A 112,948-nucleotide genomic window follows, 5' to 3' on the forward strand; every position below is an offset into this window, starting at 1 on the left:
CCCATATCGCCATGGAGCGCGCTGTGGCGGCCCTGGATCCGCAGCCGGATTACCTGCTGATCGATGGCAACCTGATCCCGAAGGGGCTGGCCCTGCCCGCCGAAGCGGTGGTCAAGGGCGACGGCAAATCCCTGTCGATCGCGGCGGCTTCGATCGTGGCGAAACAGGCGCGCGATCGGATCATGGTGGATTTGGCGCAACAGTTTCCAGGATATGGATGGGAGAAAAACGCAGGCTACCCGTCGAAACAGCACCGTGAAGCGCTGGTGGAATTGGGCGTCACCCCACATCATCGGCGTTCCTTCAAGCCGGTCCACAAGATATTGTATCAAGAGTGAACCGTAGCCCGCTGTTCTAAAAAACAAATTGACCTCGAATCCGGGATGACTCATCCTGTGGATAACCAAAATGAGCGCAAAAATGCGCCGTGGTTATTGAGGCAGAGCAAATGAACAAAACCATGACGAAGGGCGCCGCGGCGCTCCCTCTAAACGCGATTCTTGGTGGCAATTGCATCGAGGTCATGGCCGGGCTTCCGGCAAATTCCGTCGATCTGGTCTTCGCGGATCCCCCCTATAACCTGCAGCTGAAAGGCCAGCTTCACCGGCCCGATAACAGCAAGGTCGATGCGGTCGACGATCACTGGGATCAATTCGACAGCTTCCGCGCCTATGACGATTTCACCCGCGCCTGGCTGCGCGAGGCACGCCGGATCCTGAAACCCAATGGTGCGATCTGGGTGATCGGCTCCTACCATAATATCTTCCGGGTCGGTGCGGCGATGCAGGACGCAGGCTACTGGCTGCTGAACGACGTGATCTGGCGCAAGTCGAACCCGATGCCGAACTTCCGTGGCAAACGCTACACCAACGCCCATGAGACGATGATCTGGGCGTCGAAGTCCGAAGGCGGCAAATACACCTTCAACTACGAGGCGCTGAAGGCGCTGAACGAAGGCATCCAGATGCGCAGCGACTGGGTGCTGCCGATCTGCACCGGGCATGAGCGCATCAAGGACGACAATGGCGACAAGGCGCATCCGACCCAGAAACCGGAATCGCTGCTGCACCGGATCCTGATCGGTTCGACCAATCCCGGCGATGTGGTGCTGGATCCCTTCTTCGGCACCGGCACCACCGGCGCCGTGGCCAAGATGCTGGGCCGAGAATTCATCGGGATCGAGCAGGAAGAGGCCTACCGCGAGGTGGCCGCCAAGCGCATCAAGGCAGTGCGCAAGTTCGACCGCGAGGCGCTGCAGGTTTCCGCCAGCAAGCGTGCCGAACCGCGTGTGCCCTTTGGTCAGCTGGTGGAACGCGGCATGCTGCGCCCCGGCGAGGAACTGTTTTCCATGAACCAGCGCCACAAGGCCAAGGTGCGGGCCGATGGCACGCTGATCGGCGACAACATCAAGGGATCGATCCATCAGGTTGGCGCGCATCTGGAAAACGCGCCCTCCTGTAACGGCTGGACCTACTGGTGCTTCCGCCGCGATGGAAAAACGGTGCCGATCGACGTTCTGCGCCAGCAGATCCGTGCGGAAATGCAGAACTGATCCGCCAACAGATCCTCTGACAATATCCAAAAGAACACCGCTGGTGCCTGCGCCCCGACCTTTCGGTCCGGGGCCGGGCACCTCACCTTGCCCCGCCGTTCAGGCGGGGTCTTTTTGTTTCAAACCGGCGGATAGGGGGTGCGTCGGGCCGGGGCGATGCCTATTGTTGGAGCGGGAACGAAGGAACGAGAAATGGCGGATACGGCTCTGAGCAGCGTGCAGGAGGCGCCCGAACGCGAAACCGATCGGGCGGCGGACCCCATCGGAGACAGTCAATATGCGGCAGCAGCCCTGGAAGCGCACAAGCGCGAAGGGCTGGAGCTTGCGGTGCGGGCGCGCTGGATCGCGATGGCGGTGATCTCGATCTTCCTGGTCGCCGTCAACCCGGCCTGGGACGTGCTCTATTATCACGCCATCCTTCTGATTCTCTGTCTCAACGGCTGGCTGATCCAGCGGTTCGGGCAGGTGGGCCGCTCCCGCGCCGAATTGATGCTGATCTTCCTCGATCTTCTGGTGATGACCGTGGGGATCGTCGCGCCGCATCCGTTCAGCCCGGAGGATCTGCCGGTCGCAATGCAGTACCGGTTCGACAACTTCCTCTATTTCTTTGTGATCCTGGCGGGGGGCACATTGGCGTTTTCCTGGCGCACGGTGATCGCCATCGGGGTCTGGACCAGCGCGATGTGGGCGGCGGCGCTGGGGCTGGCCTGGTGGTATGCGACCCCTTACCCCGAGCTGACCGAAGCCACCCAGGCGGCTTTTGGACCCGGAACCGAGCTTCCGGCGGCCATGGACCCCAACAATTTCGCCTTTCCGCTGCGTATTCAGGAGATCTTCGTCTTCCTCCTAGTGGCGGTGACGCTGGGCGTGTCCTCGCGCCGATTCAGCAGGCTATTGATGGACAACGCCGGGCTGGAACGGGAGCGCGCGAACCTGTCACGCTATTTCTCTCCCAATGTGGTGGATCAGCTGTCGCAGAACGACGATCCCCTGAAACAAGTGCGCAGCCAGGACGTGGGTGTCTTGTTCATCGATATCGTCGGTTTCACCCGGATGAGCGCGGGTCAGGATCCGCATCAGGTGATCGAGCTATTGCGCGATTTCCATGGCCGCATGGAGCGCGAGGTGTTTCGCTACCGGGGCACGCTGGACAAGTACCTGGGCGACGGGCTGATGGCGACCTTTGGAACCCCGATGGCGGGACCCCATGATGCCACGGATACCCTGGCCTGTGCGCGGGCGATGCAGGACTCCCTGTCCAAGTGGAACCGGGATCGCCGCCGCCGGGGTGAGCCGGAAATCTGCGCCGGGATCGGCATCCACTTCGGAGAGACGGTGCTGGGCGACATCGGCGCCAATCGGCTGGAGTATGCGGTGATCGGAACCGCCGTGAACGTGGCCGCGCGGTTGGAAGAGATGACGCGCAGCCTGCAGGCTCAGATCGTGATGAGCGGCGAACTGCGTGGCCAGGTGATGGCCGAAAATGCCGCTTTGGATCTGTTGGACGGGTTCTCCTGTCACGAAGCGCAGGATATTCGCGGTCTGGATCAGACCATGCAGGTCTGGAGCCTGCCAGCGAATCCCGGATAGCGGGCCCATCAGGGATCTGCGGTTTTCGGGCGCCATGCGCGCGTATCAATCCGAGTGGTGGATCCGAATTTTCAGATGCAACCCTGGGGTGCGGCCTTGTCGGTGATCGGCAGGGGCATTCATTTAATGGTGAATTATTTTGCTGAAAAAATAGGTGTTTACCCAGGAAAATCCATGCATCCAAATTATCATTTTAAGACCTTGTAAAAGGCTGGCTGGCACAAGGGCAGGAAGTCTTACCAATAAACAGGGACATGCCATGTCATCTGCCGATCATCAAAGCTTTTATCAGTGGTTTGGTTTGGATTCCGACTGCAAGGCGCTCGTTGCCGAGACAGGGAAACTGCTCATGCCGCATATGGACAGGGTGCTGGATCGGTTCTATGCGCGCGTGCTTGAGCGCGAGGAAACGCGCCGGTTCTTCCCCGATGACAAGGCCGTCTCTCATGCCAAGGCGGCGCAAAAGGCCCATTGGGTGCGGCTGTTCTCAGGGCAATTCGATCAGGGATATTTCGATTCTGCGGCGCGGGTTGGCCGGGTGCATTACGAACTGCGCCTGCCCTTCATCCAGTATCTAGGCGGCTATTCCTCGGCCGGTGCGGATATGTTCGATGTCCTGGTCAGCCGACGTCTGACGAGCCGGACCAAGCTGTCGCGGCAGGTGCAGCTGCTCAACCGTCTGATGATGGCGGACTGCGAGCGGGTGATTGCCTCCTACTTCGAGGCACAGCATGCTGAACACACGAAGGCGCTGGATGTTCTGACGGGCGGCATTGAGGAGCTGGAAAAGGGCAACCTCTCCAAACCCATCCAGAAAGAAGACGGCATTCCGCCCCGTTTCGACGGCATCCGCAAATCCTACAACAACCTGATCTCCCATTGGTCGGGGATCATTTCCGATGCCACCACGCGGGCGCATTCGGTCGATGAAAAGGTGTCCTCCACGGCTGAAATGACCAAGGAAATGGCCGAACGCGCCGAACAGCAGGCTGCGGCCCTGGAAGAGGCGGTCGCCGTGGTCAGCTACGTGACGGCGGGCACCAAGGATGTCACGCTCATGGTGGAACGGGCCTCAAACCGCTCCGAGGTCAATCGCAACGATGCCGAACAGGGTGGCCTGGTGGTGCAGCAGGCCATCGAGGCGGTGGCCCGGATCGAGGAATCCTCGGAAAAGATCGCCAAGATCGTCGATGTGATCGACGATATCAGCTTCCAGACCAATCTTCTGGCCCTGAACGCAGGGGTCGAGGCCGCCCGTGCCGGCGAAGCGGGACGCGGCTTTGCCGTGGTGGCCTCCGAGGTGCGCTCGCTGGCGGCCCGTGCCTCGGATTCGGCGACCGAGATCAAGGCGCTGATCGCCGAAAGCTCCTTGCAAGTCCAGCAGGGCAGCGACCTGGTGCGCGCCACCGGATCAAGCCTGGAAGGCATTCGCGACGGGGTTGTCGATGTCTCCAAGGTGATGACGGAAATCGCCTCGCATATCTCCAGCCAGGCGCGCAGCCTGGAGGAGATCGACGGCAATATGACCGAACTGGGCGAAACCACGCTGGACAATGCGACTCGCGCGTCGCTGGTGCATCAGACGTCGATCAAGCTGACCGAGGATTCCGCCAAGCTGAAAACCAGCATGGATGGCTTCAACACCTCGGTCGCGGGCCACGAACGGGAGCTTGACCGCGACTACGAGGCACATATGGCCGCAGGCAACGTCGACTCCCGCGTCGCATAGGGCCACAATAGAGTGAGCTGAAAAAAACACAGACAGTCCGGGCGCTTGCCTGGTCTGACATGCGTTGAACTGTCGGCATCCAAGCGTGGCGGAGCGGGATATCTGGTGACCCCGGCAGGATTCGAACCTGCAACCTGCCCCTTAGGAGGGGGCTGCTCTATCCAGTTGAGCCACGGGGCCACGCGTGTTTACGCGATAGCAAATCGGATCTGTCATCACAATGGGGCGCGGTCCGGTCGGATTGGTTTTGATCTTTGGGCTAGGCTGCGCCTCTTGCATGCTCTTCCCATTGTGCAGCCCGCGCTGTCTGCGCTAACATCAGGCAACCAACTCAAAGAGGCCCACGCCCGTGACCACCGACAACAAGCGCCCGCTCACCCTTCGTGATGTCTCGGAAGCCACCGGCGTGTCGGAGATGACCGTCAGCCGGGTGCTGCGCAACCGCGGCGATGTCTCGGAAAAGACCCGCAGCAAGGTGCTGACCGCAGCCAAGGAGTTGGGCTATGTGCCCAACAAGATCGCCGGGGCGCTGGCCTCCAAACGGGTGAACCTGGTCGCCGTCATCATCCCGTCGCTGTCGAACATGGTGTTTCCCGAGGTGCTGACCGGCATCAACAAGGTGCTGGAAAATACCGAACTGCAACCCGTGGTGGGCGTCACCGATTACCAGCCGGAAAAAGAAGAGAAAGTCCTCTACGAGATGCTGTCCTGGCGTCCCTCGGGCGTGATCATCGCCGGGCTCGAACACACCGAGGCGGCGCGCGCCATGCTCAATGCCGCAGGCATTCCGGTGGTGGAGATCATGGATACCGACGGCAAGCCGGTGGATGCCATGGTCGGGATTTCCCACCGCCGCGCTGGGCGCGAGATGGCCAAGGCGATCCTAAAAGCGGGTTATCGCCACATCGGTTTCATGGGCACCAAGATGCCGCTGGATCACCGCGCCCGCAAACGCTTTGAAGGCTTTACCGAGGCGCTGGCCAAGGAAGGGGTGGAGATCGAGGATCGCGCCTTCTATTCCGGTGGCTCGGCGCTGGCCAAGGGGCGCGAGATGACGGCGGAGATGCTTGAACGCTCCCCGGAGCTCGATTTCCTATACTATTCCAACGATATGATCGGGGCCGGTGGTCTTTTGTACCTGTTGGAGCAGGGTATCGATGTGCCGGGGCAGATCGGTCTTGCGGGCTTCAACGGGGTTGAGCTGTTGCAGGGTCTGCCGCGCAAACTGGCCACCATGGACGCTTGCCGTCAGGAGATCGGGCGCAAGGCGGCGGAGATCATTGCCGCCCAGCTCGAAGATCCCGAGGTCGAACTCGAACGCCATGTGACCCTGACGCCCACGATCACCTATGGTGATACGCTGAAACGGCGCTGAGCGATGTACGTGCGGCTGGGCAACCGGGCCGCGCGGCGGCTGTTTCTGGACCGGCACGGGCTTCTGGAGGCGCCCACGGGCCCCTCGAAAGGCGCTGACCTGTATGACTTGATCCGGCGGCTGGGGTTCGTGCAGCTCGACAGTATCAACACGGTCGCGCGCGCCCATGACGTGATCCTCTATTCCCGCAGGCCCAGCTATCGCCCCGCCCATCTGAAACGGCTCTATGAGCGCGACCGCGCCCTGTTCGAACATTGGACCCATGATGCCGCCGTGATCCCGATGGAGTTCTACCCCCATTGGCATCTGCGATTTCAGCGCGATGCGGAGCTGTTGCGCAAACGCTGGCGCAACTGGCGGCGCGACGGGTTTGAGGAGCGGTTCAGATCGGTGCTGGATCACATCCGCGACCATGGGGCGGTGAGCTCGTCCGACGTGGGTAAGGACGAGAAGAAGGGATCGGGCGGCTGGTGGGACTGGCACCCTTCGAAGACCGCGCTGGAATACCTCTGGCGATCTGGCGCGCTCACGGTCGTCGGGCGCGAGGGGTTCCAGAAACGCTATGACCTGACCGAGCGGGTGATCGAGGAGCATCTGCATCCCGGTGCCTCTGATTGCGACGCCGAAGCCACCGTGGATTGGCTGTGCAACGGGGCGCTGGATCGGCTCGGCTTTGCCACCTCGGGCGAGATCGCGGCCTTCTGGGATACCGCCTCAGCCGCCGAGGCAAAAGACTGGGCAGCCGCACAGCTGAAATCCGGCGCCCTGCAGGAGATCGAGATCGAACAGGCGGATGGTGGCTTTCGCCGGGTGCTGGCACGACCGGGCATGGTAGATGAGGCCATGGATCTGGGGCCAGCGCCGGGGCGGATGCGGCTGCTCAGCCCCTTTGATCCTGCCCTGCGCGACCGCAAGCGGGCCGAGCGGTTGTTCGGCTTTCACTACCGGATCGAGGTCTTCACCCCGGCGCCGAAACGCAAATACGGCTATTATGTCTTCCCCCTGATGGAGGGGGAGCGGCTGGTGGGGCGGATCGACATGAAGGCGGATCGCAGTGCGGATCGGTTGAACGTCACCGCGATCTGGCCAGAACGGGGCGTTACATGGTCGCCGCGACGGGTTCAAAGGCTTGAGGCGGAGCTGGACCGGGTCGCACGGTTTGCGGGGGTCGGGGATGTGCGTTTCGCCGATGACTGGCTGCGGGATCCGCAGTGACTGGATCAGCCGGTGAAGCCCTTTTCCTTGATCATGGCGATCAGGCTGTCGCAGGACTGTTCCACCGTCTGACCTGAGGTATCGAGCTGCGCCAGGGCGCGGCCATATAGCGCTTCGCGGCTGGTCAGGATCGAACGCAGCTGCTCCATCGCCTCCGGGTTTCCGGCCATGGGGCGTTCGTCGCCTTGGGCGCGGACGCGGGCCATATGTTCGTCGGGCTGGGCCTTGACCCAGATGGTGTGGAAATGAGCCAGGACGTTGGTGTAGGTCTCCGGCTCGGCCACGATGCCGCCCGCCACCGCCAGGATCAGGCTGTCGTGGGTGGCGATGATGCGGTTGATCGCCTGGGCTTCGAGCTGGCGATAGCCTTCCTGACCATATAGGGCCATCAGTTCGGACACGGGCATGCCGGACTGGCTTTCGATCTCGCTGTTGAGTTCGAGAAAGGGAATGCCAAGGATCTGTCCCGCCATGGCGCCAAGGGTCGATTTTCCGGCGCCACGCAGGCCCACAAGGCAAACACGGCCTGCCCTTCGCGTTTCGGGTGTTTCCGGGGTCAGCAGGTCCAGCACCGCCTGCTGCGTGCGGCTGGTCGCGCCGCGGAACAGATCCGCCACCCGCAGCACGTCCGAGGTCCAGGGGTCTTCCTCGCCGATCAGCCATTCGATGCGGTGATCCAGGGCCACGGCCACCCGTTGCAGCAACCCGATAGAGATATTGCCCTCGCCCGCCTCAAGCTGCGCGAGGTAGCGGGGTGACACGCCCGAGCGATCCGACAACACCCGGCGGGGAATGCCTTTTCGTTCGCGTGCCTTGCGCACGCGTTCGCCGACCCGCGTGATCAGCGCGGGAACCGCCTGATCGATCTCGCTGACGGTCTGAACCGGGCGGGTTTCACCCCGAAAGTTGGTGATCTCACTCATGCGCTGCCGAATTATGAAACATAATGCACAAACTTACGGCGCTGCCGGGGCATGTTCAAATGAAAACCCACAGAGACCGGGTTAGACGGTGCATTATCCTGCGGAACCCTGCGTCGGGCGCAGCTGCGGGGCCGCGTTACTCCGGGCGCAAGCGGGGTTCGACGACCGCGCGGTAATCGGCTGGCGCCGCCTTGGAGGTGAAATCGACCGGATCGATGAAGACGCAGGTGAATTTGCCCTCAAAGCACAGCACTCCGTCCTGACGCGCATCGACCCGGAAGGTGATGGATTTGGTGCCCAGCTTGCAGGGCCAGACCTCGCACATCAGCCGGTGGCGCGGTGTGACAGGTGAGCGGAAATCGATGCTCATATTGACAAATGGCGTGCCGGTGCCCCGGTCCAGCTCCATCTGAAACCAGCCGTCGCCATCCAGGCAGTGTTCCCACCAGGCGTCGATCGCCTCCAGCGCAAAGGCGGGCAGGCGACCGGTATAGGCGATCTTGGCGGGATCGCAGTCGCCCCAGCCGACGCGGATTTCATGCACGAAGGTATCCGGTCCGGAGCCTTCTCCGGCGGGGGCGATCTGATCTGTCATCTGGGCTTTGTCCTGCGGCTCAATAGGTTTCGACGTGGTAACGTCCATCGGCGCGCATCGTATCGCGCAGATCGGCCCAGTTCAAACCATTGGCGCGGGCGATATCGCGCAGGGCTTCCTCGACCCCCTGTTCCATCGCCTTGAGACCACAGATGTAGATATGGCCCGTCGGGCTTTGCATCAGCGCGGCAACCCGGTCGGCCTCTTCACGCAGGCGGTCCTGCACATATTGCTTGGGCGCATCCTCCTGCCGGGAAAAGGCGAAGAGCTTGCTCATGAAGGCATCCGGCACCTTTTTCAGCGGGCCGAAATACGGAAGCTCGCCGGGGCGGCGGGCGCCGAAGACCAGGGTCATCTTGCCGGTCTCATGCGGTGCCTCGCGCAGGCGGCGCATGGTGAAGGCGCGGAAGGGGGCCGAGCCGGTGCCGGTGCAGACCATCATGATATCCGCCGCCGGATCCGAGGGCAGCAGGAAGGTGGCGCCGAAGGGGCCGGTCACCTGCACCTCGTCGCCCGCGTTCAGATCGCAGACGTAGTTGGAACACAGGCCCTGTTCCTCGCGCTTCACGGTCAGCGAGATGTTGTGATAGCCGGGCCGCTCCCCGTCGCGGGGGCTGGAGACGGAGTAGAGCCGGGGCAGATGCGGTTTGCCCTCTGCATCCGTGCCGGGCGGGATGATACCGATGCTTTGCCCCTCCAGAACCGGAAAGGGCAGGCCCGCCGGATCCAGGATGATATGGCGCACATCGCTGTCGCTGTCCTTGTCGGTCAGCCGGTAGTTGCCCTGCACCTTGAGCGTCGCGGGCTTGCCGGGGGTGTACATGTTGATGACGGGTTTGCTGGCACTGGCGGGGGCAACCGCCTTGCCGCCGGCACCGGCGTGGGCGTCGGCCAGAAGCGCCGCCACGGCATCGTCCATCGCCTCCACGTCGCCTTCGGCAGCATCGCCGCCGGAGATTTCCTCCTGTTCGGGCAGCTCCATCCATTCGAACTGCTCGTCCACCGAATAGGGCGTGGTCACCACCCGCCATTCGTCGATCGAGCCGGTCGGGCAGACCGGGATACAGTCCATGCAGAAGTTGCATTTCTCGGCATCGACGACGACGTTCATGTCGTCATGGACGATTGCCTCTTCCGGGCAGGTCATTTCGCAGGTGTAGCAGCGGATGCAGATCTCGGGGTCGATCAGGTGCTGTTTCAAGGGCGCGGTGTGGGCGTTGGTCATTCAGCTTCTCGGTGCTTTCTTGAGGATCGCATCGGGAACGGTCAGCGCATCGATCAGCGCGCGGCACATGCCGACGCAATCGGAACAGCCCACGCAGGGCCCTTTGAGGCCATTGATCTGCACCGACACACGGTCGGCATTGGGGGTTTCGGCTTGGTTGCGGGTAATGTCCATCTGGTGATCCTCCGGTCTGGCTGGGATAAATCCGGCTGGTGTGCTCCGGTCTGGATGCCCGGCGCCTGTCGTTGACTGTGACAGGCGCCGGGAAAAAGAGGATGAATGCCTCTTATGCCATGTGCAGTTTCACGTATTCGAAATCGCCAGGCTTGTTGTCGATGCCGACCTTGGGCGGCGAGATCCAGCTGGCGTATTGACCGGGCTCGTAGACCGGCTTCATCAGCGACTGGATGAAATCGCCATCCGTGTGGGTCGGCAGCCACTCCTGCAGGCCCTTGTCGTATTCGGCGCCAGAGACGTGGTTGCCATCGGGGTCGAAGTTCTTGCCGGCAAAGACACCGATCTTGCGGTTGAAGGCCTGGTGCGGCAGCTTCATTTCGAACTCGATGCCATACTTCTCGATGATCTTGTTCCAGCGACCGACGCCACCGGCTGCGTCTTTGACGTAATCGTCGCGCAGGCGCATGTTGATGGCGGTCAGGGCAGGCACTTCGCGTTCGACGATCGTGTCGCCTTCCAGATCGAGCACATTGTAGGTGTCGTTGGTCAGCTTGTGGTCGTCCTTCAGGCGCAGCTCCATGTAGCGGCCCTTGATGCCCGCGTTGAAGGCATTGGCCGCATTGGTGGAGACTTCCTGACCGAAGAGATCCAGCGACAGCGTGTAGTGCAGGTTCAGCTTTTTCTGGATGGTCGGCAGGTCGATGACACCCAGGTCACGGATCTTGTTGATGTCGAAAGGATCGGTGATCCCGGCCTTCTTCATCGCTTCGCAGGTCGCCTGGATGGTGCGGCCGACGCCGGTTTCGCCCACGAACATGTGGTGCGCCTCTTCAGTCAGCATGAAGCGGCAGGTGCGCGACAAGGGGTCGAAACCCGATTGCGCCAGGCTTTCCAGCTGCATCTTGCCGTCACGGTCGGTGAAATAGGTGAACATGAAGAACGACAGCCAGTCCGGCGTTTCCTCGTTGAAGGCGCCCAGCATGCGCGGCGCTTCTTCGGAACCGGAGGAGCGGATCAGGAGATCGTTCGCTTCTTCGCGGCCATCGCGGCCAAAGTATTTCTGCAGCAGGTAGACCATCGCCCAGAGGTGGCGGCCTTCCTCGACGTTCACCTGGAACAGGTTGCGCATGTCATAAAGAGACGGCGCGGTCAGACCCAGGAAGCGCTGCTGCTCGACCGAGCCCGGCTCGGTGTCGCCCTGGATCACGATCAGGCGCTTCAGCATGTTGCGGTATTCGCCGGGAACCTCCTGCCAGGCGGGTTCGCCATAGTGTTCGCCCATGGGAATGGTGCGGCCTTCGACCTGCGGCGCCAGCAGCACGCCCCAGCGGTACTCGGGCATCTTCACGTAGTCGAACTTGGCCCAGCCTTTCGGGTCCACGGACACGGCGGTGCGCAGGTAGACCATCGATTCCTGAAAGTTCTGCGGGATCAGGTCATTCCACCAGTTGATGTAACCGGGGTGCCATTTTTCCAGCGCTTTCAGAACCTTCTTGTCGCTGGACAGGCCAACGTTGTTGGGGATCTGGGTGTCGTAGCTGACATTAATGAGATCAAGCATTTTGTTCCTCCGTCGTGCGGTGCCCTATCGGCTGCCGCTGAAATCCTCGGGTTACACGCGTTCCATGTTGTATTCGCCGCGCTGGCCGGTGCCGTAGCGCTGCAGGGCACCATCGCTGCCCACCGCATTGGGGCGCTGGAAGATCCAGTTCTGCCAGGCGGTCAGGCGGCCAAAGATGCGGGTTTCCATCGTCTCGGGGCCGGCAAAGCGCAGGTTGGCTTCCATGCCGGTCATTGCATCGGGGCTGAAGCTGGCGCGTTCCTCAAGGAAGATACGCACCTCGTCCTCCCAGTCGATATCGTCAAAGGCATAGGTGATGAGACCCAGTTCCTCGGCCTGATCGGCCTCCAGCGGCTCACCAATGTGTTCGCGCAGATCCTCGACCGCCTCGGGGGTACCAAGGAAACGGGTCTGCAGGCGGGTGAGATCGTTGCCCATCGGGTAGGTGCCAAAGTTCCCCTCGCTGAGGGTCACGGCGGCCAGCGGGCGATTGTCGCCTTCGAATTCCTCCAGCATCATGTAGGAGCGGTCGACGGCCCACAGCAGTTCTGCCAGCGGTCCGGCAAAGCAGGAGCCATGCTCGACCACCGCCACCAGCGAGCGGGAGGTCATGTCGATGCGTTTCAACAGGCGCTTCCAGTAGGCCAGGATCTCGTTCGCCAGCCAGTGATCGCGGTTGTTCAGCAGCAGGGCCTCATGCGCCAGCAGTTTCTCGGCGTCACCTTGGGTCTGGAACACCACGGTGCCGACCTCGCGCTCATTCAGGCGCAGGTGCAGGATGGCATCATCCAGTTCGCGCGCCAGGCGAAGCATGTAGGTCTGGTCACCCTCGGCCTGCAGCGCTGAGGTATCCGCCGGGGCATCCGCCTCGGGGCCTTTCAGGGTGATGGTCGCGCGGCCACCGTCGCGGTCGATCTCGACCTCGACCAGAGAATAGGTGATGGCATTGTCGCCAAAGCTGCGGGTGATGGGGCCCAGGGTGATGCCGGTCAGCCCGTCTGCCTTGCTGCTGGCCTCGGCGAATTCTATCGCACGCTCGGCCACGGTGTCGGCGAACTTGGAGTTCGGCACAACTTCGTCCACCAGACGCCAGTCTACGGCGCGCTGGCCTTTGACGCCTTCCTCGATCGAGCAGAAGACATCGGCCAGATCGCGGCGCACCTTGCGCTTATCAGTCACGCGGGTCAGGCCGCCGGTGCCGGGCAGAACCGCCAAGAGCGGTACCTCGGGCAGTGCCACCGACGACGTGCTGTCATTGGTCAGCATGATGTAGTTGCAGGCCAGCGCCAGCTCATACCCGCCACCGGCGCAGGCGCCCTGAACGGCAGCGATGTATTTCTGACCCGAATCCGCCTCGGCGGCCTCGAAGGTGTTGCGGGTCTCGTTGGTGAATTTACAGAAGTTCACCTTGTGAGCGTGGCTGGCACCGCCCAGCATGCGGATGTTGGCGCCCGCGCAGAAGACCTTCTCCTTGCCGGACTGCATGACCACCACCTTCACCTCGGGATGTTCAAAGCGCATCCGCTGCACGATGTCGGCCAGTTCGATATCGACGCCCAGGTCATAGGAGTTCAGCTTCAGCTGATAGCCATCAAACAGCCCGCCGTCCTCATCCACGTCCATATAGAGGTTGGCGATGGGGCCATCATACTCCACCCGCCAGTGCCGGTATTTCGAAGGGTCGGTCTGAAAATCGATTGCCTGGGGCATGTCGCGCTCCTGAGTTCTGTTGTTTGCAACTTACCGCAGCTTTTGGGCGCGGCAAAGAGGGATGTGCACAATAATGCCGGTTATTGGCAAAATAATGCAGGACATTTTGGTGTTTTAGCGAGCCTGAGTGTCTATGTGTGCATTATCGTGCATAATTTGCCGTTGATTGACGAAGATCGACCAGCCGGTTGCGAATCTCTGTCTCCTGAATTCCGGCCCTGTCCCAAAGGTCTGGGTCCAGACCTTGCAGATGGGTGAGGGCGATCTCGCAAAGGCGCAAGCTGGCCTTGGGGCGCTGCATCACCTGTTTCAGCTCGGCATTGGCCAGCTGGATCATGCCCTGCACCAGCCGCCGTGCCTCTGTACCTTCGGGAAGCGCCATCCAGACCGCTTCCCAGACTTCATGGGCTTCCCAGAAATATCCTGTTTCCAGGAATTGCAGGCCGGCGCGCCAGGCGTCGGATGCAAAAACAGCCCCTGGGGGCTGTTGCGCTTGCACGGTATCGCAAAGTGCCGCGAAGGTGCCTTCCGGATGCCGGGGCGTCTGGCCCGGGATATGGGCGTGCGGCGGATCCGGAAAGCGGGCCATGTCAGGCGATTTCGACCTCGGCGGCCTCGATCCGGGCCAGGCGGCTGGTGAAATCGGCCACCGCGTCGATGACCTTTTGCGGCTGATCTTGATGCGGGCTGTGCTTGCAATCCTCCAGCACCAGCATGTCGCAGGGGCAATAGGTGCGCTCCTCGATCACCTCGACCTGGGCCAGGGTGCCGTATTGATCTTCGCGGCCCTGGATCGCCAGCACGGGGATGCGCAGGTAGTCGATCACATCGGCCACGTCCCAGTCGCGGAAGCCCTCGGCCAGCCAGACATCGTTCCAGCCCCGGAAGGCGCCGTCGGGATCCTTGTGATATTTCGCCAGCTTTTCCTTCAGTTCGCCGCTGTCATAGGCCTCTTTCGCCTTGGCGATCTCGGCCAGACCACCCGGTTCGGTGAAGAAATGCGGCGCCATCAGGATCAGCCCGCGCACCCGGTGATCGATCACGCTGCCGCCATAGATCGCCGCGATGGTCGCTCCGTCGCTGTGGCCCAGTAGCACACCGTGCTCCAGCCCGATGGTATCCAGCAGTTCCGGCAGCACATCCTTGGCTTCGCGTGTCATGAAGTCGAGCGGGCGGGGCAGGGTCACCGGATCGGACTGCCCATAGCCCTGACGCGAATAGACAAAGACGCCCCAGCCGGTGGCCGCCGCCAGTTTTTCCGGGAAGTCCCGCCACAGGGCAACACAGCCGAGGCCCTCGTGCAGCAGCACCAGCGTCGGCGCCTTGTCCGGCGCCGGGCCATGGCTTGCGTATTCCAGATTGGCGCCGCCGACCGCGACGGTGCCGCTTCCACCCCATTCAAAAGCCATCATGCATCCTTTCGCAGTTTGAAGCGCTGGATCTTGCCGGTTGCCGTCTTGGGCAGATCCTCGGCAAAGACGATCCAGCGCGGGTATTTCCACTTGCCGACTTTCTCTTTCACAAAGGCCTTCAGCTCATCGGCCAGGGCGTCATCCCCGGTTCCGTCTTTCAGCACGATATGCGCCTTTGGTTTTTCCAGGCCGTCCTCGTCGCGGGCGGGCACCACGGCGGCTTCCAGCACTGCCGGGTGGGCGACCAGCGCCTGCTCCACCTCGAAGGGCGACAGCCAGATGCCGGAGACCTTGAACATGTCGTCGGTGCGGCCACAGTAGACGAACCGTCCGCCTTCGCCACGCTCATACTTGTCTCCGGTGCGGGTCCATTCGCCCTCGAATGTGCCACGGCTTTTGCCGCGCTGGTTCCAGTAGCCTTCGGCGGCCGAGGCGCCGCGCACCAGAAGTTCGCCAATGCCGCCCGGCTCTGTCACCTCATCGCCCGCCTCGTCCACCAGGCGCAGCTCGTATCCGGGCACCGCAATGCCGGAACTGCCGTAGACCACATCGCCCGGCGCATTCGAGAGGAAGATATGCAGCATCTCGGTGGAGCCGACACCATCCAGGATCTCCACACCCCAGATCTGTTCCCACTTGCGGCCGACCTCTTCGGGCAGGGCTTCACCTGCCGAGATGCAGCGGCGCAGGGGCGCGTCGGGTTTGGTCGCACTCTCCAGCGCTGCCACGGTCGCGGCATAAAGCGTGGGCACACCGCAATAAATGGTGGGTTTCTGTTCTTCGAGAATGGACAGGACCACATCCGGAGTGGGGCGACCATTGAACAGGATGGTGGTGGCTCCGACGGACAGCGGGAAGGTCATCCCGTTGCCAAGCCCATAGGCGAAGAACAGTTTGGCGGCAGAGAAGACGATGTCGTCCTCGGCGATCTGCAGCACCTTGTCGCCATAGGTTTCCGCCGTCGCCGCCAGTGCCCCGTGGACGTGGCGCACGCCCTTGGGCTGACCGGTCGAGCCGGAGGAATAGAGCCAGAAGGCGGTTTCATCCGGGCAGCAGTCGATCGCAGGCAGCGGCTCGGCTCCGGCGATGAAATCCTCATAGCTGTCGCAGCCGTCCGGCGTGTCGCCACCGATGACCACGATCTTTTGCAGGTCGGGGCAGGCGGCGATGACAGGTTCCACCACCGGCCAGAGTTCCGCGCTGACAAAGAGGATGGTGGCGCGGCTGTCCTTCAGGATGACCTCATAGACAGGGGTGGCTAGGAGCGTGTTCAAGGGCACCGGCACCACGCCGGCCTTCAGCGCGCCCCAGAAGATCTGCGGGAATTCGATCTGGTCCAGAACCAGCATCGCGGCGCGGGTCTCGCGGGCGATCCCGGCACGGCGCAGGGCGCCTGCCATCCGGTCCGTTGCCTCGGCCAGCTCCCCGTATGAAATCTCGCGCTGAGCGCCTGCGGCCTCTCGGAACGCCGGTTTGTCCGGGCGCTCTGTCCGGTGGCGGTCCACAAATAGTCCTGCCGCATTGCCGCTGGGTGTCATCCTTGCTCCTCCCTGATGTGCCGTCAGGGGCTGTATCAGCCCCATGGCCTGCGCGGCCCTCCCCGGCGGCGCAGTCGTTTCCTGGGCAGATTAAGGCACCAGTCGCAAAATAATGCAACATTCCGCATGCAAAAAATGCACTATTGTGCACAAATTGCTGTGTATCACCCCGCCCGAAAGAGCCCAGCGGTGTTGCGGTACCGCTTCTGAAACAGGAAAGCCCCCGCCATTTTCCATGGCGGGGGCTTCAAGGCCGGTTGATTCGCTTTGCCAGCGGCTAGTGCAGCAGCATCAGCGGCAGCAGCGTGATGATCGGGAAGGCGACCAGGATGATAACCCGGATGATGTCCGAGGCGACAAAGAACATCACCGCCTTGTAGGTATCGATCATCTTGGTGGTGCGGTCCATCGCGTTGATGATGAAGAGGTTCATGCCCACCGGCGGGGTGATAAGACCCACTTCGACCACGATCAGCACCAGGATGCCGAACCAGATGGCGACATATTCCGCCTCGATCCGGTTGACGCGGCTCTCGGTGACGCGAATGCCCAGTTCCTTCATCTGCTCGCGGGTCAGCTCCATACCGTTGGCCATGGCCTCTTGTATCGAGGCGAGCATTTCAGCCCCCATGCCGTCGGGCACCCCGTTGCGCAGCACCTCCATGGCTGCATCCGCCTGCATTGCGGGCAGGGACAACAGGCCGAAGTCCATCGCCGAGATCACCGGGAAGAAGATCGGAATGGTCAGCAGGATCATCGACAGGCTGTCCATCAGGCAGCCGAACAGAAGGTAGAAGGCGAGGATCAGCGCCAGCACCACCCAGGGGCTCAGACCCTGGCTGACGACGAAATCGGCCAGTTCCTGCGGTACTTTGGTCAGGGCCAGGAAGCCATTGTAGAAACCGGCACCCAGCACGATGAAGAAGATCATCGCGGTGGAACGCGCCGTGACGATGAAACTGTCCACCAGGGATTCGCGGTTCAGACCGCCATTGAGCCAGGCGATGAAACCGGTGCCGAACGCCCCGACGGCTGCCCCTTCGGTCGGGGTGAACCAGCCCGCATAGATGCCGCCGACCACCAGGCCGAAGACCAGCAGAACCGGCCAGACCTTGACCAGGTTTTCCATGCGCTCGGCCCAGGGGATGGCCGGACGGGTGCCCGCGCTATCGGGGAACATGCGCACATAGATCGAGATGGCGACGACATAGCCGATCGCGGCCAGGATGCCGGGGATGAAGGCTGCCAGGAACAGCTTTGCGATATTCTGCTCGGTCAGGATCGCATAGATCACCAGCACCACCGAGGGCGGGATCAGAATGCCCAGGGTGCCGCCCGCCGCCAGTGTCGCGGTGGAAAAGCCGCCCGCATAGCCATAGGCGCGCAGTTCCGGCAGGGCGACGCGGCCCATGGTGGCCGCCGTGGCCAGCGAGGATCCGCAGATCGCGCCGAACCCCGCACAGGCCCCGATCGAGGCCATTGCGACCCCGCCCTTTCGGTGCCCGAGGAAGCCGGCCGCGGCCTTGAACAGCGCCGAGGACATGCCGCCAAGCGTTGCGAAATGCCCCATCAGCAGGAACATCGGCACGATGGTCAGCGAATAGGAGGAGAAGGTCGAATAGGTCTCGCTTTTCATCCGGCCAAAGGCGACCTGGGTGCCATCGGTCACCAGGATCAGCCCGACGAGACCGACGAGGAACATCGACAATCCGATCGGTACCCGCAGGAAGATCAGGATCATCAGGATGGGAAAAGAGGTAATTCCGATTTCAAGAGCTGTCACTGCTCACCCTCCACACCGTCCCACAACTCAATGCGGCCGGTAATAAATTCGTTTGTGCGTACGATCGCGACATAGAACGCGACCACCGCAGCCATGCAGGATGCAAACAGGCTGGCCGCGTAGGCCCACCAGGTTGGGAACTCCAGCAGGAAAGACGTCTCGCCGTTGTGGTACTTCCCGATCATCCCTGCCGCGAGCCGCTCGGTGATCAGGCCCAGAACGATGGCAAACAGGAGGGCCACCACCATGCGCAGGAAGCGGTTCACCTTGCGGGGAAAGGAATTGGCGACCACATCGACCGATGCATGACCGGAGGTGATCTGGCACAGCGGGATAAAGGCGAAAATGGCAAAGGCAACGCCAGCTTCGACCAGTTCAAAATCGCCGTTGATTGGCCCGATATAGTTGATCAGCCAGTTGGAAAGATCCGGCGTAATCCCCTGCATGAAGCCTCCGTGCAGGATGCCGTTCAGCAGGCGGCCGATGATCGACAGGCAGGTCAGGAGAATCAGGAGAACCAGGACCATACCGCCCAGAATAGCCATCTTCCTGGCCAACCCCATCATGAGCTTTTGCATGGTGTTTACCTCTATATGAGTGCGCAAAGGGCCGCGGCACGGGTGCGCAGCGGCCCTTCGACTATGGTATCGCTTACTTCACGTACTGCGGAGTGTATTTTTCGATCAGGTAGGTTGCTTCTTCCAGCAGAGCCTGGCCGTCGATACCCTTTTCCGACATGTCGGCCAGCCACTTGTTGTAGATCGGCTGGGCCAGAGCACGCCATTCATCGGTCTGCTCTTGGTTGAGGGTGATGACGTTGTTGCCGTTGTCCAGCGCGAATTCACGTGCAGGACCGTCCGAATCTGCCTGGGTGCCACCGGCGAAGACCGAGAACTCCAGGCCGGAGTTGTCGTCGATGGCCTTCTTCAGGTCGTCGGGCAGGCTTTCGTACTTGGCCTTGTTCATCGCCAGAACGAAGGTCAGGGTGTAAAGCGCCTTGCCGGTGAACTCGGTGTGGTTCTCGACCAGCTCCGGAACCTTCAGCGCGGTGGTGACTTCCCACGGAATGGTGGTGCCGTCGATCACGCCCTTGGACAGGCCTTCCGGGATGGCGGGAACCGGCATGCCGACCGGGGTTGCACCCAGTTCGGTCAGCAGTGCGTTGACCGAGCGGGAACCGCCGCGGATCTTCATGCCCTGCAGGTCGGCTGGGGTTTCAACCGGATCCGAGGTGTGGATCATGCCGGGGCCGTGCACCCAGGTCCCCAGGATGTGGACGTCCTTGAACTCGGTGTCCTTCATGTGACGCTCGAACATTTCCCAATAGGCGTGCGAGGTGGCGCGCGCATTGGTCATCATGAAGGGCAGTTCGAAGACTTCGGTCGACGGGAAGCGGCCCGGCGTGTAGCCGACCACGGTCCAGACGATGTCGGCAACGCCGTCGATGGCCTGGTCCATCAGTTCCGGCGGCTTGCCGCCCAGCTGCATGGAGGGATAACGGTCGATCTTGATACGGCCACCCGAGGAGGCTTCAACATTGTCGGCCCAGACGTCCAGAACCAGCTTCGGCACATTGGCCTGTGCGGGCAGGAACTGGTGAAGCTTCAGCGTCACCTCCTGAGCGAAGGCGGACGTGGCGCACATTGCGGCGATGGCCGCTGCGCCTGCTGCGCCAAGAATCTTTCTGCGAGTGGTCATGTGATTCCTCCCTTTGACCCTATTTCCAAGCAACATAATGCCGGCAACTAAGATTATTGCAATATATTGCCTATTTCTTTCTTCATTGGTCCCGTTCACCCCGTACAGGTTCGCAAAACGAACCAGCTCGCCCTCCTGCTATTTGGTGCATTTGTAACCATCAACAGCAGATCATGCATTTTTCACTCATGAATTGGCCGGTCCCAAGTCACCTCTCAGACCCGCACCGAAGAATGTTACATAATTCGGGTCATTTTGGGCCGATTGATACATATCAACATTTTGGCGTGTGAAGATCAATCTCTCATTGGCTCAGAAGCCATGAAAAAAGACATTCCGGGCCACCGCCGCGGAAGCGGGGTTGCGTATTTCTACCGACTCCTCCTCAAGGCGGCCCTTCCGATTGTCAGGCAGCCTTCATTTGATAGGCGCAAGTCGGCCTGCGCAGGAATGGACCAAGCGCACAAAATCTTGACGGATTCGAACCTCGGTTGCGTGGGCGCGCAGGGATTCGCGGCTATTCGGCCTCGCTCAGGGTCAAGCTGACATCGCTCAACCCTTCGATTCCGCCCCGGATCGCCTGTCCGGCTTGGACCGCGCCGACCCCCGCCGGAGTGCCCGTCAGGATCAGATCGCCCGGGCGCAGGTGGTAATATCCGGACAGGTGACACAGGATATCCTCCACCGACCAGATCATTTCATCCAGACTGGCATCCTGGCGCAGCGCGTCATCGACCCTGAGCCAGATCTTCTTTCCCACCGGGCCATCCCAGTCGGCGGCGCGGGTGAGCGGCGCCAATACCGTTCCCTGTTCCAGATCCTTGCCCAGATCCCAGGGGCGCCGCTTGTCCTTGGCCTGGCCCTGCAGATCGCGCCGGGTCATGTCGAGCGCGCAGCCATAGGCATAGATGGCGGCGCGGGCCTCTTCGCGGCTGGCGCGGAACAGCGGCGCGCCCACGGCCACGGCCAGTTCCATCTCGTGATGAAAATCCGAAGTGCCGGGCGGATAGGGAGCGGTGGCGCCGCTGAGCACCGCATTGGCGGCGGATTTGGTGAAATAGAAGGGCGCCTCACGGTCGACCTCATTGCCCATTTCGGCGGCGTGGGCAGCGTAGTTGCGCCCGACGCAGAAGATCCGCCCGATGGGGTAGCTGCGTGCCTCGCCCAGAACCTGGATCGCGGGTGTTTTTGGCAGGTCGAACAGGGTCTCGGTCATCTTGGGCGCTCCGTCTGGCGAGGGGATCATGCCAGATGCCTAGCACAGCCGCGCGCGCGCAACAGCCCCGCATGCGCGACGCACACTCAGATCCGACAGATTACTGTCGAGATGTCATCGGTCTGGGAATGTCGGGATGATGGTGCCCAGGAGAGGACTCGAACCTCCACGTCCATACGGACACTAGCACCTGAAGCTAGCGCGTCTACCAATTCCGCCACCTGGGCAGGTGTCGTGGAGAGGGCGTATAAGCGGAGTCGCGAGGGGCGTCAAACCCAAAATGACGCAGATATGACAATTTCTTTTTTCACCGGGGGCTCGCATGTATTTCGCGCGAATTCAGGCGCTTGCTCCGGGTCTTTTTGCGCTGGCAGCGATGCTCGGGCCAAGGGACTGATGCAGATTTTGCGAGCGGTTTGATCCTGCGCAAAGTCCGACGCGGTCAAAGCGGCCAAGCATGGGTGCATGAAACAGATTGATCGCCTTGCCGCCCTTGGGCTGTTCGACAGCCGGGTGCCCCGCTATACCTCCTATCCGACCGCGCCGGTCTTCTCGCCAAACGTCGGTGCTGCGGAACAGGTGGAACATCTGGAAGCGCTGGATCCGGCGGTTCCGGTCTCGGTCTATCTGCATATCCCCTTCTGTGAACGGCTGTGCTGGTTCTGCGCCTGCCGCACGCAAGGCACCCGGCGTCTGGATCCGGTGGAGGCCTATGTCGGCACGCTGGAAAAGGAACTGCGCCTGATTGCGGCCCATCTGCCCAAGGGGGTTCAGATGGGGCGTCTGCACTGGGGGGGTGGCACGCCGACGATCCTGCCGCCGCATCTGATTCACCGGCTGGCGGCGGCGGTGAAATCTGTCTTTGAACCAACGCCCGACTGGGAGTTTTCGGTGGAGATCGATCCGACCCTTGTGGATCGGGACAAGATTGCCGCCCTCGCCGAGGTGGGCATGAACCGGGCCAGCATCGGCATCCAGGATTTCAATCCCGAAGTCCAGGCGGCGATCGGCCGAGATCAATCCTACGAGGTGACCCTCTCTTGTGTCGAGGATCTGCGGGCGGCGGGAATCACCTCGCTCAATGCCGATCTGATCTACGGGTTGCCGCATCAGGATGCCGCACGGCTGTCCGATACCGTGGACAAGGTGCTGACCCTGGCGCCGGAGCGGATCGCGCTGTTTGGCTATGCGCATGTGCCCTGGGTGGCCAAGCGCCAGCAGCTGATCGACGAATCGGCACTGCCGGGGGACGCGGAACGCTACGATCTGGCCTGCCTGGCGGGGGATCAGTTCCGCGCTGCCGGATTCGAGACGATCGGGATCGATCATTTCGCCCTGCCGGGGGACGGCTTGGCCGTGGCGGCCAAAAGCGGCCACCTGCGTCGCAACTTCCAGGGCTATACGGACGATCGCTGCCCGACGCTGATCGGAGTGGGGGCCTCGTCGATCTCGCGCTATGCCGGGGGCTATGTGCAGAATACAGCGGCGACGCCCACCTATGTGGAGCGGGTCGAAAAGGGTCAGCTTGCCGGGGCGCGCGGTCACGAGATGAGCGAAGAGGATCACCTGCGCGCCCGTGCCATCGAAATGGTGATGTGCGACTTCCATCTGGACCGGCGCGCATTGATCCGGGAATACGGCGATCTGGCGCGCAGCCTGGACGCCGAGATGGCAGCCATTCAGGCGCGGTTTGGCGATCTGGTGTCCTTGGATGAACAGGGGCTGTCGGTGCTGCCCGAGGGCCGCGCCCTGACGCGGATCATCGCCAGCCAGTTCGATGCCCACAAGCCCGAAGGGGTGCGCTACAGCCGCGCCTCATGATCTTTTGCGAAACGGTGATGCTCCCGCCCGTCGGCGGGCAGTGTCCTGCCCTTCTCCCGTTGGGCCTGGCACCGCGCAAGGCGCGGTGCGGGCGCGGGGATATCAACGCGGCATCGGGTTTTTGGCGCGATTATAGGGCGTCCAATCGGTGATTTCGGGATAATACATCTGCCGCCAGCGGCGCACCCGGGGATTCATCATCCGGCGCCAGAGCGGCGGCATCATCGCCGCCACCGTCATCACCGGATAGCCATAGGGCAGCTGCGGCGCGTCTGCTTCGGTATAGTTCTGCAACAGGGGAAAGCGCCGGTCGGGCTTGTAATGGTGGTCCGAATGGCGCTGCAGGTTGATCAGCAGCCAGTTCGTGACCTTATGCGCGGCGTTCCAGGAGTGGCAGGGGCGGACATGTTCGTACTTGCCTTCGCCCAGGTGTTTGCGGGTCAGCCCGTAGTGTTCCACATAGTTGACCAGTTCCAGCTGCCAGATCGCGACACCCGCCTGCACCAGGAACAGCAGCAGCCCAGCAAAGCCGCCCACAAGCATCGCCAGCAGCAGCATCGCGCCCTGCAGGGCCCAATAGCGGAAGAAGGGATTGGAAAGATCGGTCCAGGGGCGATCCTTTTTCGCCAGCTTTTCCTTTTCGGCGCGAAAGGCAGATTGCCAGCATTCGCGCAGCACGCGGGGGTAAAACCGGTGAAAGCCCTCGTTGTAGCGCGCGGTCACCGGGTCGCGGGGCGTGCCCACATAGCGGTGGTGCACCAGAAGATGCTCGGAGCGGAAATGCGAATAAAGCACCATCGCCAGCAGAATATCGGCCAGCCAACGCTCGTGCCTGCTGCGCTGGTGCATCAACTCGTGGCTGTAGTTGATCCCAACGGTACCGCTGACCACGCCCATCCCGAAGAAGATAGCGAATTTCTCCAGCGCATTCAGCGTGTCGCTGGGCGCCACATAGGCGATCAGCCCGAACAGCGTCAGGAACTGGATCGGAACCCAGGCGATGGTCAGGAGACTGTACCAGCGCAGGTCTTCCTCGGGCGTCATGGGATCGGCATTGTCGAGGTTGAGACCAAAGACGCCATCAAGGGCCGCGAAGAGATACCAGGTCACAAAGGGCGTCAGCAGCACCCACCAGCTGCCCATGACAGCCGAGAACCACAACAGCGGGACCAGCAGGAAGGACAGCCAGAAGGGCAGGGCGGATTGCCAGCGGCGCAGGATGTCAGGTGCGATTTTGTGAGCGATGCCAGGGGTCTTCATTTATGGCTCTCCCATGATGTCATGGCGCGTCTGGGGGAACCCTATGCCGGTGCCAGCGCAAACCCAAGAGGCGAATGGCCTCACCCCGCGCTACCCTGGCTGCCGCGCCACAGATCGAAGGCCTTGCGCATCACCGTGGGCAGGTCCGAGGGGCGGAAATCGTGCCGGGCGATCATCTCTTGCCCGGTTTTGGGCGCAAAATCTTCCGGCAGCTCGGCCCGCATCACCTGCAGGATCAGGTGAAAATGGGTGAAGGTATGACGCACCTCGGCGCCCAGATCCTGCCAGTCGGCCTCGAAAGGCGCAGCGGGGTCCGGTACTTCGTTCCACTCCGAACCGGGCCAGCCCAGCATGCCGCCCAACAGCCCCTTGTCCGGGCGCCGCTCCAGGAGCCAATCACCGGCGGGGCTGCGGGCCAGGTAGATGATGCCATGGCGGGTGGGTTTTGGTTTTTTCGGGGTCTTCCGTGGCAGCTCAGCCGCCGTGCCTGCAACACGCGCCGCACAAGGGTCGCGCCAGGGGCAGATGCCACAGGCGGGGGACTTGGGCGTGCAGATGGTGGCGCCCAGATCCATCACCGCCTGGGCATGGCAGCCGGGGCGTTCCTGCGGTGTCAGCTCGGCGGCGCGCTCTTTCAAGAGCGGTTTTGAGCCAGGCAGTGGATCGTGAATGTCATGCAGCCGGGCCATAACCCGTTCCACGTTGCCGTCCAGCACGGTCTCGGGCCGGTCAAAGGCGATGGAGGCAATGGCGGCTGCCGTGTAGGGGCCGATGCCGGGAAGCTTCAGCAAGTCCTCATAGGTGTCGGGAAAGATGCCATCCAGATCATCCGCCACCACCCGTGCGCATTTCAGCAGATTGCGGGCGCGGGCGTAATACCCCAGGCCCGCCCATTCGCCCATCACATCGGCATCGGCTGCGGCGGCCAGATCCATGACGGTGGGCCAGCGGCTGGTGAAGCGGTGAAAATAATCCTTCACGGCGGCAACGGTGGTCTGTTGCAGCATGACCTCGCTCAGCCAGACGCGGTAGGGATCGGGGCGCACCCCGGCAGCGCGCTCTGCCGGGGAGATACGCCAGGGCATCACGCGGGCATGGGCGTCGTACCAGTTCAACAGGTCGCGGCCCAACTGACCGGTATCCTCTTTCAGGTCACGCATAGTTTATCCCCTGCTTTCGTGTTTTGCTGGCCCCGGCAAACGGACCCTTTACAATAGGGCGCACAGTCACGCAAAACCACAGTCATGTCAGTCAGACGCAGCAGCACACGCGGATTCGCACGGACCTCCAAGCTTTTGAACGACCAGATCCGCAAGGCTGGCGAAAGCCGGGGCTTTGCGGTGTCGCGTCTACTGACCCATTGGGAAGAGATCGTCGGCACCGATCTGGCCGCCATGGCGCGGCCCGTCAAGGTTGGCTACGGGCGCAGCTCCTTTGGCGCCTCGCTGACGGTGCTGACCACCGGCTCCAATGCGCCGATGCTGGAGATGCAAAAGGAGCGGCTGCGGGAAAAGGTGAACGCGGTCTATGGCTACAACGCGATTTCCAAGGTGCTGATCACCCAGACCGCGCCGATCGGGTTTTCCGAAGGACAGGTCTCGTTCAAATATGCGCCGAAACAGGCCGCCCCGGTTCAGCCCGACCCAGAGGCGGTTGCCGAAGCCGCCCATGTGGCCGAAGGTGTCGGTGATGAAGGGCTGCGCGCCGCGCTGGAACGGCTGGGGCGCAATGTGCTTACAAAACAGAAAACAATGCGAAAGGGGTATGAATGACCCGTCTTATGTCTGGTGTCTTTGCCGTGGTGGCCGTGGCCGCTGGCGCCTATGCCATCTCTGGCCTGAATGGCCAAAACCGGCTGCCCGAAAATCCGCTGATCGGGGCGGCTTATGCGCAGGAGGGTGAGGTCGATACCTCGACCATCGTCGAGATGGTGCAGGGCGCCGAGGATGCGCCGGTGACGCTGATCGAATATGCCTCCTACACCTGCCCGCATTGCGCCAACTTCCACTCTGGCCCCTATAAGCAGCTGAAGGCGGATTACATCGACACCGGCAAGGTGAAGTTCATCTACCGCGAGGTCTATTTCGACCGTTATGGTCTCTGGGCTTCGATGATCGCGCGCTGCGCGGGGCCTGAGAAATTCTTTGGCATGACCGACCTGATCTTTGAGCAGCAGTCCGACTGGGCGCGCGCTGGCGGCGCGACCGAGATCATCGATGCCCTGCGCAAGATTGGCCTTTTGGCTGGCCTCGAAAAGGACCAGCTGGAGGCCTGCCTGCAGGACGGCACCAAGGCCCAGACCCTGGTGACCTGGTATCAGGAGAACGCCGAAGAGCATGACGTGACCGCGACGCCCTCTTTCGTGCTGAACGGCAAGAAGGTGGACAACCAGTCCTATGCCGACTTCAAGGCGCTGATCGACGCCGAACTGGACGGCTGATCGGTTCCAGAGACACGACATGAAAACCCGGCCCCGGTGGCCGGGTTTTTATTTGGTCATGTCCGCAGATCCTGTTGCTCCGTTTTGAGGCCAGCTTGACGTTTTTCTGCAGTTGTCCAAAGCTGATAGGGAATTTCAGTCAGGACATAAAATGCCTTTAGAAGTGAACCTCCCGCTCATACTCCTCGCTGCATTTGTTGCATCGGTCAGCCCCGGTCCTGCAACCCTTGCCCTTGCTGGCACCTCGATGGCATCAGGCCGCACGTCAGGCCTGGCGCTTGCATCCGGGATCACAACCGGCTCGCTGATGTGGTCGATCGCCGCTGCTCTGGGGCTTGGGGCGGTTATGCTCGCAAACGCATGGGTTTTTGAGATGATCCGTTACTTCGGCGCGGCCTATCTGATGTTTCTTGCCTATAGGGCGGCGCGATCGGCCTTGTCTCAGAAGGACATAGCAACGCGGTCATTCACGGGCGGCAAACCTACGCTGTATGCAAAAGGGCTTGCTCTGCATCTGACGAACCCCAAGGCAATTCTGTTCTTTGGCTCGCTCTTCTCGCTTGGCATTCCACCGGGAACGGAAGTAGCCCAGCTGGCCATCGTGATTGCCGCCGTTGGCTTGCAGAGCTTTCTGGTCTTCCACGGCTATGCACTGATCTTTTCGTCACAGGCCATGACAGCTGTCTACTTGCGGCTGCGGCGCTGGTTTGAAGGTGCATTCGCGATTGGCTTCGGCGCGGCGAGCTTGAAGATCCTGACAGCAAAGGTGCAAGCACCATAGGTGAGCGCCGTCCGCAAAGGAGGCCAAGACGTTTTTCTGTTCATGGCTAGGGCGGCGGTGGAGCGGCCCGTTTCAGAAGATCCGTCAAAGGGTCCGCTTCTTCGATCTCAAGCCGCACCGGCAGGGTGATCACCTTGTAGCGGAAACTCGCGGGCAGGCGCACGGCGTCCTTTTCGGTGGTGACCAGCTGCGCGTTCAGCGCCTTGGCTTCGGCCTCGAGCCGTGTCAGCAGCGCCGTGGGCAGGGTCTGGTGATCGTCCAGCGCCTCGGCCCGGACCAGATCGGCGCCGAGGGCTTTGAGCGTGTCAAAGAACTTCTGCGGATAGCCGATGCCGGCAAAGGCCAGAACGCGGGTGCCCTGCCAGGGCATGCCGGTGGGCAAGGGTGCGAGGTGCCCCGTGACATGGGGCAGGCTTTGCAGCTGATCCCCCCAAAAACGGGAGAACCGCTCTTGCGCCGCAGGGGCGCCGATGGAGAGCACCGCATCGGCGCGGCTTAACCCTTCGGCCACCGGCTCGCGCAGCGGGCCTGCGGGCAGGCAGCGCCCGTTGCCAAAGCCCCGCGCCGCATCCACCACCACCAGTGACAGGTCCTTGGCCAGGGCGGGGTTCTGGAACCCGTCATCCAGCAGGATCACCGTCGCGCCCGCATCCGCTGCGGCGCGCGCCCCGGCGGCGCGGTCGCGGGCCACCCAGACATCGGCAAAGGCCGCCAGCAAGAGCGGCTCATCCCCGCAGTCCGAGGCGGTGTGGCGGTTGGGATCGACCTCTTCCGGGCCGGTGATGCTGCCGCCATATCCCCGGCTGACCACATGGGGGCTATGGCCCATGGCGCGCAAGGCCTCGATCAGCCAGATCACCGTGGGCGTCTTGCCGGTGCCGCCCGCGTTCAGATTGCCGACGCAGATCACCGGCACGCCGACCGCTTCGGGCGTGCCCTTGGCGATGCGTGACCGGGTCGCGGCGGCGTAGATCCAGCCGAGCGGCGCCAGAAGCGTGGCGCGCAGATCGAAGGCGCCCGGAGGCTTGTTCCAGAATTCAGGTGGCCGCATGGCGATCCTCCTGCGCATCCAGCAGATCCTGCACATGCTCGATCAGTTGATCCGTCATCTCTGCTCCTTCGGTCACCGCCTGCCAGCCCGCCAGGGCCATTTCCGCGGCCATGTCAGGGGCGGACAGATGCAGCACCATCTCGGCCAGTTCCTGCGTCGTATATACGCATTCGGCGGCGCCGACCTCGGCCAGCTGCGCGTAGATCGCCTGGTGGCGCACCGTGCCCGGTCCGTGCAGGATGGCCGATCCCAGTGCGGCGGCATCCAGCGGCGAATGCCCTTCGCGCCCGCGCAACAGGCTGCCACCCATCAGGCAGACCGGAGCCAGGCGATACCACAGGCCCAGATCCTCGCCATCGGTCAGCAGCACCTGGGTGAAATCATCCGTTTCCTCGCCCGTCTCCCAATCGGCAAATTGCAAGCCGCTGTCCCTGAGCGCGGTGCGGAACTGCCCCAGGGTGGCAGCCCCTTCGGGCGACAGCACCAGGATCAGCCGATGCAACAGGCGCAGCGCGATACGATGGGCCTCCAGCACCATGGGCAGCTCGTCCGGGCGCACATGGGCGGCCAGCCAGACCGGGCGGCTGCCAAAGGCAGAGTGCAGGTCTTCCAGGTCGTCATCGTTGCAGCCCGGCGGCGTGGTGGAGATCCGCAGCCGTCCGGCCAGTTGCACCTTCTGTGACGGCAGCCCGGTGCGCAGCAGCTGAACGCGGACCGCAGGATCGGGGGTCAGGATCGCGGAAAAGCCCTCCAGCATGCGCTTGCGCTGATCGGGCAGCCAGCGGCTGGTGCGGCTGGGCAGCTCCTCTTCGGTGATGTCGACCAACAGGGCATCGATCTCTTGTTCCCGCATCCGTCGCAACAGGGTGCGGCGCAGCCTGCCGCCGGACCAGATGCAGAAATCCGGCTGCCAATGGTCGAGGAAGGCACGCACATCCGCTGTCTGGTCAATCGGCAGCAGCCCTGCCGCGATATCGCAGCCCTCGGTGTTGGGCGGGACGATCATATCGGCTTCCCAGGTGGCCAGGACCACCAGATCAGGGCGCGCCAGTTTCAACCGGGTGCCGAGATCGCAAAGCGCCAGATAGCGCTCTGGCGTGGTTGCATGGACCCACAGAAGCTCTCCATCCGGGCGGGACGGCTGGTCCGGGTGCGAGTGAGCATGCAAGGCCATCGGGTCAGGTCATCCATTCCATGTTTTGCGGACCACAGGTTTGCCGGATCAAAAGGGCGCCTCAGCTGTCGATGCCGGGGCCTTGCGGATCCAGGGCCGCGATCAGCTCTTTATGCAGTGCCGGAGGGCCGGCCACCACCCCGTCCAGTTGCGGCCGTGGGTTGTTGAAGCGCAGATCCTTGCCAAACCGATCGCTGGTCTGCCCGCCCGCCTCGCGCAGAATCAGATCGCCCGCGGCGATATCCCATTCCCAGCTGCGGCGCAGGGTCAGCATGGCGCCGGCGCGGCCATCGGCGACCTTGGCCATGCGATAGGCCAGCGAGGGGCGATAGCTGCGGCTGAACTCCGGGGGCTGGCGGTCCCGCCAGTGCTGTGCTGCCAGATTGGGGCGTGCGGTCAGCACATCGGCCTGGGCCAGATCGGTCAGCTCGGTGGCCCGGATCGCCTGCCCGTTCAGCGCGGCACCTTCGCCAAGGGCGGCCGTGTATATCCGCTCGCGCTGGGGCAGGTAGATGACGGCGGCGGTCACCCGCCCGGCCTTGGCAATGGCCAGCGAATGCGCCCAGGTGCGGGATCCTTCGGCAAAGGCGCGGGTGCCATCGATCGGGTCGATGATGAAGACACTCTCCCGCTGCAACCGGTCGGAATTGTCCTCGGTTTCCTCGGACAGCCAGCCATAATCGGGCCGCGCCGCTGGCAGCATCTCTTCCAGAAGGGCATTGACCGCAAGGTCTGCCTCGGTCACCGGACCCTGGCCGCCGGGCTTGTCCCAGCGCCGCGCGTCTGGCCCGCTGTAGCGGCTGGCGATCTCTCCGGCGGCCTCGGCGGCGCGGATCAGCAGCTCCAGATCCGTCACCGCGTTCCGTTGCGCATCCTCAGTTGCCGGCAAGCGTCATCCCCTCGACCAGCAGCGATGGCACCACCCGCGACAGGTGGCTGCGGGCATCATTGGCGGGCTGGATCCGCAGCAGCATCTCAAGGAGGTTGCCCGCGATGGTGCATTCATTGACCGGATAGGCGATCTCGCCGTTTTCCACCCAGAAGCCCGAGGCGCCGCGCGAATAATCCCCGGTATTGGGGTTGATGGTCGATCCGATCAGCGAGGTCACCAACAGACCGGTGCCCATGCCCGCAATCAGATCTGCGCGGCTTTGCGCGCCCTGGCTGAGCGCGATGTTCCAGTTCGAAGGCGAAGGCACCGAACCGATGCCGCGCGCGGCATTTGCGGTGCTCTCCATGCCCAGCTTGCGGGCCGAGGCCAGATCCAGCGTCCAGCCGGTCAGCACGCCATCCTCGATGATGGCGCGGCGGCGGGTGGGCAGACCTTCGCCATCAAAGGGGCGCGAGCCGGAAATGCGGGGGCGGTGCGGATCCTCGATCACCGACAGGTTGGCGGGCAGCACCTGCTGGCCCAGCGAATCCTTCAGCCAGGAGGAGCCGCGCGCAATCGCGGCGCCATTGGCCGCCGACAACAGGTGCCCGATCAGCGAAGAGGAGATCCGCTCGTCAAACAGCACCGGGTAGCTGCCGGTCTTGGGCTTGCGGGCGCCCAGCCGGGCCACGGCGCGCTCACCTGCGGTGCGGCCGATCTCCTCGGGGCTGCGCAGGTCGCTTTGGTAGGTGCGGGAATCACCGTCGTAATCGCGCTCCATCCCGGTGCCGGTGCCCGCGATCCCGGTGCAGGAGGTCGAGCGCCCGGTGCGGGTATAACCCCCGGCAAACCCGGTGGAGGTGGCGAGATAGACCGTGTGACGCCCATAGCCGGCCGCAGCTGATTGCACCTGGGTGATCCATTCGATCGCCTGGCAGGCGGCTTCGGCGGCCAGCGCGTCGTCCTGCAGGGCGGCGGGGGCGGGTTCATCCGCCGGATCGACAAGATCCAGCGCTGCCAGATCCCAGGACTGCGCCAGCTGATCCTTATCGGCGAGGCCCGCATAGGGGTCCTCGGGCGCTTCGCGGGCCATGGCGACGGCGCGTTCGGCCATCGCCGCGATGGTTTCGGGGCGGCTGTCGGAAGAGGAGACCTGCGCCTGACGCTGCCCGATGAAGACCCGCAGGCCCAGATCCGTGCCTTCGGAGCGTTCCGCATGCTCCAGCTTGCCCTCGCGGACCTCAATGCTGAGCGAGGAGCCATCGGCGGCCATCGCATCGGCCGCATCGGCGCCTGCCTTGCGGGCGGCTTCGATCAGGGCATGGCAAAGGGTTTCGGGAGATTGGGTCATGCGCAAAGGGCCATCTTGTTTTTCTGGTTTGCCTTAGAGCTAGCCAGAGTGGTGCCCTGCCGCAAGGGCAGAGGATGAAATGAAGTGCCCTTGCGCATGGAAAAGGGACCGCGCGATGGCGGTCCCTTCAGACGATTTGCCCCAGAGAGGCGTTATTTCAGGCGCTGACCGTTGGCCAGGATCTTGCCGTCCTCGGTGATCTCGATCTTCGAGTTCAGCGTATCCTCGCCTTCGCCCGGAACCGCCAGCATGCCCATCATCATGCGCGCGCCCATGGCGTCCTCATCGCTCAACAGACCCATGCCGACCAGCTTGTCCACCAGGCTGTTGGCGCCGCTCAAGGAGAGGTTCGCCTCGCCAGACGGTGCGGGCAGGCCGTCAAAGCTGGCCAGGTCTTCGTTGTTGAAGGTGAAGTCGCCGGTCCCGGTCAGCTTCGCCCCTGCGGCCGAAACCAGGAGTTCGTTGATGGAGACAGCGTTCAATTCACCCGGTGCGATATCGCCGTCCTCGACTTTTTCCATCGCCTCGGGATCGAAGATGTCAAACAGCACCTTGCCCTTGCCGGTGAGGCTCAGCACCACGCTTGCAGGATCATGCGGCAGGGCGCCGGAGGGATCGATCATGCCCCAGAGCATCTCCGGCACTGCAAAGTCGCGCAGGGCGACGCCAAGGGCGAAATCCTGTTCCGCTTCGGATTTGGCCACCGGGATGGTGATGTTGAAACCCGCCTCGGCCATGCTCAGCGCCAGCGGGAAGGGGATCTCCGAACCCGCCACGTTGAAGGCCATGTCCTTGTGCGTGATGCCGTAGGACAGTTTGCTGGCATCCATCGTGACATCGAACGCGCCACCGCCAGAGGTGCTGTCAAAGGCGAAACTGTCGCGCCCGTCCTTGAAGGAAATGGCGGAGTTGCCGCTGGTGTAGGAAAAGTCCGCAACGGCGCTGAAACCGGCGGCCAGAAGTGCCGAGAAATCGCCGGAGGTGCCCAGGTCGGAGGGCAGGGTGCTGACGCTATGCGTGGTGATCTGCTGCATGGCACCGGCGGCAGAGAGGTGATCCTCGCTGCCCGGATCCTTGAAGCCCAGGTCGTAGCTCAGCGCCGAAGCGGTCCAGCTTTGATCATAGGTGCGGTTGCCTGCCAGGGACATGGTGGTCTTGGTCACCACGTCGGACAGGGTTGCGGTCAGCCGGATCGCATCCTGCGGGATGTCCTCTCCGGTGGCTTCCAGCTTGTCCAACGTCATGGTCATCTGGCTGGTGGCATAATCGTAGGCCATGTTGCTCGGATCGCCCGATACCATAATCGGGCTGCCGTCATGGGTGAAGAGAAGGCCGACCGTGACCTTGTCGTTCCCCTCGCTGGCGAGGACGGTCATCGGGAAGTCCTTCGGCAGCAGGATGCTGACGGTGCCGTCGCCGTTCTCGGTGAATGTGATCTCATCCATGGTAATCGCGGCGGTGACGTCGTCTTCGTCGGGGATCGGAACGATCATGGAGAGGTCGGAAACCGTCAGCATATTGCCGGACTGGTTCTCGGTGGCGGTCATCTCGTAGCCGACGCCGGACATGTAGGATTTCCAGTCGCTCCAGACATCCTGGGCGCTGAGATCGGCCAGCGCACCTTGGGCGGAGGCAATCAGAACAATAGCGGTGCAGCAACTGCGTGAAAGAAAAACGGACATGGGTGAAACCTTTCATAGCCAGCAATCTGGCCCATCGTCCGCTGGCCTGCCTGCGGCGTCAAGGGGCCTGGGGCTGGACCGTTCCCCCTAGGCGGTTTACCACGTAGGCATCACAGGAGCGCGACAGGACTGCGCGCGGCAGGCATTGGAGAGATAGGGCATGGATATGCAGGGCAAGACAGTCGTCATCACCGGGGCGAGCCGGGGGATCGGCGCCGATGCAGCACGAGTATTTGCGGCGGCGGGGGCAAATGTTGCCCTATTGGCGCGCAGCGCGGCAGCACTGCAGGATCTGGTGGCGGAGATCGGCGACAAGGCACTGGCATGTGCCTGCGATGTGGCGGATGCAGAGGTTGTCTCAGCGGCCCTGAAAAAGGCGCATGACCACTTTGGCAGCCTTGATGTGCTGATCAACAATGCAGGTGTGATCGAACCGATCGCACGCCTTGAGGATGTGGATCCGGCGGCCTGGGGCAAGCTGATCGACATCAATATCAAGGGCGTTTTCTATGGCATCCGCGCGGCCTTGCCGATCATGAAATCGGCGGGCGGTGGCACCATCATCACGGTGAGCTCGGGTGCCGCGCATAATCCGCTGGAGGCCTGGAGCGCCTATTGCACCTCGAAGGCGGGCGCCGCGATGCTGACCCGCGCTCTGCACCTGGAGGAAGGCGGCAATGGCATCCGCGCCATGGGCCTGTCGCCGGGCACCGTTGCCACCCAGATGCAGCGCGAGATCAAGGCAAGCGGCATCAACCCGGTGAGCGAATTGAACTGGGAAGATCACATTCCCGCCGAACGGCCGGCCCGCACCCTCCTGTGGATGTGTGGCAGCGACGCAGAGGAATTCCTGGGCCAGGAAATCGCCCTGCGCGACGAGGCGATCCGTCGCCGGGTCGGGCTGATATGATCGAACTGGAGATCACGGACGAGGGCCTGTGGGTGGTGACGATCAACCGCCCCGACAAGGCCAATTCCCTGACCGGTGAGATGCTGACCGAGCTGGCCGAGATTGCCGAACGCGCGAGCGAGGCGCGCGGCTTTATCCTGACCGGCACCGGCAAGGTCTTCAGCGCCGGGGCTGATCTGGAAGAGGCGCGGGCCGGTCTGGCGACCTCTCCCCTGTGGGAACGTCTTTCGGGAGCCATCGCGGCGCTGCCCTGCCTCAAGATCGCGGCGCTAAACGGCACGCTGGCAGGCGGCGCCAACGGGATGGTGCTGGCCTGTGACATCCGTCTTGCGGTGCCGGGGGCGAAGTTCTTTTACCCGGTGATGAAGCTTGGCTACCTGCCGCAGCCCTCGGACCCGGCGCGGATGGTGGCGTTGATCGGCCCGGCCCGCACCAAGATGATCCTGGCCGGTGGTCAGAAGATCGAGGCGGAGGAGGCCTGCGCCTGGGGGCTGGTGGACCGGATCGTGGATCCGGAGGCCTTGATGGGCCAGGCACGTGCGTTGCTGGGGGATGCATTGGCCGCCAAGCCCGATACCGCGCGAGGGATCCTGGAGATGTGTCGTTAAGAGGGAGGGGCGGCTCCCGCCCGTCCTTGGGGCATTGACATGCCCCGCGTCCCGTTGGGCGTAGCGTCGCGCTGACGCGCGGCGTTTTCTTTTTGCCGAGAGGCCCTCTGAGGGCAGGATCTGCCTCAGAAGGCCATATCGAGGGTATCGACTTTGTCATCGCGTCAAGGCGCTGCGCCCCTGCTGCGCAGGGTGGCCTGCGGCCAGCCTTGACCCGCTGTCAAAGCCGGAGCGTACGCCCTACCGATTGCGGCGCTTTCCGGGGACGCGGGAGGAAAACCCCGGCGGCCGTTTCCGGATCCAGGCGAGGAAGCGGGCAAGGCGGGGGTGACTGCGCAGCGCCTCGACGGTGGCATAGTCGCGGGCAAGTTCGGCCTCGGTCAGGGTGGCGTGGATCTCCCGGTGGCAGATATGGTGCAACAGGACGGTCGGCCCGCCCTTTCCGCCTTTGAGTTTCGGGATCAGGTGGTGCAGGCTTTGCGGGACCTCCGCCGGTATCGGGCGGTCGCACAGGGGGCAGATCGGGGGAGCGTCTGGCTCTGACATCCTGGCCTCTCGTCTTTGGCGTTCAGGTGCATTAGATGCAGCGGGATCAAGCGCGGACAAGGGGCGGAAAGCGGAGTTTCATGGCGGGGAAACCGGAACATTGGGATGCTGTGGTGATCGGCGCCGGGCCTGCGGGCTTGATGGCGGCCGAGGAACTGGCGCAGGCTGGGTACGCCGTGCTGGTGGCCGAAGGCAAACCTTCGGTGGCGCGCAAGTTGCTGATGGCGGGAAAATCCGGCCTGAACCTGACCAAGGACGAACCTTTCGAGGCTTTGATCGAACACTATGGCGCCGCGCGGGCCTGGCTGGGGCCAATGGTGCGGGCCTTTGATGCGGCGGCCGTTCAGGCTTGGGCGCGCGGGCTGGGGCGCGACTTGTTCACCGGCTCCACGGGGCGGGTGTTTCCAAAGGAGATGAAGGCCTCGCCGCTGTTGCGGGCCTGGTTGGAGCGGCTCGAGGGGCTGGGTGTCGAGCGGCGCACGCGCTGGCGCTGGACCGGCTGGCAGGGCGAGGGTCTGGCCTTTGACACGGCCGAGGGGCCGGTGGCGGTCAGTGCCAAGGTGACGGTTCTGGCGCTGGGCGGTGCGAGTTGGGCGCGGCTGGGTTCGGACGGGGCCTGGGCCCCCTTGCTGGCGGAGCGGGGCGTGCAACTGGAGGCCTTCAAACCGGCCAATGCCGGGCTGGTGGTGGCGTGGTCGGATCACATGAAAACGCATTTCGGTGCACCCCTGAAGGGTATTGCGTTGCGGGCCGGGGCGTTGTCGTCACGCGGGGAGGCGGTGATTTCCGAGCGCGGGTTGGAGGGCGGTGGGATCTATGCGGTCTGCGCGGCGGTGCGGGAGGGCGCTGATCTGACGCTGGACCTGATGCCCGATCTGACAGTGGATGAGGTTTCCCGTCGGCTGCAGCGTCCGCGCGGCAAGGCGAGCCTGTCGAACCATCTGCGCAAGGTGTTGAAACTGCAGCCCGTTCAGATCGCTCTCATGCAGGAATTTGCCCGCCCCCTGCCGCAGGATCCGCAAGCCCTGGCGGCGCTGATCAAAGCCCTGCCCGTGCGCCACCAGGGGCTGCGGCCAATGGATGAGGCGATTTCGACAGCCGGGGGCGTCTGCCAGGAGGCGCTGGATGAGGCGCTGATGCTGAAGGCGATCCCCGGCACGTTCTGCGCCGGGGAGATGCTGGATTGGGAGGCGCCCACCGGGGGCTACCTGCTGACCGCCTGCCTAGCCACCGGGCGTTGGGCCGGGCGGGGCGCGGTCGATTACTTGGCCCGTTGAATACTTGGCCCGTTGATTATTTGGCCAGTGCTGCCGTGCGCTGAAAGGCGTCGCGGCTGCGCACCAGTTTCGAGTAGTCCAAGAGGGCGCGGCTTTCGATCGGGAACTTGGCGCCAAAAGCCCAGTTCAGGCAGTGCACACAGAGGATATCGACGATGGTGAAATCATCTCCCATCAGGTAGGGGCCGGTCAGGCGCTTCTCCAGCCGGGCGATGTTGCGCTCGAACTCCCAGCGCAGGCTGTCCTTTACTGCGGGCACGCGCTGTTCTTCCGGCAGGGCAAAGCTGTGGCGGGCGGCGGTCCACAGAACCGCGTCGATCTCGTCCAGGATCTGATGCATCACGGCGTCCTGCTTGGCCCGCGCCAGCGTACCGGCCGGGGCGGTGAGCGCACCGTGCTTGTCCGCCAGATAGGTGATGATGGCGCTGGAATCGGTGATCACCTCGCCATCCTCGACCAGGGCCGGGACCTTGCCCGAGGGGTTCACGGCAAGGATGTCCGGGCTGTGCGGCGCGGCGGTGTTCAGCTCGTAAGGCTGGCCCAGCTCCTCGAGCGTCCAGATCACGCGGAAGGCGCGGGTCATCGGTTTGCCGATCACGGTGTACATGTGTCTCTCTCCCTAATGTGTTGGCCGCATCAGATGCGCGCGGATGTCGTGGCGTCAAGGCAGAAGCGGCGGAACGTTGCGACCTAGCGCGCCCGTCCCAGCATGGCGAGCCGGATGAGCGCCCGTTCCATCAGCGCCAGCGCAGGTGCCGTCTGCCCGGCAGAGCGCAGCTGCAGGTCGGTGTCGGTCAGGATTGTGAGCGCGGTCTGCAGTTTCGCCGCCCCCCAGGCTTGCGCCTGCCGCAGCACCCTGTCGCGGCGTTTTCCATATAGCGGCGGGCGCATCCGGCCGATGCCCTGCGCCGGGCCACCCGGATCGGCGGCCACGGTGTAAAGCGTGCGGAAATGGCGCGTCGCCCCGATGCACAGCGTCACCGCATTGGTGCCCTGCGCCTGAAGGCGGCGCAACAGCGGACCGATCTCGGCGCTGCGCCCCTCGGCCACCACGTTCAACACATCATCAAGCGCGGCCTCGGTGGATTGCGGGGCAACCGCCTCGATATCCTCAAGGCTGAGGGGGCTGGTGTCTTCGTATTTGTAGAGCGCGAGTTTCTCGATCATGCGGGAGAAATCGCCGGGGCCTATGTCATTGGCGATATCGGTCAGCGCCGACATGCTGTCGCCGGGGACATCGCGGATATCGGCATCGCGCAGGATTCGCTCGATCTCGGCCCGCGACGGCGGGTCGTCGTAGATGCCGGTGGCATAGGCGTTGCGGTGGCCTTCGAATCCCTTGCGCAGCTTGGATGTGGCCTTGAGCTGCCCGGCGGTGACCACGATTTGCGCATCGCCCGGCTGCCAGTCTTCCAAAGCGGCCAGAATCGCCGGTGCGGCCGCATCATTGGCGTCCTCGACAAAGACGGCGCGGGTGCCGGGAAAAAAGCCCACTGCCTTTACCGCGTCGAGCAGCTGCGCGGGATCCTTGCGCAGATCGGAGCCGGGCATGCGCGACAGGCGCATTTCCTCTTCGGCGCCGGGGCCAAGCAAGGCTGCCAGCATCTGTTGCCGTTTCAGCGCCACCCGCATGGCATCGGCACCATAGATCAGCAGGCCGGTCTTGTCCGGGTCGGGCCTGGCGAAATAGCCCTCTGCGTCGCGGGGGGAGAGTTTCATCCCTCGACCGTATCGGTGGAGGCCAGATCCGCAGTCGTCAACAGACGCGCGATGATCCGGTCGGCAAGGATCTGCATCAGGCGCTCGTGGGCGTCGCGTTCCCCGGCCAGGGTTTCTACGGTGGAACCGGTGGCGGAATAGCCGGTGAAGCCGTCCTCGCTGCCGCTGGCGACAATCGCTCCATCGGATTGCCGGGTCAGAACAAAGCCAGCCGTGCCGACGATGGAATAGCGTGTGGTGGCGTTATTGGCGGTGATCGCCTGGCCTTCGCTGCGGGTGCTGAGCGTCAGATCGAGCCGGTAGCCGCCGCCTATCGCAGCATTTTCACCGCGTCCCAGACGTTCTTCGAGATTGCGCACCAGGTGATAGGCATCCACCTCGCTCTCGGCGCGAATCTCCTCGGGCGCCTGCACGATGACCTTGCCATGAAGGGCGGCGCCGGTGCCCCCCGGCGCATAGACCGGGGTGAAGCCGCAGGCCGACAGTCCAAGGACCACGGCCAGCGGTAAAAGCAGGATATGCCTCAGATCAGGCAACGACATTGACGATACGGCCCGGCACCACGATCACCTTCTTCGGAGCGGCGCCATCCAGCGCCTTTTGCACAGCTTCGTGCGCCAGCGCGATTTTTTCAACCTCCGCCTTGTCCAGATCCTTGGCGACGGTGATTTCGCCGCGGCGCTTGCCGTTGATCTGGATCGGCAGGGTCACGCTGTCCTCGACCAGCATCGATTCGTCTGCGACGGGCCAGGGGGCGGTGGCCACCAGACCTTCGCCGCCCTGTGCCTCCCAGACGGCTTCGGCCAGGTGCGGGGTCATCGGCGACATCAGCTGTGCCAGGGTGCGGATCGCCTGTTTCTGGGCGGTGGCACCTGCCTTGGATTTCGCCAGCGTGTTGGTGAAGGCGTAAAGCTTGGCGATGGCTGCGTTGAAGCCGAAGGATTCGACGCCCAGGGTCACGTCGCGGATGCATTTATGCATCTCGCGCAGCAGATCCTCGTCACCCGCGCCTGTTTCGCCTGCGTCCATCTCGGCGATCTTCACCGAGAGGTTCCAGACCCGGTTGAGGTGCTTATAGGCGGCCTCGGCCCCGGCGGCGGTCCATTCCACGTCACGCTCGGGCGGGCTGTCGGACAGCACGAACCAGCGCGCGGTATCGGCCCCGAAGGCGGAGATGATGCTGAGCGGATCGACCACGTTGTTCTTGGATTTCGACATCTTGGCAGAGGGAATCACCTCTACCTCGGCGCCGGTTTCCTTGAGGAAGGCCTTGCCGTCGCGCAGCTCTACCTCTTCGGGGTAATGATAGATGGTCTTGGTGAAAGCAGGCAGCCTATCATTTGGATCATCTGACTCATGGTCGGTGCCCTCGTGGAAGACCTCTTTTTTGGTCTGGTAGATCGCGTGGGTCACCATGCCTTGGGTAAAGAGCGCATCAAACGGCTCTTTCGCGGTTTCCGGCAGATGGCCGCAGATATGCATCGCGCGGGCAAAGAAGCGCGAATAGAGCAGGTGCAGAATCGCGTGTTCGATACCGCCGATATACTGGTCCACGTTCATCCAGTATTCGGCCTCTTCCATCACCGTCGGCGTTTCGGCGCGCGGCGCGGTGAAACGGGCGAAATACCAGGAGGAATCGACGAAGGTGTCCATGGTGTCGGTTTCGCGCTGGGCAGGCTTGCCACAGTTCGGGCAGGCACAATCGCGCCAGGTCGGGTGGCGGTCCAGCGGGTTGCCGGGCTTGTCGAAGCTGACATCATCCGGCAGGCGGACGGGCAGGTTTTCCTTCTTCTCGGGCACCACACCGCAGGCATCGCAATGCACCACCGGAATCGGGCAGCCCCAGTAGCGTTGGCGGCTGAGGCCCCAGTCGCGCAGGCGGAACTTGGTGACGCCTTGGCCCCAGCCCTCAGATTCGGCCTTGTCGATGGTTGTGTTGATGGCCTCTTCGCCGGTGGCCACGTCCAGACCGGCGAAATGGTTGATCCATTTCACCTTTTCACTCTTCGGCGGCACGAAGGCCTCGTTCTCCACCGGTTTCGGATCGTCCAGGGCGACAAAGGTATCTGTCACCGGCAGATCGTATTTGCGGCAGAAATCGAGGTCGCGCTGGTCATGCGCCGGGCAGGCAAAGATCGCGCCGGTGCCGTAATCCATCAGGATGAAGTTGGCGATCCAGACCGGCAGCTCCCAGTCGGGGTTCAGCGGGTGTTTCACACGGATGCCGGTGTCGCGGCCCAGTTTCGGCGCGGTCTCGATCACCTCGGCGGTGGTGCCGCCCTTGCGGCATTCGGCGAGGAACTCGGCCATCTCGGGGCTGTCTGCCTCAAGCTGCTTTGCAATCGGGTGATCCGGCGAGATGCCCACGAAGGAGGCGCCCATCAGCGTGTCGGGGCGGGTGGTGTAGACCTCGATCGCTTCGCCGCCGTCCGTGCGCTCAAACGAGAATTGCAGGCCGCGCGATTTGCCGATCCAGTTTTCCTGCATTAGGCGCACCTTGGCGGGCCAGTTCTCCAATCCGTCCAGCGCCTCCAAGAGTTCCTCGGAGTAGTCGGAGATCTTGAAGAACCACTGGGTCAGCTCGCGCCGCTCCACCAGCGCGCCGGAACGCCAGCCGCGCCCGTTTTCGACCTGTTCATTGGCCAGGACGGTCATGTCGACCGGGTCCCAGTTGACCACGGCGTTCTTGCGGTAGACGAGACCTTTTTCAAGGAAATCAAGGAACAGGGACTGCTGCTGGCCGTAGTATTCGGGGTCGCAGGTGGCGAATTCGCGGGACCAGTCGATCGACAGGCCCAGGGGCTTCATTTGGCCGCGCATGTCGGCGATGTTGTTATAGGTCCAGTCCTTGGGGTGGCCGCCGATGGCCATGGCGGCGTTTTCCGCGGGCATCCCGAAAGCGTCCCATCCCATCGGGTGCAGCACGTTGTGGCCGGTGGAAATCTTGTAGCGCGCCACCACGTCGCCCATGGTGTAGTTGCGCACATGCCCCATGTGGATGCGTCCCGACGGGTAGGGGAACATCTCCAGCACATAGTACTTCGGCTTGTCAGCCGTCCGTTTGGCCTGGAAGATCCCGGCCTTGTCCCAGGCCTCCTGCCATTTTGCTTCGATCTCGGAGGCAGAGTAACGCGACATGGATGCGGTCCTTTGAGAGTGAAAACGCCGGGCGATGGGGCCCGGCGCTGGTGATACTGATGTTTGATGCGGCTTTCCAGAGGGGAGCGGTGTTAGAACTTCTTATCCGCAATGCGCAGCTGACGCGCGCGGGACAGAATCGCATCCTCCACCGCGCGGGTGGTAGAGGCGCTGACCGGGCCGCCCTTGGAGTGGAGCGAGACATTGAGAGAGCGCGCATCCAGTGCCGGATCCTTGATATGCACCGTGGCGCGATAGGCGCGCCCGCCGCCCGGAGGCGTGCCATATCCGGTGACGATCACGCCGGTGAAGGGATCGACGCTTTGCACCGGCAGGAAGCTCAGCACATCCATGCTGGCGTTCCACAGGTAGCGGTTCACCTGCACCTTTTGATCCGGTTTGCCGCCAAAGACATCCCAGATCGAGGATTTGTCGCTGGCAGCGGCATCGACATCATTGTTGAATTCAGACGGCGCAGTGGTATTCACCGGGCGGTTCTTGCCGCGCCCGCCACAGGCCGCAACGCTCAGGCATAGTGCACCGATCAGGGTTACCTTGAAGATGTTCTGCAGTTTCATAGCCGCTCCCTGAGCCTTTGACTTGGGGAAGTCCTATCCCAAGGGCGGCAAGCGGGGCAAGGGCTTTGGCTATCGTTGTGGGTGGCGACGAATCGTCGGGAGCGCTCTGCCCGCCGCATTCCATTCCAAAGAGCACATGTTGGGCACCGCCGCCTGTATCGCGCTCTCTTTTGCCCGGCATGACAGCGATTGAGCTGTGTCCTTTATGGCCGGTGTAATAAGGGGCTTTGGTAAGGATGGTAAACAGAACTGTGGCAAAGCTGCACCATCGTGGGGGGCAATGATCTGAGGGCCGGGAGCGCCTCTTGCCAAACCGGGGGGGAAAAAGCGAAACCCCTTGTCATACCCACGCCGGATTCCCCGGTTTGGGCATGTGAATTGAAAACCGAGGGAAAAACTATGAAAAAAGTTCTCTTCGCAACCACCGCGCTGATCGCAACCGCGGGTATGGCTGCAGCAGACGTCCGTATGTCCGGTTACGGCCGCTTTGGTCTGGACTACAACTCCGCAAACGAGCGCGTTGCTGGCGTTTCCAAAACCAACATCACCAGCCGTCTGCGTCTGCAGTTCGACATGTCGACCGAAACCGACTCCGGTGTTGGCTTCAACGCTCGCTACCGCGCACAGGCCGAAAGCCGTGACGGCGTTGCAGGCACCGGCGCATTCAACGGCGCTCGTTTTGGTGTGACCTACAACGGCATCGCCGTGAACGTTGGCAACATCATCGGTGCTGTTGAAAACGCAAAAGGCCTGTACACCACCGGTACCCGTTCCGCTGGCACCGGCATCGACGGCATGGGCTTCCACTCCCTGGTCATCAAGTCCCGCACCGGCACCGCATTCAACTGGGATGCGTACTCCTCCGCTGGCGTTGGCGTGAACGGCATCGAAGTCATGTACTCCGCTGGCGGCTTCACCGGTCACCTGTCCTACTCGCAGCGTAACGGCGGCGCGGTTCTGGGTTCCGCTGGCGGTGAAGACCGCACCGGCGCGATGGTCACCTACTCCTTCGGCGACTACTATGTCACCGCAGCGATGCAGTCCTCCTCCGTTGCAGCCAACGACATCACCTTTGCTGCTATCGGCGGTGACTTCGGTGCCTTCGGTGCGAAACTGGCCTACGGTTCCACCGACGCAGCTGACTCGATGACTCTGGAAGGCAACATGGATATCGGCGCAGCGTCGAACATCCTGGTCTGGGTCAACTCCACCGAAGTTTCCGGTGTTGTGACCGCGGCTGACACTGCTGATGGCACCTCCTTCGGCATCAACTACCAGTACGACCTGGGTGGCGGCGCCACCATCGTTGCCGGTTACGTTGACGAAGCCGACGACGACAACCAGTTCCAGGCTGGTGTGTACTTCAGCTTCTAAGCTGAACCACGCTTAGCGTGAAATTGGGGGCGGGCCTGCTTGCAGGCTCGCCCTTTTCTTTTGCCCTTAACATTTCGGCGCAAACAGTGTTTCTCTGCGGCCAGATCGCATACCGTTTCACGTCACTCGGAGGCCGCCCATGTCCCTGGAAGAGATCAAGACCCGTATCACAAAGGCGGAGCAGGCCGCAGGCCGCGCGCCGGGATCGGTGCAGCTGATCGCCGTCTCCAAGGTGCAGCCCAACGAACGGGTCGAGGCGGTGCTGGAACAGGGGCATCGCTGTTTCGGTGAAAACCGCGTGCAGGAGGCCGCAGGCAAGTGGCCCGATTTCGCCAGCCGATTCGACGGGATCGATCTGCATCTGATCGGCCCTTTGCAGACCAACAAGGCTCGGCAGGCGATGGAGCTGTTTGACAGCATCCACTCGGTTGATCGTCCCAAGCTGGCAAGCACCCTTGCGCGGTTGGCGCAGGAGATTGGTCACTGCCCGGATCTGTTCATCCAGGTCAACACCGGCGAGGAAGAGCAGAAGGCGGGCGTGCTTCCGGCCGATGCCGATGCCTTCATCGCGGAGTGTCGCGGGCTGGATTTGCCCATCAAGGGGTTGATGTGCATTCCCCCGGTGGACGAGGAACCGGCGCTGCATTTCGCGCTTCTGGCCAAGATCGCCGCGCGCAACGGGCTGGACGGGCTGTCGATGGGGATGAGCAGCGATTTCGAGACGGCCATCGCCCTGGGTGCCACCCATGTGCGGGTCGGTTCGGCCATCTTCGGTGAACGGGGCTACGCCTGATTTTTCTACCCGGGGTCTGAAACTCTGCTAGGCTCCTTGCCATTGAAGGGTGAGGAGATTGAAATGAAAGCAGTAGTGTTGGCCGCTTTGATCGCGGTCTGCGGCTCGGTCGCCAGCGCCGGAGATTTTTCCGTCAGTTTTTCATCCTGGGGGAAGATTCCCCTGTGCACCACCGGCAATCCCAACAAGGTCGGCAATCCCGAGTTCAAACTGAAGAACCTGCCGGCGGGGACCACCACGGTGCAGTTCCGCCTCACGGATCTGGATGTACCGGGATATAACCACGGCGGCAGCAAGCGTCTGAAGATAACCGCGGATGGGCGGGTTCCGGCCGGGACCTTTACCTACAAAAGCCCCTGCCCGCCGGGCGGCAGCCACACCTATGAATGGACCGCAACCGCGCGCAACGGCGGCAAGGTTCTGGCCCAGGCCAAGGCACGACGCCGGTACCCCGAGTGACGATTATCCCGAGTGACAATCAGGTCGCGAAGGGTTCGATAATCACCCGGCTGCCCAAGGAGATGCGGCCCGCGATCCACTGCAGGTCGCCGCGACTGAAGGCCAGACAGCCTTCGGTTGGATATCCGGGTCGGCGCCATTGGTGGATGAAAATCGCCGATCCGCGCCCCTTGACCGCATTGGGCCAGTTCCAATCGGTGATCAGCACCAGATCATACAAGGGATCGGCCCGGCGCAGGCGCTCGTGGCTAAACCGGTGGGGTGCGCGGACCATCCCGTTGTAGTCTGGGTCCATGATGTCGTCCGACCACAGATCGCCGGGGCCGATCGGCACCGCCCAATCTGTCGGCCGTGCAAGCCTGTCGGGGCGATAGAGCATCCCGACGATGTGATGGATGCCTGTGGGGGTTGCGCCATCGCCTTCGCGTTTGTGCGGCGTCAGCCCGCCCTTGCCGATGGTACAGGGCAGCCTGCGGCCCATGAAGCGCACGCCGCTAGGTGTCAGTACCAGATCGGCGGGCGAGGCTGCGCGGCGGATCACAGCATATGCCCCGATTTGGCGGCCTTGGTGGCAAGGTAGGCGCGGTTATGGGCGTTTTCCCCCACCTTCAGCGGCACCCGTTCGGCGACGGTGATGCCGGTCTTTTCCATCATCGCGATCTTGCCGGGATTGTTGGTCATCAGGCGCACCGCACCGAATCCCATCTCCTTGAGGATGGCGGCACCCAGCCGGAAATCGCGCTCGTCATCCTCGAACCCCAGCCGATGGTTGGCTTCCACCGTGTCGAACCCCTGATCCTGCAGGCTGTAGGCGCGCATCTTGTTGGCCAGGCCGATGCCGCGCCCCTCCTGGTTGAGGTACAATAGCACGCCCGCGCCCTCTGCGCCCATCTGCGCCAGTGCTCCACGCAATTGCGGGCCGCAATCGCATTTCAGCGAGCCCAGCACATCGCCGGTGAAACAGGCCGAATGCAACCGCGCCAGCACCGGCTTGCTGCGGTCCGGGCGGCCGATCTCGACGGCATAGTGTTCCTCGCCGCCGTCCTCGGGGCGGAAGATGTGAAGACGGCCTGCCTCGGCGGCATCCATCGGCAGGCGGGCGGCGGCCACCGGGTGCAGCGGAGAGCTTTGGCTCAAGAGCGGTTCGGCAGCGGTTTGCGAAATCCGGGTCAGCCCGTGTTCGGCGGCAAAGCGGTCGGCCTGATCAATGGGCACCAGCAGTGCCGCGGGCAGAAGTCGCGCCGATTTGACCAGCGCAATCGCCAGCCGGTGCAGATCGGCAGGCCCGGCGCGCAGGCTGGCAAGCGGGCCCTTCATCGGGGTGTTCAGGTCATCCGCGGGATCGGCCAGGGCCTGGATCCAGTCCAGCGTGGCTTTGTCTGGCACCTCGATCCGGGCCAGATCCCCGTCATAGGCGCGCGCCTTCAGGGTTTCAGCGCGCCGGGCCGTCAGCGCCAGAGACACAGGCCCAAGGGCGCGCAGATCTGCCAGCCGGTCGGCCGACAGGCTTTCTACCGCCATCGCCAGCGCCGCCGTGCCGCCGCCCTTCAGCACCACGGGCAGCCCCATGCGCAGATCGACCCGCGCGCGGGCCAAGAGTTCAAGTGTGGTGGGCAGCAGGCTCATGCGACCATCCAGGCGTTCGTGACATTGTAACGGTCCTTTCCTAGGCCCAAATGCAACGGAAGTGAAACAATTCCTGTATCCGGGACACGAGGGCGTGAAACTTCTGAAGCATATCTTGTGGTTGTGCGATGGTGACCGCATCTGTTTGCCAACGCAAAGGAGGACAGTGCCGTGGCGCAATTGAAAAAGATACTGCTGGTAGACGACGACGATGATCTGCGCGAGGCGCTGAGCGAGCAGCTGATCATGACCGAGGACTTTGACGTCTTCGAGGCCGAGAACGGCCAGGCCGCGATGGAGCGCGCCAAGGAAGCCTTGTACGATCTGGTGATCCTGGATGTGGGCCTGCCGGACACCGACGGGCGCGAGCTGTGCCGCCTGATGCGCAAGCAGGGCGTCAAGGCGCCGATCCTGATGCTGACCGGCCATGACAGCGATGCCGACACCATCCTCGGCCTTGATGCGGGTGCCAATGACTATGTGACCAAGCCCTTCAAGTTCCCGGTCCTGCTGGCCCGCATCCGCGCCCAGCTGCGCACCCATGAACAGTCCGAAGACGCGGTGTTCGGCCTTGGCCCCTATACGTTCAAGCCGGCGATGAAGCTCCTGGAGACCGAGGACAACCGCAAGATCCGCCTGACCGAGAAGGAAACCAATATCCTGAAGTATCTCTATCGCTCCAACGACAGCGTCGTTGCCCGCGATGTGCTGCTGCACGAGGTCTGGGGGTACAACGCCGGCGTCACCACCCATACGCTGGAAACCCATATCTACCGCCTGCGCCAGAAGATCGAACCCGATCCCTCGAACGCGCGGATTCTGGTGACGGAATCCGGTGGCTACCGCCTGGCGACCTGACCTTTGAGGGGGACACCCTGACGCAGGGGAAGCGCATTGACGCAGATCAAAGTGAGATCTAACAGTCACCTTTACCTTTTGTGAGGTATCGACCCTATCCCGCGCATATCCGGGTCACGATATGCACCTCCCTGTTGGACTGGACCGGGCCTGTGTGCCCGGTCTTTTTTTGCCTGGTGGCCGGGCTGCTGCGCACTGGCCAATTCACCTCTGGTATCTCGTGTGGCCAGCGGGCAAGAATGGCGCCGACACGCCGCAACCCCGCTGCCAAGAAAGAGACGCCGATGCCCTTCACCCTTTGCACCTGGAACATCAACTCCGTCCGCCTGCGCGAGCCGATCGTGCTCAAGCTGCTGCAGGAAGAGGCGCCGGATGTGCTGTGCCTGCAAGAGTGCAAAAGCCCGGTTGAGAAGATCCCGATGGAGGGCTTTGCCGCGCTTGGTTACACCCACATGGTGGCGCGGGGTCAGAAGGGATACAACGGTGTGGCGATCCTATCGCGGATGCCCATCACCGAGGTCGGCAGCGAAGATTTTGCCGATCTTGGTCATGCCCGCCACATCGCGGGGCGGCTGGAGAATGGCGTCACCATCCACAATTTCTATGTGCCTGCGGGCGGCGATAAGCCCGACCGCGAGATCAACGAGAAGTTCGGCCAGAAGCTCGACTACCTCACCGGTATGCGGGACTGGTTCCATGGCGACAAGCCGCAGAAATCGATCCTGGTGGGCGATCTCAACATCGCCCCGCGCGAGGATGATGTCTGGGATCACAAGAAGCTTCTGAAGATCGTCAGCCACACGCCGGTCGAGGTGGAGCATCTGGCGGAAACCCAGGACGCGGGCGGCTGGGTCGATATCACCCGACAGGACATCCCGGATGGGCGGCTTTACAGCTGGTGGTCCTATCGGGCGAAGGACTGGGATGCGGCGGACAAGGGGCGGCGGCTCGATCATATCTGGGCCACCGGCGATATCTCGAACGCCGGTCATTCCAGCCGGGTGCTGCGCGATGCCCGCGGCTGGGACAAACCCAGCGACCATGCGCCGGTCTTTGCCACCTTCGATCTCTAGCACCTGGCGGCAGGGCGGGGGGCTCCGGCCTGTTCTGGAGCAATCACAGATTGCCCCGCCACAGTTGGGCCGGGCGCCGTGCTGGCGCACGGCGGGGCTCTGTTGGCTTCTGTCATGGATAGACGCGCAACCGTAGTGCGCTTGCGCGCTGCGCGGCCCAAGGCCGCATAAAGGCGCCCGGTCAGGGCGCCTACGGGCGCGGGAGTGTCCCGCTCGCCGGTCTTGAGCGGGACGGTCTGAGAACTCCTCTCTTGGTTTCTGGACCGCAGCGATCCATATAGGGGGCAAGTTCCAAACGGAGAACAAGAGCATGATGGATATTCTCGGTGGTGGCGGCGCAGCGGCGCCCGCGGGTGACCTGATCAAGGACGTGACAGAAGCGACCTTTATGCAGGATGTGGTCGAAGCCTCGATGCAGGCGCCGGTGATCGTCGATTTCTGGGCACCCTGGTGCGGCCCCTGCAAGACGCTCGGCCCGGCGCTGGAGGCGGCGGTGACGCGCGCGAAAGGTGCTGTCACAATGGCCAAGATCGATGTGGATCAGAACCAGCGCCTGGCGCAGGCACTGGCACAGCAGGGCCTGCCGCTGCAGTCGATCCCCACGGTTGTGGCCTTTGTGCAGGGTCGCCCGATCGACATGTTCCAGGGTGCGCTGCCGCCCAGCGAGATCGACGCCTTCCTGAAAAAGGTGATCGAGGCTGCCGGCGGTGAAGCCGATGGCGGTCTGGGCGCTGCCCTTGAGGCCGCCGAAGAGATGCTCGCCGAAGGCGCCGTGGCCGATGCGGCGCAGACCTTTGCCGCCGTCCTGGGCGAGGATGACAAGAACGCCGCCGCCTATGGCGGACTTGCGCGGGCGCATATTGCCCTGGAAGACTTAGATCAGGCTGAGGCCATCCTGAACGGCGCCCCGGCCGAGATTTCCGCAGCCCCGGAGATCGAAGCGGCCCGCGCCCAGATCGAACTGGCGCGCCAGGCGCAAAGCGCGGGTCCGGTGGCCGAATTGCGCGCCAAGGTCGAGGTGGATCCCGCCGATCACGCGGCCCGGTTCGACCTGGCCCAGGCGCTGCATGCGGCGGGCGATGCCGAGGGTGCCGTGGCCGAGCTCTTGGACCTGTTCCGCCGGGATCGCGACTGGAACGATGGCGCGGCCAAGACGCAGCTCTTCACAATTTTTGATGCGCTGCAGCCCAACGATCCGGTGGTGCTGAACGGACGACGGAAATTGAGCTCGATGATATTTGCCTGACGCGGCTGACGCGCTAGACTTCTTATCATGTTCAACTCTGCAGACCTGCCGGATGTACTGCCTGTCTTTCCCTTGCCCGGGGCGCTGCTGCTGCCCCGGTCGAAACTGCCGCTGCATATCTTCGAGCCGCGCTACCTGCAGATGCTGGAAGACACGCTGAAAACCCCGGCACGCCTGATCGGCATGGTACAGCCCTGTCCGGCGCGGGATGGCGGCGCCGAGGGTCTGCACAGCATCGGCTGCGCTGGTCGGATCACGCAATTCTCGGAAACCGAGGATGGCCGATACCTGATCACCCTGTCCGGCGTGTCGCGCTATCGGATCAGCGAGGAATGCACGGGCTTCACCCCCTATCGCAAATGCCGGGTGGACTGGTCCGGCTTTGATGCGGACCTGGGCCGAGCCGAACCGGATTCCGGTCTGGAACGCGCGGCACTGCTGGAGCTGTTGTCGCGTTACTTTGCCGCCCGCAACCTGTCGACGGATTGGGACGCGCTACAAGGGGCTGATGACGAGCTGTTGATCAACTCCCTGTCGATGCTGCTGGACTTTGAGCCGGAGGACAAACAGGCCTTGCTTGAGGCTCCCTGTCTTGCCACAAGGCGGGAAACCCTAGTCACCCTGATCGAATTCGCTTTGCGAAGCGGTTCACACGAGGATCCCCTGCAATGAGCGACGCGCAAACCACCCCGCCCGCCTTTGACCGCCGCATGCTGGAGGCGCTGGTCTGTCCGGTCACCCATGCGGTGCTGGAATATGACGCCGAGGCGCAGGAGCTGATCTCCAAACCCGCCAACCTGGCCTTCCCGATCCGGGGTGGCATCCCGGTGATGCTGGTGGACGAGGCCCGCCCGCTGGAGTGAGGGTGGTTTGACCGGACGAGGTTGGGCGCAAAGGAACTCTGTCACCATACGCGCCGCATGTGCTGCTCTCATTGCTGTCGGCTTTCTTCAGCTGATTGATGCGAGGATATTGGGTTCATCGATAGGGGTGTTTTCGATTCTCGCCCTGATGGTGTGGGCTGTTCCTTTGGTTCCGTTGATTGCGATACTGGCAGAGCGTTTGCGAAAAACTCCTGTATCGCCGGTACTGGCAAAGTCAGCTTCAATCGCTTTTCTTCTGTCTGGAGTGCTGTTGACGCTGATCGTATCGGCATTCGCTTCGCCAAAATCGGGCCTTATGGTGATGTTCCATGGTGGTGCGCTGTCGCTTGGAGCGGCGGCAAGCCTGCTGTTCCTCGGGGGCAAGGGGCTGGGGCCCTTTGCAGCACGCGCTGCCTTGTCGGGAATGGCCGTCGCCACAGTGGTTGCACTCTGGTCGATCCTTGCGGCTGTCATGGTGGTTGGTCACGCAAACAGACTTGCCGCGGGAGCGCCATTCTGCATTGCGCATCACGGTCCTTCGGCACAAGTCCGGTCGATCTGGGATCTGCGGGGGTTTTCGTTTTACACAACTGATTCAGGGTACAAATTAAACTCCGGCTGGTATTTTCACGGGGTCATGATCGTCGACAAGGAGGGCGGGCGTCAGTATTTCAACTGGTCGCCACGACGCATGCGGTTTGAGAGGATCGAACACCCAGGGCGGTTCATTGCGCCATTGCGAGATCTCTGTGAGCCGTCCTTGGAGTTCTGGTCCGAAGTGTAACGAGAGCGAAGGGCTCCCGCGTCCGGCCTGTCCTTTGGCTGCGCCAAAGCAAAGGCGCGGACTTGGGCCCGGCGCCGCGCTGGGGCGCGGCGCGGTTGCACCCTGATCAGATGGGCTTGCCCTGCAACAGACGTGGCAGATCGCCGGTCAGGCCCGCAGCCTCGCGCATGAAACCACGGCGCAGGCCGGGCAGGGCGCCTGCCAGCCCCATGCCGATATCGCGGCCCAGCCGCAAAAGCGGGTTGTCGTTGGAAAAGAGCTTGTTGAACACATCGGTGGCCATCGCTAGCGTCGCGGTGTCAAAGCGGCGCCACTGCTGGTAGCGCTCCAGCACCAGCGACGATCCGATATCCTCGCCACGCCTTGTGGCTTCGGTCAGCACTTCGGCGAGCGCACCCACATCGCGCAGGCCCGCGTTCAGGCCCTGTCCTGCGATCGGGTGCATCCCGTGGGCGGCGTCGCCGATCAACGCCAGACGGTCCGCGATGAAGCTGTTGGCGACGGTGAGGTTCAGCGGATAGGTGAAGCGTTTGCCCGCCAGTGAAATCTCGCCCAGGAAATCCCCGAAGCGGGGCTTGAGTGCTGCGATATAACCGGCGTCATCCAGCGCCTGGATGGCTGCGGCGGTTTCGGTCTTCTCGCTCCAGACGATGGAGGAGCGGTTGCCGGGCAGGGGCAGGATGGCCAGCGGCCCGGCGGGCATGAAGAACTGATGGGCGATGCCGCCATGGGGTTTCTCATGATCGATGGCGCAGACCAGTGCTGTCTGCCCGTAGTCCCAGCCGCTGCGCTTGATCCCGGCCCGCAGGGCGGTGCCGCTTTTGCGCCCGTCGGAGCCGACCAGCAGCCTGCCGCGCAGTTCGGAGCCGTCATCCAGGGTCACGGTGACGCCGGTCTGATCGGGGGATTGTGCCACCACGCGGCGCCCGTTCACCGTGGTGATCAGCGGCTCATCTTTCATGGTGGCCAGGAAGGCGCGGCGCAGGAAGCGATCCTCGACCATGAAGCCCATCGGGCCTTCCTCGATCTCGGTATGATCGAAATGGATGAAGAAGGGTGCGGGGCCCTCACCGGCGTGACCGTCCGAGGCCTTGATCTCCAGCATCGGCTGCGCCTGGTCGGCCACGTGTTGCCAGACGCCGATCCGGTCCAGCAGGCGCTTGGAGGCCAGCGCAAGCGCATAGCCGCGCCCGTCGAACCCGTCGTCCTGCAGGGCCAGTTCGGGGAGGGCGTCGATCACGGTCACGCTGTGGCCGGTCTGGGCCAGCGCAAGGGCAAGGGCCGGGCCATTCAGCCCGCCGCCAACGATCAGGATATCGGAGCTGTTCTTCATGGGGTGCAATATGCGCCTTGCGCGGGGATTGTCCAACCGATTGTCCATTCGGGCGCCTCAACATCCTGCGTGGGATTGCCGCGCCGTGCCGCTGCCGCTACCGTCGCGTCAAACGGATCAGGGGAGATCAACGGGATGCATGAATGGCTGAAGATGACGGCGGCGGAATTGGGGCGCGGGATCGAGGCCGGGGAGATCGATCCGATCGACCTGACCGGCTGTTATCTGGATGCCATCGATGCCCACCCGCTGCGCGACAGGATCTACACGCAAGTCACCCATGAGCGCGCCCTGGCCGAGGCCGAGGCGGCGTCGCAACGGGCCAAGCTGGGTCTGCGGCGCTCTGCCCTGGACGGGGTGCCGATCAGCTGGAAGGACCTGTTTGACAGTGCCGGAACCCAGACCGAGGCTGGATCGGACCTGTTGAAGGGCCGGGTGCCAGAGCACGATGCGCGGGTTCTGGCAAATGCCACATCGATGGGGACAGTGTGCCTTGGCAAGACCCATATGAGCGAGCTGGCCTTTTCCGGTCTGGGCCTGAACCCGGTGAAGGCAACGCCGCCCTGTGTGACTGACGAGGATGCGGCACCGGGGGGGTCCTCATCCGGGGCGGCAGCTTCGGTGGCCTATGGGCTGGCGGCCTGCGGGATCGGATCTGACACCGGTGGATCGGTGCGGATCCCCTCGGCCTGGAACAACCTGGTGGGGCTGAAGACCACCTCGGGGCGGATCAGCCTGGAAGGCGTCGTGCCGCTGTGCCTGAAGTTCGATACGGTCGGACCGCTTGCGCGTTCGGTCGAGGATGCCGGGCTGATGCTGGGTCTCATGGAGGGCACATCGGGGCCGGACCTGCGCAACCCGCCGTCGCTGAAGGGCTGCCGCTTTGCCGATCTGCGCAGCATTGCCTGGGACGATCTGGAGCCCGAGATCGCCGCCGCCCATGTGGAAACCCTGGGCAGGCTGAAGGCCGCAGGCGCCGAGATTGTGCCGCTGGAGGTGCCGCAGCTGGAAGAGGCGATGGGCCTCAGCGCGATCCTTTTCACGACCGAGGCCTATGGGTTGTGGAAGGATGTGATCGAGGCCAGTCCCGATGTGATGTTTGCCGAGATCCTGGAACGCTTCCGGTCGGGCGCACAGCATAGCGGGGCTGATTACGTGGCAGCCTGGGCCAAGCTGGAGCAGTGCCGGATGGCCTGGGATCAGGCGGTTTCGGGCTTTGACGGGGTGCTGACGCCGACCTGCCCGATCCTGCCGCCCAATATGGAACGGCTGCACAGCGATCATGACTACTACGTCAAGGCCAACCTTCTGACCCTGCGCAACACCCGTATCGGCAACCTGATGGGGCTTTGCGCGCTGAGCCTGCCGACCGGCAAAGCCAGCTGCGGCTTGCAGATCCTTGGCCACCCCGATTGCGAAGAGGCGCTGTTGCGCATCGGGGCCAGTGTCGAGCTGGCCCTCTCCTGATGGCCGCAGGGCAGCGCCTGGGGCGTTGTCCTGAAAGCCACAACTTGATCGCGCGGCGTCCATGCGACTGGACGGATGGGGCCGCGCTCTGTACCTTATCTGCAAACGGGGCGCCAATGATCCCGAACCTGAGGCATAAGCGATGAACTTCCCTGAGCGGTTTTCGAACCTGCCAGCCTATGCGTTTCCGCGTTTGCGGGCGCTTTTGGACCACCACGCCCCGGGCGGGGATGTGGTGCATATGACCATTGGGGAGCCGAAACACGCCTTTCCGGCCTGGGTCACGGATGTGATCGCGGAGAATGCCGCCGGGTTCAACAGCTACCCGCCCAACGACGGTTCCGACGATCTGCGACAGGCCATGTGCGACTGGATCGCCCGCCGCTATGGCGTGACGATGGAGCCGGACCGCAACGTCATGGCGCTGAACGGCACCCGTGAGGGGCTGTACAATGCGGCGATGGCGCTGTGCCCCGAGACCAAGAATGGCCAGCGGCCCGTGGTGCTGATCCCGAACCCGTTCTACCAGGTCTATATGGTGGCGGCGATCTCGGTCGGGGCCGAGCCGGTCTTTGTGCCCGCGACCTCTGCGACCGGCCATCTGCCCGATTACGCCAGCCTGCCTGAGGAGGTGCTGAACCGCACCGCCGTGGCCTATATCTGCTCGCCCGCGAACCCGCAGGGGGCCGTTGCCAGCCGCGACTATTGGGCCGATCTGATCCGGCTGGCCGAAAAGTATGATTTCCGCATCTTTGCCGATGAATGCTATTCCGAGATCTACCGCGATAGCGCGCCCGTTGGCGCATTGACCGTCGCGCAGGAGCTGGGCGCCGATCCCGAGCGGGTGGTGTTGTTCAACTCGCTGTCGAAACGTTCGAACCTGCCTGGCCTGCGCGCCGGGCTGATCGCGGGTGGACCTGAAAGCATCACGCGTATCAAGCAGTTGCGCGCCTACACCGGTGCCCCGATGCCCGGACCTCTGCAGGCAGCGGCGGCGCGGGTCTGGGCCGATGAGGCGCATGTGGAGGAAAACCGCGCACTGTATCAGGAAAAGTACCGCATCGCGGATGAGGTCCTGGGCGGCCTCAACGGCTATATGGCGCCCGAGGCCGGGTTCTTCCTGTGGCTGCCGGTCGAGGACGGCGAGGCCGCGGCGCTGAAGCTGTGGACCGAGACGGGCGTGCGGGTTCTGCCCGGTGCCTATCTGGCGCAGGGCGAGGCGGCAGAAAATCCGGGCGCAGGATACATCCGGGTGGCGCTGGTCGCCCCGGCTGACACCACACGGGCGGCGCTGACCACTCTGCGCGACTGCCTGTACTGAAACGACTGCGGCTCGCCCCCGGCAGCGGGGCGGGTGGCCAAGATCAAGAGAGCAAAGCAGGTACAGACCTGGCGGGACAGCCGGGCGGACTGCGACAACTGGAACTGAGGTAGGCATGGCATTTCAAACTCGTAGCCGCGATCCCTTGCTGGACAGCACGATGCAGGCAGCCATTGAAAAGCGTGGCAAGGAACTGATCGGCATCGTTCTTTTGGGGCTGGGCCTGATGGCCGCGGCGATGATCGGCTCCTACACGCCCGACGATCCGAACTGGATGGTCTCTACTGATGCGCCGGTGCAGAACTGGCTGGGGCGCATGGGCGCCTCGATTGCGGCGCCTTTGTTCATGGTGGTTGGCTGGGGCGGTGTCGCCCTGGCGATGACGCTCTTGGTCTGGGGCGGGCGCTTCCTGCTGCACCTTGGCTCCGATCAGGCGATCGGACGCCTGGTCTTTGCCCCGGTCCTGATCGCGGTGGCCTCGGTCTATGCGGCCACGCTGGTGCCGGGTGCGGAATGGCTGGCGACCCATAGTTTCGGCCTGGGCGGTCTGTTTGGTGACACGGTGATGGGGGCGCTGCTGACGCTGGCGCCGATCAGCTCGCATTTCGCGGTGAAGCTGATGTCGCTTCTGATGGCGCTGGGCATGGTTGTCCTGGGTATCTTCGTCTGCGGGTTTTCCCGGGGAGAATTGCTGCGGGCAGGCCGGTTCCTGCTGCTGGGCGTGGTGATGATCTATGGCGCAGTGGCCAGCCTTTTAGGCCGCGGCGCATCGGGCAGCCTGCAGGCCGCGATGTCCTATCGCGAGAAACGTGCCGCCCGCGCTGAAGAGGCCGCGGTCGCCCGCGACGATGCCCGCGCTGCCATGGCCGAGGCCCAGGCAGAGCCGCAGATGTTCGAGACCTACCCCGAAGAGCCTGCCGTTGCTCCGGTGCCGGAAAAGACCGGCCTGCTGGCGCGCATGCCGGGGTTGATCCGCCGCGCCGATCCCGAATTGGCGAATGCCCCGATGCCGCAGCCGGAACTGGTGGAGCAGGAGCCGCCTGAATTTGACGAGGATCTGCCGGGCGATGACCGCATTTCCCAGAAGATTGCCAATGCCATCCGGGTGCGCCGGGCTGCCGGACAGGTGACCGAACCCGATCCGAACCTGCCTCTGACCAAGGGGCGCGGCCGTCGTCCGGAACCGCTTGTGTTCAATGCCGACCCGGCGCCGCAGGCGGGACTGCCGCCGGAACCGCCCTTGACGGCGGCTCAGGCTCCGTCCGCTCCGCAAGAGGTCAAGCCCGAAGCCGATTACCCCGAGGTCGTCGCCGAAGCGCCTGCATCGCTGCCGCCCGCACCCGTCGTGGCACGTACGGCAGAGCCCGCCGCAGAGGCGATCAGCATTCCGGTGGCCGAACCGCGCAAGGTGGTGGTGGAACAGCCCCAGCGGCGCGCGCCGGAGCCCTCGACCCGCGCCAAGGAAGAGGCGCAGCCCCGTCTTGCGCTGGAGGACACCGACAGCGATGCCTTTGAACTGCCGCCGCTGTCGCTCCTGTCCAACCCCTCGACAGTCGAACGCCATCACCTGAGCGACGAAGCGCTGGAAGAAAACGCGCGGATGCTGGAATCGGTGCTGGATGACTATGGCGTCAAGGGCGAGATCGTCTCGGTCCGCCCCGGCCCGGTCGTCACCATGTATGAACTGGAGCCCGCGCCGGGTCTGAAGGCGAGCCGGGTGATCGGTCTGGCGGATGATATCGCGCGCTCCATGTCGGCCCTGTCGGCGCGGGTGTCCACCGTGCCGGGGCGCTCGGTGATCGGTATTGAACTTCCGAATGACAAGCGCGAGATGGTCAGCTTCCGCGAGATCCTGTCGAGCCGCGATTATGGCGACGGCACGCAGAACCTGCCGCTGGCGCTGGGCAAGGACATCGGCGGGGACGCGGTCGTCGCGGATCTGTCGAAGATGCCGCACCTTTTGATCGCGGGCACCACCGGGTCGGGCAAGTCGGTTGCGATCAACACCATGATCCTGTCGCTGCTCTACAAGCTCAGCCCGGATGAATGCCGCCTGATCATGATCGACCCCAAGATGCTGGAGCTCTCCGTCTATGACGGCATTCCGCATCTGCTGTCCCCCGTTGTCACCGACCCCAAGAAGGCGGTTGTCGCCCTTAAATGGGTGGTGGGCGAGATGGAGGACCGCTATCGCAAGATGTCCAAGATGGGCGTGCGCAATATCGCGGGCTACAATGGCCGCGTGAAAGAGGCGCTCTCGAGGGGCGAGCTGTTCTCCCGCACGGTGCAGACCGGCTTTGACGATGACACCGGTGAGCCGGTGTTCGAGACCGAAGAATTCGCGCCCGAGGCGCTGCCCTATATCGTCGTCATCGTGGACGAGATGGCCGACTTGATGATGGTCGCGGGCAAGGAGATCGAGGCCTGCATCCAGCGCCTGGCGCAGATGGCGCGGGCAAGCGGCATTCACCTGATCATGGCGACCCAGCGGCCCTCGGTCGATGTGATCACCGGTACCATCAAGGCGAACTTCCCAACCCGGATTTCCTTCCAGGTGACCGGCAAGATCGACAGCCGCACCATCCTCGGTGAAATGGGCGCCGAGCAGCTGCTGGGCATGGGCGACATGCTCTATATGGCCGGCGGCGCCAAGATCACCCGCTGCCACGGGCCCTTTGTGTCCGATGAAGAGGTCGAGGAGGTCGTCACGCACCTCAAGCAATTCGGCCCGCCCGCCTATGTGGGCACGGTGCTGGATGGTCCGGATGACGAAAAGGCCGATGATATCGACGCGGTTCTGGGGCTCTCCACCGGCGGCAACACCACCGGTGAGGATGCGCTGTATGATTCCGCGGTGCAGATCGTGATCAAGGATCGCAAGTGCTCGACCTCCTACATCCAGCGCAAGCTGGCGATCGGCTACAACAAGGCCGCCCGCCTGGTGGAGCAGATGGAGGAAGAGGGGCTTGTTTCTCCGGCCAACCACGTGGGCAAACGCGAAATCCTGGTGCCCGAGCAATAATTGGCGGAACCGCGCGCAGGGCTGCCCGTTTCACGGGCGGCCTCTTCCCTTTGCCATTGCAGGGCTTATCTAGGGCACATGAAACAGATCCTACTTGCCATCGCGCTTGTCACCCTGGCTCCGGCGTCCTGGGCGGCAGAGAAGCTGAGCCTTGAGCAGCTCTCGGCCTATCTCAACGGGCTGACCACCGCCGAGGCGACGTTCACCCAGATCAATGACGATGGCAGCCTGTCTACGGGCAAGCTCTATATCCATCGCCCGGGCCGGATGCGGTTTGAATATGACGGGGATAATGGCGCAACCGTGGTGGCTGGAGCGGGATCCGTGGTGATCCATGATCCAAAGTCGAACCAACCGCCCGAGACCTATCCGCTGAAACGCACGCCGCTGTCGATCATTCTTGCCAAACAGGTGGATCTGGAGCGGGCAGGCATGGTTGTGGGGCATCAGTTCGATGGCACCTCCACCATCCTGCAGGCACAGGATCCGGAGAACCCGGAATATGGCGGGTTGGAGTTGATGTTCACCGGCGATCCGGTGGAGCTGCGCAAATGGGTGGTGCATGACAGTGCCGGGGGACGCACGACGGTGATCCTGGGCGCGCTTGAGACGGGCGGCAAGCTGTCCGCCTTCCTGTTCAACACCGGCCCCGGAAGCAATTCACGCTAGCTGACCGAATGGCGCGAGGGGCTGCAGCTAGACCTCCCGCCCCCGCAGGTGCCCGGGCTGCGCCCGGCCGCCTTTGTGCGGCGTTGGGCCAGGCGCCACGCCAAAGGCGTGGCGCGGTCGGTTCCGGTCAGTTGTGGTTTTGATCCTTTGCCTGGGAAAGCTGCAGCACCGCCCGATGGGCGGTGCCGGGCCCAACGAGCGAGGGTCCTTCGCAGAAGGTCCCGAGATCGGCGGGAGCGCCCGCTTAGCGGAACTTGCGGCAGGTGGCGAGCTGTGCCTGATACATCATCGAGCGGGCCTCGACCTTGTCGGCAACGCGGATCAGCCAGGATTTCCTGCGATAGGTGCCGCGGGCATAGCCACTGTGGCCTTCGTGATAGGCAAGGTACTGGTTGCGTGCGTCATAGAGCGGAATACCGTTCTTTTCGCGGGTGCGGTTCATGTACCAGCCCATGAAATCGGCGGCATCCCGGATCCGGTCCCGCTTGGCGCGGCGCCTGCCGGTGTCGCGGCGGTAATCGTCCCAGGTGCCATCCAGGGCCTGGCTGTAGCCGTAGGCGCTGGACTGGCGCCCCATCGGGATCACCCCCAGAAGGTACTTGTGCGGCGTGCGCGCATCGCCGTCAAACCGGCTTTCGTGGTAGATCGTGGCCATCTGCACATGCACGGGCACGCCCCAGCGGCGCTCGGTCGCGCGGAAGGCTTTCAGGTACTCGGGCCGCTGCTTGATAATGCTGCAGGCGTTATCAAGATTACGCGGCGGGGACTTGTGCCCACCTCCACAGGAGGCAACCGCCAACAGGAGGATCAGGGCGAGGACGATTCTGCTCATTGCCTCTGCCTTATGTTTTTCAGGCAGTTTAGCGAATTCACCCTGTCGAGGAAATCACATTTCCAGAAGCAGGGACAGAAGCAGAGGCAGAGCTGCAACGGACATCAGGGTGGAGACCACGACCATGCCAGCCACAGCCTGGGCATCGGCTTCGAATTTTTCCGCCAAAAGATAGGAGGTGACGGCCACCGGTGTTGCCAGTTGCAGCACCAGGACGCCAAAGGCGGTATAATCAAGGCCAAAGGCCAGCCCCAACCCCCAGCCGATGGCAGCGCTGAGCGTGACCTTGATCAGCGACAGCACCACGGCAAGGCCGGTTTTTCCCGGTGTCAGCCGGGCAACGGCAACGCCAAGCGTAATCAGCATCAGCGGAATGGCCATCTGCCCGATCAGGTCCAGCGCATTGGTCAGGAACCGGGGGGTCTGCCAGCCCTGCCACAGGAAGAGCGCACCCAGCAGCGTGGCCCAGACCATGGGTTCGCGCAGCGCCTTGCTGCCGCCGCCTTCTCCGGCGACCAGATAGATCCCGAAGGTGAAGGACAGCACGGCCGAGACCGCCAGCATCGCCACCGCATAGCCAAGGCCCGCCTCACCAAAGGCAAAGAGCGACAGGGGAATGCCGAGGTTGCCGGTATTGCCAAAGATGAAGGGGGCAAGGTAGCTGCGCCGTTGCAGCCGCATCACGCGTACAAGCGCCGCACCGGCCAGGGCCAAGAGAGCATGCCCGGCAAGCGCCGCCAGCACGAACCAGCCGATGGCACCCTTGTCCAGCTCTGTTTTCATCAGGGCGGTGAAGATCAGGCAGGGCACGGCCAGGGTCATCGCCAGCCGGGTCACGAATTGAATGCGATACTCGAAGCCAAGGCGCACCCAGGCAAAACCGACTCCCGCCAATAGGAAGACCGGTGCCACGATCTCAAGCACTGTCACAGCAAGGTTCACAGTCTGTTTCCCCGAAAATTTGCCTCAAGCGTTGGACATCCGCCGCCCATACGCGTTAGTAACAAACGACGGGGGCAGCAAGACCATGTTGAGAACGCGTGCAAAATATAACCTGGGCCAGGTCGTCCGCCACCGGAAGCACCCGTTTCGCGGTGTGGTCTTTGACGTGGATCCCACCTTTGCCAATACCGAGGAATGGTATGAAGCCATTCCCGAGGACAGCCGACCGGTGAAGGACCAGCCGTTCTATCACCTTCTGGCGGAAAACGAGCAGAGCTACTACGTGGCCTATGTGTCGGAGCAGAACCTGGTTGCCGATTACTCGGGCGAGCCGGTCAGCCATCCCGATGTGCCGGAGATGTTCGGCCAGTTCGACGGCGCCACCTATTCCCTGCAGTACCAGCTGAACTGATCGCCCGGCAGTTTTGGGGCTTGTGACCCGTAGCGGCGGGCTCCCGCGCCTGCGGGTAGACCGGCTGTGCCGGTCCCCCTGGCAGCCTTGGGCATGGCGCCGCACCTGACGGCGCGGCGCGGTTGCGTGATACCGATAGGACCCGTCGATCAGTACCCCAGGGCACAGCCGTCCTTGCGGGGATCGCTGGCGCCTTCCAGAAGATCGCCGTCGTGAATGCGGATGGCCTGCGATCCGCCGATGGCGGTGTCCGGGATCTCGACCTTGTGGCCCATGTCCGAAAGCGTCTGGCGTACGGCGTCCGAATAGCCGCGTTCGACCTTCATCACCCCGGCATCCGAGAAGCTGCGCGGCGCATCCATGGCGGCCTGCGGATCAAGGCCGAAATCGGTGATATTGGAGACAAAACGCGCATGGCCATTGGGCTGATAGGCGCCGCCCATGACGCCAAACGGCATGATCACGCGGCCGTTCTGGCGCAGCATGCCCGGAATGATCGTATGCATCGGGCGCTTGCCGCCGCCAAGTTCGTTGGCGTGACCTTCCTCCAGGGTGAAGCCCGCACCGCGGTTCTGCAGCAGGAGACCGAATTTCTCTGACGCGATCCCAGACCCGAAGCCATGGAAGATCGAGTAAATCAGCGAGACCGCCATCCGGTCCTTGTCGACCACGGTGATATAGATCGTATCCTTGTGCACCGCCTCGCTGAGCGGGCCCGGGGCGGCCATGGCACGCTTGGGGTCGATCAGCGCGGCCAGTTTGGCGGCGGTTTCCGGTGCCAGCATGTGATCGAGGCGGCTGGTGTGATCGGGGTCGGCAATGAAGCGGTTGCGGGCGTCATAGGCCAACTTGGCCGCCTCGGCCTCGATATGGGCGCGTTCAGCACCGAAGGGATCCATGCCGGCAATGTCGAAATGCTTGAGGATGTTCAGCATCAGGATCGCGGTCGCGCCCTGGCCGTTGGGCGGATGTTCCACCAGATCGATGCCCTTGTAATCACCTGCAACCGGGGTCGTGGCCATGCAGGCGGTGGCGGCGAAATCCTCGGCCGTGTGGACGCCGCCACGGGCATTGAGGGCTGCAACCATGTCTTCGGCCACTTCGCCGGTGTAGAAGGCATCGCGCCCGTCCTTGGCGATGCGGCGCAGGACTTCGGCCTGACCGGGGGCGCGGAAGATCTGCCCGACCGATGGCGCCTTGCCACCAAACAGGTAGCTGTCGCGCGCGCTCCCCTGCAGGGTGCCTGCGTCATTGGCCCAGTCAAAGGCCACGCGCGGGGCCACCGGAACGCCGGTCTCGGCATAGTGGATCGCGGGCGCCAGAAGCGCATCAAGGCCCAGTTTGCCTTCGGTTTCCGAGAGGTGGCAAAAGGCGTCGATGGCGCCGGGCACGGTCACCGCATGAGGGCTGCGCAGGGGAATGGTGTCCAGACCCTGGCTGCGCAGTGCCGCGGCATCGGCGGCGGCAGGCGCGCGGCCAGAACCGTTGAGCGCGTGGATCTCATCGCTGCCGGGGCGGGTATAGAGGACAAAACAGTCGCCGCCGATGCCGGTCATCTGCGGTTCGCAAATCCCCAGCAGAACGGCACCGGCGATGGCTGCATCCATGGCATTGCCGCCCCGTTTCAGGATGTCGATGGCAGCGCCTGCGGCCAATGGGTGCGATGTGGCGCAGATCCCGTTCTGTGCAAAGACGGCTGATCGCCCCGGTTGTTGAAAGTCGCGCATGGGCCTCTCCCTGTTCGTTTCGGGCGCAGGGTAGTGCCTATTGATCCGAAGGCAACGCGAAAGACGGGGGCGGGCCAGTATCGAGGAGAGAGGGGTCGCAAGCGACGGCAGCTGTCGTGCCAAGGGAATACCCGGCGCCAAGACTTCGGTGGGGGCAGTGAAACATGGCGCCGGGCAAAGCTACAACCAGCTCATGTTAAGAGAAAAGCATATCAATTGGGCGGTCTTAGGCCGGTTTTGTGGCGGCTTTGGGGCGGCATGGCTTGGCTCAGGACCTGTGCCTCCTAGGCCCGTGTCACCTGTATTTCGAAACACAGGGACAGCTGGTTGTTCCCGGCGTTGCGCTCATACTGAATATCGCTGGTAAGCTCCCGGATGAGGAACCAGCCAAATCCGCCCTCTGGAAGCTGGTCCAGTGGTACGTCGATGTTTGCAGGTTTGCCTTCGGGCAGCTGGCCTTCGGGAAAGGGATCGCCGGCGTCGCTGATATCGATCCAAAGTCGCTGCGGGTCAAGCGAACAGCGGATCCGCACATCGCCGGGTGTCTTGCCGGCATAGGCGTGTTCCACGACGTTGTTTACGGCTTCCGCCAGCGCGATTTGGACTTCGTCGACCCGAAGTTTCGGAATGCCCATTTCGCGTAGCCGTTTCACAACCTCTGTGATGCCCGAACGAGCATCCAGTTCAGTGGCCGTGAACGAGCAGGCAAAAGTTTCAGCCATTAGCATCTCGCTTCGCGCGGGGGGTCACGTGTTCGATCACGTCCCGACTTGGGTTTCTGAGATCGCTTCGGTCAGCGAACTGTAGAGGTTGAAAATCGTATCCATGCGCGTCAGCCGGAATACTTTTTCCACCATGGGGGTCGGGCCTGCCAGATCCAGTTGGCGCCCTTGGCCCAGCTGCTTCATGGCGGCAACAATCGCGCCAAGGCCGCTGGAATCAATGAATTGGACTTCGGATAGGTCAAGGATCACGCGATCCGGTCCGCTTTCGGTGGCGGAGCGCATGTTCTCTTTGAATCGAATCGCCATAGCTGCGTCGATGCGCTCGGCATTGACTGTCACGATCTGGGCGCCGTCCGTTACAGTACTGGATAGGCTCATAGTCATTCCCCGGGGATCAATCTGTACTTCACAAGAACTCTAGACCTCAAACCTTAGCATTCTGTATGGATTATTTCGACGATTGGAGGAAAATTTCATGAAACAAGTTGTCATTGCTGGTGCAGCCCGGACCCCGATGGGCGGTTTCCAGGGTGTCTTTGATGGCGTCAGCGCCGCCGAACTGGGCGGAGCGGCGATCAAGGCGGCACTGGCCGGTGCCGGCGCCGAGACGGTGGACGAGGTTCTGATGGGCTGCGTTCTGCCTGCAGGCCAGGGCCAGGCACCTGCGCGCCAGGCCGGATTCGCAGGCGGATTGGGCGAAGAGGTACCCGCCACCACGCTCAACAAGATGTGCGGATCGGGCATGAAGGCGGCGATGATCGCCTTTGACCAGATCGCGCTCGGCCATGCCGACACGATGATCGCGGGCGGTATGGAGAGCATGACCAATGCCCCCTATCTGCTGCCCAAGATGCGCAATGGCGCGCGGATCGGTCACGGCCAGGTCATCGACCACATGTTCCTCGACGGGTTGGAAGACGCCTATGACAAGGGCCGCCTGATGGGCACCTTTGCCGAGGATTGCGCAGAGAAATTCCAGTTCACCCGTGAAGCGCAGGATCAATATGCGCTGGCCTCTCTGTCGAACGCGCTGGACGCGGAACGCAGCGGCGCCTTCGAGGGTGAGATCACCCCGGTCACCCTGCACACCCGCAGCGGCGAGCGAATCATCACCACGGACGAGCAGCCCCAGTCGGCCCGTCCTGAGAAGATCCCGAACCTGAAGCCTGCCTTCCGCAAGGATGGCACGGTGACGGCGGCCAATGCTTCGTCGATCTCAGACGGTGCGGCGGCGCTGGTTCTGGCTTCGGAAGAGGCGGCCAAGGAAAAGGGCCTGAACGTGCGGGCGCGCATCATGGGTCATGCCAGCCACGCCCAGGCGCCCGGCTGGTTCACCACCGCGCCGGTACCCGCAGCGCAAAACCTGCTGAAACGTCTTGGCTGGTCGGTTGATGATGTCGATCTGTGGGAAGTGAACGAGGCCTTTGCCGTGGTGCCCATGGCCTTCATGCATGAAATGGGCATTTCCCGCGACAAGATGAACGTCAACGGCGGCGCCTGTGCCCTGGGCCATCCCATCGGCGCATCCGGTGCGCGGATCATGGTGACGCTGCTGAATGCGCTGGAGAAACGCGGCCTGAAACGCGGTGTTGCGGCCATCTGCATCGGCGGCGGTGAAGGCACGGCGATTGCCATCGAGCGTGTCTGATCGCGCCTGATCGCGTCTGATTTCTATCAAAGGGCAGGGGCATTTCCCTGCCCTTTGCTTTGCCGCCGTGCCAGATGACTTGCGCGGCGGCTGTCTCCTCCGCAGAGTGATCCTGCCTGTGCCGACTGTATCATGGCGAAGGGCAGGTGATTTCAGCCGGGAGATTTCAATGAAGACTTTAAAACTGCTTTGGGCTTTGGTGCGGGTCCTTTTGCCCGAGCGCCTGGTGCGTGCGTCATATGGCGGGGCCTTGCCCGTGGTCGATGGCCGTCGCGCGGATCCCAAGGCGCAGGCGGTTGCGGATCTGGTGAGCCTGGTGCGCGATCCCGCAGTCCAGCCGACGGTAGAGGAAAGCCGGGCGCAACTTGCTGGATTTGTCGAAAAGTTCGATGCGCCCTGCACGGCTCCGGTAGAACGGCGCGATATTACCCTGCCGGGTGCTGACGGGGTGCGGCCCGCGCGCCAGTATATTCCCGAAGCGATCGATCAAAGCCGACCGATGCCCTGCCTGATGTATCTGCACGGCGGCGGCTGGATCCAGGGCAGCATCGACACCCATGATGCGCTGTGCGCCAAACTGGCGGCGCGGGCAGGGGTCTGCGTTGTGGCCTTCAGCTATCGCCTTGCGCCGGAAGCCCCCTTCCCGGCGGCGCCGCAGGATGTGATGGCAGGCTACCGGGCGCTGCTGGATCATGCCGAGGATCTGGGGATCGATCCGGCCAGACTGGCGGTGGGCGGCGACAGTGCCGGTGCCAACCTGACCGCAAGCCTGCTGCACAGCCTGTCCGAAGGCGGGCTGCCCCTGCCACAGGCGCAGCTCCTGATCTATCCGGCGGTGGATGCGCGGCTCACCTCGGCCTCGGTGCAGGCGCTGCATGATCATGCCCTGCTGTCGCGACCCCGGATGGAATGGTACATGGATCAATATGTGCCGCAGGGCCAGGACCGGCTGGCGCCGGAGATCTCTCCCTTGATGTCGCCCTGCCTTGCCGGACAGTCGCAGGCCTTTGTGCTGGTGGCGGGGCATGATCCCCTGTGGGACGATGGCCTGTCCTATGCGGCGGCGCTGGAACAGGCGGGTGTTCCCGTCACCGTCTCGCGCTATCCGGGCCAGATCCACGGCTTCCTGAACCTGACCAAGGTAGTCCCGCAAGGCGATATCGCCATCTCGGAGGCGGCGCAGTGGCTGGCCTTTGCGCTCCACACCGATGCGTGAGGAGATCTTGCGTCCACGTGCCTGTCGCGGGATAGAGCATCCTGAGAACCGAAAACGCGGGAGCCTGACAGGATGAGCCTCGATTACACCACTTTGGCCAAGACCATCGCCGCCCTGACCGAGGGCGAGACGGATGAGGTTGCCCTGATGGCCACCGTTGCTTGCGAAGTGCATCACAGCGACGACCGTTTCGACTGGACGGGCTTCTACCGGGTGGTGGCCCCCGAGCTGCTGAAGATCGGCCCCTATCAGGGCGGCCATGGCTGCCTGCAGATCCCGTTCTCGCGCGGCGTCTGCGGTGCTGCGGCGCGCAGCGGCGCGGTACAGCTGGTGCCGGACGTGGAGGATTTCCCCGGCCATATCGCCTGCGCCTCTTCCACCCGGTCGGAGCTGGTGCTGCCGGTCTGGAACGCGGCGGGGGATCTGATCGGCGTCTTCGACATCGACAGCGATCAGCCCGATGCCTTTACCCAGGAAGATGCGGATCAGCTGACTGCGATCCTGAAACAGGTCTTTGCGCACTAGGTGGAGATTTCTTCGCCTTCGTGAAAAAACACTTTGAAATTTCACCGACTCGGGTCATCGTGAAAAAGCGCTGCATTTTTTCACGAACCGGAGCCACCCCTTGTCCGATCTGTCGCCTTCCTCTGCCAGCCTTGGCGCCGATATCCGCGCCCTGCGCAAGGCGCGCGGGCTGACGCTGGCGGAGATCGCGGATCGGTTGGAGCGTTCCGTCGGCTGGCTCAGCCAGGTGGAGCGGGACCTGTCGGAGCCCTCGATCTCGGACCTGCGCCAGATCGCGCAGTGCCTGGGTGTGCCAATGTCGATGCTGTTCGCCCATTCCCATGTGCCTGCGCAGGAACAGGGTTACGTGGTGCGCGCAGGTGCCCGCCGCCCGATGGGCTCGGGCGAGGAAGGGTTGATCGAAGAGCTGCTCTCACCCGATCTGACTGATGATTTCGAGATGGTGCATTCGACCTTTGCGCCGCGCTCGCGCATGCAGACCCCGGCGGACCGTCCCACCCAGGAGGTGGGCTACATGATTTCGGGCAAGCTGGACCTGGTGATCGGCGGCCGCGCCTTCACCGTCGGCCCCGGCGACAGTTTCCGCATCCGCCATGAACCCTATCAATGGGCCAACCCCTATGATGCGCCCGCTGTGGCCGTCTGGGTCATCGCCCCGCCGGTCTATTGAGGGGGACGCGTCATGAGTTTCGAAGCCTGGAGTGTCTTTGCCCTGTTCTGGGTGGTCTTTGTCACCACGCCGGGGCCGAACGCGGTCAATTGCATCTCCAACGGCATGACGCTGGGCCTGCCCAAGGCGATGCTGGGGGTGCTGGCGATCCTGACGCAGGCCAGCGCCTTTCTGGTGCTGTCGGCGCTGGGGGTGACGGCGCTGATCGCGGCCTCGCCGACCGGGTTCCTTGTGGCCAAGGTGATCGGCGCGGGGTTCCTGATTTTCCTCGGCATTCGCGGCTGGATCAATGCAACCCGCCCCACGCCCGCGGTCGAACGGCCCGCGCGCCATGTCTATCTGCACGCACTGGCGGTCGCCACGATCAACCCTAAAAGCGTCGCCGGATACCTTGCCGCCTTTTCACAGTTCGTGCAGCCCGGCGTGCCGATCTGGGAGCAGATGTCGGTGATCATGCCGACCGCGCTGGTGCTGACGACGCTCAGCTACACGGGCTTTACGCTCTTGGGGGTTCTGATGGGCAAGGCGGCGCTCAAAGCCGTTTTCAATGTCTGGATCCGCCGGGTGCTGGCCCTGTGTTTCATAATCTATGGCGTGCTTTTGGGCGCCAGCAGCACACCAAGCGTGGAGACTGTCCGATGATCAAGGGATCCTGCCTGTGCGGCGATATCCGTTTCGAAACCGCTGCGGCCCCAAAAGGCGCCTCCATGTGCCACTGCGGCCAATGCCGCAAGCAATCGGGCGGTATCTGGGCCTCGGCCTATGTGCCGGAGGCGGAGCTTGCAATCACCGGATCCGTCAGTTGGTTTCAGGCCTCCCCGGATGCCAAACGCGGCTTCTGCGCCCGCTGCGGCTCCTTCCTGTTCTGGAAGGCCTATGACGAAGACACCATCAGCTTTGCCCTTGGCGCGGTCGAAGACCCCACCGGGCTGAAGATCGAAAAGCACATCTTTACCGGCAGCAAGGGCGACTATTACGAGATCGCCGACGGGCTGCCTCAGCGCGACTAGAAATCCGATGCGCGCGGTGTTCCCCTCATATGAACCAGTCGTCCAGCACGGTCTGAGCCGGGCTGTCCTGATAGACCTCATTGAGACCACGCCCACCGTTCACCAGATCCTCTCCGGTGCCGCCGACAAGACTGTCCCGCCCGCGCCCGCCGTGGATCACATCTCTGCCCGCGCCTCCAATGATGATGTCATTGCCGCCGCCGCCGTAGATGGTGTCGTTTCCGCCACCGGCAAAGATGATGTCGTCGCCGGCAGAGCCATAGATCACATCATCCCCGCGCCCGCCGAAGATAATGTCATCACCGCCGCGCCCGCGCAGGATATCGGCGTGGCCAAGCCCGATCAAAACGTCATCGGTGATGTCGCCGCGCAACCGGTCCGCACCGGCGGTTCCAATGCGCTCCGGTGTCAGGGCCGCATCGTAACCTGGGTCTCGCGCGATGAAGACCTCGGCCCCGATGCGGTCCAACCGCGACAGCAGCCGTCCGATATTGTCGATCCAGCCGGCGGTTTCGAGTGCCATCAGATCGGTTTGATCCTCCTGAAACGCTTGACCGGCAACGCTCGCTCCGGGACCGGTCCCATTGAACCAGTCACGCGCGGTGCGCCAAAATCCGAAGTCGGATTCGGTGACGTTCTCGATCACAAGACCATCCACCAGCGCCCGGTAGCGGTTGATCAGATCGTAATCGATTGCAGAGGTCTCATCCTCTGGACGGGCAAAGATATAGTCGCTGATGATGAAAGGCCCGCCATTCATCACCAGGGTCAGCGCCTCGGCGTCGATGCCATGATCGCGCTCAAGAACCTCGGCCAGATCGACGACCAGCTGCATCATGTCCCTGGCGGCTTCCCATTGGGCATAGCTGCCGTCCGATTGATCCGCCGCTTGGTAGTATTGCGCGACATCGTCCAGGAACAGGCCGCCAAATCCGGCCACAACGATATCGGCGGCATAGGGCGCCAGGACAGTCGCAAGCCAGTCCGGATCGCTGTAGTCAACGATGCGGCCAAAGTCCGCAGCCGTTCCATGGGCATTTTGAAGCCAATCCGGAACATCGGCATTCGGGTTGATCGCTCCCATGTCCGGGTTGTCCGCAGGTCCGCCAACAGTCCAGTCCGCCTGCCAGTAGTCCCGATTGTGATCGGTGACAGCCATATTGAGATATCCGATCGCCGTGGTGTTTTCGCGGTGCAACGCGGCCAGATCGGCAGAGGTGAAATGCGGGCTCACCGCTGTCGAGCGCAGCCCGGTTTCCACGATCAGAAGATCATGCCCCAAACCGCTGAGCCGGGCGGGTTCGACCCCGGACAGCTGAAACAGCACGCTGGAAAAGCGAGTCATGGTGCCTCCCCCGATCCTTTGCTCCTGGGATGTGATGCAAAGTCTAGCGCCAGACACCCTTTACACAAACCCTTCTTCCCGCCCGCCGTCCCGCAGCGCATGGGAAACCGGCACGTCATGTGCCGTCTCGACACATAAACAATGAAAGAGGCTGAACATGTCTGAATTTCCCTCAAAGGCCCGCGTGGTCATCATTGGCGGCGGTGTTGTCGGCTGTTCGTCCCTCTATCATCTGGCCAAGAAGGGCTGGAGCGATTGCGTGCTCCTGGAAAAGAACGAACTGACTGCGGGATCGACCTGGCACGCGGCGGGCAATGTGCCGACTTTCTCGACCTCCTGGTCGATCATGAACATGCAGCGCTACTCGACCGAGCTGTACGCACGACTTGGGGACGAGGTCGACTACCCGATGAACTACCACCAGACCGGATCGATCCGGCTGGCGCACACGAAGGAGCGCATGCAGGAGTTCGAGCGCGCCGCCGCCATGGGCCGCTATCAGGGGATGGGGATGGAGATCCTGACCCCCGAGGAAACCAAGGCGCGCTATCCCTTCTTGGAAACCCACGATCTGGCGGGCGCTCTGTATGATCCCAATGATGGCGACATCGACCCGGCACAGGTGACGCAGGCGCTGGCAAAGGGCGCGCGGGACATGGGCGCGAAGATCTTGCGCTTCTGCCCGGCAACCGGGGTGACCCAGAACGACGATGGCACTTGGATCGTGCATACGGATAAGGGTGACATCGCCTGCGACTATGTGGTCAACGCTGCGGGGTATTACGCGCAGCGGGTGGGGGAATGGTTCAAACCCTATGGCGGGCGCAGCGTGCCGATGATGGTGATGAGCCACCAGTATCTATTGTCCGAGGAAATCCCCGAGATCGAAGCCCATAGCAAGGCGACCGGGAAGAAACTGCCACTTTTGCGGGATGTGGATGTCTCCTACTACCTGCGGCAGGAAAAGCACGGCTTCAACCTGGGGCCTTACGAGCCAAACTGCCGCGCCCATTGGGATACGGACGCCGATCCCATGCCCGAGGATTTCTCCTTCCAGCTGTGGAACGATGATCTGGACCGGATCGAGGATATCGTCTCGGACGCGATGGAGCGGGTGCCCGCGCTGGCCACTGCGGGGGTTTCGCGGGTTATCAACGGGCCGATCCCCTATGCCCCGGACGGTTTGCCCCTGATCGGCCCCATGCCAGGGGTGAAAAACGCCTTCGAGGCTTGCGTCTTTACCTTTGGCATTGCCCAGGGCGGCGGTGCGGGCAAGGTGCTGGCGGAATGGATCGTCGATGGGCAGACGGAATGGGACATGTGGTCCTGCGATCCGCGCCGCTACACCGATTACACCGATCACGACTACTGCGTTGCCAAGGGGATGGAGGTCTACGGCCACGAATATGCCATGCACTTCCCGCGCCACGAATGGCCTGCCGGGCGGGATCGCAAGCTCTCCCCGGTGCATGAGCGGGTCACCGGCTTGGGCGGCCAGATGGGCGCCTATAACGGCTGGGAGCGCGCCAATTGGTTTGCAAAACCAGGTGATGACACCTCCGAGGAAGCAACACAGACCTGGGGCCGTGCCGGACCGTGGGAGGCGCGCATCCGCGAGGAATGCGAGGCGGTGCGCGATCACTGCGGCGTTCTGGACCTGCCCGGATTTTCCCGCTTCGAGGTCAAGGGACCCGGCGCGCGCGACTGGCTCTTGGGCAAGATCACCGGCGGCCTTCCGGGCGAGGGGCGCATGGGGCTGGCCTATTTCACCGATCCCCGTGGCCGCATCCTGACCGAGATGAGCGTGATGTGGCACGGGGAGGATCACTACATGCTGATCACCGCCGCCACGGCGCAATGGCATGATTACGACGTGCTGGCCCATGACCTGCCCGAGGGGATCACGCTCAACGACCGCACGCGGGACTTCTCGACCCTGATCGTCACCGGCCCCGCCGCGCGCGACATCTTCACCGCCATCGGAACCGAGGCCGACCTGTCGTTGCCCTGGCTGTCTGTGCAGACCGCGCGCATTGCCGGGCGCGACTGTGGCTTGGCGCGGGTGTCCTTTGCCGGGGAGCTGGGCTGGGAGATCCACGCCGCCCCCGCTGACATCCCGGCGCTTTACGAGGCGGTGCTGGGAGCGGGTGCCAAACCCTTTGGCATGTATGCGCTGAACGCCCTGCGGATCGAGAAGGGATACCGCGCCTGGAAGGGTGATCTGTCCACTGATTACTCGGCCATCGAAGGCGGGCTTGATCGCTTCATCCGGCTGGCCAAGCCGCAGGATTTCCCCGGCAAGGCGGTGCTGGCGGCAGAGGCAGAGACCGGACCGGCAAAACGCTTTGTGACCCTGGTGGTCGAGGCGGCAGAGGCGGATGCCCCCTATATGTCCTGCATCTGGAAGGATGGGGAGATCGTCGGAGAGACCACCTCGGGCGACTGGGGCTACCGTGTGGGCGCCTCCATCGCGCTGGGCATGGTGCGCAGCGATCTGGCTGTGCCGGGCACCGAAGTGGCGGTGGAAATCTACGGGCAGATGTGCCCGGCCGTGGTGCAGAAGGACGAACCGCTCTGGGATCCTCAAAATGCCCGCTTGCGCGCCTGAGTATCTGTAGTTAGCGCGCAATCAGAAGAGTTTGGAGGGTGCAGATGTCCGATATCACATTGCTTGACGGTTCCATCGGTCAGGAGCTGGTGAAACGCGCCAAGGGGCGGCCGACGCCCATGTGGTCCACCTCGGTGATGCTGGAACAGCCAGAAGCCGTGGAGGCCGTGCATAAGGCCTATTTCGACGCGGGTGCCACGATTGCCACGGCAAATACCTATGCCGTGCACCGGGACCGCCTGCCCATGGGCGGGCTCGAGGATCGCTTTGAGGATCTGATCGACATGGCATTGCGGGGCGCTTGTGCGGCGCGCGATGCCAATGGCGCGGGAAGGGTGGCCGGGGCGATGGGGCCGCTTGGCGCCACCTATCGCACCGACAAGACGCCCCCCGCTGCCGAGGCAGCGCCGCTGTTTGCCGAGCTGGTCGAGTTGATGCGCGACCGCGTGGATCTCTTCATCCTGGAAACCGTGGCCTCGGTGGATCAGGCGCGCGGCGGGCTGATGGGGTGCCGGAATGCCCGGCATCCTGTCTGGTTGTCGGTGACAGTGGATGACGAGGATGGAACCCACCTGCGCTCGGGTGAGCCGGTGGCCGATCTGGCGCCGGTGGTGGCGGAGTTCGCGCCCGATGCGGTGCTGATCAACTGCTCCCGTCCCGAGGCGATCCCGGCGGGGCTGGAGATCCTGAAAACCTTTGGCCGCCCCTTCGGCGCCTATGCCAACGGCTTTACCAGGATCTCCGAAGGGTTTCTGAAGGATGCCCCCACGGTGGACGCCTTGCAGGAACGCAAGGACCTGGGGCCGGAGGCCTACGCCGATTTCGTGATGGGGTGGATCGACCAAGGGGCCACGATCGTCGGCGGCTGCTGTGAGGTTGGCCCCGATCACATCGCCGCACTGGCTCGCCGTCTGGTCGGCGCCGGTCACCGGATCGTCTGACAGGTCGGGGCGGCGATGGGACAGGGGCGTGGTGTTCAATCCGGCGGGTGGCAGTTTGACATCCTGGTCTGCGAAGGGTTTGTGCTGACCGAAATGGCCGCCGTCACGGATACGCTGCGCATTGCCAACCGGGTGCTGGCCCGCCCCCTGTTCGATTGGACCGTGCGGTCGGCCTCTGGCGGGCGGATTGGTTGCCGATCGGGGCTCAGCGTTGACACCACGCCTTTTGCCGCAAGGCCCGATGCGGATTTTGCATTTGTGCTGGGCAACACGGATCCCGGTCATCCCGGCCTGTCCCTGGGCCGGGTGATCCAGAGCTATACCAGCCGCGGCACCCAGGTCTATCTGCTGGCCGAGGCCGCCGCCCGCCATATCCGCAGTCAGAGCGGCACCAGCGGCCCCCATACCACCCATTGGGAGAACTCGGACTTGCTCCGCGAACAGCTGGGTATGGAGCCGGGCAGCCAGGCCCTGGCGCATGAGGACGGGCTGGTGGTGACCTGTGCCGGTATGGGCGCCACCACCGATATCGTTCTGGCACTGGTCGGGCGGCTCACCTCGGCGGCGGCGCAGGTGACGGTGGCGAATATCCTGCTGCATGATCACATCCGCGATTTTGCCTCGCTGCAGCCCTTTGCGGGCCATGGCCCGACCACCTCGGGGGATCGCGATCTGGATCACTGCATTCGCCTGATGCAGGCCCATATCGAGGATCCCTTGCCGATCGGGGTCATCGTGGCGGAACTGGGCCTGTCCAATCGCTCCCTTGAGCGCAAGTTCAAGACCTTCTTTGGCACCACACCAAACGGATTTTACCGGGAAATGCGGCTGAGCAAGGCCAACAACCTGCTATTGAACACCACGCTCAGCGTGCGCGAGATCGGCATGGCTTGCGGTTTTCCCAACGGGTTTTCCTCGCTCTACAAATCTGTCTTCGGGATCACGCCCTTTGCCCTGCGCAAACAGCGGCGCATGCATCCTTCGGCCGGGTAGGATTTCACGGCAGGCGGGGCAAAGACAGGGCTTTCGCTGACGCTTTTGATGCATTTTGTGCCGCCTATCCGTGCCATCATGGCCTGGAAACAGTGCCTTCGGAGTGCAGGACATGAGCGATCTTCCCAAATCGGCCCGCGTGGTCATCATCGGCGGCGGCGTGGTGGGCTGTTCGGTGGCCTATCACCTGACCAAGCTCGGCTGGAAAGACGTGGTGCTGTTGGAGCGCAAGCAGCTGACCTCGGGCACCACATGGCATGCGGCGGGGTTGATCGGGCAGCTGCGCGCCTCGTCCAACATGACCAAGCTCGCGCGCTATTCCGCCGATCTGTACCTGGGGCTGGAAGAAGAAACCGGCGTTGCCACCGGCATGCGGCAGGTGGGCTCGGTCTCGGTCGCGCTGACGGATGAACGGCTTGAGGAGCTATACCGCAATGCCGCCATGGCGCGCGCCTTTGGCGTGCCGGTCGAGGAGCTGTCGCCAACCGAGGTGAAGGAGCGCTACGGCCATATCAATCTTGAGGGTGTCACCGGCGGTGTCTGGTTGCCGACCGACGGTCAGGCGGACCCGGCCAATATCGCGCTGGCCCTTGCCAAGGGGGCGCGACAGCGGGGCGCCCTGGTGAAGGAACGGATCAAGGTCACCGGCATTTCCCGAGAAGGTCGTAGGGTGACCGGGGTCGATTGGGTCTCTGATTCAGGCTCTGACACGGGGCATATCGCCTGTGACATGGTGGTGAACTGCGCCGGCATGTGGGGGCATGAGGTGGGCCGGATGGCGGGCATCAACGTGCCGCTTCACGCCTGTGAGCATTTCTACATCGTCTCCGAGCCGATCCAGGGGCTCAGCCAGATGCCGGTTCTTCGGGTGCCTGATGAATGCGCCTATTACAAGGAAGACGCGGGGAAGATCATGCTGGGCGCCTTTGAGCCAAATGCCAAGCCCTGGGGCATGACCGGCATTCCCGACAGTTTCGAGTTTGACCAGCTGCCCGAGGATTTCGACCATTTCGAACCCATCCTGGAGGCGGCTTGCAACCGTATGCCGATGCTGGCGGATGCCGGGATCCATACCTTCTTCAACGGCCCCGAAAGCTTCACGCCCGACGACGCCTATCACCTGGGTCTGGCGCCCGAGATGGACAACGTCTGGGTCGCGGCGGGGTTCAATTCGATCGGGATCCAGTCGGCGGGCGGCGCGGGCATGGCGCTGGCGCAATGGATGCAGGACGGGGAAAAGCCCTTTGACCTGGGGGATGTTGATATTACCCGCATGCAGCCGTTCCAGGGCAACAAGCACTACCTGTTCGAACGCTCCAAGGAGACGCTGGGCCTGCTCTATGCCGATCACTTCCCCTACCGGCAAAAGGCCACGGCGCGCGGGGTGCGGCGGTCTCCATTCCATTACCAGCTACAGGAAAAGGGCGCGGTCTTTGGCGAACTGGCGGGCTGGGAGCGCGCCAACTGGTTCGCGGAGGAGGGCCAGTTGCGTGACTATCGCTACAGCTGGAAGCGGCAGAACTGGTTCCAGAACGCCGCTGCCGAGCACCGTGCGGTGCGGGAAAACGTCGGCATCTACGATATGTCCTCCTTCGGGAAGATCCGCGTCGAAGGGCCGGATGCCGAAAGCTTCCTCAACCACATCTGCGGCGCGAACATGTCGGTGCCTGTGGGTAAGATCGTCTATACGCAGTTCCTGAACGCCCGCGGCGGGATCGAGGCGGATGTGACCGTCACCCGCCTGTCAGAGACTGTATACTTGGTCGTGACGCCCGCGATCACCCGGCTGGCGGATGAGACCCGCATGCGGCGGCTGGTCGGGGGTCGCCGGGTCACCATCACCGATGTGACGGCGGGCGAAGGGGTGCTGGCGGTGATGGGGCCGCGTTCGCGCGAGTTGCTGCAGAAGGTCTCCCCAAGTGATTTCAGCAATGCGGTGAATCCCTTTGGCACCGCGCAGGAGATCGAGATCGGCATGGGGTTGGCGCGTGCGCATCGGGTCTCTTACGTCGGTGAACTCGGCTGGGAAATCTATGTGTCCACAGATATGGCCGGCCATGTCTTCGAGGTGCTGCAGGAGGCCGGTCAGGAGATGGATCTGAAGCTGTGCGGCATGCATATGATGGACAGTTGCCGGATCGAGAAGGGGTTCCGTCACTTCGGCCATGACATCACCTGCGAGGATCACGTGATCGATGCGGGGCTTGGCTTTGCGGTGGATCTGAAAAAGGATGATTTCATCGGCAAGGCGGCCGTTGCGGCGCGCAAGGAGACTGGTCCCAAGGCGCGGATGCTGCAATTCCGGCTGATGGATCCCGAGCCGCTTTTGTATCACAACGAACCCTTGCTGCGGGATGGGAAGATCGTCGGCTATATCTCTTCGGGGGCCTACGGGCACACCCTGGGAGGCGCCATCGGCATGGGCTACGTGCCTTGCGAAGGTCAAAGCGCGGCAGAGGTTCTGGCCTCCACTTACGAGATCGACGTGATGGGCACCCGGGTGCGGGCAGAGGCGTCGCTGAAGCCGATGTATGACCCGAAATCGGAGCGTGTGAAGGCCTGATGTGGCTCTAACATGGTAGAAACCCTGTGTTGTTGAAGGGTGGTGCGCAATGCGACCGCCCTTCAAATATTTGGCCATTCCCTTCACCTGCAAAGCTGCCATAAAGGCTGCGAAGGAGTGCCGCCATGACCACCCAAAAGCCCGAGAATACCGATACCCCGCAGGGGCTGGCCTTTGCTATCACGGCCTATCTCCTGTGGGGGTTTCTGCCGCTCTACATGAAGGCGGTGTCGCATATTCCCGCGGCCGAGGTGGTCGCCCATCGTGTCATCTGGTCGGTGCCCTTGGCGGGGGCGCTATTGATCGTGCTGCGCCGAACCAAGGATCTGCGCGCGGCGCTCAGCAGCCCGCGCACCTTGGTGATGGCCTGCCTGACGGCGGCGCTGATCTCGGTCAACTGGGGGATCTACGTCTGGTCTATCGCCACCGACCACGCGCTGGATGCCGCGCTTGGATATTACATAAACCCCTTGTTTAGTGTCGCATTGGGTGCCGTTCTGCTGGGGGAGCGGCTGAGCCGCACTCAGCTTGTGGCCATCGCTTTGGCTGCCGCCGCTGTGGTGGTGCTGACCATTGAAACCGGCAGCCTGCCCTGGGCTGCGGTGGGCTTGACCTTCAGCTGGGGCTTTTATGCCTTCTTCAAGAAGTGGCTGCCGATTGGCCCCAATCAGGGCTTCCTGTTGGAGGTGCTGATCCTGTCGGTGCCCGCCCTTGGCTATGTCGCCTACCTCAGCGCGATGGGCGAAGGGCATTTTACGGTCAGCTGGGAGCAAAGCCTGCTTCTGATGGGCTGCGGCGTGGTGACGGCGGTGCCTCTGATCATCTATGCCAACGGGGCCAAGTTGCTGCGGCTTTCGACCATCGGCATCCTGCAATATATCGCGCCGACGCTGATTTTCCTGGTGGCGGTTTTTGTCTTTGGCGAGGAATTCGGTCATGCCCGTATGATCGCCTTCCCGATGATCTGGGCCGCGCTGGTGATCTATTCCATCCCCCTGATCCGCCAGATGCGGCGCAAGCCCGGAGCGGTGAAATCGGGCTGATTAGGCTCTAAACAGGCGGTGTTGTAATTTCCTGGGCCAACCGTTCAGCCCAAAGCGCATAGGCTTTCGGGTTCGGGTGATAACCATCTTCCGCCGCCAATTCCGGATCGCTGGGCAGATCAAACGGTAGGTGGTGAAACCCGTCGATCTGCCGGGACAGCTCCGCAAGCCCTAGATCCAGACGCTGCGCCTGCCGCCCGAGTGCCCAGGCGAGCGGTTGAGGCAGGGCCGGAAAGTGCTCCATCTGGGGAACCCCGCAGGCCAGGATCTGCCGGACAGCAAAACGATCCGCCAGAAGCTCTGCCAACTGCCGTTGGTGTCGTGTAAATCGCCCCCGCGAGACGGCGCTGGTCACGTCATTCACCCCAAGCGCCAGAATGGCGATATCAAAAGACTGCGTGGGCAGCTCAGACAGGCGGCGCAGCGTGTCGGCGGTGGCGTGGCCGGTGGTGGCCTCCAGCCGCCAATGCACCTGCCAGCGGGATGCAAGGCGCGAGACCAGTTGCCCGGCAAGCGCCTGATCCTGATGCGCCACCCCCACCCCGGCGGCAGAGCTGTCCCCGGCGATCAACAGCCGCAAGCTTGGTCCCGTTCCTGCCTGCCCCTGCCGGGGGCCCTCTGGTTCCGGCAGACGCAGGGCCTTGCGCCGCACGGTCAGCCCCTGTGCGATCAACAGAGGCAACAGCGGCAGGCGCAGGATCTGGTCGGCTGCGATCATGGGGTTCCAAAAAAACAGGCTCTAACAAGGCCAAATTAGCTGAGCGCCTCGCGGAATTTCAGAAAGCGCGCATCGGTCTGAACCCGCGCATTCATCGCATCGCGCAGGGCACCTACGGATTTATAGGGGCGCATCACGACCTCGAAGGTCTCGATCAGCCCATCGTCGCCCAAGGTGATCAGGTCCACGCCGACGGCGTCGAACTCACCGATCTTGCACTGGAACTCCAGCGCCCAGTCGTTGCCTTCTCCCATGATGCGGCGATAGCGAAAGTCAGAGAAGACCTGCCCCACGTGTCCTAGCACGGCGGCGACGGGTGCGCGGCCCGTCCAGGTCTTCCAATAGGTGGGCGGCAGGAATTTCACGTCTTCGGCCAGAAGCTCGGCGATCAGGTGTTCCTCGCCCTTGGCGACGACCTCCTGCATGCGGGTGATGGTTGGGTGCATGGTCTCTCTCCCTCTTTGCGGCTGATCCTGCCCCTGGTGCAGGCACGGGGGCAAGAAGGACGTCGCGGGAACTTGCCGCAGACAGGGGGAGGCGCTAGGCAGGCGGCCATGACCCTATCAAGCGATTACAACCCGCCGCAGGATCCCTTGGAGATCCTCCATCACGATGCACAGATCCTTGCGGTGAACAAACCCGCGGGCCTGTTGAGTGTGCCGGGGCGGGGGGAACATCTGTCCGATTGCCTGTTGAGCCGGGTGCAAGCGGCATTTCCCGAAGCGCTGCTCGTGCACCGGCTGGACCGGGATACCTCGGGGGTGATGGTCTTTGCGCTGACGCCCCATGCGCAGCGGCACCTGTCGATGCAGTTTGAAAAGCGCACCACGCGCAAGGCCTATGTCGCGCGCGTCACGGGGCGGCTGGAGCCGCGCTCGGGCACGGTGGACCTGCCGTTGATCGTCGATTGGCCGAACCGTCCGCGCCAGATGGTCTGTCACGAGACGGGCAAGCCGGCGATCACGGATTGGCGGGTGATCCGTTCTGGCGCGGATGAAACCCGCGTGCGCCTGACGCCCAAGACCGGCCGCTCGCACCAGTTGCGGGTGCATATGCTGTCGCTTGGCCATCCAATCCTGGGCGATCCGCTATATGCGGAAGGGGCTGCACGAGACTTCCCGCGCATGATGCTGCATTCCGAAGAGCTGCGGATCAAACACCCCGACAGTGAACAGTCGATGAAGTTCAGGGCCAAGGCGCCGTTCTGATCAGGCCTCTATCCGCTGCCAGCTGTCCGGCAGGATGTCGGGGTTGGAGAGTTTGGGATTCCCGAACCACTGCGCCGGGCCGGTCACGATTTTCTTCGGGTTGCGGTTGAGCCAGGCCGCCCACCAGGAGAAGGAGCTGTTGGCGATGATATTGTGCTGGCACAGGGTCATCAGCCGCATGTCCTCATAATCCGCGTCCGGTCCATTGAAATCCACCACGATCTTCTCGCAGGGCAGCGGCAGGTTGTCCTTGGCCCAGCCGGGATCGTCGGAGAAGACAAAGACCGTTGGCGTGCCAGAGAGGCCGGTCAGGATATGCGCAAGGGCGGCCTCATAGTAGGCTTGGTCGCACAGGCTATGGGCGGCAAGCGCCATATAGTCGCCCCGCCGGACGTGCAGGGAGATCGCATTGCTGGCTTGGATGCGGTCGGCCATCTCGGCATTTTGGCTGTCGGAAAATGCGGGGAAGGCGAAATCCGCGCGGATGCGCTCGGCAATGGGCGCAAAGTACCGTTCACTCTGCCAGTAGCCGTGCAGGTAGCTGTCCTCGCCCCAGGTTGTGAAATCCAGATTGTAGCCCAGACCGTGTTCGCGCCGAAACATGGGTAAGCGGCCAAAGGCGCGCCACAGCGCATAGCGCAGCGGAGCGGCGGATTTGAGCGGCGGCAGTGTGACGGGTTCGGTCAGATCCAGATCAAAGACCCGCGTCAGGACGCCTTCGCCGCGCTGGACCGCTTCGCGCGTATCAAGGGCAACCGAGGTGCCCAGCCGGTCGGCCAGCGCGCGGGCGGCCGCGTATTGAAACATCTGATTGCCAAGGCGGCCATGCAGGCGGGCGGTGATCATCGCGGGGGTCGGTCCATGAAGGGCTGTGTTTGCCTTGCATATCGTTGTGACAGCCTCATGGAAAGCAGGATGCTGCTGTGGTGGCGTGGGATGAAAACCTGGCGTGGCGCTCCCGCCCGTCACCGCCCCTCCGGATGGAGGGTCGCCTCCCGTTGGGCCCGGCGCCGCGCTATGCGCGGCGCCGGGCCCAAGGCCGCCAAGGGAGTCGTGGCATGGCCACGGCATCCTGCGGGCGCGGGAGCGCTACGCTTTGGGTCTGCGGAGAGGTCAGAGGAAACTGCGAATGGTCTTCAGTGCGCCATCCAGCGCCTCGCCCTTCTCGTCCTGCAGGGCCGCTTCGCGCAGGCGAGCGACCCATTCCGGGCCATCTTCGCGGGCCTCGACCAGTCTGGCACCCTCTAGGACCCGGTCGAATTTCGTGAGGCCGCGCGCATGGGTATCGGAATAGCCCTTGATCAGGCGGCGACAGCGCAGGATCTCCACCGCCATGTCATAGCGATCCGGCAGGTAGCCATGGGAGCGGGCCATCCAATCCTCCAGATGGGCCTGCTCCAATGCGTGGCGGTGGGTCTTGCGGCGCCAGCCACGCAGGCCGCCGATCAGGTAAAGCATGAGGAATCCGCGCAGGCTGTCGGTGCGGATGCGGCGACCCTTGTTGAACAGCCGGTCCAGCCGCTGCATCCAGGCGGGGCTTGCCTCGACTCGCGCACCAAGGCGTGCGGGAAACAGGCCTGCGATTTCCTCGGCGCGGGGGTGCAGGTAGTCGGTGAGGGTGAGCGTCTTGCCTGCGCTGCCCATCTCATCCTCGATACGGTCGAACCGGCTGGCGCGGGTCTTGAGGTCGGCCACCCGGATCACATCGTCATAACCCATGGCATTGGCGATGTGTTTCGCCGCCTCAAGGGACAGCATGTGGTCCTTGTCCGCGTGGTCCTTCGCGACAAAGCTGTCGAGCCGATCCAGATATTCCGCGCCATAGGCGACGTCCTGGAACTCCACCACCTTGCGCAGGCCTGCCTCTGCCATCTCGGCCACTTCGGCTGGCAAGGCGTTGATGCGGGCCATCAGCCCCTCGAAGGCGCGTATCTGCCGGGACGAACCTGATGGGGCCAGTGCCGGTAGTGCTTTGGGCTGTTCCGTTGGCTGGTCTTCACCCTTCTGCGCCAGGTCATACCCGGCTGCAAAGGCGCGCAGGCTGGCTTCCACCCCCTTGCCACCCGCCCGGATCGCCTCTTCAAAGGCGGCGCGGTCAAACGGCAGGGCGCCGGATCCGGCCAGGGCGCCGAACAGCGAGGCCGAGATCACCGAGCCCGCGCCCACGGCGGCGCGCTCCATATCGGCCATGATCAGCTTTTCAGCGGCCATTTCCGCGGCGGCGCGCACCTCTTCGGCATTGGCCATGCCGTCACCGGGCACCATCTTCTCCGACACCGCCAGCGCCCGGTGGGTCGAGGCGATCAGCGTGGTACGATCCGGCGTCACAAAGCCACGCAGGATGGCGCGCCCGGCCTCCATCATCTCGGCGGCGATCATCACGTCCACGTCGCCCTGCGCAGGCGCCAGGGAGAACACCGGGTTCGGGACCGAGGCCGGGGCCATCTCGATATAGTAGATCGTGGCGCCGGTGCGCTGGGCGACGCCTGCAACGCTGGTGGCCTGGGCGTTGTAGCCCTGCGCGCGGGCCAGGGATTCGATCCAGTTGGTCAGCACCCCGCCGCCCTGGCCGCCTACGGCAAGGATGGCCAGCTTGATCACCCCATCAAGGCCTGCGTCGCGCTGGCCCGTTCCGATTGGCAGTTCGATGGACATCAGGCGGCTCCCTGGCTGAGGTTGCTGGAAAACTGCAGCCGCCGCGCCGCGCGCCGCGCTTGTAGCCAAGAGATCACCTTTGTGCGCAGACCCGATTTCCAAGCCTCAAAGCCGGTCGGGTTATGCACCACGCGCGCCTCGTAGAAGGAGGGGCAGAGGATCGCGGCATCGGCCACCTCGCCGCAATTGCCACAGCCGACGCAGGTCTGGTCGATATGGGCGACGGGATCGTCGCGCAGGGGATCGTCCAGTTTCTTCAGGGACAGCGAGGGGCAGCCCGATAGGCGGATACAGGCGTGATCCCCGGTGCAGATGTCCTGATCGACGCCGAAGCGGGGCACCTCGACGCGAGTGCCGTCCTTGATGGCGGCATTGCGCAGGGGTTTCTCGCGCCGCTGCCGGTTCAGCATGCATTCCGAGGAGGCGACGATGACCTTTGGCCCGTCATACTCGGTGGTCAGTGCCTCGCGGATGGTGGCGCGCATCTGTGTGACGTCATAGGTGCGGTCGATCTGCCGGATCCATTTGACGCCTGCCCCCTCCAGCGCCTTGGTGATCGGATTGTTGGTCGCCTTGCTGGCATTCTTGGCGCGGCTTGAGGGGATATCCTGCCCGCCGGTTGCAGCGGAATAGTAGTTGTCGACGATGATCGCCACGCTGTCGGATTTGTTGAACACCATGTTCCCGATCGAGGAACTGAGCCCGTTGTGCCAGAAGCCTCCGTCACCCAGGATCGAGATCGCGCGTTTCTCGCCGCCGCCGTCAAAGGCCGCGTTGGAGGCCGGGCCAAGCCCGTAACCCATGGTCTGCCCGCCGATCTCGAACGGGGGCAGGGCGGCGAACAGGTGACAGCCGATATCGGCCGAGATCTGGTGCTTGCCGAGCTCCTGCTCCACCAGCTTCATCGAGGCAAAGATGGGCCGCTCAGGGCAGCCGGTGCAAAACCCCGGCGGGCGGATCGGCACGGTCTGGCTGAGGTCGGGGATCTCGGGCGCGGGTTCGTTGGGGGCCAGGATCTGTCCGGGCAAAAGGCTTGCGGCATAGGTGCGCAGGAAATCCTCGATCCCGTCCTTCATCACCTGGCCGGTGTATTCGCCCGCCTTGGGGAAGGTGCCCTTGCCTTCGAGTTTCGTGCTGCTGCCCGCCTTGTAGAGCATGGCGCCAAGCTGCTGTTCGATGAACTCGGGCTGGCCTTCCTCGATCATCAGCACCGCGTCCTTGTCCGCGCAGAAATCCAGAAGGTCGCTTTGCACCAGCGGGTAGGTCACGTTCATCACGTAGAGCGGCACATCGGTATTGCCCGACAGATCCGCCAGGCCAAGGCGTTGCAGCGCGCGGATCACGCTGTTGTACATACCGCCAAGGCAGATCAACCCGACCTTGCCCGCCTTGGGGCCAAAGCGTTCATTGAGACCATTGTCGACGATGTATTTCTCGGCCGCGGGCCAGCGGTTTTCGATCTTGTCGTGTTCGTGCTGGTAGGACATCGGCGGCAGCACCACGCGGGAGAAATCGCGCTGCGGGTTGGCCAGCGCATCGCGCACGGTCAGATCGGGCCGCTGGTTGTCGCGGCACTCAAACGTGCCGGTGACATGGCAGGACCGGATCCGCACCATCAGCATCACCGGCGTGTTCGACGCTTCCGACAGGCCAAAGCCATCGCCCACGGATTTCACGATCGAAGGCAGGTTGGGGCGCGGATCCAAGAGCCAGAATTGCGACTTCATCGCAAAGGCATAGGAGCGTTCCTGCATGATCGAGGAACCTTCGCCGTAGTCTTCGCCCACGACCACCAGCGCACCGCCGGTGACGCCCGAGGAGGCGAGGTTCGCCAGCGCGTCCGAAGCGACATTGACTCCGACCGAGCCCTTGAAGGTGACAGCGCCGCGGATGGGGTAATGCACCGAGGCCGCCAGCATGGCGGCAGCGGCGGCTTCCGAGGCGTTCGCCTCGTAGCGCACGCCGAGTTCGCCCAAGAGATCTTCGGCATCGGCCAGAACATCCATCAGGTGCGAGATCGGCGCACCCTGGTAGCCGCCCACATAGCCGACACCGTTTTCCAAAAGAGCCTTGGTGATGGCGAGAATGCCCTCTCCGGTAAAGTTGTGCCCGGCGCCTTTGCGCAGGTGCTCGACTTCTGCCTTGAACGACCTTTCGGCCATGGGCGCCTCCTTGGCTCTTCTTTTTGGATCAGATCTGGTGCACGCGCACGTTGCGCAGGATGGTTTGCAGGGTGGTCACGAACTGGCGCTGCTCTTCTTCGCTGATGCCCTTGAACATCTGCCCGTAGGCTTCGGCGATATGCGGCCAGAGCTTATCCTGTGTCTCGCGCCCCTTGGGGGTCATGTAGATGCGGGTGGCACGGCTGTCGTCGGGATCGGGGCGGCGGGCAATCAGCCCTTCCTTCTCCATCTTGTCCAGCGACCGGCTGAGCGTCGATTGCTCCACCACCGCATAGACGGCAAGTTCCCGGATCAACAGACCATCCAGCACCGACAGAACCGCGAGGGTTCGCATCTTGGGCGTGGTCAGGCCGAGGGCTGCCATTTCATCGCGTAGGGAGGCGTTGTAGCGGCCCATTATGCGGTTCATCAGGTAGGGCGGGAAATTCTCCAGCCCGATCTCTCCCAGCCGCGGGGTGTCCGCCACCTGCGGTTCCCGCGTCACAACATCATCCTCGTTCATGCACCCATCCTTTTTGCAAGGTTGTAGCCGGACCCGCCGCCCAGGCCAGGTCCGGGGTGGGTCGCGGCTCCAATCATATGCAGATCCTTCACTGCGGTGGCGTTATTGACCGATTGCGGGAAGGGGCGCCAGACAAAGAACTGGTCCAGGGTGCAGGAGCCGCCATAGGGATCGCCGCCCACCAGGTTCATGTTCAGATCCTGCAGATCAGCAGGGGAATAGGCGCGGCGGGCGAGCTTGATCTTGTCGAAATCCTTGATGTGGCGCGCCAGGATCGCCTCGATCCGGTCGGCAAAGGCCTCGCGGGTGGTGTCATCCCACTCCGGCCCGGTTTCGATCGTGCCTGCGGCATCGCCCTTGATCACACGGGGGGCGTCAGGGATTTGTAGCCAGAGGATCGCCTTGCCTGCGGGGCAGCGGGAAGGATCCATGCGGTGCGGTTGGCCAACGCAGATGGTCGGGGTTTCGGGCAGCATGCCGCGCTCCGCCTCGTTGGCGGACTTCGACACGCTGTCCACGCCGTCGGCCAGGTGGATCAGGGCGACATCCTCCAGCCCCTCGCTCAGCCATTCGGGGGTGGCGTCCAGCGCATAGTGCAGCTGGAAATTGCCGCGTCCATGGCGGTAGCTCTTGATGGCTTCGGGGGCATCTTCCTGTGGCAACAGACGACCATAAAGCTGCGAGGGCGTGACGGATGCAATTACCGAGGCGCCATGGATCACCTCGCCATCGCTGGTTTCCACGCCCACGGCGCGGCCGTTCTGGGTCATGATCCGGGCCACATCCGTGCTGGTGCGGATCGCTCCACCATTGGCGGTGATCAGCCGTTCAAAGGCTTCGGCTGCCGCACCGGCGCCGCCCTTGACCACCGGTGCTCCGGCGGCCTCCAGCGCGAAGGCAATGACACGGCCCATCTGCCCGGAATAGGTGCTTTCCGGTGTCAGCCCGCAGTGCAGCACCCAGGGCGCCCAAAGCGCCTGCATGTCTTCGGAGCCGTAAGAGGATTCCAGCCAGCCGCGCGCCGGTTGCAGCGCCGCGCCGACCCAGGATTTCAGACCGTTGAGGCCACGCCTCCAGGCCTGTTTCGCCAGAAGTTTCGCGGTGCCAAGCGACCACAGAGAGCCGCCAAGCAGCGCAAAGAGGAACTCCGCATCCGCTTCGATCCCGCCCACATCGCGGCCATGCTGCGCCCCGTCGCCGGGATGCAGCGCATCAAAGGCCGCGATATTGGCGGCGCGGTCCATGGTCAGCACCGTGGCGCGGCCATTGGGGCGCAGCACCGCCGTGGGATGGGCGGTGTGGCAGAACTCCAGCCCGTGCTGGCCAAGATCCTCGGCCAGTTCTGCATAGGCGGGGGAGGTCAGGAACAGAACGAAGGTCGCCGCCATCACATCATGGGCATAGCCCGGCAGCGTGATCTCATCGGTGCGCATGCAGCCGCCGATCCGATCAGAGCGTTCGAGCATCAGCACCGGCTGCCCTTTGCGGGACAGAAGCGCTGCGGCGACCAGGGAATTGATCCCGGTGCCGATGATGATGTGGGGGGCGGCGGCCATCTGATCTTATCCCTTGGGGACCAGCGCCAGGGCGCGGATCGGGCTGCCGGTGCCACGCTGGATCTTCAGCGGCGCGGCGATCAGGATGGCGCCCTTGGCGGGCAGCTTGTCCAGGTTGGCAAGGGAGGCGAGACCAAAGCGGTTGTTGGCATGCAGCAGGTTATGCGCCGGAAACGGCGGGGTCATGCCGCCGGCCATGCCCGCATCGGTGCCGATGCACTGGCTGCCCCAGCCGACAATGCCCTTGTCGACCAGATACTGGATCACCTCGGCGGTCGGTCCGGGAGTGTGCGGGCCGGTTTCATCGGCGTTGAGGAACTTGGCCTCGTCGTCGGCGTATTGGTCCCAGTCGCTGCGCAGGACGACCCATTCCCCGGCGTTGATCTCGCCATGCTCGGCCTCCCAGGCCTTGACGTGGTCGATGGTCAGCAGGAAATCGGCATCCGCGCTGCACTCCTTGGAGAAGTCGAGCACATTGACCGGCGCGACCAGGCGCTGCACGTCCAGCGTGTCGGTGTAGCCCTCTTCGAAATCCTTGCCGGTGATCCAGTGGTGCGGCGCGTCGAAATGCGTGCCGGTGTGTTCGCCCAGCTTCATCCAGTTCCAGGCAAAGAAGGGGCCGTCCTCGTCGTATTCGCTGATCTTGTGGATCTCGACCTTGGGGGTGTTCTTCGCGAAATCCTCGGGCAGTTGCAGGATCGGAGTGTTGGGGCCCAGCACCCCGCTGCAGTCCACGACTTCGATCTCTCCGGTCAAAAGCTTGGCGCCAAGCCCGTCCAATGCGGTTGTTGCGGTCATTATCGCCTCCCGTGTTGTGCGCGGTCTATTGGTGCCGCTTTCGTGCGATGACAAATCCATGCTAGACAGATTTAAATGCATTTGCAAATATCAATATGTGAAGAATAAGGGATTCCACCCATGTCCGTGACGCCGGATGCAGTCATTATCGGAAGCGGCCACAACTCTCTGGCCTGCGCTGCACATCTTGCGGCAAAGGGTTGGCGGGTTGCCGTCTATGAGCGTGCCGAGGTGCCGGGCGGGGCCGTAAAGACCGGAGAATACACGCTTCCTGGCTTCCGCCATGACTGGGCGGCGATGAACTTGTCGCTCTTCGCAGGGTCTGCATTCCACCAAAAATACGCAGATGAACTGGCCGGGCATGGGCTTGGATTCGCCCCGGCTGCAGAGTGTTTTGCCTCGGTTTTTCCGGATCAAACCTGGCTGGGGGTCGGCACTGATTCGGCTGCGAACGCGGCGCGGATCGCGGCTGAAAACGCGGCAGACGGAGACACCTGGGAGACCCTTGGCGCAGATTTTCCTGCCCGTGCCGAGATTTTATTCGCGCTGCTCGGGAGTTCGATTAATAAACGTGCATTTGCATCTTTAAGCTGGAAGTCCTGGCGCAAGATGGGATCTGCGGGCCTGATGGATCTGGGGCGATTCCTGGCCTCCTCGCCGCGCAGCTGGCTCGAGGAGACCTTCCAGTCGCCCAAGGTGCAGGCACTTTTGGCGGCCTGGGGCATGCACCTGGATTTTGCCCCGGATGTGGCGGGCGGTGCGCTGTTTCCCTACCTTGAAGGCCAGGTCAATCAGGCCTTTGGCATGGTGCTGGGGCAGGGCGGCGCCGATGGCATGATCAAGGCGATGGTGGCCATGATCGAGGCGCGCGGCGGATCTGTGATCTGCGGGGCCGAAGTCTCGCGCATCCTGCATGCGGGCGGGCGCGCCACGGGAATCGAGCTGGCAGATGGAACGCGGGTAGAGGCGAAGCGGGCGGTGATCGCCAATGTCGCCCCTGCGGCGATGCTGCGCCTGACCGGGGGCACGCCAGACAAACGCTATGACCGGGGCATGGAGAACTTCGCCCATGCGCCGGGGACCATGATGATCCACCTCGCGATGGAGGGTCTGCCGGATTGGGCGGCAGGCGACGATCTGAAACGCTTTGCCTATGTGCATATGGCGCCGAGCCTGGATCAGATGGCGCGCACCTATGCGCAGGCGAAGGCGGGGTTGTTGCCGGATGAACCTGTGATCGTCTGCGGTCAGCCCACCGCCGTGGACCCGAGCCGAGCGCCCGAGGGCAAGCATGTCCTGTGGCTGCAGGTGCGCATGGTACCGGGGCAGATCCAGGGCGATGCTGCCGGGCAGATCACCACAACCGACTGGGCTGACGCGGCGCAGCCGATGGCTGATCGCGCGCTCGATATCCTTGAAACCTATGCGCCCGGCACAGGGGCAAAGATCCTTGGCCAGCATATCGTGACTCCCGCCATGCTGGAGGCCGACAACCCCAACCTTGTGGGCGGGGATCAGGTCTGCGGCAGTCACCATCTGAACCAGCATTTCATGTTCCGGCCCCTGCGCGGGTTCGCTGACGGCTCTACCCCCATTCGTGATCTCTATCACACCGGGGCGGCGGTCTGGCCAGGCGCGGGAACCGGAGCCGGGGCGGGATATCTGCTCGGGCAAAAACTGGCCGGTGCCTAACAAAAACAACAGGCCGGTCGTCCAACCAACAGGGAAAAGCACAATGAAACTGACAAGACGCACGTTACTCCAAAGTACCGCCGCCAGCGTGGCCCTTGCGGGGGCCAGCCTGCCCAGCTTTGCCGCCGGGATCGAGGAGCTGGTGATCGCCTATAACGTCAACCTGCCAAGCTGGGATCCGACCGTGGGCCCTTCGGCGGTGAACCCGACCATCCAGGGCATCTACCAGTCGGTGTTTGACCTGTTCATCCCGCAGAACCCGGATCTGTCCTTCGGCTCCGGCATCCTGACCGGCTATGGCTGGAACGAGGACAAGACCAAGATCTGGATGGATGTGCGCGAAGGGGTGACCTGGCACAATGGCGATCCCCTGACGCCCGAGGACGTGGCCTGGTCGCTGGAGCGCGCGGGTAATCCTGAGACCGGTAACCCGATCCAGTTCATCTGGGGCAAGATCGGCAATTACGCGATCGAGGGCAACCGGGTGACGGCGGATGTGCTGGCCTATGAGCCGACGATCTTCAAATGGATGAGCTTCCTCACCGGCTATATCCTGCCCAAGACATACTATGAATCCGTCGGCGCCGACGGGTTCGAATCCGCGCCTGTGGGCACCGGCCCCTATATCGTCGAGAAGTTCGAGCGCAACGCCTTCGTGCGTCTCAAGGCGAATGAAAACTACTGGGGCGGCGCGCCCGAGTTCAAATCCGTCACCATCAAGTTCGTGACCGATGCCGCCAGCCGTGTGGCCGAGGTGGAATCGGGCAACGCCCATGTGACGTTGGAAATGCCCTATGAGGAGTTCGACCGCCTGAAGGAGAAATCCGGCATCATGGGCACCGCCGCGCCGGTGTCGGATATCGGCATGATCTTCATCAACGATGTGGATGTGATGAAGGACGCCAACGTGCGCATGGCCATGGCCCATGCCATCGACAAGCAGCTGATCATCGACCGGTTGCTGTCGGGCTATGGCGTGGCCATCGATACGCTGCAGACGCCGGATTACTCGGCCTATGATGCCTCGATCAAGGTCGCCTATGACCCGGAAAAGGCAAAGGAGTTGCTGGCTGCCTCAGGCTATGGGCCGGACAATCCGGTGAAATTCACCATCCAGACCACCCGCGGCTTCAAGCCCAAGGACTATGAGATCATCCAGGCCATCGTCGGCCTGTGGCGCCGGGTCGGCATCGAGGCCGAGATCGAAGTCTACGAGATCGCCAAGCATTACGAGCTGCGCGCGGCGGATACATTGGCGCCTGCGGCCTTCTACAACTGGGGCAACTCGATCGGCGATCCCACCACCTCGACCGGCTTTGCCATGTTCGGCCCCTCGCCGCATTCGGTCTGGGACGGCGAAGACCTGATGCAGAAGATCCTGCCCTTGTGGGGTGAGGCCGATGAGGCCAAGCGGATCGATGGCTGGAAAGAGGTGGACCGCTTCATCGCCGCCAATGCGCTGGTCATTCCGCTGCTGCAATATGTGCAGCCGATCCTGCACAGCGACCAGATCAAGGTGGTTCCCCATGCCTCCGGGGCGCTTCTGCCCCACCTGATGACGCGGGCCTGACACCACGTCTTCCTTGGCGGCGGGGGCGGATTGATTGCGCCGACCCCCGCTGCCCTTTTTCACGACCTGACAGAACGAAGGTAGAGAATGCAGATCCTGCGCAGAATGATCGCGCGGCTGGCGGCCACGGCTGTGACGCTGGTCGGGGTAGCGGTCATCGTCTTTGTGGTCATCCGCGTGGTGCCGGGCAACCCGATTGCCATGATGCTGCCGCCGGGGGCCACCGATGCGGATATCCAGCGGCTTCAAGAACTTTACGGCCTTGATAAATCCATCCCCGAACAGTTTCTGATCTGGGCAGGAGGCGTGCTTCAGGGTGATTTCGGCACCTCCATTTCGTTGCGCCAGCCGGTGTCAGAGCTGGTTCTGGGCCGTCTTCCCGCCACGCTGGAACTATCAGTGATGGCGCTGGTCATCGCTGTGGCGCTGGGCGGCGCCATGGCACTGACCGCGACGCTTTACCGGGGGACACGCGTTGAGGGCGCCATTGACGTCACTGGCGGCATGGCGCTGTCGGTGCCGGATTTCCTCTGGGGGCTGGTGCTGATCCTGCTGTTCGGCGTGCTCTGGCCGCTGTTTCACATCTCGGGGCGGGTGTCGCCTTCGCTCGGGTTCGAGTTCCAGTCGAATTTCTATCTCTGGGAAAGCTTTGTCCGCCTGCGGTTTGATGTCTGGGCGGATATCGTCGCCCATATGTTCATGCCCGCGCTGGCGCTGGCGATCCCGCTGGCGGCGATCATCTCGCAGCTGCTGAAGCAATCGCTGAAGGAAACCATGCATCTGGATTATGTGACCCTGGCACGCACCAAGGGCTACTCCGAGACCAGCATCATCACCCGCGAAGCGCTGCCCAATGCGATCCTGCCTACGCTGACGCTGGTCGGGGTGCAGTTTACCTTCCTGATTGGCGGCACCGTGATCGTCGAGCGGCTGTTCTCTTATGAAGGGCTTGGCAACATGGCGATCGATGCGGTGATCAATCGCGATCTGCCGCTGATCCAGGGGATCGTGATCCTGTTCGCCCTGATTTTCACCGTGGTCAACCTGGTCGTCGACATGACCTATGCTGCCCTGAACCCGAGGCTGCGCCATGCGTGATACCAGAGCACACTCTCGCAAACCGGGGCTGCGCCTGTGGCTGTCAGGCGGTTGGATCACCATTCTGGTGTTGGCCGCGCTGTTGGCGCCCTGGATCAGCCCGCATGACCCCTTGGCGCAGGATCTGTTCGCCGGGCGCATGCCGCCCTTCTGGCAGGCGGGCGCTGATCCCAACTACTGGTTGGGTACCGATTCCCTGGGCCGCGATGTCCTGAGCCGTATTCTGCATGGTGCGCGGCTTGCCCTGACGGTGGCGCTGATCGCGGGGGTTCTGACCTGCCTGATCGGCGCCATACTGGGGCTGATCGCTGGCTATTATGGCGGTTGGGCGGATCTGGTGATCTCGCGCCTTGTGGACATCTGGATGGCCTTCCCGCCGGTGCTGTTTGCGATCCTGCTGATCGCTGTCCTTGGCACCGGCATGACCTCAATCATCATCGCCATCGTGGTGATCGACTGGACGCGGTTTGCCCGCGTGATCCGGGCCGAGGCGATGAGCCAGTCCAAGATGGATTACGTGGCCTCGGCGCAGGTCGTGGGGCGCAGCCGGTTTGGCACCGCCCTGACCGAAATCCTGCCCAATGTGCTGCCCACCATCGTCGCCCTTCTGACGCTGGAAATGGGCATCGCAGTCATCGTCGAGGCGATCCTCAGTTTCGTGAACCTCTCGATCTCCACCGATGCGCCCACATGGGGCGGGATGATCGCCGAGGGGCGCACCTCGGTCCATCAGGCCTGGTGGGTTCTCGTCTTCCCGCTGGTGGCGCTGTTCTTCACCGTCCTCAGTTTCTCGCAATTGGGCGAGGGGCTGAAGGACCATTTCGACCCGGTGCTGCGATGAGCTTTCTATCGATCCAAGACCTGACCGTGCGGCTCAGGGGCAAGACGCCGATCCTGCGCCGTGTCTCCATCGATGTGGCGGCGGGAGAGGTGCGTGCCCTGGTTGGCGAAAGCGGCGCGGGCAAATCCATGATCGGCAAATCGGTGCTGGGCACCCTGCCGCAGGCGCTGGGCATCACCGGGGGGCGGATCATTCTGGACGGAGAGGATCTGGAACAGCTCTCCCCCCGTGCCCGTCGCCAGAGGATCGGCGCCAAGGTTGCGCTGATCCCGCAGGACCCCTTGACTGCGCTCAACCCCTCGCGCCGGGTGGGGCCGCAGATCACCAATCGCCTCGTGGATATCCTTGGCTGGTCGCGCAAGGCGGCCGAGGCCCGCGCGCTGGAACTGCTAAACGAGGTGCATATCCCCGATCCCGCCCGCGTCATGCGCGCCTATCCGCACGAACTGTCGGGGGGGATGCGCCAGCGGATCCTGATCGCCTCGGCCTTTGCAGCTGAGCCGAAGCTGATCATCGCGGACGAGCCGACAACCGCGCTGGATGTGACCGTGCAGAAGCAGATCCTGCGGCTGATCGCCGAGATGCAGCAGCGCCATGGCACCGCGCTGTTGTTCGTGACCCATGATCTGGGCGTGGTCTCCAAGGTCTGCCAGACCATGAGCGTGCTCTACTCCGGCATGGTGGTGGAGGACACCAAGGTGCGCGATTTCTTCGCCAGCCCCGGTCACCCCTACTCAGCCGCCCTTCTGGTGGCGACGCCGAAATACACCGACCCGGACGGCAGTCTGACCCCGGTTCCCGAAGCGGTGATCCGCGCGGTAGAAGAAGAGGTCGCCGCCTTTGATCGCCGACAGGAGGGCGCGGCATGAGCGATGTGATCTATGACGTGAAGGATCTGCGGCTCAGTTTTCCCGATATGTCGCGCAAACCGATCCTTGGCCCTGCGCCCCGGATCGAGATTCTGAAAGGGCTGACCTTCCAGATCCCCAAGGGTGAGGTTCTGGGCATCGTTGGTGGCTCTGGCTCGGGCAAGTCCACCCTAGGGCGTGCCCTGATCCGGCTGATCGAACCGGACAGCGGCCAGATCGATTTCGAGGGGACAGACATCACCCATATGGGCGAGGAGGATCTGCGCCCCCTGCGACGGCGGTTCCAGATGATCTTTCAGGATCCCCTGTCCTCGCTCAACCCACGCCGCCGGGTGGGCGGGATCATTGCAGGGCCGTTGCGCCTGCAGGGGCTGGAGGGGATCGATGCCCGCGTGAAGGAGGCTTTGGATATGGTCGGCCTGCCCCGCGCCTTTGCCAGCCGTTATCCGCATGAGCTGTCGGGCGGGCAGCGTCAGCGCGTCGGCATCGCCCGCGCCATCGCCCTGCGCCCCGATTTCATCCTCGCGGATGAGATCGTCTCGGGGTTGGATGTCTCCAGTCAGGCGCAGGTGCTGAACCTGCTCGAAGACTTGGTGCGTGAACTTGGGCTGACGCTGGCCTTCATCAGCCACGACCTGTCGGTGATCCGCCGCCTGTGCAGCCGCATTCTGGTGCTCTATCAGGGCGAAATCGTCGAGAACGCCGCCACGGCAGACCTGTTCGCCACCCCCACAGCGCCCTACACGCAGGAGCTGCTGTCCGCGATCCCGCTGCCCGATCCGGATCAGGTTTGGGTGTGAGAGGGAGGCGGTGTCTGCAAGTCGTGTTGGTCAGCTAAGCAGGACAAAGCGCCAATTCACTGTACTTGCGCGAATGTCAGCTTCCGATTTGGATGTCCGAGAACTCGTCGATCGACGACACCAGTTTCAAAAGGTCGGCCTCATAGAAACCGGCAGCATTGATGCAATTCGTTTCGAGCATCCTGAGCCCATCGTCTGTTCGACAAATGTCGATAACATATGCAGGTGCGTAACCCGGGTTTGCCTGCACCAGTCTCTTGCCAAATTCCAAGGCATCATCATCGATCTCATGCCGGTAAATGACGCGGGAGCCTTCCTTGTACAACGAGTGGGTAACAATCTCATCTCTTACCACCCACAGTCGCCATTCTTTGAGAATGCGAACGGGCTCAGTGAACATCAATTCTGTATCATGACGAAGTGAACCTTTGGGTATCTCGTGTTCTCGAAGCGCGAGAACTTTGTTGGCCAATTCTATGATTTCGTCAGTGGTTTTCACCGTTCCGGGCTCTTCTTTACTGTCTTCTACTGGTCGTAGGGACCAGTTCTTTCCGTCATTGGGTAGCTTTTCCGGAACATCTTGCAGCTTTAAAAAAAGAGCATCCGCGCCATTAAGAAGAAACGTTTGCCAAGGCTCTTCATGAACAAAGGGCCTTATCTTGAAAACCCCGGGTTCCAGATCGTTCGCCTTCGCGTAGCGCCATAGGGTATATGAACCGAACATCACCACATCCTTGGGATCATTGATGGTCGGAGTTGGTGTCAGTTCGCCGACGAACGGAACGACTTTTTGCCAAGTGTACGGAATTTCCAGCCGATCAAGCGCACTGGCCATTTTCCGAGTGTCCTCAAAATCCTGAAGGATCCATTGCATGAATAGGGCTCAAATCCGGCTACTTAGCTCCGACCACAGTAAACATGTATTCAGTATAATGCTCAACAGCAGACATTAGCGCGCCTTTCAGTATCAAGGAAAATGGGCTCAAAGCAGACCAACGCGATTTGCATATCTCACAATAAAAAAGCCGCCCGGATGAGGGCGGCTTTTGCGATTTCAAAGGGTGCGAAAATCAGTCGGTGGACCAGCCGCCGACGGCTTTCACTTCCAGGAAGTCTTCGATCCCGAAGATGCCGCCTTCGCGGCCGTTGCCGGACTGTTTCATGCCGCCAAAGGGCGCGCCGGGGGAGCGGGACTTGCCGTTCATCTCGACCATGCCCGAGCGCAGCACGCGGGCCATGCGGTTGGCCCTTTCGCCGTCCTGGGTCTGGACGTAGTTGGTCAGACCATAGGGGGTGTCATTGGCGATCGCGACGGCTTCTTCCTCGGTCTCGAACGGGATGATCGACAGGACCGGGCCAAAGATCTCTTCGCGGGCGATGGTCATCTGGTTGTTCACATCGGCAAAGACGGTCGGCTTGACGTAAAACCCCTTGTTCAGGCCATCCGGGCGGCCGGTGCCACCGGCGACCAGGCGGGCGCCTTCGTCGATGCCCTTCTGGATCAGGTCCTGGATCTTGTTCCATTGGGTCTCGTTCACCACGGGGCCGATGTGGCGGCCTTCCTGCGAGGCGGGGCCGACGGTGACCTTGGCGGCAACCTCGGCGGCGGTGGCGACGGCCTGATCGTAGATGCCCTTCTGCACCAGCATCCGCGACGGCGCGTTACAGCTTTGGCCGGTGTTGTTCATCATGTGCAGCACGCCGCGCTTCACCGCCTTTTCGTCGGCGTCTTCAAAGATCACATTGGCGCCCTTGCCACCCAGCTCGAGGTGGACCTTTTTCAGGGTGTCGGCTGCGGATTTGGAGATCGCGGTGCCCGCGCGGGTCGAGCCGGTGAAGGAGACCATGTCCACGTCCGGGTGCGACGACAGCTGTGAGCCGACGCCGACGCCATCGCCATTCACGAGGTTGAAGACACCGGCGGGGAAGCCTGCCTCGTCCATCATCTCGGCAAAGATCATCGCATCAAGCGGGCTTTCCTCCGACGGCTTCAGGACCATGGTGCAGCCCGCGATGGCGGCAGCACCCACCTTGAGGGTGATCTGGTTCATCGGCCAGTTCCAGGGCGTGATCAGGGCGGCAACGCCCACGGCCTCGTAAATGATCCGGTCGTTCTGGAAGCGGTCGCTCAGCGGGCGTTCGAAGTCGAACGCCTTGGCCGCGCGCACGAAGTTCTTCAGGTGGTAGATGCCTGCGCCAACCTGCTCGCTGCGGGACATGTCGATCGGGGCGCCCATCTCGGTAGACATGGCCTGGGCCAGGTCTTCGCTGCGGGCCTGGTAGATCTCGATCAGCTTTTCCACCAGCGCGATCCGGTCTTCCACCGGGGTGGCCATCCAGCCGGGCAGGGCGGCCTTTGCGGCGGCCACGGCGGCATTGGTGTCCGCCTCGCTGCCGAGGGAAATCACCGCGCAGGGCTCTTCGGTGGAGGGATCGATGACCTGGTGGTCCTTCGCGGCCGCCGGGGCAACCCATTGGCCGTTGATGTAAAAGTCGCGTTTCTCGATCATGTCCGGATCTCCCAAAATCAGACGCATTGCGGGGTCATGCCGACCCTTTCGCGCGCCACTGTGTCATTGCATTGACCCATGGGCAAGGCCGCATGAAAAAATTTGATCAAATTACCTCTCGTGCAAACCTGTCTGGTGAATGCAGATTTTCCGTTTTGTCGCAGGGAATTGGCGCTTTTGTGCTGGTCTTGTCACATCAGGGGTTTAACCTGCGCCGGGATTGATTACCTTGCGTAGCAAGATACGTATCAAAAACTGAATATGAATGCGAAGAGGAGACCTCCATGGGTTTGCGCATCAACGATGTGGTTCCGAATTTCACCGCCGAGACCGATCAGGGCACCGTCACCTTCCATGACTGGATCGGTGACAGCTGGGCGATCCTGTTTTCCCACCCCAAGGACTTCACCCCGGTCTGCACCACCGAGTTCGGCGCCGTGGCGCAGCTGGCCGACGAGTGGGCCAAGCGCAACACCAAGGTGATCGGTGTTTCCGTCGATGGTGTCGAGGACCACAAGAAGTGGAAGGGCGATATCGAGAGCTACGCCAAGGCCTCTGCCGGGTTCCCGATCATCGCGGACGAAGGTCTTGCGGTGTCCAAGGCCTTTGACATGCTGCCCGCCGAAGCCTACCTGCCCGATGGTCGCACCCCGGCCGACAGCGCCACCGTGCGTTCGGTCTTCATCATCGGCCCCGACAAGCAGCTGAAACTGTCGATGACCTACCCGATGTCGGTGGGCCGCAACTTTGCCGAGATCCTGCGCGCGCTGGACGGTCTGCAGATGGCAACCGGCAACGGCGTTGCCACCCCCGCCAACTGGGTGCCGGGCGAAGACGTGATCATCCCGCCGACCGTGTCGAACGAAGACGCCAAGGCCAAGTTCGGCGCGTTCGAGACCATCTTCCCCTACCTGCGCAAGACCAAGGCGCCGGAATAAGCCGGAAGACCATTTTGAAGTTTGCAAGGGGGCCGGGAGGCCCCTTTGTCATTTCGAGGGTGTTTCTGCGGGGGCGGTGTGAAACACGATATTGAACCCCTCCTGCGGGCTGGGCGGGGCAAAGTGTTTCGAGAACTGGTGAAACTGTTCTTCGCTGGCGGCAAACGGGTGATCGCCTTGCGCGTTTCGCGTTCGTAGGCGGGCCAGGCAGACCTCATCCGGAACATCGAGCACATGCAATTGATGGGCCGCGTCGGTGTGGTCCAGAAGGCTGCGCATCCATTCGCGTTGCTGCACCGTGTTGGCTGCGAAATCCAAGACCACAGAGACGCCCGCGTTCAACAGGTCAACGATATGGGGCGCGATGGCCGCGCGCAGCCTGGCGGTGCAGCGCAGGAAATCCGCGCCAGAGCTGATCTCGCCGGGAAAGAGCGTGCTGAGCCACTCGTCCTCGGCGACCAGAACCGCGTTGTCCTGGCGTTTCAGGTGCTGGGCCAGGGTGGATTTGCCGGATGCGATCTTGCCGCACAGGATGTACAGGGTTGGAGCGGTTTGAGACATGTCTGGTCCCGGACAGTCACCCATCCGACCTGATCCGAAACACCGCTTCGATCTCAACCGCAGCATTTGACGGCAGGCTTGAGCTGCCAACGGCAAAGCGGACGTGATTTGCCCGTTCCGCGCCAAAGACCTGCACCATCAGATCGGATGCGCCGTTCACGACTTTGGGGTGATCGGTAAAACCGGGGCTGGCGTTCACGAAGGCGCCCAGCTTGATCAGTCGTTCGATCTTTTCCAGATCGCCAATGGCGGCCTTGGCCCGCGCCAGGATGCCGATTGCGCAGAACCGCGCGGCTTCGATTCCCTGCTCGATCCCAAGGTCCTGGCCCAGCTTGCCGCTGACGACTTTGCCATCGGCGCCGATGGAGATCTGTCCGGAGATGTAGAGATACTCGCCATCCACAAGATAGGGCGCGAAGTTTCCAAGCGGGTTGGGGGCTTTTGGCAATTCGAGGCCAAGGTTTAGTAAATTCTGTGCGATCGAATCCATTTCAGCAATTCCAATATGATACAACGGACCTTTCTAGCGCAGGCAAATCCGCGGGCAAATGAAGAAACGCGGTCCGCCAGCTGGTTCGTAGGCTGATGCTGGGTTTGCTTGTGGAATGATGACAGTGGCGATGCCAGGCCGGTCCGACTGTTACCCCTTTTGTGGGCGGGCCGCGACCTGGGCGCGGTAGAGTGCGCGTTTGAATTCGCGCGCCAGCTTGTTGCCGCCTTTCTTGCTCTGGATGGTGGAGCCGCCCAACGCCTCGGTCAGCTCTGATACGCCATTGGGCAGGATGGTCTGGATCCGCTGGCCGTGCACCCAGTGCATCTGCAAGAACGTATCCACGGGCCGGTCGATGGTGGTGCTGGCGGCCAGAAGGTTTGCCGCCGCATTGCGCCCCACCACCTGCGCCACCGTCTGCAGACCGATCACGCGGGGCAGGAACAGCTTGGCGGCGCCGTTCTGATCGATGCTTGCGACCGGGGTTTCGCGCCGTTTGGCGGGCAGGCGGATGAAACTGTCGACATCGGCATGGGTTTCCACCAGCGATAGCGCTGTTTGCCAAAGTTCCGGCTCCACCGACAGGTCATCCTCGACGATCAGCGCATGGTCCCAGCCCTCATCGACGATCCGCTGCCAGCACGTCCGGTGCGACAGGAAGCAGCCGACCTCGCCCGGTGACAGGGGAAAGGGATAGCGTGGCGTATAGAAATCCCCTTTGCGTAGCGGATGCAGCCTGTGGGCTACGGCGTCGCGGCCGTTCACGGCCTCTGCCACTTCGGCATGCGGCAAAGTGTAGAGCAGATGTTCGACATTTGCGGCGCGTTTGGCATTGCCGGACATGTGGATGATCAAGGAGTGCATGAGCAAAAGCCTTAAACCGCTTTGGTCAGCGAAGGAAGCGCGCCGTTTCCGCGATGTTGGATTGACTTGCCGGGTGTCGGGCGTAGGGTCGCCCTATGCGTGTTCAGGCTGTTCTTTTTTCCATTTCAATTGCGGCGACCCTGGTGGCGATCATGGTGCCCGGCCTGCAGGATCTCCTGTTGCTGAGCCTGCCATCGGTGCTGGCCAGTCTGATCCTTCTGATCCGTGCCATTGCTGCCAGGGAGAAGGCGGCAGACACTCGACAGCCCGTCGTGCTGGATGGATCAAACGTCATGCATTGGCGTGATGGCGTGCCGCAGCTGGAGACCGTTCGCGAGGTCGTGTCCTGCTTGACAGCAGAAGGCTACGCTCCTGGTGTGATTTTCGACGCCAATGCAGGCTACCTGTTGTCCGGCAGCTACATGCACGATGGCAGCCTTGCCAAGGCGCTGGGCCTGCCGCGTGACCGGGTCATGGTTGTACCAAAGGGCACGCCCGCCGATCCGGCAATCCTGATGGCGGCCCGGGATCTTGGCGCGCGGATTGTGACCAACGACCGTTACCGCGACTGGAGCGAGGATCATCCAGAAATCGGCACCCCCGGTCATTTGATCAGAGGGTCTTTCCAGGGCGGTCGGCTTTCGCTGGATCTGTGAGGATGCCCGACGGCAAAGAAAAGGCCCCGCCGTTGCCAGCGGGGCCTTTCGATGTCTAGACGAGGCTGCGGATCAGTCCGCGGCTTCCTCTTTCTTTTCAGGCGCGGCGGGTTCGCCGGTTTCCTGATCGACGACTTTCATCGACAGGCGTACCTTGCCACGATCGTCAAAGCCCAGAAGCTTGACCCAGACCTCCTGGCCTTCCTTCAGAACGTCCGACGGATGGTTCAGGCGGCGGTTCTCGATCTGGCTGACGTGCACCAGGCCGTCGCGCTTGCCGAAGAAGTTCACGAAGGCGCCGAAGTCGACGATCTTGACGACCTTGCCCTTGTAGATGGCGCCCTCTTCCGGCTCTGCCACGATCGCGTGGATCATGTCATAGGCCTTCTGGATGGCTTCACCGTTGGAGGAGGCGATCTTGATCACGCCATCGTCGTTGATGTCGACCTTGGCGCCGGACACTTCGACGATCTCGCGGATGACCTTGCCGCCCGAACCGATCACTTCACGGATCTTGTCGGTCGGGATGTTCATGGTCTCGATGCGCGGAGCATGGACGGAGAAGGCGTTGGTTTCCGACAGGGCCTTGGCCATTTCGCCGAGGATGTGCAGACGACCGGCCTTGGCTTGCTCCAGGGCTTTCTCCATGATCTCGGGCGTGATGCCTGCGACCTTGATGTCCATCTGCAGCGAGGTGATGCCGTTCTCGGTACCAGCCACCTTGAAGTCCATGTCGCCGAGGTGGTCTTCGTCACCCAGGATGTCGGACAGGATCGCGTAGGAACCGTCGTCTTCCAGGATCAGACCCATGGCAACACCGGCCACCGGCGCCTTCAGCGGAACGCCCGCGTCCATCATCGACAGCGAACCACCGCAGACCGATGCCATCGAGGAGGAGCCGTTCGATTCGGTGATCTCGGAGACCACGCGGATGGTGTAGGGGAAGTCGGTTGCTGCGGGCAGAACCGCCTGCAGCGCGCGCCATGCCAGCTTGCCGTGGCCGATTTCACGGCGGCCGGGCGAACCCACGCGGCCCACTTCACCAACCGAGTAGGGCGGGAAGTTGTAGTGCAGCAGGAAGTTGGATTTGAAGTTGCCGTGCAGCGCGTCGATGAACTGCTCGTCATCGCCGGTGCCCAGCGTGGTCACCACCAGACCCTGGGTTTCACCGCGGGTGAACAGGGCCGAACCGTGGGTGCGCGGCAGCAGGCCGGTTTCCGACACGATATCGCGGATCTCGTCGGTCTTGCGGCCGTCGATACGCTTGCCGGTCTTGACCACGTCACCACGCAGGATGCCTGCTTCCAGCTTCTTCAGGGCAGAGCCGAGGTTCGCGTCTTCCAGCTGTTCTTCGCTCAAGCCTTCCTTGATGGCTTCGCGGGCGGCGGCAACAGCGGCGGTGCGCTCCTGCTTGTCGGTGATCGCGAAGGCGGCGCGCATCTGCTCTTCACCGGCGGCTTTGACCGCTTCATAGAGCTCGGAGTAATCCGGCGCGGCAAAGTCGAAGGGCTCTTTCGCAGCTTCTTCGGCCAGCGAGATGATCAGGTCGATCACCGGCTGGATCTGCTCGTGGGCAAAGGTCACGGCGCCCAGCATCTCTGCTTCGGTCAGCTCGTAAGCTTCGGATTCCACCATCATCACGGCGTTCTTGGTGCCGGCCACAACCAGGTCGAGGCGCTGCTCGGGGTTGAGGCGCAGATCCTGCATGTCGTCGACGGTCGGGTTCAGAACGTATTCGCCATCCTCGAAACCGACGCGGGCACCGGCGATCGGACCCATGAAGGGCGCGCCGGAAATGGTCAGCGCGGCCGAGGCGGCGATCATTGCGACGATGTCGGGGTCATTGACCAGATCGTGGCTCAGCACGGTGCACATCACCAGCACTTCGTTCTTGAAGCCGGGGACGAACAGCGGGCGGATCGGACGGTCGATCAGACGCGCGGTCAGGGTTTCCTTCTCGGTGGGGCGGGCCTCACGCTTGAAGAAGCCACCGGGGACCTTGCCCGCGGCGTAGTATTTTTCCTGGTAGTGGACGGTCAGGGGAAAGAAGTCCTGGCCGGGTTTTTGCTGGCGGGCAAAGGTGACGTTTGCCATCACCGAGGTTTCGCCGAGGGTGGCAATCACAGAGCCGTCTGCCTGGCGGGCAACCTTGCCGGTTTCCAGTGTGAGCGTTTCCTCGCCCCACTGCATCGATTTCTTCGTAACGTTGAACATATCAGCATCCTAAGTGGGAGCTCTCCCAGGCGTATCCCGGGTCTCCCGTTTGCGTGGCGGCCCCATTGCCGCCGGCCCCCTTGTATCTTTCTTTCGAGCGCCGGGGCCATGGCGCAACGTCTCAGATGCCCGGCCCTTACATCACTTTGCCTTGGATTGAAAGTAAAAGCGCCAGAAGCGCCTGATAGATTGACGATTTGTCGAGCGTTTAGCTTTGGCCGTGCGGGTCGCTTGTCCCCTGCTCCTGTGCCGCGCGTTTCAGCATGGCGGTTTCCACCTGTTGCAGCCGGGCCAGGGCCTGCGCATCCGAGCCGCCGCGTTGTTTCACCTTCATCCAGATGCTGCGGCAGGATCTTGGCGACCACGGCAGCGCCGCAGCCTGCATCCAGCTGCGCAACTCAGGCGGCAAGCGGTCATAACTCGCCATCGGATCCCCCGCCCGTTTGCGGATGGGCAGGCCGGTGGAACCAAGATTGCGACGAGAGGAACGGGGCATGGGCATACAGAGAGTCGTGAGGATATGGCATGTAATAACATAACCAATACCGCCCGCAAGAGGCTGGTGCCACCAGAGAACGAAGCTGCACCCGTGGGATAAGGTCTGCGCCTAGAGTTCAGCCGCAACCGCGCGGGCGATGATGCGTTCTTCATCGGTCGGGATGATCATCACGCGGGTCGATCCCGTGCCGATATCTTCCGCGTTTTGCCGGTTCAACTCCGGATCAATTCCAATGCCGAGGAAGCCCAGCCCGTCGGCGATGCGCTGGCGGATGGGGCTGGCGTTTTCGCCGATGCCGCCACAGAACACCAGGCCATCCAGCCCGCCCAGCACCGCAGACAGAGCGCCGATCTCGCGGCGGGCGCGGAAGACGTAATAGTCGATGGCCTCTGCCGCCTCGACCCGGTCCGAGGTCAGCAGATCCCGCATGTCCGATGACAGGCCGGACAGGCCCAACAGCCCGCTTTCGCGATACAGCAGTTTGGTGATGTCCTGCGGAGACATGCCCCGCTGGTCGATCAGATGCAGCACCACGCCCGGATCGATCTGCCCGCAGCGGGTGCCCATGGGCAGGCCATCCAGAGCAGAGAACCCCATGGTCGAGCCGACACTGCGCCCCTGCCGGATCGCGCACATGGAGGCGCCATTGCCCAGGTGGGCCACGATGATGCGGCCCTGGTGCAGGTCGGGGAAGCGTTCCGCGATCACCCCGGTCACATAGTCATAGCTGAGCCCGTGAAATCCGTAGCGGCGAATGCCCTCGTCATAGTAGCTGCGCGGCAGGGCGAAAGTGTCATTCACCCAAGGGTGATCACGGTGAAAGGCCGTATCGAAACAGCCGACCTGCACGGCATCCGGGAAGGCTCCCTTGGCGGCGGCAACGCCAGCCAGGTTATGCGGCTGATGCAGCGGCGCCAGCGGCTCCAGCTTGGTGAGCGCCTGCAGAACCTCTGTGCTCAGCACCACTGGCTTGGCGAAATCCGGCCCGCCATGCACGATCCTGTGGCCGATCCCTGCGATCTCCTGCCCCTTCATATGCGGCGCCAGCGCCTGCATCACCGCCTCCAGGGCAGCGGCATGATCCGGGGAGGCCACCGGCTGGGCGGTCTTGCCGTCCTGCGTGTGCAAGACCAGCCGTGCCGCCTGACCGATGCCGTCCACCTGACCGTGCAGCAGTTGCACAGGTTCCGCCGCGCTGCGGTACAGCGCGAACTTCATCGAAGAAGAGCCGGCGTTGAGCGTCAGGATCGCGGTCATGGCCGTGTCGCCTGGTTGAAAAGGGCGGCAATCGCGGCCGAGGCCACGCGGGTGCGGCTGTCATCGGCCCTGCTGGTCAGCATGATGGGAACCTGCGCGCCCAGAACGATCCCCGCCGCCTCGGCACCTGCCAGATACATCAGCTGCTTGGCGATCATATTGCCCGCTTCCAGATCGGGGGCCACCAGGATATCGGCCTGGCCCGCCACCTCGGAGATGATCCCCTTGCTGGCCACGGCGCGCATCGAAATCGCATTGTCAAAGGCCAGCGGCCCATCCAGCAGACCGCCGGTGATCTGGCCGCGATCCGCCATCTTGCACAGGGCGCCGGCCTCGACCGTGGACTGCAGGCGCGGGGTGATGGTCTCCACCGCCGACAGGATCGCCACCTTCGGGGTCTCGATCCCGATGGCGCGGGCCAGATCGATGGCGTTTTGCACGATATCGGCCTTGGTTTGCAGATCCGGTGCGATATTGATCGCCGCATCGGTGATCAGCAGCGGCTTGGGATAGGTGGGCACGTCCATCACGTAGATATGGCTCATGCGGCGTTCGCTGCGCAGCCCCTTGGTCTTGGAGACCGCCGCCGACATGATTTCATCGGTATGCAACGCGCCCTTCATCAGCGCCCGCGCCCGGCCCTGGCGCACCAGTTCGACCGCGCGTTCGGCAGAGGCGTGGCTGTGCGGGGTGTCGATGATCTCGAACCCCGTCAGGTCAAAGCCCGCCTCCCTAGCGGTGGCTTCGATGCGTGCCCGCGGTCCGACCAGAATAGGCGCGACCAGATCCAGATCGCGGGTCAAGATCGCGCCCTCAAGCGAGGTCTTGTCGCAGGGGTGAACAATGGCCGTGCTGAGCGGCGGTGCCTCTTGCGCAGCGGCTAGCAGCCGGTCGAAGGTGGCACCCTTGCGGTGCATCACCAGATCGGGCATCGCCACCCGGGGGCGCCGGATCTTCTTGTCCGGCGCAATGACTTCGGCCTGACCGGTGATCACCGGCTCACCCTCACCGATGGAGCAGAGACAGTCCAGCGTCAGGCGCTTCTTTTCGAGGTCCTTGCCAACCACGGTGACGCGCACGGTGACCGTATCGCCGACGCCGACCGGTTTCAGAAACTTTAGCGACTGGTTCAGGTAGATGGTTCCCGGACCCGGCAGCCGGGTGCCGAGCACATTAGAAATCAACGCGCCGCCCCACATGCCATGGGCGATCACCCGGTGAAAGATATCGCCCTGGGCAAACTCCTGATCCACATGGGATGGGTTCACATCGCCCGACACGACGGCAAAGGCATCGATGTCCTGTGCCGTCAGGGTGCGCACCAGCTCGGCATGATCACCCACATCGATCTCGTCGAAGGGCCTGTTTTCGATATATTCCATGTTGGCATCATCGTCATACGACATGGTGTCCTCCGTCGATATAGGCCGTGTTGCCGCTGACCGAGCGGGCAAAATCCGACACCAGGCAGGCAGAGAGGGCGCCGACTTCCTCGATGGTGGTCAGCCGGTGCAGGGGCGCATGAGCCTTGGCGTCGTCGATCAGCGCGTCAAAATGATCGATACCCGAAGCGGCGCGGGTTTCAAGGGGGCCCGGCGACATTGCGTTGACCCGGATGTTCTTGGGACCCAGTTCGACCGACAGATAGCGCACCGTGGATTCCAGCGCGGCCTTGACCGGTCCCATGATATTATAGTGGTCCACCACCTTTTCCGCCCCATGGTAGGACACGGTCAGGATGGTGCCGCCCGTCGCCATCAATGGCTCGGCCAGCCGGGCCAGGCGGATCAGCGAATGGACCGAGATATCCATCGCCGTGGCGAACCCCTCGCGCGAGCAATCGACCACCCGGCCGTGCAGATCTTCGCGCGGGCAATAGGCGATGGAGTGCAGCAGGAAATCCAGCCTGCCCCAGCGGTCCTCGATCTCGGTGAATACCGCCTCGGTCTGCGCACTGTCGGTCACATCCAGCGGCAGCAGCAGATCGGCCTCCACGGCCTCGGCCACCGGCTGCACGAAACGCCGGGATTTCTCGGATTGATAGGTCAGCGCGATATCGGCACCCGCCGCCCGGCAGGCCTTGGCGCAGCCCGCCGCGATGGAGTGGTCATTTGCAACGCCGACAATCAGCCCCTTTTTGCCGCGCAGCAGATCAGCTGTTGGAAACATGGCTCAGTCCATTCTCACATAGGATCCGGGTGCCGCTTCCAGCGCGGCGGTGATGACGCGGGCCGCCGTCTTGCCGCTGGAGCGCGCCGCCAGCCAGTCGGCCCAGGCGGGCCACCAGCTGCCCTCGTGTCGGCCTGCCACCTCCAGCCAGTCTTCCGGCGGCAATGCCTTGTCCTGGTCGCGCACGGTGTGCAGGCGGAAATGGCGCCGCTTGTGGCCGGGCTCGGACACCACCCCGGCATTGTGCCCGCCATTGGTCAGGACGAAGGTCACATCCGCATGGCCCAGGTTGTGGATCTTGAACACGGATTTCCACGGCGCGATGTGATCGGTTTCGGTGCCCACCGTGAAGACCGGAACGCGGATGTCGCGCAGCGAGACGGCATGACCATCCACATGGTAGCGCCCGGCGGCCAGATCGTTGTTGAGGAACATCTTGCGCAGATATTCCGAATGCATCCGCGCGGGCATCCGGGTGGTGTCCATGTTCCAGGCCATCAGATCGTTCATCGGCAGGTCATCCTCGCCCATCAGATAGCTGCGGATCATATGCGACCAGATCAGATCGTTGGAGCGCAGCATCTGAAAGGCGCTCATCATCTGACCCGAATCGAGATAGCCCTGTGCCTCCATCACATCCTCCAGGAACGAGACCTGGCTTTCGTTGATGAAGAGCATCAGCTCTCCGGCTTCGCTGAAATCGGTCTGCGCGGCCAACAGGGTCATGCTGTGCAGCCGGTCATCGCCGTCCCGCGCCATGGCGGCGGCGGCAATCGACAACAGCGTGCCGCCCAGGCAATAGCCGACCGTGTGCACCTTGCCCGCGCCGGTCGCCGCGCAGATGTGGTCCAGCGCCGCCATCGGCCCCTGTTGCAGGTAGTCGGCCATGCCAAGCGCGGCATCCTCGGCCCCCGGGTTGCGCCAGGAAATCATGAAGACGGTGAAACCCTGCTCGGTCAGGTAGCGCACCATCGAGTTTTCCGGGCTGAGATCGAGAATGTAGTATTTCATGATCCAGGCGGGCACGATCAGGATCGGTTCGGCCTGAACCGTTTCCGTGACGGCCTCGTATTGGATCAGTTCCATCAGGTGGTTGCGGTAGACCACCTTGCCCTTGCTGGTGGCCAGATCCTGCCCGACCCGCAGCTGCGGCTGCGGTTTTTCCCCGGCCAGCGTCGCCTGCCAGTCCCGAAACAAGGCCGCCCCGCCGCGCATCAGGTTGCTGCCGTGCTCCTGCGCGGTGCGGGCCAGGGCTTCGGGGTTGGTGAACAGGAAATTCGACGGCGCCACCGTGTCCATCATCTGGCGCATCAGGAAGGTCATCGCCCGCTCGTGCGAGGGGCTGAGGCCCGGCACGTTCGAGGTGGCCTGATCGGCAAACTCCTCGGCCAGCAGGAAGCCTTGCGCGATGGATGAATAGGGCTGTTTCGACCAGGCCTCCCCGGCAAAGCGTCGATCGGGACGCTGGCTGGGGGCATGGGCCTCCTGTGCCGTTTCCTGCGCGCCCATGCCCATCCATTTCAGCCAGTTTTCCTGCGCCTTGAGCGCGAGGGAGAGCTTCTTGTCCGGCGCCAGGGCCAGATGCAAGGCCCAGTCACTGATCATGTTGACGGTCGAAACGGGGGAGGCGCCGCGGGTCAGCCGGGCGAGTTCCTTGCGCAAGATCCGGGCCTGATCGTCACTGCTGCTATCGGCCAGTGCCTTGTCGCCACTTGGCGTGTCCTTCAAATCTCTCATCGAAAACCCGTCGCTTGCCTTGCTGTGCCTTGGAGCTAATCCGGCAATGTGACAGGGGTGATACAATGGCGCCCTCAGGGCCGGTAAAGCAGGTTGTCAGCAGAAGAAGGCGGAAATTTCAGCACCACAGTGCAGGCAGGGTGCCAGGCATTCGAATAGCCCATGAAAAACGCCCGCTCCAAAAGGAACGGGCGCGATGCATCGAAATGCAAAGGATGCGCTTAGCGGCGGATGCCCAGGCGCTGGATCAGGTCCTGGTAACGGGCCTCGTCCTTGCCTTTGGTGTAGTCCAGCAGCTTACGACGCTGAGCAACCATCTTCAGCAGACCGCGACGACCGTGGTTGTCTTTCTTGTGGGTCTTGAAGTGCTCGGTCAGGGTGTTGATGCGCGAGGTCAGAATGGCAACCTGAACTTCGGGCGAACCGGTGTCGCCTTCTTTGGTTGCGAATTCTTTCATCAGGCGTGCTTTTTCTTCAGCAGTGATCGACATCGGGGTCTCCTTCATAAGGTTAGAGTGGATGGCGCAGGCCGGGATGTCGTCCAGCACAGGCCCATGGAGAAATCCGCCGCGATTCCACGGCAGATGGGCGCGTATAGGAGGTTTTGCGGCAAAAAGCAAAGGAGATGTTGGCATGGCTGTTGTTTCAGTTCAGCCGCGCAGCGCACCCGCGACCGCGGCAGGCGATCCAGGGCGCGGCAGTCAGAGCAAGGGCAGCGTCGGGAAGGCCGGATCGTCGGTCGCCATCAGCTGGATATCCGATGGATCAAGCGGTGCCGCGCCGGTCACCCGTAGCGCTTCTTCCCCGTCAAGTCGGATGATCTGTTCGCCCGGGTTGTCCGGATTTTCTTCCACGGTGATTTCCGGTTCCGGTTCGCTGCCCGGTTCCCACAGAACGATCAACTGGTCCTCGGCCGGGTCGTAATCCACCAGATCCACCGCCACCTGGGTGTCATCCAGATCGCCAGCGATAATCTGATCCGCGCCGGCGCCTGCGGTCACGATATCCCCGGCGCCGGCAACAAGGGTATCCGCCCCATCGCCGCCATTGAGGAAATCGCTGCTGACCCCGTCATCGGCGCCCCAGACCAGATCATCACCGGTGCCGCCAAACAGGACATCTTCCTCGGCGCCGCCGGCCAGCGTGTCATCGCCGTCATTGCCATGCAGGGAATCACGGCCCCAGCCGCCATCCAGCTGGTCGTTGCCCCGCCCGCCGTGGCCAAGGTCATCGGCACCGCCGCCGCTTAGGGTGTCATTGCCGAAATGGCCGTAAAGGCTGTCATCCCCGGCATCACCGGTCAACAGATCGCCGCCGTCCTCGCCATGCAGCAGATCGCGACCCTCGCCGCCTGCGATCGTGTCACGGCCTTCGCCGCCATGCAGGACGTCGTGACCTTCTCCGCCCTCAAGCCGATCATCCCCATCATAGCCATTGAGCTGATCGTCGCCGCCCTCTCCGGAGAGGAGATCCGCGAAATCGCTGCCGGTCAGGAGATCAATATCGTCGTCGCCCTCCAGGGTCAGCCCCTCGGGGGTGTCCTCTGTCGGGGGGGTATCCGTGCCGGTATCGCCCGTATCGGGGTCAGGGCTGTCCGGATCAGTGGTATCGGGATCCAGAAGATCTGACACCGGGGTGGTATCGCTGCCTTCATCCGAAGGCATGTCGTCGGTGTGGCTGTCATCCGCAGCATCGTCATCGCCGCTGAAATCGACAAAAACCACGCTGCCAACAGCCACGAGACCCAACAGACCGGCCAACCAGAACATTACCCCACACCCCACAGCACGCAAGTCAGCATTACATCGTCTGACAGCATCTCACAGAGCGCCCTTGCATTCAAAACAAATGGGGAACATCGGTAAACAAGATGCTACCGATGTGGGAAGCGGGGGAATTACTCCCAAGGCAAAGGGGCTTGGCTGTAGGCAATATAGAGCGGGTGCTTCGGGTGACCGTGCTTGCTGAGGCCCAGGTGATGCAAAGGGCGGCCCGTCGCCCGCAGCGCGGCTTCGATTCGGGGGCCTTGATCGCGGTGGGCGCCATGGGTGCCCCAGGCGCAGATGATCCGATCCGCCCATTCGGCACCGGATAGGATCGCGGCCTCATTGCCGGGTCCTTCGGGATCCTCGGCGGCGCGCATCACGCGCGGGTCCGTGGCGCGGATGGCAAAGATATTGGTGGCGCGGAAGCCGCCGAATCCCAAGGCCCGCGCCCGCCGCTCGCAGCGTTCGATGGTGGGGTCGTTCTGCACCTCGGTCGCGGTCGAGGGGTTCAGCATCACGAACATCACCTTTGCCCCTTCGGGATCCCAGACCCGCGTCAGGCTGTAGCGATAGGTTTCGCAGTCGGAATAGACGGCGGTGGAGGGCGCATCGCCCTTGGTATGGCTGCGGGTGATCATGGGGCAGGGATGCCACGGCGCCCCCAAAGGGGCAAGCGCGGGCGTCAGAGGTTGAAAACCCGGTTCGGGTGCAGCTCACCGGATTTGTAGATGCCCACGGCAACCGGCTTGCCTTCGAAGGAGGCCCAGGCTTCGTCGCCGTATTCCACGCTTGATGCCAGCACCATGCCGGGATTGCCGTTGCGCAGGCGGGTGGCGCCTTCGGGGGTGCATTTCAGCTCGGGCAGATCAGCGAGACCTTCCTCAAGCGGGCGCAGGTGGGTGTCGAGTTCCGGTGTGCGCTGCATCCGTTCGATCTCGTCCAGCGTGAGCCCGTCGGCTGCGTCGAACGGCCCCGACCAGATCCGGCGCAGCTCCTTGACGTGGCCATGACAGCCAAGTGCTGCGCCCAGGTCGCGGGCGATGGAGCGCACATATCCACCCTTGCCGCAGGTCATCTCCAGCACAACGTGATCGGCGTCGGGACGGTCCACCAGCACCAGCTCCTCCACCCACAGGGGGCGGGCGGCGATCTCGAAATCCTCATCTCCGTCGCGGGCCAGCTTGTAGGCGCGCTGCCCGTCGATCTTCACGGCCGAGAATTTCGGCGGCACCTGCATGATCTCACCGATGAACTGGCCAAGTGCTGCCTTGATCTCCTCGTCCGAGGGGCGCGCATCGCTGCTGGCGATCACCTCGCCCTCGGCGTCGTCGGTATTGGTCGCCTGACCCAACCGCACGGTAAAGGTATAGGCCTTCAGCGCATCGGTGATATAGGGAACCGTCTTGGTCGCCTCGCCCAGGGCCACGGCCAGAACGCCCGTCGCCTCAGGATCGAGTGTGCCCGCATGGCCGGCCTTCTTGGCCTCAAGCGCCCAGCGCACCTTGTTCACGACAGCGGTCGAGGTCAGCCCTGCGGGCTTGTCCACCACCAGCCAGCCGGAAATATCGCGCCCCTTGCGTTTGCGTGCCATGCCTGTTCCCCATGATGTCGTGTGAGGCGCGCGGCGTAGCGCAGAGCGGATTGCCTGTCAATTCATCTGCACGCACTGTGTCACGAAGAGTGGTCAGACGAGCCAGAGGAGAGATGCAAGTGAAGGATCGCGTAGAACTCTTGCGCAGATTGCGGGTCGAACAGTCAGCAGAGGCTCAACCCCTTTCAGGGCAAGACTTTGTTGATGCCATGGGGAGTGAGGATCCGGCACTTGGCGCGCTTGCATATGGTGTTTTGCTTGCGCCCAATGCCACGAAACGGTTTGCGCGAAGTCATCTCGTTCCAGTGTTCGACGCGGCCTTGGCGTTTCTGCTTCAGTGCATCAGGGAAGACCCGGAGGTTGGCGACAGAGATCTGCACGACAGGGGTTAAGCGCTGTTTGAGCTATCTTTTCTTTACGGCGTGCGGAGTAGATTTGGCTGTGAAGCAGAACTCGATGTGCTCTTTTGGGATCGGGTGGAGCAGTTCCTACGCGCCTACCACCCGGGTTTTTGGACGAGTTCACAACTCATTTCCTCGAAGGGCAAAGGTTGAGTAAAGACCTGCGGCAGAGGCTCAGGGCGTGGCTCGGCGATTCGGTTCTGTCGGGCTA

General features: G+C 63.0%; 105 protein-coding genes and 2 tRNA genes (1 of these 107 cut by a window edge). 47 read left to right on the forward strand and 60 right to left on the reverse strand.

Features of this window, described 5'->3' with window-relative positions:
• The 4 genes from PXK07_RS04180 to PXK07_RS04195 all read left to right on the forward strand — a co-directional run.
• Nucleotides 1–338 carry the 3' portion of a ribonuclease HII gene (locus PXK07_RS04180; RefSeq protein ID WP_274846938.1) on the forward strand. It extends 280 nt beyond the left edge of the window, so 338 of the gene's 618 nt are visible here — the last part of the coding sequence; its start codon lies beyond the left edge, outside the window; its stop codon occupies nt 336–338.
• 110 nt (nt 339–448) lie between these two features.
• Entirely contained in the window at nt 449–1,552 is a 1,104-nt protein-coding gene (locus PXK07_RS04185) for a site-specific DNA-methyltransferase (RefSeq protein WP_274846939.1), read from the forward strand.
• 192 nt (nt 1,553–1,744) lie between these two features.
• On the forward strand, nt 1,745–3,142 hold the full coding sequence (locus tag PXK07_RS04190; RefSeq protein WP_274846940.1) for an adenylate/guanylate cyclase domain-containing protein: 1,398 nt from the start codon (nt 1,745–1,747) through the stop codon (nt 3,140–3,142).
• Between the two features lie 259 nt (nt 3,143–3,401).
• Nucleotides 3,402–4,871: a globin-coupled sensor protein gene (locus tag PXK07_RS04195; RefSeq protein ID WP_274846941.1), complete on the forward strand. Its 1,470-nt coding sequence runs from the start codon at nt 3,402–3,404 to the stop codon at nt 4,869–4,871.
• A 103-nt stretch (nt 4,872–4,974) separates the two neighbouring features.
• On the opposite strand, the gene PXK07_RS04200 is transcribed toward PXK07_RS04195, so the two are convergent.
• Nucleotides 4,975–5,051 (reverse strand) — tRNA-Arg (locus tag PXK07_RS04200).
• A gap of 169 nt (nt 5,052–5,220) precedes the next feature.
• On the opposite strand from PXK07_RS04200, the gene PXK07_RS04205 reads away from it, so the two are divergent.
• Both PXK07_RS04205 and PXK07_RS04210 read left to right on the forward strand, forming a co-directional pair.
• On the forward strand, nt 5,221–6,246 hold the full coding sequence (locus PXK07_RS04205) for a LacI family DNA-binding transcriptional regulator (RefSeq protein WP_274846942.1): 1,026 nt from the start codon (nt 5,221–5,223) through the stop codon (nt 6,244–6,246).
• Nucleotides 6,247–6,249: 3 nt separating this feature from the next.
• On the forward strand, nt 6,250–7,461 hold the full coding sequence (locus PXK07_RS04210; protein WP_274846943.1) for a winged helix-turn-helix domain-containing protein: 1,212 nt from the start codon (nt 6,250–6,252) through the stop codon (nt 7,459–7,461).
• A gap of 5 nt (nt 7,462–7,466) precedes the next feature.
• Here PXK07_RS04210 and PXK07_RS04215 read toward each other — a convergent pair whose 3' ends face one another.
• The 14 genes from PXK07_RS04215 to PXK07_RS04280 all read right to left on the reverse strand — a co-directional run bounded on the left by PXK07_RS04215 (nt 7,467) and on the right by PXK07_RS04280 (nt 21,526).
• Nucleotides 7,467–8,384 carry a helix-turn-helix transcriptional regulator gene (locus PXK07_RS04215; RefSeq protein WP_274846944.1) on the reverse strand — a complete coding sequence of 306 codons (918 nt, stop codon included), beginning with the start codon at nt 8,382–8,384 and terminating at the stop codon, nt 7,467–7,469.
• A gap of 136 nt (nt 8,385–8,520) precedes the next feature.
• Nucleotides 8,521–8,979 (reverse strand): acyl-CoA thioesterase, encoded by a 459-nt coding sequence (locus PXK07_RS04220; RefSeq protein WP_274846945.1) that lies wholly within the window; start codon nt 8,977–8,979, stop codon nt 8,521–8,523.
• 19 nt (nt 8,980–8,998) lie between these two features.
• Nucleotides 8,999–10,204 (reverse strand): benzoyl-CoA 2,3-epoxidase subunit BoxA, encoded by a 1,206-nt coding sequence (boxA, locus tag PXK07_RS04225; protein ID WP_274846946.1) that lies wholly within the window; start codon nt 10,202–10,204, stop codon nt 8,999–9,001.
• On the reverse strand, nt 10,205–10,378 hold the full coding sequence (locus PXK07_RS04230; protein WP_274846947.1) for a hypothetical protein: 174 nt from the start codon (nt 10,376–10,378) through the stop codon (nt 10,205–10,207). It lies immediately after the preceding gene.
• Nucleotides 10,379–10,490: 112 nt separating this feature from the next.
• On the reverse strand, nt 10,491–11,942 hold the full coding sequence (gene boxB, locus PXK07_RS04235; protein WP_274846948.1) for a benzoyl-CoA 2,3-epoxidase subunit BoxB: 1,452 nt from the start codon (nt 11,940–11,942) through the stop codon (nt 10,491–10,493).
• A gap of 51 nt (nt 11,943–11,993) precedes the next feature.
• Nucleotides 11,994–13,652, reverse strand: coding sequence for a 2,3-epoxybenzoyl-CoA dihydrolase (gene boxC / locus PXK07_RS04240; RefSeq protein ID WP_274846949.1), 1,659 nt, complete (start codon nt 13,650–13,652; stop codon nt 11,994–11,996).
• Nucleotides 13,653–13,794: 142 nt separating this feature from the next.
• Nucleotides 13,795–14,241 (reverse strand): DUF309 domain-containing protein, encoded by a 447-nt coding sequence (locus PXK07_RS04245; protein ID WP_274846950.1) that lies wholly within the window; start codon nt 14,239–14,241, stop codon nt 13,795–13,797.
• 1 nt (nt 14,242) lies between these two features.
• Nucleotides 14,243–15,061 carry an alpha/beta fold hydrolase gene (locus PXK07_RS04250; protein ID WP_274846951.1) on the reverse strand — a complete coding sequence of 273 codons (819 nt, stop codon included), beginning with the start codon at nt 15,059–15,061 and terminating at the stop codon, nt 14,243–14,245.
• Nucleotides 15,061–16,602 carry a benzoate-CoA ligase family protein gene (locus PXK07_RS04255; RefSeq protein ID WP_274846952.1) on the reverse strand — a complete coding sequence of 514 codons (1,542 nt, stop codon included), beginning with the start codon at nt 16,600–16,602 and terminating at the stop codon, nt 15,061–15,063. The genes PXK07_RS04250 and PXK07_RS04255 overlap by 1 nt, the downstream gene beginning before the upstream one ends.
• A 277-nt stretch (nt 16,603–16,879) precedes the next feature.
• Nucleotides 16,880–18,385: a TRAP transporter large permease gene (locus PXK07_RS04260; protein ID WP_274846953.1), complete on the reverse strand. Its 1,506-nt coding sequence runs from the start codon at nt 18,383–18,385 to the stop codon at nt 16,880–16,882.
• Nucleotides 18,382–18,963 (reverse strand): TRAP transporter small permease, encoded by a 582-nt coding sequence (locus PXK07_RS04265; protein WP_274846954.1) that lies wholly within the window; start codon nt 18,961–18,963, stop codon nt 18,382–18,384. The genes PXK07_RS04260 and PXK07_RS04265 overlap by 4 nt, the downstream gene beginning before the upstream one ends.
• Nucleotides 18,964–19,036: 73 nt before the next feature.
• Nucleotides 19,037–20,083 (reverse strand): TRAP transporter substrate-binding protein, encoded by a 1,047-nt coding sequence (locus tag PXK07_RS04270; protein WP_274846955.1) that lies wholly within the window; start codon nt 20,081–20,083, stop codon nt 19,037–19,039.
• Nucleotides 20,084–20,600: 517 nt separating this feature from the next.
• Entirely contained in the window at nt 20,601–21,299 is a 699-nt protein-coding gene (locus tag PXK07_RS04275; protein ID WP_274846956.1) for a fumarylacetoacetate hydrolase family protein, read from the reverse strand.
• Between the two features lie 140 nt (nt 21,300–21,439).
• A tRNA-Leu gene (locus PXK07_RS04280) sits at nt 21,440–21,526 on the reverse strand.
• Nucleotides 21,527–21,764: 238 nt separating this feature from the next.
• On the opposite strand from PXK07_RS04280, the gene hemN reads away from it, so the two are divergent.
• Entirely contained in the window at nt 21,765–23,120 is a 1,356-nt protein-coding gene (gene hemN / locus PXK07_RS04285; protein WP_274846957.1) for an oxygen-independent coproporphyrinogen III oxidase, read from the forward strand.
• Nucleotides 23,121–23,222: 102 nt separating this feature from the next.
• On the opposite strand, the gene PXK07_RS04290 is transcribed toward hemN, so the two are convergent.
• Both PXK07_RS04290 and mutY read right to left on the reverse strand, forming a co-directional pair.
• A complete protein-coding gene (locus PXK07_RS04290) occupies nt 23,223–24,380 on the reverse strand; it encodes an alkane 1-monooxygenase (RefSeq protein WP_274846958.1) in 1,158 nt (385 codons plus the stop codon).
• Nucleotides 24,381–24,460: 80 nt separating this feature from the next.
• Nucleotides 24,461–25,540, reverse strand: a complete 1,080-nt coding sequence (mutY, locus tag PXK07_RS04295) for an A/G-specific adenine glycosylase (protein WP_274846959.1) — start codon at nt 25,538–25,540, stop codon at nt 24,461–24,463.
• Nucleotides 25,541–25,624: 84 nt separating this feature from the next.
• Between mutY and PXK07_RS04300 the strand changes: the two genes are divergently transcribed.
• From PXK07_RS04300 to PXK07_RS04310, 3 genes are all read left to right on the forward strand, one after another.
• A complete protein-coding gene (locus tag PXK07_RS04300; protein WP_274846960.1) occupies nt 25,625–26,152 on the forward strand; it encodes a DUF721 domain-containing protein in 528 nt (175 codons plus the stop codon).
• On the forward strand, nt 26,149–26,820 hold the full coding sequence (locus PXK07_RS04305) for a DsbA family protein (protein ID WP_274846961.1): 672 nt from the start codon (nt 26,149–26,151) through the stop codon (nt 26,818–26,820). The genes PXK07_RS04300 and PXK07_RS04305 overlap by 4 nt, the downstream gene beginning before the upstream one ends.
• A 151-nt stretch (nt 26,821–26,971) precedes the next feature.
• Nucleotides 26,972–27,601 carry a LysE family translocator gene (locus PXK07_RS04310; RefSeq protein WP_274846962.1) on the forward strand — a complete coding sequence of 210 codons (630 nt, stop codon included), beginning with the start codon at nt 26,972–26,974 and terminating at the stop codon, nt 27,599–27,601.
• 46 nt (nt 27,602–27,647) lie between these two features.
• On the opposite strand, the gene lpxK is transcribed toward PXK07_RS04310, so the two are convergent.
• The 5 genes from lpxK to PXK07_RS04335 form a co-directional block, all read right to left on the reverse strand.
• Complete coding sequence (gene lpxK / locus PXK07_RS04315) at nt 27,648–28,652, reverse strand: tetraacyldisaccharide 4'-kinase (RefSeq protein ID WP_274846963.1); 1,005 nt, start codon at nt 28,650–28,652, stop codon at nt 27,648–27,650.
• Nucleotides 28,639–29,826: a 3-deoxy-D-manno-octulosonic acid transferase gene (locus PXK07_RS04320; RefSeq protein WP_274846964.1), complete on the reverse strand. Its 1,188-nt coding sequence runs from the start codon at nt 29,824–29,826 to the stop codon at nt 28,639–28,641. The genes lpxK and PXK07_RS04320 overlap by 14 nt, the downstream gene beginning before the upstream one ends.
• 61 nt (nt 29,827–29,887) lie before the next feature.
• The gene (locus PXK07_RS04325; protein WP_274846965.1) at nt 29,888–30,715 is read right to left on the reverse strand and encodes an inositol monophosphatase family protein; all 828 of its coding nucleotides are present in this window, start codon (nt 30,713–30,715) and stop codon (nt 29,888–29,890) included.
• Nucleotides 30,702–32,048: a TldD/PmbA family protein gene (locus tag PXK07_RS04330; RefSeq protein WP_274846966.1), complete on the reverse strand. Its 1,347-nt coding sequence runs from the start codon at nt 32,046–32,048 to the stop codon at nt 30,702–30,704. The genes PXK07_RS04325 and PXK07_RS04330 overlap by 14 nt, the downstream gene beginning before the upstream one ends.
• A 152-nt stretch (nt 32,049–32,200) precedes the next feature.
• Nucleotides 32,201–33,730, reverse strand: coding sequence for a DUF2125 domain-containing protein (locus PXK07_RS04335; protein WP_274846967.1), 1,530 nt, complete (start codon nt 33,728–33,730; stop codon nt 32,201–32,203).
• Nucleotides 33,731–33,890: 160 nt separating this feature from the next.
• Here PXK07_RS04335 and PXK07_RS04340 point away from each other — a divergent pair, with 160 nt between their 5' ends.
• Nucleotides 33,891–34,640, forward strand: coding sequence for an SDR family oxidoreductase (locus tag PXK07_RS04340; protein WP_274846968.1), 750 nt, complete (start codon nt 33,891–33,893; stop codon nt 34,638–34,640).
• Nucleotides 34,637–35,248, forward strand: a complete 612-nt coding sequence (locus PXK07_RS04345; RefSeq protein WP_274846969.1) for an enoyl-CoA hydratase/isomerase family protein — start codon at nt 34,637–34,639, stop codon at nt 35,246–35,248. Before PXK07_RS04340 ends, PXK07_RS04345 begins: the two co-directional genes overlap by 4 nt.
• 240 nt (nt 35,249–35,488) lie before the next feature.
• Here PXK07_RS04345 and PXK07_RS04350 read toward each other — a convergent pair whose 3' ends face one another.
• Nucleotides 35,489–35,794 carry an HNH endonuclease gene (locus PXK07_RS04350; RefSeq protein WP_274846970.1) on the reverse strand — a complete coding sequence of 102 codons (306 nt, stop codon included), beginning with the start codon at nt 35,792–35,794 and terminating at the stop codon, nt 35,489–35,491.
• A gap of 80 nt (nt 35,795–35,874) precedes the next feature.
• Between PXK07_RS04350 and PXK07_RS04355 the strand changes: the two genes are divergently transcribed.
• Nucleotides 35,875–37,071, forward strand: a complete 1,197-nt coding sequence (locus PXK07_RS04355; RefSeq protein ID WP_274846971.1) for a TIGR03862 family flavoprotein — start codon at nt 35,875–35,877, stop codon at nt 37,069–37,071.
• 16 nt (nt 37,072–37,087) lie between these two features.
• On the opposite strand, the gene PXK07_RS04360 is transcribed toward PXK07_RS04355, so the two are convergent.
• The 5 genes from PXK07_RS04360 to PXK07_RS04380 all read right to left on the reverse strand — a co-directional run bounded on the left by PXK07_RS04360 (nt 37,088) and on the right by PXK07_RS04380 (nt 42,506).
• Nucleotides 37,088–37,678: a glutathione S-transferase family protein gene (locus PXK07_RS04360; protein WP_274846972.1), complete on the reverse strand. Its 591-nt coding sequence runs from the start codon at nt 37,676–37,678 to the stop codon at nt 37,088–37,090.
• An 83-nt stretch (nt 37,679–37,761) separates the two neighbouring features.
• Nucleotides 37,762–38,790 carry a DNA polymerase III subunit delta gene (gene holA, locus PXK07_RS04365; protein WP_274846973.1) on the reverse strand — a complete coding sequence of 343 codons (1,029 nt, stop codon included), beginning with the start codon at nt 38,788–38,790 and terminating at the stop codon, nt 37,762–37,764.
• The gene (lptE, locus tag PXK07_RS04370) at nt 38,787–39,332 is read right to left on the reverse strand and encodes an LPS assembly lipoprotein LptE (protein WP_274846974.1); all 546 of its coding nucleotides are present in this window, start codon (nt 39,330–39,332) and stop codon (nt 38,787–38,789) included. The genes holA and lptE overlap by 4 nt, the downstream gene beginning before the upstream one ends.
• On the reverse strand, nt 39,319–41,928 hold the full coding sequence (gene leuS, locus PXK07_RS04375) for a leucine--tRNA ligase (RefSeq protein WP_274846975.1): 2,610 nt from the start codon (nt 41,926–41,928) through the stop codon (nt 39,319–39,321). The genes lptE and leuS overlap by 14 nt, the downstream gene beginning before the upstream one ends.
• 92 nt (nt 41,929–42,020) lie before the next feature.
• Nucleotides 42,021–42,506, reverse strand: a complete 486-nt coding sequence (locus PXK07_RS04380; RefSeq protein ID WP_274846976.1) for a DUF3576 domain-containing protein — start codon at nt 42,504–42,506, stop codon at nt 42,021–42,023.
• Nucleotides 42,507–42,905: 399 nt separating this feature from the next.
• On the opposite strand from PXK07_RS04380, the gene PXK07_RS04385 reads away from it, so the two are divergent.
• The 3 genes from PXK07_RS04385 (at nt 42,906) to PXK07_RS04395 (ending at nt 45,132) form a co-directional block, all read left to right on the forward strand.
• Complete coding sequence (locus PXK07_RS04385) at nt 42,906–43,880, forward strand: porin (protein ID WP_274846977.1); 975 nt, start codon at nt 42,906–42,908, stop codon at nt 43,878–43,880.
• A 139-nt stretch (nt 43,881–44,019) separates the two neighbouring features.
• On the forward strand, nt 44,020–44,673 hold the full coding sequence (locus PXK07_RS04390) for a YggS family pyridoxal phosphate-dependent enzyme (RefSeq protein WP_274846978.1): 654 nt from the start codon (nt 44,020–44,022) through the stop codon (nt 44,671–44,673).
• Nucleotides 44,674–44,736: 63 nt separating this feature from the next.
• Nucleotides 44,737–45,132 carry a hypothetical protein gene (locus PXK07_RS04395; RefSeq protein ID WP_274846979.1) on the forward strand — a complete coding sequence of 132 codons (396 nt, stop codon included), beginning with the start codon at nt 44,737–44,739 and terminating at the stop codon, nt 45,130–45,132.
• Nucleotides 45,133–45,151: 19 nt separating this feature from the next.
• Here PXK07_RS04395 and PXK07_RS04400 read toward each other — a convergent pair whose 3' ends face one another.
• Nucleotides 45,152–45,613: a L,D-transpeptidase family protein gene (locus PXK07_RS04400; protein ID WP_274847094.1), complete on the reverse strand. Its 462-nt coding sequence runs from the start codon at nt 45,611–45,613 to the stop codon at nt 45,152–45,154.
• 56 nt (nt 45,614–45,669) lie between these two features.
• On the reverse strand, nt 45,670–46,758 hold the full coding sequence (gene ribA, locus PXK07_RS04405) for a GTP cyclohydrolase II (RefSeq protein ID WP_274846980.1): 1,089 nt from the start codon (nt 46,756–46,758) through the stop codon (nt 45,670–45,672).
• A 171-nt stretch (nt 46,759–46,929) separates the two neighbouring features.
• Here ribA and PXK07_RS04410 point away from each other — a divergent pair, with 171 nt between their 5' ends.
• The 6 genes from PXK07_RS04410 (at nt 46,930) to PXK07_RS04435 (ending at nt 51,582) form a co-directional block, all read left to right on the forward strand.
• Nucleotides 46,930–47,616 (forward strand): response regulator transcription factor, encoded by a 687-nt coding sequence (locus PXK07_RS04410; RefSeq protein ID WP_274846981.1) that lies wholly within the window; start codon nt 46,930–46,932, stop codon nt 47,614–47,616.
• A gap of 284 nt (nt 47,617–47,900) precedes the next feature.
• Complete coding sequence (locus PXK07_RS04415; protein WP_274847095.1) at nt 47,901–48,689, forward strand: exodeoxyribonuclease III; 789 nt, start codon at nt 47,901–47,903, stop codon at nt 48,687–48,689.
• A gap of 310 nt (nt 48,690–48,999) precedes the next feature.
• Entirely contained in the window at nt 49,000–49,935 is a 936-nt protein-coding gene (locus PXK07_RS04420; protein WP_274846982.1) for a tetratricopeptide repeat protein, read from the forward strand.
• A 27-nt stretch (nt 49,936–49,962) separates the two neighbouring features.
• Nucleotides 49,963–50,607: an LON peptidase substrate-binding domain-containing protein gene (locus tag PXK07_RS04425; protein WP_274846983.1), complete on the forward strand. Its 645-nt coding sequence runs from the start codon at nt 49,963–49,965 to the stop codon at nt 50,605–50,607.
• Nucleotides 50,604–50,798, forward strand: coding sequence for a Trm112 family protein (locus PXK07_RS04430; RefSeq protein ID WP_274846984.1), 195 nt, complete (start codon nt 50,604–50,606; stop codon nt 50,796–50,798). The genes PXK07_RS04425 and PXK07_RS04430 overlap by 4 nt, the downstream gene beginning before the upstream one ends.
• Before the next feature lie 7 nt (nt 50,799–50,805).
• Nucleotides 50,806–51,582: a hypothetical protein gene (locus PXK07_RS04435; protein ID WP_274846985.1), complete on the forward strand. Its 777-nt coding sequence runs from the start codon at nt 50,806–50,808 to the stop codon at nt 51,580–51,582.
• A 106-nt stretch (nt 51,583–51,688) separates the two neighbouring features.
• Here PXK07_RS04435 and PXK07_RS04440 read toward each other — a convergent pair whose 3' ends face one another.
• Entirely contained in the window at nt 51,689–52,915 is a 1,227-nt protein-coding gene (locus PXK07_RS04440) for an FAD-dependent monooxygenase (RefSeq protein WP_274846986.1), read from the reverse strand.
• 135 nt (nt 52,916–53,050) lie between these two features.
• On the opposite strand from PXK07_RS04440, the gene PXK07_RS04445 reads away from it, so the two are divergent.
• The 4 genes from PXK07_RS04445 (at nt 53,051) to PXK07_RS04460 (ending at nt 59,394) form a co-directional block, all read left to right on the forward strand.
• Nucleotides 53,051–54,382 carry an amidase gene (locus PXK07_RS04445; RefSeq protein ID WP_274846987.1) on the forward strand — a complete coding sequence of 444 codons (1,332 nt, stop codon included), beginning with the start codon at nt 53,051–53,053 and terminating at the stop codon, nt 54,380–54,382.
• 142 nt (nt 54,383–54,524) lie between these two features.
• The gene (locus PXK07_RS04450; RefSeq protein WP_274846988.1) at nt 54,525–55,703 is read left to right on the forward strand and encodes an aminotransferase class I/II-fold pyridoxal phosphate-dependent enzyme; all 1,179 of its coding nucleotides are present in this window, start codon (nt 54,525–54,527) and stop codon (nt 55,701–55,703) included.
• Between the two features lie 115 nt (nt 55,704–55,818).
• Nucleotides 55,819–58,725, forward strand: coding sequence for a DNA translocase FtsK (locus PXK07_RS04455; protein ID WP_274846989.1), 2,907 nt, complete (start codon nt 55,819–55,821; stop codon nt 58,723–58,725).
• 78 nt (nt 58,726–58,803) lie between these two features.
• Nucleotides 58,804–59,394: a LolA family protein gene (locus PXK07_RS04460; RefSeq protein ID WP_274846990.1), complete on the forward strand. Its 591-nt coding sequence runs from the start codon at nt 58,804–58,806 to the stop codon at nt 59,392–59,394.
• A 244-nt stretch (nt 59,395–59,638) separates the two neighbouring features.
• Here the strand turns inward: PXK07_RS04460 and PXK07_RS04465 are convergent, their stop codons facing one another.
• Together PXK07_RS04465 and PXK07_RS04470 are read right to left on the reverse strand one after the other, a co-directional pair.
• Complete coding sequence (locus PXK07_RS04465; protein WP_274846991.1) at nt 59,639–60,226, reverse strand: transglycosylase SLT domain-containing protein; 588 nt, start codon at nt 60,224–60,226, stop codon at nt 59,639–59,641.
• Between the two features lie 54 nt (nt 60,227–60,280).
• Nucleotides 60,281–61,168: an AEC family transporter gene (locus tag PXK07_RS04470; RefSeq protein WP_274846992.1), complete on the reverse strand. Its 888-nt coding sequence runs from the start codon at nt 61,166–61,168 to the stop codon at nt 60,281–60,283.
• Nucleotides 61,169–61,253: 85 nt separating this feature from the next.
• On the opposite strand from PXK07_RS04470, the gene hspQ reads away from it, so the two are divergent.
• Nucleotides 61,254–61,580 carry a heat shock protein HspQ gene (gene hspQ / locus PXK07_RS04475; RefSeq protein ID WP_274846993.1) on the forward strand — a complete coding sequence of 109 codons (327 nt, stop codon included), beginning with the start codon at nt 61,254–61,256 and terminating at the stop codon, nt 61,578–61,580.
• A gap of 149 nt (nt 61,581–61,729) precedes the next feature.
• Here hspQ and PXK07_RS04480 read toward each other — a convergent pair whose 3' ends face one another.
• From PXK07_RS04480 to PXK07_RS04490, 3 genes are all read right to left on the reverse strand, one after another.
• Entirely contained in the window at nt 61,730–63,307 is a 1,578-nt protein-coding gene (locus PXK07_RS04480) for a gamma-glutamyltransferase family protein (protein ID WP_274846994.1), read from the reverse strand.
• Between the two features lie 284 nt (nt 63,308–63,591).
• Complete coding sequence (locus PXK07_RS04485; protein ID WP_274846995.1) at nt 63,592–64,029, reverse strand: ATP-binding protein; 438 nt, start codon at nt 64,027–64,029, stop codon at nt 63,592–63,594.
• Between the two features lie 36 nt (nt 64,030–64,065).
• Nucleotides 64,066–64,410: an STAS domain-containing protein gene (locus PXK07_RS04490; protein ID WP_274846996.1), complete on the reverse strand. Its 345-nt coding sequence runs from the start codon at nt 64,408–64,410 to the stop codon at nt 64,066–64,068.
• A 97-nt stretch (nt 64,411–64,507) separates the two neighbouring features.
• Here PXK07_RS04490 and PXK07_RS04495 point away from each other — a divergent pair, with 97 nt between their 5' ends.
• The 6 genes from PXK07_RS04495 to PXK07_RS04520 all read left to right on the forward strand — a co-directional run bounded on the left by PXK07_RS04495 (nt 64,508) and on the right by PXK07_RS04520 (nt 69,101).
• Complete coding sequence (locus PXK07_RS04495; RefSeq protein WP_274846997.1) at nt 64,508–65,680, forward strand: thiolase family protein; 1,173 nt, start codon at nt 64,508–64,510, stop codon at nt 65,678–65,680.
• 169 nt (nt 65,681–65,849) lie between these two features.
• Nucleotides 65,850–66,896, forward strand: a complete 1,047-nt coding sequence (locus PXK07_RS04500) for an alpha/beta hydrolase (RefSeq protein WP_274846998.1) — start codon at nt 65,850–65,852, stop codon at nt 66,894–66,896.
• A gap of 72 nt (nt 66,897–66,968) precedes the next feature.
• Nucleotides 66,969–67,421: a GAF domain-containing protein gene (locus PXK07_RS04505; protein WP_274846999.1), complete on the forward strand. Its 453-nt coding sequence runs from the start codon at nt 66,969–66,971 to the stop codon at nt 67,419–67,421.
• Between the two features lie 100 nt (nt 67,422–67,521).
• Nucleotides 67,522–68,091 carry a helix-turn-helix domain-containing protein gene (locus PXK07_RS04510; protein WP_274847000.1) on the forward strand — a complete coding sequence of 190 codons (570 nt, stop codon included), beginning with the start codon at nt 67,522–67,524 and terminating at the stop codon, nt 68,089–68,091.
• Nucleotides 68,092–68,103: 12 nt separating this feature from the next.
• Complete coding sequence (locus PXK07_RS04515; protein ID WP_274847001.1) at nt 68,104–68,733, forward strand: LysE family translocator; 630 nt, start codon at nt 68,104–68,106, stop codon at nt 68,731–68,733.
• The gene (locus tag PXK07_RS04520; RefSeq protein WP_274847002.1) at nt 68,730–69,101 is read left to right on the forward strand and encodes a GFA family protein; all 372 of its coding nucleotides are present in this window, start codon (nt 68,730–68,732) and stop codon (nt 69,099–69,101) included. The genes PXK07_RS04515 and PXK07_RS04520 overlap by 4 nt, the downstream gene beginning before the upstream one ends.
• Nucleotides 69,102–69,126: 25 nt before the next feature.
• Here PXK07_RS04520 and PXK07_RS04525 read toward each other — a convergent pair whose 3' ends face one another.
• Nucleotides 69,127–70,446: a hypothetical protein gene (locus PXK07_RS04525; protein WP_274847003.1), complete on the reverse strand. Its 1,320-nt coding sequence runs from the start codon at nt 70,444–70,446 to the stop codon at nt 69,127–69,129.
• Between the two features lie 157 nt (nt 70,447–70,603).
• On the opposite strand from PXK07_RS04525, the gene PXK07_RS04530 reads away from it, so the two are divergent.
• The 5 genes from PXK07_RS04530 (at nt 70,604) to rarD (ending at nt 78,594) form a co-directional block, all read left to right on the forward strand.
• The gene (locus PXK07_RS04530) at nt 70,604–73,054 is read left to right on the forward strand and encodes a GcvT family protein (RefSeq protein ID WP_274847004.1); all 2,451 of its coding nucleotides are present in this window, start codon (nt 70,604–70,606) and stop codon (nt 73,052–73,054) included.
• Between the two features lie 44 nt (nt 73,055–73,098).
• Nucleotides 73,099–73,995 carry a homocysteine S-methyltransferase family protein gene (locus PXK07_RS04535; protein ID WP_274847005.1) on the forward strand — a complete coding sequence of 299 codons (897 nt, stop codon included), beginning with the start codon at nt 73,099–73,101 and terminating at the stop codon, nt 73,993–73,995.
• A 15-nt stretch (nt 73,996–74,010) separates the two neighbouring features.
• Nucleotides 74,011–74,988 (forward strand): GlxA family transcriptional regulator, encoded by a 978-nt coding sequence (locus PXK07_RS04540; RefSeq protein ID WP_274847006.1) that lies wholly within the window; start codon nt 74,011–74,013, stop codon nt 74,986–74,988.
• Between the two features lie 112 nt (nt 74,989–75,100).
• Entirely contained in the window at nt 75,101–77,551 is a 2,451-nt protein-coding gene (locus PXK07_RS04545) for a GcvT family protein (RefSeq protein WP_274847007.1), read from the forward strand.
• A 125-nt stretch (nt 77,552–77,676) separates the two neighbouring features.
• A complete protein-coding gene (rarD, locus tag PXK07_RS04550) occupies nt 77,677–78,594 on the forward strand; it encodes an EamA family transporter RarD (protein WP_274847008.1) in 918 nt (305 codons plus the stop codon).
• Between the two features lie 7 nt (nt 78,595–78,601).
• On the opposite strand, the gene PXK07_RS04555 is transcribed toward rarD, so the two are convergent.
• Both PXK07_RS04555 and PXK07_RS04560 read right to left on the reverse strand, forming a co-directional pair.
• On the reverse strand, nt 78,602–79,312 hold the full coding sequence (locus tag PXK07_RS04555) for an SGNH/GDSL hydrolase family protein (RefSeq protein WP_274847009.1): 711 nt from the start codon (nt 79,310–79,312) through the stop codon (nt 78,602–78,604).
• Between the two features lie 35 nt (nt 79,313–79,347).
• On the reverse strand, nt 79,348–79,758 hold the full coding sequence (locus PXK07_RS04560; protein ID WP_274847010.1) for a nuclear transport factor 2 family protein: 411 nt from the start codon (nt 79,756–79,758) through the stop codon (nt 79,348–79,350).
• Between the two features lie 108 nt (nt 79,759–79,866).
• On the opposite strand from PXK07_RS04560, the gene PXK07_RS04565 reads away from it, so the two are divergent.
• A complete protein-coding gene (locus PXK07_RS04565; RefSeq protein WP_274847011.1) occupies nt 79,867–80,520 on the forward strand; it encodes an RluA family pseudouridine synthase in 654 nt (217 codons plus the stop codon).
• On the opposite strand, the gene PXK07_RS04570 is transcribed toward PXK07_RS04565, so the two are convergent.
• Genes PXK07_RS04570 through PXK07_RS04595 form a run of 6 tightly spaced genes read right to left on the reverse strand, consistent with a single transcriptional unit; the run spans nt 80,521 to nt 88,214 of the window.
• On the reverse strand, nt 80,521–81,591 hold the full coding sequence (locus PXK07_RS04570; RefSeq protein ID WP_274847012.1) for an alpha-1,2-fucosyltransferase: 1,071 nt from the start codon (nt 81,589–81,591) through the stop codon (nt 80,521–80,523).
• 42 nt (nt 81,592–81,633) lie between these two features.
• Nucleotides 81,634–83,175: an indolepyruvate oxidoreductase subunit beta family protein gene (locus PXK07_RS04575; RefSeq protein ID WP_274847013.1), complete on the reverse strand. Its 1,542-nt coding sequence runs from the start codon at nt 83,173–83,175 to the stop codon at nt 81,634–81,636.
• On the reverse strand, nt 83,175–85,337 hold the full coding sequence (locus tag PXK07_RS04580; RefSeq protein WP_274847014.1) for an indolepyruvate ferredoxin oxidoreductase subunit alpha: 2,163 nt from the start codon (nt 85,335–85,337) through the stop codon (nt 83,175–83,177). The genes PXK07_RS04575 and PXK07_RS04580 overlap by 1 nt, the downstream gene beginning before the upstream one ends.
• Before the next feature lie 28 nt (nt 85,338–85,365).
• Nucleotides 85,366–85,860 (reverse strand): MarR family winged helix-turn-helix transcriptional regulator, encoded by a 495-nt coding sequence (locus PXK07_RS04585; protein ID WP_274847015.1) that lies wholly within the window; start codon nt 85,858–85,860, stop codon nt 85,366–85,368.
• Complete coding sequence (locus PXK07_RS04590) at nt 85,857–87,416, reverse strand: phytoene desaturase family protein (RefSeq protein WP_274847016.1); 1,560 nt, start codon at nt 87,414–87,416, stop codon at nt 85,857–85,859. The genes PXK07_RS04585 and PXK07_RS04590 overlap by 4 nt, the downstream gene beginning before the upstream one ends.
• 6 nt (nt 87,417–87,422) lie before the next feature.
• Nucleotides 87,423–88,214: a cyclase family protein gene (locus PXK07_RS04595; protein WP_274847017.1), complete on the reverse strand. Its 792-nt coding sequence runs from the start codon at nt 88,212–88,214 to the stop codon at nt 87,423–87,425.
• Nucleotides 88,215–88,334: 120 nt separating this feature from the next.
• Here PXK07_RS04595 and PXK07_RS04600 point away from each other — a divergent pair, with 120 nt between their 5' ends.
• The 6 genes from PXK07_RS04600 (at nt 88,335) to PXK07_RS04625 (ending at nt 95,084) form a co-directional block, all read left to right on the forward strand.
• Nucleotides 88,335–89,906, forward strand: a complete 1,572-nt coding sequence (locus PXK07_RS04600) for a phytoene desaturase family protein (protein ID WP_274847018.1) — start codon at nt 88,335–88,337, stop codon at nt 89,904–89,906.
• A gap of 43 nt (nt 89,907–89,949) precedes the next feature.
• On the forward strand, nt 89,950–91,476 hold the full coding sequence (locus tag PXK07_RS04605) for an ABC transporter substrate-binding protein (RefSeq protein WP_274847019.1): 1,527 nt from the start codon (nt 89,950–89,952) through the stop codon (nt 91,474–91,476).
• Nucleotides 91,477–91,563: 87 nt separating this feature from the next.
• Nucleotides 91,564–92,574 (forward strand): ABC transporter permease, encoded by a 1,011-nt coding sequence (locus PXK07_RS04610; RefSeq protein ID WP_274847020.1) that lies wholly within the window; start codon nt 91,564–91,566, stop codon nt 92,572–92,574.
• Nucleotides 92,567–93,415 (forward strand): ABC transporter permease, encoded by an 849-nt coding sequence (locus tag PXK07_RS04615; RefSeq protein WP_274847021.1) that lies wholly within the window; start codon nt 92,567–92,569, stop codon nt 93,413–93,415. The genes PXK07_RS04610 and PXK07_RS04615 overlap by 8 nt, the downstream gene beginning before the upstream one ends.
• Nucleotides 93,412–94,284 (forward strand): ABC transporter ATP-binding protein, encoded by an 873-nt coding sequence (locus PXK07_RS04620; protein ID WP_274847022.1) that lies wholly within the window; start codon nt 93,412–93,414, stop codon nt 94,282–94,284. The genes PXK07_RS04615 and PXK07_RS04620 overlap by 4 nt, the downstream gene beginning before the upstream one ends.
• The gene (locus PXK07_RS04625) at nt 94,281–95,084 is read left to right on the forward strand and encodes an ATP-binding cassette domain-containing protein (RefSeq protein WP_274847023.1); all 804 of its coding nucleotides are present in this window, start codon (nt 94,281–94,283) and stop codon (nt 95,082–95,084) included. Before PXK07_RS04620 ends, PXK07_RS04625 begins: the two co-directional genes overlap by 4 nt.
• A gap of 76 nt (nt 95,085–95,160) precedes the next feature.
• Here the strand turns inward: PXK07_RS04625 and PXK07_RS04630 are convergent, their stop codons facing one another.
• Complete coding sequence (locus PXK07_RS04630; RefSeq protein WP_274847024.1) at nt 95,161–95,958, reverse strand: ATP-grasp domain-containing protein; 798 nt, start codon at nt 95,956–95,958, stop codon at nt 95,161–95,163.
• A gap of 196 nt (nt 95,959–96,154) precedes the next feature.
• Entirely contained in the window at nt 96,155–97,594 is a 1,440-nt protein-coding gene (locus tag PXK07_RS04635; RefSeq protein WP_274847025.1) for an aldehyde dehydrogenase family protein, read from the reverse strand.
• A 284-nt stretch (nt 97,595–97,878) separates the two neighbouring features.
• On the opposite strand from PXK07_RS04635, the gene PXK07_RS04640 reads away from it, so the two are divergent.
• Complete coding sequence (locus tag PXK07_RS04640) at nt 97,879–98,532, forward strand: peroxiredoxin (protein WP_274847026.1); 654 nt, start codon at nt 97,879–97,881, stop codon at nt 98,530–98,532.
• 48 nt (nt 98,533–98,580) lie between these two features.
• On the opposite strand, the gene PXK07_RS04645 is transcribed toward PXK07_RS04640, so the two are convergent.
• From PXK07_RS04645 to PXK07_RS04655, 3 genes are all read right to left on the reverse strand, one after another.
• The gene (locus PXK07_RS04645) at nt 98,581–99,093 is read right to left on the reverse strand and encodes an AAA family ATPase (protein ID WP_274847027.1); all 513 of its coding nucleotides are present in this window, start codon (nt 99,091–99,093) and stop codon (nt 98,581–98,583) included.
• A 16-nt stretch (nt 99,094–99,109) separates the two neighbouring features.
• Nucleotides 99,110–99,583, reverse strand: coding sequence for a RidA family protein (locus tag PXK07_RS04650; RefSeq protein ID WP_274847028.1), 474 nt, complete (start codon nt 99,581–99,583; stop codon nt 99,110–99,112).
• A gap of 150 nt (nt 99,584–99,733) precedes the next feature.
• Nucleotides 99,734–100,447, reverse strand: a complete 714-nt coding sequence (locus PXK07_RS04655; protein ID WP_274847029.1) for a glycosyltransferase family 25 protein — start codon at nt 100,445–100,447, stop codon at nt 99,734–99,736.
• Nucleotides 100,448–100,542: 95 nt separating this feature from the next.
• Here PXK07_RS04655 and PXK07_RS04660 point away from each other — a divergent pair, with 95 nt between their 5' ends.
• Complete coding sequence (locus PXK07_RS04660) at nt 100,543–101,103, forward strand: NYN domain-containing protein (protein ID WP_274847030.1); 561 nt, start codon at nt 100,543–100,545, stop codon at nt 101,101–101,103.
• 72 nt (nt 101,104–101,175) lie between these two features.
• On the opposite strand, the gene pnp is transcribed toward PXK07_RS04660, so the two are convergent.
• From pnp to truB, 10 genes are all read right to left on the reverse strand, one after another.
• Nucleotides 101,176–103,317, reverse strand: a complete 2,142-nt coding sequence (gene pnp, locus PXK07_RS04665; protein ID WP_274847031.1) for a polyribonucleotide nucleotidyltransferase — start codon at nt 103,315–103,317, stop codon at nt 101,176–101,178.
• Nucleotides 103,318–103,525: 208 nt separating this feature from the next.
• Entirely contained in the window at nt 103,526–103,813 is a 288-nt protein-coding gene (locus tag PXK07_RS04670) for a DUF6525 family protein (protein ID WP_274847032.1), read from the reverse strand.
• Nucleotides 103,814–103,924: 111 nt separating this feature from the next.
• On the reverse strand, nt 103,925–105,073 hold the full coding sequence (locus tag PXK07_RS04675) for an acetate/propionate family kinase (protein WP_274847033.1): 1,149 nt from the start codon (nt 105,071–105,073) through the stop codon (nt 103,925–103,927).
• Nucleotides 105,070–106,479, reverse strand: a complete 1,410-nt coding sequence (locus PXK07_RS04680) for a bifunctional enoyl-CoA hydratase/phosphate acetyltransferase (protein WP_274847034.1) — start codon at nt 106,477–106,479, stop codon at nt 105,070–105,072. The genes PXK07_RS04675 and PXK07_RS04680 overlap by 4 nt, the downstream gene beginning before the upstream one ends.
• The gene (gene fabI, locus PXK07_RS04685) at nt 106,469–107,224 is read right to left on the reverse strand and encodes an enoyl-ACP reductase FabI (RefSeq protein WP_274847096.1); all 756 of its coding nucleotides are present in this window, start codon (nt 107,222–107,224) and stop codon (nt 106,469–106,471) included. Before fabI ends, PXK07_RS04680 begins: the two co-directional genes overlap by 11 nt.
• A gap of 21 nt (nt 107,225–107,245) precedes the next feature.
• Complete coding sequence (locus PXK07_RS04690; RefSeq protein WP_274847035.1) at nt 107,246–108,979, reverse strand: PHA/PHB synthase family protein; 1,734 nt, start codon at nt 108,977–108,979, stop codon at nt 107,246–107,248.
• A 221-nt stretch (nt 108,980–109,200) separates the two neighbouring features.
• A complete protein-coding gene (gene rpsO, locus PXK07_RS04695; RefSeq protein WP_274847036.1) occupies nt 109,201–109,470 on the reverse strand; it encodes a 30S ribosomal protein S15 in 270 nt (89 codons plus the stop codon).
• 210 nt (nt 109,471–109,680) lie between these two features.
• Complete coding sequence (locus PXK07_RS04700; protein ID WP_274847037.1) at nt 109,681–110,748, reverse strand: calcium-binding protein; 1,068 nt, start codon at nt 110,746–110,748, stop codon at nt 109,681–109,683.
• Between the two features lie 128 nt (nt 110,749–110,876).
• The gene (locus PXK07_RS04705; protein WP_274847038.1) at nt 110,877–111,383 is read right to left on the reverse strand and encodes a DUF1643 domain-containing protein; all 507 of its coding nucleotides are present in this window, start codon (nt 111,381–111,383) and stop codon (nt 110,877–110,879) included.
• A 44-nt stretch (nt 111,384–111,427) separates the two neighbouring features.
• Nucleotides 111,428–112,336: a tRNA pseudouridine(55) synthase TruB gene (truB, locus tag PXK07_RS04710; protein ID WP_274847039.1), complete on the reverse strand. Its 909-nt coding sequence runs from the start codon at nt 112,334–112,336 to the stop codon at nt 111,428–111,430.
• Nucleotides 112,337–112,948 lie beyond the last annotated feature (612 nt).

Origin of the sequence: Phaeobacter sp. QD34_24, from assembly GCF_028890115.1 — a bacterium.
GTDB lineage: Bacteria > Pseudomonadota > Alphaproteobacteria > Rhodobacterales > Rhodobacteraceae > Phycobacter.

Excerpts from the sequence above, each read along its gene's own strand:
- PXK07_RS04185 (WP_274846939.1), top strand. The coding sequence starts at position 449 with ATGAACAAAACCATGACGAAGGGCGCCGCGGCGCTCCCTCTAAACGCG.
- PXK07_RS04190 (WP_274846940.1), top strand. The coding sequence starts at position 1,745 with ATGGCGGATACGGCTCTGAGCAGCGTGCAGGAGGCGCCCGAACGCGAA.
- PXK07_RS04195 (WP_274846941.1), top strand. The coding sequence starts at position 3,402 with ATGTCATCTGCCGATCATCAAAGCTTTTATCAGTGGTTTGGTTTGGAT.
- PXK07_RS04210 (WP_274846943.1), top strand. The coding sequence starts at position 6,250 with ATGTACGTGCGGCTGGGCAACCGGGCCGCGCGGCGGCTGTTTCTGGAC.
- PXK07_RS04215 (WP_274846944.1), bottom strand. The coding sequence starts at position 8,384 with ATGAGTGAGATCACCAACTTTCGGGGTGAAACCCGCCCGGTTCAGACC.
- PXK07_RS04220 (WP_274846945.1), bottom strand. The coding sequence starts at position 8,979 with ATGACAGATCAGATCGCCCCCGCCGGAGAAGGCTCCGGACCGGATACC.
- boxA (WP_274846946.1), bottom strand. The coding sequence starts at position 10,204 with ATGACCAACGCCCACACCGCGCCCTTGAAACAGCACCTGATCGACCCC.
- PXK07_RS04230 (WP_274846947.1), bottom strand. The coding sequence starts at position 10,378 with ATGGACATTACCCGCAACCAAGCCGAAACCCCCAATGCCGACCGTGTG.
- boxB (WP_274846948.1), bottom strand. The coding sequence starts at position 11,942 with ATGCTTGATCTCATTAATGTCAGCTACGACACCCAGATCCCCAACAAC.
- boxC (WP_274846949.1), bottom strand. The coding sequence starts at position 13,652 with ATGCCCCAGGCAATCGATTTTCAGACCGACCCTTCGAAATACCGGCAC.
- PXK07_RS04245 (WP_274846950.1), bottom strand. The coding sequence starts at position 14,241 with ATGGCCCGCTTTCCGGATCCGCCGCACGCCCATATCCCGGGCCAGACG.
- PXK07_RS04250 (WP_274846951.1), bottom strand. The coding sequence starts at position 15,061 with ATGGCTTTTGAATGGGGTGGAAGCGGCACCGTCGCGGTCGGCGGCGCC.
- PXK07_RS04255 (WP_274846952.1), bottom strand. The coding sequence starts at position 16,602 with ATGACACCCAGCGGCAATGCGGCAGGACTATTTGTGGACCGCCACCGG.
- PXK07_RS04265 (WP_274846954.1), bottom strand. The coding sequence starts at position 18,963 with ATGCAAAAGCTCATGATGGGGTTGGCCAGGAAGATGGCTATTCTGGGC.
- PXK07_RS04270 (WP_274846955.1), bottom strand. The coding sequence starts at position 20,083 with ATGACCACTCGCAGAAAGATTCTTGGCGCAGCAGGCGCAGCGGCCATC.
- PXK07_RS04275 (WP_274846956.1), bottom strand. The coding sequence starts at position 21,299 with ATGACCGAGACCCTGTTCGACCTGCCAAAAACACCCGCGATCCAGGTT.
- hemN (WP_274846957.1), top strand. The coding sequence starts at position 21,765 with ATGAAACAGATTGATCGCCTTGCCGCCCTTGGGCTGTTCGACAGCCGG.
- PXK07_RS04290 (WP_274846958.1), bottom strand. The coding sequence starts at position 24,380 with ATGAAGACCCCTGGCATCGCTCACAAAATCGCACCTGACATCCTGCGC.
- mutY (WP_274846959.1), bottom strand. The coding sequence starts at position 25,540 with ATGCGTGACCTGAAAGAGGATACCGGTCAGTTGGGCCGCGACCTGTTG.
- PXK07_RS04300 (WP_274846960.1), top strand. The coding sequence starts at position 25,625 with ATGTCAGTCAGACGCAGCAGCACACGCGGATTCGCACGGACCTCCAAG.
- PXK07_RS04305 (WP_274846961.1), top strand. The coding sequence starts at position 26,149 with ATGACCCGTCTTATGTCTGGTGTCTTTGCCGTGGTGGCCGTGGCCGCT.
- PXK07_RS04310 (WP_274846962.1), top strand. The coding sequence starts at position 26,972 with ATGCCTTTAGAAGTGAACCTCCCGCTCATACTCCTCGCTGCATTTGTT.
- lpxK (WP_274846963.1), bottom strand. The coding sequence starts at position 28,652 with ATGCGGCCACCTGAATTCTGGAACAAGCCTCCGGGCGCCTTCGATCTG.
- PXK07_RS04320 (WP_274846964.1), bottom strand. The coding sequence starts at position 29,826 with ATGGCCTTGCATGCTCACTCGCACCCGGACCAGCCGTCCCGCCCGGAT.
- PXK07_RS04330 (WP_274846966.1), bottom strand. The coding sequence starts at position 32,048 with ATGACCCAATCTCCCGAAACCCTTTGCCATGCCCTGATCGAAGCCGCC.
- PXK07_RS04335 (WP_274846967.1), bottom strand. The coding sequence starts at position 33,730 with ATGTCCGTTTTTCTTTCACGCAGTTGCTGCACCGCTATTGTTCTGATT.
- PXK07_RS04340 (WP_274846968.1), top strand. The coding sequence starts at position 33,891 with ATGGATATGCAGGGCAAGACAGTCGTCATCACCGGGGCGAGCCGGGGG.
- PXK07_RS04345 (WP_274846969.1), top strand. The coding sequence starts at position 34,637 with ATGATCGAACTGGAGATCACGGACGAGGGCCTGTGGGTGGTGACGATC.
- PXK07_RS04350 (WP_274846970.1), bottom strand. The coding sequence starts at position 35,794 with ATGTCAGAGCCAGACGCTCCCCCGATCTGCCCCCTGTGCGACCGCCCG.
- PXK07_RS04355 (WP_274846971.1), top strand. The coding sequence starts at position 35,875 with ATGGCGGGGAAACCGGAACATTGGGATGCTGTGGTGATCGGCGCCGGG.
- PXK07_RS04360 (WP_274846972.1), bottom strand. The coding sequence starts at position 37,678 with ATGTACACCGTGATCGGCAAACCGATGACCCGCGCCTTCCGCGTGATC.
- holA (WP_274846973.1), bottom strand. The coding sequence starts at position 38,790 with ATGAAACTCTCCCCCCGCGACGCAGAGGGCTATTTCGCCAGGCCCGAC.
- lptE (WP_274846974.1), bottom strand. The coding sequence starts at position 39,332 with ATGTCGTTGCCTGATCTGAGGCATATCCTGCTTTTACCGCTGGCCGTG.
- leuS (WP_274846975.1), bottom strand. The coding sequence starts at position 41,928 with ATGTCGCGTTACTCTGCCTCCGAGATCGAAGCAAAATGGCAGGAGGCC.
- PXK07_RS04380 (WP_274846976.1), bottom strand. The coding sequence starts at position 42,506 with ATGAAACTGCAGAACATCTTCAAGGTAACCCTGATCGGTGCACTATGC.
- PXK07_RS04385 (WP_274846977.1), top strand. The coding sequence starts at position 42,906 with ATGAAAAAAGTTCTCTTCGCAACCACCGCGCTGATCGCAACCGCGGGT.
- PXK07_RS04390 (WP_274846978.1), top strand. The coding sequence starts at position 44,020 with ATGTCCCTGGAAGAGATCAAGACCCGTATCACAAAGGCGGAGCAGGCC.
- PXK07_RS04395 (WP_274846979.1), top strand. The coding sequence starts at position 44,737 with ATGAAAGCAGTAGTGTTGGCCGCTTTGATCGCGGTCTGCGGCTCGGTC.
- PXK07_RS04400 (WP_274847094.1), bottom strand. The coding sequence starts at position 45,613 with ATGGGCCGCAGGCTGCCCTGTACCATCGGCAAGGGCGGGCTGACGCCG.
- ribA (WP_274846980.1), bottom strand. The coding sequence starts at position 46,758 with ATGAGCCTGCTGCCCACCACACTTGAACTCTTGGCCCGCGCGCGGGTC.
- PXK07_RS04415 (WP_274847095.1), top strand. The coding sequence starts at position 47,901 with ATGCCCTTCACCCTTTGCACCTGGAACATCAACTCCGTCCGCCTGCGC.
- PXK07_RS04420 (WP_274846982.1), top strand. The coding sequence starts at position 49,000 with ATGATGGATATTCTCGGTGGTGGCGGCGCAGCGGCGCCCGCGGGTGAC.
- PXK07_RS04425 (WP_274846983.1), top strand. The coding sequence starts at position 49,963 with ATGTTCAACTCTGCAGACCTGCCGGATGTACTGCCTGTCTTTCCCTTG.
- PXK07_RS04430 (WP_274846984.1), top strand. The coding sequence starts at position 50,604 with ATGAGCGACGCGCAAACCACCCCGCCCGCCTTTGACCGCCGCATGCTG.
- PXK07_RS04440 (WP_274846986.1), bottom strand. The coding sequence starts at position 52,915 with ATGAAGAACAGCTCCGATATCCTGATCGTTGGCGGCGGGCTGAATGGC.
- PXK07_RS04445 (WP_274846987.1), top strand. The coding sequence starts at position 53,051 with ATGCATGAATGGCTGAAGATGACGGCGGCGGAATTGGGGCGCGGGATC.
- PXK07_RS04450 (WP_274846988.1), top strand. The coding sequence starts at position 54,525 with ATGAACTTCCCTGAGCGGTTTTCGAACCTGCCAGCCTATGCGTTTCCG.
- PXK07_RS04455 (WP_274846989.1), top strand. The coding sequence starts at position 55,819 with ATGGCATTTCAAACTCGTAGCCGCGATCCCTTGCTGGACAGCACGATG.
- PXK07_RS04460 (WP_274846990.1), top strand. The coding sequence starts at position 58,804 with ATGAAACAGATCCTACTTGCCATCGCGCTTGTCACCCTGGCTCCGGCG.
- PXK07_RS04465 (WP_274846991.1), bottom strand. The coding sequence starts at position 60,226 with ATGAGCAGAATCGTCCTCGCCCTGATCCTCCTGTTGGCGGTTGCCTCC.
- hspQ (WP_274846993.1), top strand. The coding sequence starts at position 61,254 with ATGTTGAGAACGCGTGCAAAATATAACCTGGGCCAGGTCGTCCGCCAC.
- PXK07_RS04480 (WP_274846994.1), bottom strand. The coding sequence starts at position 63,307 with ATGCGCGACTTTCAACAACCGGGGCGATCAGCCGTCTTTGCACAGAAC.
- PXK07_RS04485 (WP_274846995.1), bottom strand. The coding sequence starts at position 64,029 with ATGGCTGAAACTTTTGCCTGCTCGTTCACGGCCACTGAACTGGATGCT.
- PXK07_RS04490 (WP_274846996.1), bottom strand. The coding sequence starts at position 64,410 with ATGAGCCTATCCAGTACTGTAACGGACGGCGCCCAGATCGTGACAGTC.
- PXK07_RS04495 (WP_274846997.1), top strand. The coding sequence starts at position 64,508 with ATGAAACAAGTTGTCATTGCTGGTGCAGCCCGGACCCCGATGGGCGGT.
- PXK07_RS04500 (WP_274846998.1), top strand. The coding sequence starts at position 65,850 with ATGAAGACTTTAAAACTGCTTTGGGCTTTGGTGCGGGTCCTTTTGCCC.
- PXK07_RS04505 (WP_274846999.1), top strand. The coding sequence starts at position 66,969 with ATGAGCCTCGATTACACCACTTTGGCCAAGACCATCGCCGCCCTGACC.
- PXK07_RS04515 (WP_274847001.1), top strand. The coding sequence starts at position 68,104 with ATGAGTTTCGAAGCCTGGAGTGTCTTTGCCCTGTTCTGGGTGGTCTTT.
- PXK07_RS04520 (WP_274847002.1), top strand. The coding sequence starts at position 68,730 with ATGATCAAGGGATCCTGCCTGTGCGGCGATATCCGTTTCGAAACCGCT.
- PXK07_RS04525 (WP_274847003.1), bottom strand. The coding sequence starts at position 70,446 with ATGACTCGCTTTTCCAGCGTGCTGTTTCAGCTGTCCGGGGTCGAACCC.
- PXK07_RS04530 (WP_274847004.1), top strand. The coding sequence starts at position 70,604 with ATGTCTGAATTTCCCTCAAAGGCCCGCGTGGTCATCATTGGCGGCGGT.
- PXK07_RS04535 (WP_274847005.1), top strand. The coding sequence starts at position 73,099 with ATGTCCGATATCACATTGCTTGACGGTTCCATCGGTCAGGAGCTGGTG.
- PXK07_RS04540 (WP_274847006.1), top strand. The coding sequence starts at position 74,011 with ATGGGACAGGGGCGTGGTGTTCAATCCGGCGGGTGGCAGTTTGACATC.
- PXK07_RS04545 (WP_274847007.1), top strand. The coding sequence starts at position 75,101 with ATGAGCGATCTTCCCAAATCGGCCCGCGTGGTCATCATCGGCGGCGGC.
- rarD (WP_274847008.1), top strand. The coding sequence starts at position 77,677 with ATGACCACCCAAAAGCCCGAGAATACCGATACCCCGCAGGGGCTGGCC.
- PXK07_RS04555 (WP_274847009.1), bottom strand. The coding sequence starts at position 79,312 with ATGATCGCAGCCGACCAGATCCTGCGCCTGCCGCTGTTGCCTCTGTTG.
- PXK07_RS04560 (WP_274847010.1), bottom strand. The coding sequence starts at position 79,758 with ATGCACCCAACCATCACCCGCATGCAGGAGGTCGTCGCCAAGGGCGAG.
- PXK07_RS04565 (WP_274847011.1), top strand. The coding sequence starts at position 79,867 with ATGACCCTATCAAGCGATTACAACCCGCCGCAGGATCCCTTGGAGATC.
- PXK07_RS04570 (WP_274847012.1), bottom strand. The coding sequence starts at position 81,591 with ATGCCGTGGCCATGCCACGACTCCCTTGGCGGCCTTGGGCCCGGCGCC.
- PXK07_RS04575 (WP_274847013.1), bottom strand. The coding sequence starts at position 83,175 with ATGTCCATCGAACTGCCAATCGGAACGGGCCAGCGCGACGCAGGCCTT.
- PXK07_RS04580 (WP_274847014.1), bottom strand. The coding sequence starts at position 85,337 with ATGGCCGAAAGGTCGTTCAAGGCAGAAGTCGAGCACCTGCGCAAAGGC.
- PXK07_RS04585 (WP_274847015.1), bottom strand. The coding sequence starts at position 85,860 with ATGAACGAGGATGATGTTGTGACGCGGGAACCGCAGGTGGCGGACACC.
- PXK07_RS04590 (WP_274847016.1), bottom strand. The coding sequence starts at position 87,416 with ATGGCCGCCGCCCCCCACATCATCATCGGCACCGGGATCAATTCCCTG.
- PXK07_RS04595 (WP_274847017.1), bottom strand. The coding sequence starts at position 88,214 with ATGACCGCAACAACCGCATTGGACGGGCTTGGCGCCAAGCTTTTGACC.
- PXK07_RS04600 (WP_274847018.1), top strand. The coding sequence starts at position 88,335 with ATGTCCGTGACGCCGGATGCAGTCATTATCGGAAGCGGCCACAACTCT.
- PXK07_RS04605 (WP_274847019.1), top strand. The coding sequence starts at position 89,950 with ATGAAACTGACAAGACGCACGTTACTCCAAAGTACCGCCGCCAGCGTG.
- PXK07_RS04610 (WP_274847020.1), top strand. The coding sequence starts at position 91,564 with ATGCAGATCCTGCGCAGAATGATCGCGCGGCTGGCGGCCACGGCTGTG.
- PXK07_RS04615 (WP_274847021.1), top strand. The coding sequence starts at position 92,567 with ATGCGTGATACCAGAGCACACTCTCGCAAACCGGGGCTGCGCCTGTGG.
- PXK07_RS04620 (WP_274847022.1), top strand. The coding sequence starts at position 93,412 with ATGAGCTTTCTATCGATCCAAGACCTGACCGTGCGGCTCAGGGGCAAG.
- PXK07_RS04625 (WP_274847023.1), top strand. The coding sequence starts at position 94,281 with ATGAGCGATGTGATCTATGACGTGAAGGATCTGCGGCTCAGTTTTCCC.
- PXK07_RS04630 (WP_274847024.1), bottom strand. The coding sequence starts at position 95,958 with ATGCAATGGATCCTTCAGGATTTTGAGGACACTCGGAAAATGGCCAGT.
- PXK07_RS04635 (WP_274847025.1), bottom strand. The coding sequence starts at position 97,594 with ATGATCGAGAAACGCGACTTTTACATCAACGGCCAATGGGTTGCCCCG.
- PXK07_RS04640 (WP_274847026.1), top strand. The coding sequence starts at position 97,879 with ATGGGTTTGCGCATCAACGATGTGGTTCCGAATTTCACCGCCGAGACC.
- PXK07_RS04645 (WP_274847027.1), bottom strand. The coding sequence starts at position 99,093 with ATGTCTCAAACCGCTCCAACCCTGTACATCCTGTGCGGCAAGATCGCA.
- PXK07_RS04650 (WP_274847028.1), bottom strand. The coding sequence starts at position 99,583 with ATGGATTCGATCGCACAGAATTTACTAAACCTTGGCCTCGAATTGCCA.
- PXK07_RS04655 (WP_274847029.1), bottom strand. The coding sequence starts at position 100,447 with ATGCACTCCTTGATCATCCACATGTCCGGCAATGCCAAACGCGCCGCA.
- PXK07_RS04660 (WP_274847030.1), top strand. The coding sequence starts at position 100,543 with ATGCGTGTTCAGGCTGTTCTTTTTTCCATTTCAATTGCGGCGACCCTG.
- pnp (WP_274847031.1), bottom strand. The coding sequence starts at position 103,317 with ATGTTCAACGTTACGAAGAAATCGATGCAGTGGGGCGAGGAAACGCTC.
- PXK07_RS04670 (WP_274847032.1), bottom strand. The coding sequence starts at position 103,813 with ATGCCCCGTTCCTCTCGTCGCAATCTTGGTTCCACCGGCCTGCCCATC.
- PXK07_RS04675 (WP_274847033.1), bottom strand. The coding sequence starts at position 105,073 with ATGACCGCGATCCTGACGCTCAACGCCGGCTCTTCTTCGATGAAGTTC.
- PXK07_RS04680 (WP_274847034.1), bottom strand. The coding sequence starts at position 106,479 with ATGTCGTATGACGATGATGCCAACATGGAATATATCGAAAACAGGCCC.
- PXK07_RS04690 (WP_274847035.1), bottom strand. The coding sequence starts at position 108,979 with ATGAGAGATTTGAAGGACACGCCAAGTGGCGACAAGGCACTGGCCGAT.
- rpsO (WP_274847036.1), bottom strand. The coding sequence starts at position 109,470 with ATGTCGATCACTGCTGAAGAAAAAGCACGCCTGATGAAAGAATTCGCA.
- PXK07_RS04700 (WP_274847037.1), bottom strand. The coding sequence starts at position 110,748 with ATGTTCTGGTTGGCCGGTCTGTTGGGTCTCGTGGCTGTTGGCAGCGTG.
- PXK07_RS04705 (WP_274847038.1), bottom strand. The coding sequence starts at position 111,383 with ATGATCACCCGCAGCCATACCAAGGGCGATGCGCCCTCCACCGCCGTC.
- truB (WP_274847039.1), bottom strand. The coding sequence starts at position 112,336 with ATGGCACGCAAACGCAAGGGGCGCGATATTTCCGGCTGGCTGGTGGTG.